The organism is Pedobacter sp. (assembly GCF_039594775.1).
Taxonomy (GTDB): domain Bacteria; phylum Bacteroidota; class Bacteroidia; order Sphingobacteriales; family Sphingobacteriaceae; genus Pedobacter.
In genome coordinates, this window is sequence record NZ_JBCNMT010000003.1 from 230,687 (window position 1) to 346,029 (window position 115,343).

At 38.1% G+C, this 115,343-nt stretch carries 105 protein-coding genes and 1 other RNA gene (2 of these 106 running past the window's edge); 48 read left to right on the forward strand and 58 right to left on the reverse strand.

Annotation, left to right across the window (positions count from 1 at the left end; translation table 11 throughout):
- Positions 1–1,353: the 5' portion of an endonuclease MutS2 gene (locus ABDV71_RS10500; protein ID WP_343532403.1), read on the reverse strand. It extends 1,020 nt beyond the left edge of the window; 1,353 of the gene's 2,373 nt are visible here — the first part of the coding sequence; the start codon lies at positions 1,351–1,353; its stop codon lies beyond the left edge, outside the window.
- 2 nt (positions 1,354–1,355) lie between these two features.
- The gene (locus ABDV71_RS10505; protein WP_343532404.1) at positions 1,356–1,748 is read right to left on the reverse strand and encodes a DUF4296 domain-containing protein; all 393 of its coding nucleotides are present in this window, start codon (positions 1,746–1,748) and stop codon (positions 1,356–1,358) included.
- A 75-nt stretch (positions 1,749–1,823) separates the two neighbouring features.
- Here ABDV71_RS10505 and ABDV71_RS10510 point away from each other — a divergent pair, with 75 nt between their 5' ends.
- The 5 genes from ABDV71_RS10510 to ABDV71_RS10530 all read left to right on the forward strand — a co-directional run bounded on the left by ABDV71_RS10510 (position 1,824) and on the right by ABDV71_RS10530 (position 6,470).
- Positions 1,824–2,516, forward strand: coding sequence for a YggS family pyridoxal phosphate-dependent enzyme (locus ABDV71_RS10510; RefSeq protein ID WP_343532405.1), 693 nt, complete (start codon positions 1,824–1,826; stop codon positions 2,514–2,516).
- A gap of 110 nt (positions 2,517–2,626) precedes the next feature.
- Entirely contained in the window at positions 2,627–3,097 is a 471-nt protein-coding gene (locus tag ABDV71_RS10515) for a GNAT family N-acetyltransferase (protein WP_343532406.1), read from the forward strand.
- Positions 3,098–3,108: 11 nt separating this feature from the next.
- A complete protein-coding gene (locus ABDV71_RS10520) occupies positions 3,109–3,918 on the forward strand; it encodes a DUF3298 domain-containing protein (RefSeq protein ID WP_343532407.1) in 810 nt (269 codons plus the stop codon).
- Positions 3,919–5,184 (forward strand): aspartate kinase, encoded by a 1,266-nt coding sequence (locus ABDV71_RS10525; protein WP_343532408.1) that lies wholly within the window; start codon positions 3,919–3,921, stop codon positions 5,182–5,184. It begins immediately after the preceding gene.
- A 107-nt stretch (positions 5,185–5,291) separates the two neighbouring features.
- Positions 5,292–6,470: a hypothetical protein gene (locus ABDV71_RS10530; RefSeq protein WP_343532409.1), complete on the forward strand. Its 1,179-nt coding sequence runs from the start codon at positions 5,292–5,294 to the stop codon at positions 6,468–6,470.
- 437 nt (positions 6,471–6,907) lie between these two features.
- Here the strand turns inward: ABDV71_RS10530 and ABDV71_RS10535 are convergent, their stop codons facing one another.
- The 6 genes from ABDV71_RS10535 to ABDV71_RS10560 form a co-directional block, all read right to left on the reverse strand.
- Positions 6,908–7,636 carry a hypothetical protein gene (locus ABDV71_RS10535; protein ID WP_343532410.1) on the reverse strand — a complete coding sequence of 243 codons (729 nt, stop codon included), beginning with the start codon at positions 7,634–7,636 and terminating at the stop codon, positions 6,908–6,910.
- 92 nt (positions 7,637–7,728) lie between these two features.
- On the reverse strand, positions 7,729–7,950 hold the full coding sequence (locus ABDV71_RS10540; RefSeq protein ID WP_097129232.1) for a DUF2795 domain-containing protein: 222 nt from the start codon (positions 7,948–7,950) through the stop codon (positions 7,729–7,731).
- 82 nt (positions 7,951–8,032) lie between these two features.
- Positions 8,033–8,584 carry a cob(I)yrinic acid a,c-diamide adenosyltransferase gene (locus tag ABDV71_RS10545; protein ID WP_343532411.1) on the reverse strand — a complete coding sequence of 184 codons (552 nt, stop codon included), beginning with the start codon at positions 8,582–8,584 and terminating at the stop codon, positions 8,033–8,035.
- A 99-nt stretch (positions 8,585–8,683) separates the two neighbouring features.
- Positions 8,684–9,442, reverse strand: coding sequence for an ABC transporter ATP-binding protein (locus ABDV71_RS10550; protein WP_343532412.1), 759 nt, complete (start codon positions 9,440–9,442; stop codon positions 8,684–8,686).
- Between the two features lie 52 nt (positions 9,443–9,494).
- Positions 9,495–9,785 (reverse strand): Asp-tRNA(Asn)/Glu-tRNA(Gln) amidotransferase subunit GatC, encoded by a 291-nt coding sequence (gene gatC, locus ABDV71_RS10555; RefSeq protein WP_343532413.1) that lies wholly within the window; start codon positions 9,783–9,785, stop codon positions 9,495–9,497.
- 2 nt (positions 9,786–9,787) lie between these two features.
- Positions 9,788–10,456 (reverse strand): lysophospholipid acyltransferase family protein, encoded by a 669-nt coding sequence (locus ABDV71_RS10560; RefSeq protein WP_343532414.1) that lies wholly within the window; start codon positions 10,454–10,456, stop codon positions 9,788–9,790.
- Between the two features lie 240 nt (positions 10,457–10,696).
- Between ABDV71_RS10560 and trpS the strand changes: the two genes are divergently transcribed.
- The 14 genes from trpS to rnpB all read left to right on the forward strand — a co-directional run bounded on the left by trpS (position 10,697) and on the right by rnpB (position 20,607).
- Positions 10,697–11,695, forward strand: coding sequence for a tryptophan--tRNA ligase (gene trpS, locus ABDV71_RS10565; RefSeq protein WP_343532415.1), 999 nt, complete (start codon positions 10,697–10,699; stop codon positions 11,693–11,695).
- 76 nt (positions 11,696–11,771) lie between these two features.
- Positions 11,772–12,386, forward strand: a complete 615-nt coding sequence (locus tag ABDV71_RS10570; protein WP_343532416.1) for a deoxynucleoside kinase — start codon at positions 11,772–11,774, stop codon at positions 12,384–12,386.
- Positions 12,387–12,391: 5 nt separating this feature from the next.
- Positions 12,392–12,592, forward strand: coding sequence for a DUF5808 domain-containing protein (locus ABDV71_RS10575; RefSeq protein ID WP_343532417.1), 201 nt, complete (start codon positions 12,392–12,394; stop codon positions 12,590–12,592).
- Positions 12,589–13,317: a 3-deoxy-manno-octulosonate cytidylyltransferase gene (kdsB, locus tag ABDV71_RS10580; protein WP_343532418.1), complete on the forward strand. Its 729-nt coding sequence runs from the start codon at positions 12,589–12,591 to the stop codon at positions 13,315–13,317. Before ABDV71_RS10575 ends, kdsB begins: the two co-directional genes overlap by 4 nt.
- A 30-nt stretch (positions 13,318–13,347) precedes the next feature.
- On the forward strand, positions 13,348–13,884 hold the full coding sequence (locus tag ABDV71_RS10585) for a hypothetical protein (protein WP_343532419.1): 537 nt from the start codon (positions 13,348–13,350) through the stop codon (positions 13,882–13,884).
- Between the two features lie 684 nt (positions 13,885–14,568).
- Entirely contained in the window at positions 14,569–14,946 is a 378-nt protein-coding gene (locus ABDV71_RS10590) for a hypothetical protein (RefSeq protein WP_343532420.1), read from the forward strand.
- A gap of 237 nt (positions 14,947–15,183) precedes the next feature.
- Entirely contained in the window at positions 15,184–16,023 is an 840-nt protein-coding gene (locus ABDV71_RS10595; protein ID WP_343532421.1) for an MbnP family protein, read from the forward strand.
- 2 nt (positions 16,024–16,025) lie between these two features.
- The gene (locus ABDV71_RS10600; protein WP_343532422.1) at positions 16,026–17,072 is read left to right on the forward strand and encodes a cytochrome c peroxidase; all 1,047 of its coding nucleotides are present in this window, start codon (positions 16,026–16,028) and stop codon (positions 17,070–17,072) included.
- Positions 17,072–17,995, forward strand: coding sequence for a transporter (locus tag ABDV71_RS10605; protein ID WP_343532423.1), 924 nt, complete (start codon positions 17,072–17,074; stop codon positions 17,993–17,995). The genes ABDV71_RS10600 and ABDV71_RS10605 overlap by 1 nt, the downstream gene beginning before the upstream one ends.
- Positions 17,996–18,007: 12 nt before the next feature.
- Positions 18,008–18,406 (forward strand): hypothetical protein, encoded by a 399-nt coding sequence (locus ABDV71_RS10610; RefSeq protein ID WP_343532424.1) that lies wholly within the window; start codon positions 18,008–18,010, stop codon positions 18,404–18,406.
- A gap of 233 nt (positions 18,407–18,639) precedes the next feature.
- Positions 18,640–18,882, forward strand: coding sequence for a YHS domain-containing protein (locus tag ABDV71_RS10615; RefSeq protein ID WP_343532425.1), 243 nt, complete (start codon positions 18,640–18,642; stop codon positions 18,880–18,882).
- Positions 18,883–19,524: an SCO family protein gene (locus ABDV71_RS10620; RefSeq protein WP_343532426.1), complete on the forward strand. Its 642-nt coding sequence runs from the start codon at positions 18,883–18,885 to the stop codon at positions 19,522–19,524.
- A gap of 4 nt (positions 19,525–19,528) precedes the next feature.
- Positions 19,529–19,987, forward strand: a complete 459-nt coding sequence (locus ABDV71_RS10625) for a c-type cytochrome (RefSeq protein WP_343532427.1) — start codon at positions 19,529–19,531, stop codon at positions 19,985–19,987.
- 246 nt (positions 19,988–20,233) lie between these two features.
- Positions 20,234–20,607: RNase P RNA component class A (gene rnpB, locus ABDV71_RS10630), an RNA gene on the forward strand.
- Positions 20,608–20,649: 42 nt separating this feature from the next.
- On the opposite strand, the gene ABDV71_RS10635 is transcribed toward rnpB, so the two are convergent.
- From ABDV71_RS10635 to ABDV71_RS10645, 3 genes are all read right to left on the reverse strand, one after another.
- The gene (locus tag ABDV71_RS10635) at positions 20,650–20,961 is read right to left on the reverse strand and encodes an antibiotic biosynthesis monooxygenase (protein WP_343532428.1); all 312 of its coding nucleotides are present in this window, start codon (positions 20,959–20,961) and stop codon (positions 20,650–20,652) included.
- A gap of 105 nt (positions 20,962–21,066) precedes the next feature.
- Positions 21,067–21,246 carry a histone H1 gene (locus ABDV71_RS10640; RefSeq protein ID WP_113635034.1) on the reverse strand — a complete coding sequence of 60 codons (180 nt, stop codon included), beginning with the start codon at positions 21,244–21,246 and terminating at the stop codon, positions 21,067–21,069.
- Positions 21,247–21,370: 124 nt separating this feature from the next.
- Positions 21,371–21,766 (reverse strand): hypothetical protein, encoded by a 396-nt coding sequence (locus ABDV71_RS10645; RefSeq protein ID WP_343532429.1) that lies wholly within the window; start codon positions 21,764–21,766, stop codon positions 21,371–21,373.
- Positions 21,767–21,853: 87 nt separating this feature from the next.
- Here ABDV71_RS10645 and ABDV71_RS10650 point away from each other — a divergent pair, with 87 nt between their 5' ends.
- Positions 21,854–22,669: an MBL fold metallo-hydrolase gene (locus ABDV71_RS10650; protein WP_343532430.1), complete on the forward strand. Its 816-nt coding sequence runs from the start codon at positions 21,854–21,856 to the stop codon at positions 22,667–22,669.
- Here ABDV71_RS10650 and ABDV71_RS10655 read toward each other — a convergent pair.
- From ABDV71_RS10655 to topB, 5 genes are all read right to left on the reverse strand, one after another.
- Positions 22,644–23,678, reverse strand: a complete 1,035-nt coding sequence (locus ABDV71_RS10655) for an LD-carboxypeptidase (protein ID WP_343532431.1) — start codon at positions 23,676–23,678, stop codon at positions 22,644–22,646. The genes ABDV71_RS10650 and ABDV71_RS10655 overlap by 26 nt on opposite strands.
- A gap of 172 nt (positions 23,679–23,850) precedes the next feature.
- The gene (locus ABDV71_RS10660) at positions 23,851–24,411 is read right to left on the reverse strand and encodes a pyridoxamine 5'-phosphate oxidase family protein (protein ID WP_343532432.1); all 561 of its coding nucleotides are present in this window, start codon (positions 24,409–24,411) and stop codon (positions 23,851–23,853) included.
- Positions 24,412–24,425: 14 nt separating this feature from the next.
- A complete protein-coding gene (locus ABDV71_RS10665; protein WP_343532433.1) occupies positions 24,426–24,863 on the reverse strand; it encodes a hypothetical protein in 438 nt (145 codons plus the stop codon).
- Between the two features lie 3 nt (positions 24,864–24,866).
- Positions 24,867–25,235: an STAS/SEC14 domain-containing protein gene (locus ABDV71_RS10670; RefSeq protein ID WP_343532434.1), complete on the reverse strand. Its 369-nt coding sequence runs from the start codon at positions 25,233–25,235 to the stop codon at positions 24,867–24,869.
- A 316-nt stretch (positions 25,236–25,551) separates the two neighbouring features.
- Positions 25,552–27,399 (reverse strand): DNA topoisomerase III, encoded by a 1,848-nt coding sequence (gene topB / locus ABDV71_RS10675; protein ID WP_343532435.1) that lies wholly within the window; start codon positions 27,397–27,399, stop codon positions 25,552–25,554.
- 204 nt (positions 27,400–27,603) lie between these two features.
- Between topB and ABDV71_RS10680 the strand changes: the two genes are divergently transcribed.
- Positions 27,604–28,722: a LacI family DNA-binding transcriptional regulator gene (locus ABDV71_RS10680; protein ID WP_343532436.1), complete on the forward strand. Its 1,119-nt coding sequence runs from the start codon at positions 27,604–27,606 to the stop codon at positions 28,720–28,722.
- 79 nt (positions 28,723–28,801) lie between these two features.
- The gene (gene mnmA, locus ABDV71_RS10685) at positions 28,802–29,893 is read left to right on the forward strand and encodes a tRNA 2-thiouridine(34) synthase MnmA (protein WP_343532437.1); all 1,092 of its coding nucleotides are present in this window, start codon (positions 28,802–28,804) and stop codon (positions 29,891–29,893) included.
- 71 nt (positions 29,894–29,964) lie between these two features.
- Here mnmA and ABDV71_RS10690 read toward each other — a convergent pair whose 3' ends face one another.
- Positions 29,965–30,657, reverse strand: coding sequence for a hypothetical protein (locus ABDV71_RS10690; RefSeq protein WP_343532438.1), 693 nt, complete (start codon positions 30,655–30,657; stop codon positions 29,965–29,967).
- Positions 30,658–30,810: 153 nt separating this feature from the next.
- On the opposite strand from ABDV71_RS10690, the gene ABDV71_RS10695 reads away from it, so the two are divergent.
- Positions 30,811–32,442: an ABC-F family ATP-binding cassette domain-containing protein gene (locus ABDV71_RS10695; RefSeq protein ID WP_343532439.1), complete on the forward strand. Its 1,632-nt coding sequence runs from the start codon at positions 30,811–30,813 to the stop codon at positions 32,440–32,442.
- A 186-nt stretch (positions 32,443–32,628) separates the two neighbouring features.
- Here ABDV71_RS10695 and ABDV71_RS10700 read toward each other — a convergent pair whose 3' ends face one another.
- On the reverse strand, positions 32,629–33,483 hold the full coding sequence (locus ABDV71_RS10700) for a M90 family metallopeptidase (protein WP_343532440.1): 855 nt from the start codon (positions 33,481–33,483) through the stop codon (positions 32,629–32,631).
- Positions 33,484–33,491: 8 nt separating this feature from the next.
- On the reverse strand, positions 33,492–34,010 hold the full coding sequence (locus ABDV71_RS10705) for a glutathione peroxidase (RefSeq protein WP_343532441.1): 519 nt from the start codon (positions 34,008–34,010) through the stop codon (positions 33,492–33,494).
- Between the two features lie 421 nt (positions 34,011–34,431).
- Between ABDV71_RS10705 and ABDV71_RS10710 the strand changes: the two genes are divergently transcribed.
- From ABDV71_RS10710 to pbpC, 5 genes are all read left to right on the forward strand, one after another.
- Positions 34,432–35,121: a hypothetical protein gene (locus ABDV71_RS10710; RefSeq protein WP_343532442.1), complete on the forward strand. Its 690-nt coding sequence runs from the start codon at positions 34,432–34,434 to the stop codon at positions 35,119–35,121.
- Positions 35,122–35,348: 227 nt separating this feature from the next.
- A complete protein-coding gene (gene topA / locus ABDV71_RS10715) occupies positions 35,349–37,889 on the forward strand; it encodes a type I DNA topoisomerase (protein ID WP_343532443.1) in 2,541 nt (846 codons plus the stop codon).
- Between the two features lie 75 nt (positions 37,890–37,964).
- Positions 37,965–38,369, forward strand: a complete 405-nt coding sequence (locus tag ABDV71_RS10720; RefSeq protein WP_343532444.1) for a hypothetical protein — start codon at positions 37,965–37,967, stop codon at positions 38,367–38,369.
- 524 nt (positions 38,370–38,893) lie between these two features.
- Positions 38,894–44,485 (forward strand): MG2 domain-containing protein, encoded by a 5,592-nt coding sequence (locus ABDV71_RS10725; protein ID WP_343532445.1) that lies wholly within the window; start codon positions 38,894–38,896, stop codon positions 44,483–44,485.
- A 291-nt stretch (positions 44,486–44,776) separates the two neighbouring features.
- Positions 44,777–47,149 (forward strand): penicillin-binding protein 1C, encoded by a 2,373-nt coding sequence (gene pbpC / locus ABDV71_RS10730; protein ID WP_343532446.1) that lies wholly within the window; start codon positions 44,777–44,779, stop codon positions 47,147–47,149.
- A gap of 219 nt (positions 47,150–47,368) precedes the next feature.
- Here pbpC and ABDV71_RS10735 read toward each other — a convergent pair whose 3' ends face one another.
- The 6 genes from ABDV71_RS10735 to ABDV71_RS10760 all read right to left on the reverse strand — a co-directional run bounded on the left by ABDV71_RS10735 (position 47,369) and on the right by ABDV71_RS10760 (position 51,774).
- Positions 47,369–48,058: a lysoplasmalogenase gene (locus ABDV71_RS10735; protein ID WP_343532447.1), complete on the reverse strand. Its 690-nt coding sequence runs from the start codon at positions 48,056–48,058 to the stop codon at positions 47,369–47,371.
- Positions 48,051–49,268 carry a sterol desaturase family protein gene (locus ABDV71_RS10740; protein WP_343532448.1) on the reverse strand — a complete coding sequence of 406 codons (1,218 nt, stop codon included), beginning with the start codon at positions 49,266–49,268 and terminating at the stop codon, positions 48,051–48,053. The genes ABDV71_RS10735 and ABDV71_RS10740 overlap by 8 nt, the downstream gene beginning before the upstream one ends.
- Before the next feature lie 251 nt (positions 49,269–49,519).
- On the reverse strand, positions 49,520–49,918 hold the full coding sequence (locus ABDV71_RS10745) for a BLUF domain-containing protein (RefSeq protein WP_343532449.1): 399 nt from the start codon (positions 49,916–49,918) through the stop codon (positions 49,520–49,522).
- Between the two features lie 51 nt (positions 49,919–49,969).
- A complete protein-coding gene (locus ABDV71_RS10750) occupies positions 49,970–50,668 on the reverse strand; it encodes a YetF domain-containing protein (RefSeq protein ID WP_343532450.1) in 699 nt (232 codons plus the stop codon).
- Positions 50,669–50,711: 43 nt separating this feature from the next.
- Positions 50,712–51,068: an MmcQ/YjbR family DNA-binding protein gene (locus ABDV71_RS10755; protein WP_343532451.1), complete on the reverse strand. Its 357-nt coding sequence runs from the start codon at positions 51,066–51,068 to the stop codon at positions 50,712–50,714.
- A 4-nt stretch (positions 51,069–51,072) separates the two neighbouring features.
- Positions 51,073–51,774: a queuosine precursor transporter gene (locus ABDV71_RS10760; protein WP_343532452.1), complete on the reverse strand. Its 702-nt coding sequence runs from the start codon at positions 51,772–51,774 to the stop codon at positions 51,073–51,075.
- A gap of 200 nt (positions 51,775–51,974) precedes the next feature.
- Here ABDV71_RS10760 and ABDV71_RS10765 point away from each other — a divergent pair, with 200 nt between their 5' ends.
- The 7 genes from ABDV71_RS10765 to ABDV71_RS10795 all read left to right on the forward strand — a co-directional run bounded on the left by ABDV71_RS10765 (position 51,975) and on the right by ABDV71_RS10795 (position 59,378).
- Positions 51,975–53,120 (forward strand): methionine aminotransferase, encoded by a 1,146-nt coding sequence (locus ABDV71_RS10765; RefSeq protein WP_343532453.1) that lies wholly within the window; start codon positions 51,975–51,977, stop codon positions 53,118–53,120.
- Positions 53,121–53,133: 13 nt separating this feature from the next.
- Entirely contained in the window at positions 53,134–53,934 is an 801-nt protein-coding gene (locus tag ABDV71_RS10770) for a nitrilase family protein (RefSeq protein WP_343532454.1), read from the forward strand.
- A 6-nt stretch (positions 53,935–53,940) separates the two neighbouring features.
- The gene (locus ABDV71_RS10775; RefSeq protein WP_343532455.1) at positions 53,941–54,966 is read left to right on the forward strand and encodes a N(4)-(beta-N-acetylglucosaminyl)-L-asparaginase; all 1,026 of its coding nucleotides are present in this window, start codon (positions 53,941–53,943) and stop codon (positions 54,964–54,966) included.
- Between the two features lie 30 nt (positions 54,967–54,996).
- Entirely contained in the window at positions 54,997–55,788 is a 792-nt protein-coding gene (locus ABDV71_RS10780; protein WP_343532456.1) for a copper homeostasis protein CutC, read from the forward strand.
- A gap of 81 nt (positions 55,789–55,869) precedes the next feature.
- Positions 55,870–56,298, forward strand: coding sequence for a hypothetical protein (locus ABDV71_RS10785; RefSeq protein WP_343532457.1), 429 nt, complete (start codon positions 55,870–55,872; stop codon positions 56,296–56,298).
- Between the two features lie 335 nt (positions 56,299–56,633).
- The gene (lepA, locus tag ABDV71_RS10790; RefSeq protein ID WP_343532458.1) at positions 56,634–58,421 is read left to right on the forward strand and encodes a translation elongation factor 4; all 1,788 of its coding nucleotides are present in this window, start codon (positions 56,634–56,636) and stop codon (positions 58,419–58,421) included.
- A 78-nt stretch (positions 58,422–58,499) separates the two neighbouring features.
- Positions 58,500–59,378, forward strand: coding sequence for a tetrahydrofolate dehydrogenase/cyclohydrolase catalytic domain-containing protein (locus tag ABDV71_RS10795; RefSeq protein ID WP_343532459.1), 879 nt, complete (start codon positions 58,500–58,502; stop codon positions 59,376–59,378).
- 200 nt (positions 59,379–59,578) lie between these two features.
- On the opposite strand, the gene ABDV71_RS10800 is transcribed toward ABDV71_RS10795, so the two are convergent.
- The gene (locus tag ABDV71_RS10800) at positions 59,579–59,908 is read right to left on the reverse strand and encodes a Rieske (2Fe-2S) protein (protein ID WP_343532460.1); all 330 of its coding nucleotides are present in this window, start codon (positions 59,906–59,908) and stop codon (positions 59,579–59,581) included.
- An 80-nt stretch (positions 59,909–59,988) separates the two neighbouring features.
- Here ABDV71_RS10800 and ABDV71_RS10805 point away from each other — a divergent pair, with 80 nt between their 5' ends.
- The 3 genes from ABDV71_RS10805 to ABDV71_RS10815 all read left to right on the forward strand — a co-directional run bounded on the left by ABDV71_RS10805 (position 59,989) and on the right by ABDV71_RS10815 (position 63,068).
- Positions 59,989–60,612, forward strand: a complete 624-nt coding sequence (locus ABDV71_RS10805) for a 7-carboxy-7-deazaguanine synthase QueE (RefSeq protein ID WP_343532461.1) — start codon at positions 59,989–59,991, stop codon at positions 60,610–60,612.
- A gap of 90 nt (positions 60,613–60,702) precedes the next feature.
- A complete protein-coding gene (locus tag ABDV71_RS10810; protein ID WP_343532462.1) occupies positions 60,703–62,589 on the forward strand; it encodes an OmpA family protein in 1,887 nt (628 codons plus the stop codon).
- Between the two features lie 8 nt (positions 62,590–62,597).
- The gene (locus ABDV71_RS10815; protein ID WP_343532463.1) at positions 62,598–63,068 is read left to right on the forward strand and encodes a hypothetical protein; all 471 of its coding nucleotides are present in this window, start codon (positions 62,598–62,600) and stop codon (positions 63,066–63,068) included.
- Between the two features lie 5 nt (positions 63,069–63,073).
- Here ABDV71_RS10815 and ABDV71_RS10820 read toward each other — a convergent pair whose 3' ends face one another.
- From ABDV71_RS10820 to recQ, 3 genes are all read right to left on the reverse strand, one after another.
- Complete coding sequence (locus ABDV71_RS10820) at positions 63,074–63,796, reverse strand: DUF2071 domain-containing protein (RefSeq protein ID WP_343532464.1); 723 nt, start codon at positions 63,794–63,796, stop codon at positions 63,074–63,076.
- 3 nt (positions 63,797–63,799) lie between these two features.
- On the reverse strand, positions 63,800–64,612 hold the full coding sequence (gene kdsA / locus ABDV71_RS10825) for a 3-deoxy-8-phosphooctulonate synthase (RefSeq protein WP_343532465.1): 813 nt from the start codon (positions 64,610–64,612) through the stop codon (positions 63,800–63,802).
- An 83-nt stretch (positions 64,613–64,695) separates the two neighbouring features.
- Positions 64,696–66,885: a DNA helicase RecQ gene (recQ, locus tag ABDV71_RS10830; RefSeq protein ID WP_343532704.1), complete on the reverse strand. Its 2,190-nt coding sequence runs from the start codon at positions 66,883–66,885 to the stop codon at positions 64,696–64,698.
- Positions 66,886–66,972: 87 nt separating this feature from the next.
- Between recQ and ABDV71_RS10835 the strand changes: the two genes are divergently transcribed.
- Together ABDV71_RS10835 and ABDV71_RS10840 are read left to right on the forward strand one after the other, a co-directional pair.
- The gene (locus ABDV71_RS10835; RefSeq protein ID WP_343532466.1) at positions 66,973–67,938 is read left to right on the forward strand and encodes a KpsF/GutQ family sugar-phosphate isomerase; all 966 of its coding nucleotides are present in this window, start codon (positions 66,973–66,975) and stop codon (positions 67,936–67,938) included.
- 21 nt (positions 67,939–67,959) lie between these two features.
- Positions 67,960–69,051 carry a mannose-1-phosphate guanylyltransferase gene (locus ABDV71_RS10840; RefSeq protein ID WP_343532467.1) on the forward strand — a complete coding sequence of 364 codons (1,092 nt, stop codon included), beginning with the start codon at positions 67,960–67,962 and terminating at the stop codon, positions 69,049–69,051.
- Here the strand turns inward: ABDV71_RS10840 and rlmB are convergent.
- Positions 69,048–69,818 carry a 23S rRNA (guanosine(2251)-2'-O)-methyltransferase RlmB gene (gene rlmB / locus ABDV71_RS10845; RefSeq protein ID WP_343532468.1) on the reverse strand — a complete coding sequence of 257 codons (771 nt, stop codon included), beginning with the start codon at positions 69,816–69,818 and terminating at the stop codon, positions 69,048–69,050. The genes ABDV71_RS10840 and rlmB overlap by 4 nt on opposite strands.
- A gap of 191 nt (positions 69,819–70,009) precedes the next feature.
- On the opposite strand from rlmB, the gene dnaB reads away from it, so the two are divergent.
- Positions 70,010–71,566 carry a replicative DNA helicase gene (gene dnaB / locus ABDV71_RS10850; protein ID WP_343532469.1) on the forward strand — a complete coding sequence of 519 codons (1,557 nt, stop codon included), beginning with the start codon at positions 70,010–70,012 and terminating at the stop codon, positions 71,564–71,566.
- A 253-nt stretch (positions 71,567–71,819) separates the two neighbouring features.
- Here dnaB and ABDV71_RS10855 read toward each other — a convergent pair whose 3' ends face one another.
- Genes ABDV71_RS10855 through ABDV71_RS10865 form a run of 3 tightly spaced genes read right to left on the reverse strand, consistent with a single transcriptional unit; the run spans position 71,820 to position 74,140 of the window.
- Positions 71,820–72,566, reverse strand: a complete 747-nt coding sequence (locus ABDV71_RS10855; protein WP_343532470.1) for a TIGR00730 family Rossman fold protein — start codon at positions 72,564–72,566, stop codon at positions 71,820–71,822.
- Between the two features lie 6 nt (positions 72,567–72,572).
- Positions 72,573–73,772 (reverse strand): chromate efflux transporter, encoded by a 1,200-nt coding sequence (gene chrA / locus ABDV71_RS10860; RefSeq protein WP_343532471.1) that lies wholly within the window; start codon positions 73,770–73,772, stop codon positions 72,573–72,575.
- A gap of 32 nt (positions 73,773–73,804) precedes the next feature.
- Positions 73,805–74,140, reverse strand: coding sequence for a tetratricopeptide repeat protein (locus tag ABDV71_RS10865; RefSeq protein WP_343532472.1), 336 nt, complete (start codon positions 74,138–74,140; stop codon positions 73,805–73,807).
- Between the two features lie 181 nt (positions 74,141–74,321).
- Between ABDV71_RS10865 and ABDV71_RS10870 the strand changes: the two genes are divergently transcribed.
- From ABDV71_RS10870 to ABDV71_RS10890, 5 genes are all read left to right on the forward strand, one after another.
- On the forward strand, positions 74,322–75,059 hold the full coding sequence (locus ABDV71_RS10870; RefSeq protein ID WP_343532473.1) for an electron transfer flavoprotein subunit beta/FixA family protein: 738 nt from the start codon (positions 74,322–74,324) through the stop codon (positions 75,057–75,059).
- A 76-nt stretch (positions 75,060–75,135) separates the two neighbouring features.
- Complete coding sequence (locus tag ABDV71_RS10875; RefSeq protein WP_343532474.1) at positions 75,136–76,098, forward strand: electron transfer flavoprotein subunit alpha/FixB family protein; 963 nt, start codon at positions 75,136–75,138, stop codon at positions 76,096–76,098.
- A gap of 31 nt (positions 76,099–76,129) precedes the next feature.
- Entirely contained in the window at positions 76,130–76,747 is a 618-nt protein-coding gene (locus ABDV71_RS10880; protein WP_343532475.1) for a bifunctional nuclease family protein, read from the forward strand.
- Between the two features lie 165 nt (positions 76,748–76,912).
- The gene (locus ABDV71_RS10885) at positions 76,913–78,244 is read left to right on the forward strand and encodes a nucleoside permease (protein WP_343532476.1); all 1,332 of its coding nucleotides are present in this window, start codon (positions 76,913–76,915) and stop codon (positions 78,242–78,244) included.
- 16 nt (positions 78,245–78,260) lie between these two features.
- Entirely contained in the window at positions 78,261–79,337 is a 1,077-nt protein-coding gene (locus ABDV71_RS10890; protein WP_343532477.1) for a DUF3667 domain-containing protein, read from the forward strand.
- Between the two features lie 271 nt (positions 79,338–79,608).
- Here ABDV71_RS10890 and ABDV71_RS10895 read toward each other — a convergent pair whose 3' ends face one another.
- From ABDV71_RS10895 to ABDV71_RS10930, 8 genes are all read right to left on the reverse strand, one after another.
- On the reverse strand, positions 79,609–80,877 hold the full coding sequence (locus ABDV71_RS10895; RefSeq protein WP_343532478.1) for a citrate synthase: 1,269 nt from the start codon (positions 80,875–80,877) through the stop codon (positions 79,609–79,611).
- 121 nt (positions 80,878–80,998) lie between these two features.
- Positions 80,999–81,538 carry a DUF3347 domain-containing protein gene (locus tag ABDV71_RS10900; RefSeq protein ID WP_343532479.1) on the reverse strand — a complete coding sequence of 180 codons (540 nt, stop codon included), beginning with the start codon at positions 81,536–81,538 and terminating at the stop codon, positions 80,999–81,001.
- A 168-nt stretch (positions 81,539–81,706) separates the two neighbouring features.
- Positions 81,707–82,249 carry a hypothetical protein gene (locus ABDV71_RS10905; RefSeq protein WP_343532480.1) on the reverse strand — a complete coding sequence of 181 codons (543 nt, stop codon included), beginning with the start codon at positions 82,247–82,249 and terminating at the stop codon, positions 81,707–81,709.
- Positions 82,250–82,536: 287 nt separating this feature from the next.
- Complete coding sequence (locus ABDV71_RS10910; protein ID WP_343532481.1) at positions 82,537–83,661, reverse strand: DNA adenine methylase; 1,125 nt, start codon at positions 83,659–83,661, stop codon at positions 82,537–82,539.
- Between the two features lie 15 nt (positions 83,662–83,676).
- Positions 83,677–84,612: a tRNA (adenosine(37)-N6)-dimethylallyltransferase MiaA gene (gene miaA, locus ABDV71_RS10915; protein WP_343532482.1), complete on the reverse strand. Its 936-nt coding sequence runs from the start codon at positions 84,610–84,612 to the stop codon at positions 83,677–83,679.
- Positions 84,605–85,453, reverse strand: a complete 849-nt coding sequence (locus ABDV71_RS10920) for a hypothetical protein (RefSeq protein WP_343532483.1) — start codon at positions 85,451–85,453, stop codon at positions 84,605–84,607. The genes miaA and ABDV71_RS10920 overlap by 8 nt, the downstream gene beginning before the upstream one ends.
- Positions 85,444–85,821, reverse strand: a complete 378-nt coding sequence (locus ABDV71_RS10925) for a hypothetical protein (protein ID WP_343532484.1) — start codon at positions 85,819–85,821, stop codon at positions 85,444–85,446. The genes ABDV71_RS10920 and ABDV71_RS10925 overlap by 10 nt, the downstream gene beginning before the upstream one ends.
- A gap of 183 nt (positions 85,822–86,004) precedes the next feature.
- On the reverse strand, positions 86,005–86,481 hold the full coding sequence (locus ABDV71_RS10930) for a YMGG-like glycine zipper-containing protein (protein ID WP_343532485.1): 477 nt from the start codon (positions 86,479–86,481) through the stop codon (positions 86,005–86,007).
- A gap of 346 nt (positions 86,482–86,827) precedes the next feature.
- Here ABDV71_RS10930 and ABDV71_RS10935 point away from each other — a divergent pair, with 346 nt between their 5' ends.
- Entirely contained in the window at positions 86,828–88,216 is a 1,389-nt protein-coding gene (locus ABDV71_RS10935) for an MBL fold metallo-hydrolase (RefSeq protein ID WP_343532486.1), read from the forward strand.
- Here ABDV71_RS10935 and ABDV71_RS10940 read toward each other — a convergent pair.
- The 17 genes from ABDV71_RS10940 to ABDV71_RS11020 all read right to left on the reverse strand — a co-directional run bounded on the left by ABDV71_RS10940 (position 88,213) and on the right by ABDV71_RS11020 (position 114,872).
- On the reverse strand, positions 88,213–89,196 hold the full coding sequence (locus tag ABDV71_RS10940; protein ID WP_343532487.1) for a type IX secretion system membrane protein PorP/SprF: 984 nt from the start codon (positions 89,194–89,196) through the stop codon (positions 88,213–88,215). The genes ABDV71_RS10935 and ABDV71_RS10940 overlap by 4 nt on opposite strands.
- A 1-nt stretch (position 89,197) precedes the next feature.
- Positions 89,198–90,100: a gliding motility-associated C-terminal domain-containing protein gene (locus ABDV71_RS10945; protein ID WP_343532488.1), complete on the reverse strand. Its 903-nt coding sequence runs from the start codon at positions 90,098–90,100 to the stop codon at positions 89,198–89,200.
- Between the two features lie 39 nt (positions 90,101–90,139).
- On the reverse strand, positions 90,140–90,883 hold the full coding sequence (locus ABDV71_RS10950) for a hypothetical protein (RefSeq protein WP_343532489.1): 744 nt from the start codon (positions 90,881–90,883) through the stop codon (positions 90,140–90,142).
- 40 nt (positions 90,884–90,923) lie between these two features.
- Positions 90,924–93,935, reverse strand: coding sequence for an Ig-like domain-containing protein (locus tag ABDV71_RS10955; protein ID WP_343532490.1), 3,012 nt, complete (start codon positions 93,933–93,935; stop codon positions 90,924–90,926).
- A 384-nt stretch (positions 93,936–94,319) separates the two neighbouring features.
- Positions 94,320–95,417, reverse strand: coding sequence for a hypothetical protein (locus ABDV71_RS10960; RefSeq protein WP_343532491.1), 1,098 nt, complete (start codon positions 95,415–95,417; stop codon positions 94,320–94,322).
- 59 nt (positions 95,418–95,476) lie between these two features.
- The gene (locus ABDV71_RS10965) at positions 95,477–97,444 is read right to left on the reverse strand and encodes an acetylxylan esterase (RefSeq protein ID WP_343532492.1); all 1,968 of its coding nucleotides are present in this window, start codon (positions 97,442–97,444) and stop codon (positions 95,477–95,479) included.
- Positions 97,445–97,496: 52 nt separating this feature from the next.
- Positions 97,497–98,528: a pectate lyase gene (gene pelA / locus ABDV71_RS10970; RefSeq protein ID WP_343532493.1), complete on the reverse strand. Its 1,032-nt coding sequence runs from the start codon at positions 98,526–98,528 to the stop codon at positions 97,497–97,499.
- Between the two features lie 8 nt (positions 98,529–98,536).
- Positions 98,537–100,471: a glycoside hydrolase family 88 protein gene (locus ABDV71_RS10975; RefSeq protein ID WP_343532494.1), complete on the reverse strand. Its 1,935-nt coding sequence runs from the start codon at positions 100,469–100,471 to the stop codon at positions 98,537–98,539.
- A gap of 4 nt (positions 100,472–100,475) precedes the next feature.
- Positions 100,476–102,149: a glycoside hydrolase family 28 protein gene (locus ABDV71_RS10980; RefSeq protein WP_343532495.1), complete on the reverse strand. Its 1,674-nt coding sequence runs from the start codon at positions 102,147–102,149 to the stop codon at positions 100,476–100,478.
- Between the two features lie 227 nt (positions 102,150–102,376).
- On the reverse strand, positions 102,377–103,993 hold the full coding sequence (locus ABDV71_RS10985) for a glycoside hydrolase 43 family protein (protein WP_343532496.1): 1,617 nt from the start codon (positions 103,991–103,993) through the stop codon (positions 102,377–102,379).
- A gap of 15 nt (positions 103,994–104,008) precedes the next feature.
- Positions 104,009–105,481, reverse strand: coding sequence for a pectate lyase (locus ABDV71_RS10990; RefSeq protein WP_343532497.1), 1,473 nt, complete (start codon positions 105,479–105,481; stop codon positions 104,009–104,011).
- Between the two features lie 8 nt (positions 105,482–105,489).
- Positions 105,490–106,443 (reverse strand): pectinesterase family protein, encoded by a 954-nt coding sequence (locus ABDV71_RS10995; RefSeq protein ID WP_343532498.1) that lies wholly within the window; start codon positions 106,441–106,443, stop codon positions 105,490–105,492.
- A gap of 35 nt (positions 106,444–106,478) precedes the next feature.
- Entirely contained in the window at positions 106,479–107,447 is a 969-nt protein-coding gene (locus tag ABDV71_RS11000) for a pectinesterase family protein (RefSeq protein ID WP_343532499.1), read from the reverse strand.
- Complete coding sequence (locus ABDV71_RS11005; RefSeq protein ID WP_343532500.1) at positions 107,447–108,148, reverse strand: rhamnogalacturonan acetylesterase; 702 nt, start codon at positions 108,146–108,148, stop codon at positions 107,447–107,449. Before ABDV71_RS11005 ends, ABDV71_RS11000 begins: the two co-directional genes overlap by 1 nt.
- A 105-nt stretch (positions 108,149–108,253) precedes the next feature.
- Complete coding sequence (locus ABDV71_RS11010; RefSeq protein ID WP_343532501.1) at positions 108,254–109,843, reverse strand: DUF5123 domain-containing protein; 1,590 nt, start codon at positions 109,841–109,843, stop codon at positions 108,254–108,256.
- Between the two features lie 11 nt (positions 109,844–109,854).
- The gene (locus ABDV71_RS11015) at positions 109,855–111,666 is read right to left on the reverse strand and encodes a RagB/SusD family nutrient uptake outer membrane protein (RefSeq protein WP_343532502.1); all 1,812 of its coding nucleotides are present in this window, start codon (positions 111,664–111,666) and stop codon (positions 109,855–109,857) included.
- Between the two features lie 11 nt (positions 111,667–111,677).
- Positions 111,678–114,872 carry a TonB-dependent receptor gene (locus ABDV71_RS11020; protein ID WP_343532503.1) on the reverse strand — a complete coding sequence of 1,065 codons (3,195 nt, stop codon included), beginning with the start codon at positions 114,870–114,872 and terminating at the stop codon, positions 111,678–111,680.
- A 232-nt stretch (positions 114,873–115,104) separates the two neighbouring features.
- On the opposite strand from ABDV71_RS11020, the gene ABDV71_RS11025 reads away from it, so the two are divergent.
- Positions 115,105–115,343, forward strand: partial view of a LacI family DNA-binding transcriptional regulator gene (locus ABDV71_RS11025; protein WP_343532504.1) — the 5' portion only. 772 nt of this gene lie beyond the right edge of the window; 239 of the gene's 1,011 nt are visible here — the first part of the coding sequence; its start codon is at positions 115,105–115,107; its stop codon lies beyond the right edge, outside the window.

A 115,343-nucleotide genomic window follows, 5' to 3' on the forward strand; every position in this document is an offset into this window, starting at 1 on the left:
CACACCTCGTACTTTTTTTTGGTTAAGTACTTCAAGTACTGCTTCGGCCATTGGACCACCAAATTGTGGATCAGTTCCGGTTCCAAACTCATCAATCAACACCAGGGTTTTAGGATTGGCATGGGCTAAGAAATAGCGCATTTTATTCAAATGGGCACTATAGGTACTCAAATCAGATTCAATGGATTGGTCGTCGCCAATATCAGCAAAGATTTGGTTAAATATTCCCATTTCACTATGCTCGTCTACTGGTACCAACAAGCCTGTTTGCAACATCATCTGTAAAAGGCCAACGGTTTTCATGCATACCGATTTACCACCTGCATTGGGCCCCGAAACCAATACAATACGCATGCTTTCATTTAAATGAATGTTTAAAGGCACTACGCTTTTTTGTTCGTTTGCAAAAGAAAGTAGCAACAAAGGATGGCGTGCATTGATTAATTTTGTTTTTGGCTCCTTTGCCAATATTGGCATTTGCGCACCAATTTTAATGGCGAATAGAGCCTTCGCTCTTACAAAATCTAGTTTGGTTAAAAATCCGTGGTATGATAACAGTATGGGTATGTATGGCCTAAGCTCGGTAGTGGTGGCGATTAAGATGCGGATGATTTCTCTACGTTTATCAAATTCAAGGTCGCGGAGCTTGTTGTTCAATGTAAAAACCTCTTCAGGTTCCAAATAAACCGTTTGTCCGCTAGCCGACTCGTCATGGATAAAACCTTTGATTTTACGTTTGTTCTCTGCCAAAATTGGAATACACATCCTGCCGTCGCGAATGGTCAAGCTACCATCGGCTACCCAGTTACTGGCTACGGCACTTTTATAGATGGAATCCATCTTTTTACGCACTTCCTGCTCTCCCTTGGAAATGGCGGCAGTAATTTCCGATAGTGCTGTAGAAGCATTGGGCTTAATTTTGCCTTTAGCATCAAGCACATTCTCTATTTTCCGAAGGATGTCTCGTTCAATGGGCAGATGTTCAAATAGTGCTTCCAAATTAGGATAGACTTCCTTGCGTTCATCAAAAAAACGGATTACCGAAAACACCGTTTGCAACGAAGTGTATATTTTGAACAGCTCCTCTTCTATGAGGTACGTACCTTCTACTTTAATCTTATCGGCCAGTACTTTAATATCAAAAAAAGTACTGATCTGTAGGGGTTCCTGGTTTTCCAGGATGCTTTTAAATTCTTTGGTTTGGCGCAAAAACTTGTCAATTTGGTCGTGCTTAGTCATTACTTGCATCTTGTCAACCAAGTTTTGCCCCATGGTGCTTAGGCAATAATCACGCACCAATTGCCTTACTTCATTAAAACCTAATCTCTCTTCGCAATTTTCAGGGTACAGCATATTTATTTTACGGGTTGCGGCGCTGTTTGTTTAACTGCTTCAGCTGCCGTTTGCTTTTCGTGCGTCTTAATTAAATCTTCTCTAGTTTTGTTGAGCTTATTGCTAATCCTTTCGTACATTTTCGATAACAAATCAGGACGGCTATAATAATATGCCATACTTTTAGCATGCATTGCCGAATCGATACCGTACTTTTTGAAAATGCCTTTATAAATCGGTGCCGATACTTTTTTGGCACTATCTGGTGTAGGAATAGACGATACATAGCCATCTACCACATGGATATCAAATAATATTTTTTCCATTTCTGCGGGTTGAACAATATCCTTCGGAATGCCAGGTTTACAGCCCAAAGCCAACACTGCGCAAAAAAATATAAACAAAAATCTCGTCATTTCTTGATTAAAACTTCAGCTTTCTTAGCCAAATTAAAAAAGGGTTGTTAATTTTACCTCCAAAAATACTGATAAATGAGCATTGCTGATAACTTATTGAAATATAAAAACGAAATTGAGAGCCAAGGTATAAAATTGGTGGCCGTTTCGAAGAATCATCCTGCTGAGGCCGTGATGGAAGCATATGAAGCTGGTCAACGTGTTTTTGGAGAGAACTTGGTGCAGGAAATGGTAGATAAGCAAACGCAGTTACCAGCAGATATTGAATGGCATTTGATTGGTCATTTACAAACCAATAAAGTGAAGTACATTGCTCCTTTTGTGAAGTTGATTGAATCTGTTGATAGTTTAAAGTTGCTTAAAGAGATTGATAAACAAGCGGCTAAACATCAACGTATAATTGATTGCCTGTTGCAGATTTATATTGCGGATGAGGAGAGCAAGTTTGGATTAGGTTTTGATGAAGCGATTGAACTGTTGCGTTCTGAGGAATTTGCTGCCATGAAAAATGTACGCATTGTTGGTTTAATGGGAATTGCTACCAATACAGCTCAAGAGAAGCAAACTATTGCAGAGTTTAATGAGCTGAAAGTGCTTTTTGATGGCATCAAAGTAAGTTTCTTTAGAAATGTCGAATACTTTAAGGAAATTTCTATGGGCATGTCTTCTGATTATAAACTTGCCATTGCTGAAGGAAGTACCATGGTAAGAATTGGCAGTAATATCTTTGGAAAGAGAGTGATTAAGCACTGGAAGAATAAGGAGTAAATAGTTAAAAGTCGGAAAGTCCGGAAGTTTACAGTGCGAGTGCAAGTTAGCATGAGTCAAAATACTAACCGCTAGCAGCTGACCACTAGCCACTAATCCCTAAAGAAAAAATGAATATTGAATTAAGAAGAGCAACCGCCGAAGACTGTCCTCGTCTACTGGAATTGATCATGGAATTGGCCATTTATGAAAAAGCGCCACATGAAGTAACCGTAACACTAGAGGAGTTTGTAGCAGCTGGTTTTGGTGAAAATCCGGTATGGAAATCATTTGTAGCTGTTGACGGTGAAAACATCGTGGGGCTTGCATTGTTTTATGTGAGATACTCTACTTGGAAAGGTTGTCGTTTATATTTGGAAGACTTTTTGGTAACAGAAAGCTACCGCGGAAAAGGCATAGGGAAACTATTGTTCGATCGCGTTGTACGGGAGGCCAAAGATGGAAACTTCAATGGGATGAACTGGCAAGTGCTCGACTGGAATGCTCCGGCTATTAACTTTTATGATAAGTATGGTGCTGGATATGAGAGCGAGTGGCTAAATGCTTCCTTTTCCAAAGAGCAATTAGAAGCGCTAAATTAAAATTTATAGATATGAAAAAAATTATCTTACCTCTTATTGCTATAAGCTTGCTTGTGGCCTGCAGAAACGAAAACAAGGACAAAAAAGTAGCCCATGTCATTACTGCCGAGAACGATACCCTTACTTATCGCTATGATTCGGTAAAGGTGGTGAGCAATAATTTGGTAAAACCTGGTGTCAATGCGGAAGCAGATACCGCAAATGCTGTGGTAAGATATCCTATTTTTGAAAACGACAGCTTAAATCATTACATCAAAAAACAAGTGTTCGACTATTTTGGGAAGGATGAACACCCAACCGCATATGAAGACGTGGCTAGTAGTTTCATTAGAGGTTACAATGATTTTTACAGAGAAAACCCTGGAACCGCCCAATGGTGGTATTTGCTAATCGATATTAAAGTAGTACGCCAACTGCACAACTACATCGCTTTAAAATACATCCATTCTGATTATGCTGGCGGTGCCCATGGCAACACTTCTATTTCCTATATTAATTACAATCCTAAAACCAATCAACCTATCGTGTTAGACTCGTTGATTTTGCCTAATAAAAAAGCTGATTTACTAAAATTAGCTGAAGGCATATTTAGAAAAAATGAAAATATAAGTGCTACAGAGCCTTTAGATAAACGCTATTTTTTCACCAATGGAAAATTCTCCTTGCCAGCCGCATTCTATGTAAGCGATAAAGGCTTAACTTTCCTTTACAATCCATACGAAATTAAAGCATATGCTGAAGGTACTACCGAACTAGTTGTTCCTTTTGCAGCCCTTAGCCATATTGCTAAACCACAAACCATCTTAACTCCTACAGAATAAATGCAGGTATACAAATTTGGTGGAGCATCCATCAAAAACATCGAAGGAATAAAAAACGTTACTCAAATTATACAGTCGTACGGCCACAAAAACTTATTAGTGGTGGTATCGGCAATGGACAAAACTACCGATAGGCTGCAAGAATTAGCCTTTGCACACATTAATGGAGATGAAAATAAGCATGAACTGCTCGAAAATATCAAAGCTTTCCATTTTGATATGATTGGTAAGTTGTTTCCAGATACTAAAAATCCAGTGTATAATGATGTGGCCAATACATTTGTAGAAATAGAGTGGCTTCTGGAAGAAGATGCCGAAGACAGCGCGGATTATCTTTACGACCAGATTGTCTCTATTGGAGAATTGGTCTCTTCTAAAATAATTGCTGCGTATTTAAATCAGCAAGGCACTTTCGCCATTTGGCAAGATGCCAGAAACTATATCCAAACGGATAACAACTATCGTGAAGCGAATGTACAGTGGGATAAAACCACCCATACCATACAAAAACAATTGCCAAGCTATTTAGAGCAAGGTATTGTTTTAACGCAAGGCTTTATCGGAGCAACCAGCGAGAATTTTACCAGTACTTTGGGTCGTGAAGGTTCCGATTATAGTGCAGCCATTTTTAGTGCAGCGCTTGATGCCGAGAAAATGACCATTTGGAAAGATGTTCCAGGAGTACTCAATGCCGACCCAAAATGGTTTGATGAAACGGAGAAAATCCCGCAACTCTCCTATCACGATGCCATTGAGCTAACCTATTACGGCGCTACGGTAATTCATCCTAAAACCATTAAACCTATACAAAATAAGAGCATTCCTTTGCATGTAAGGTCTTTTATCCATCCCGAAGAAAAAGGCACTGAAATTAGTAGCGAGGTAACCACTATTCCTGTTCCTTCGTTTATATTTAAGGTTAATCAGGTGTTATTATCCATTTCACCTAAAGATTTCTCTTTCATTATTGAGGAGAACTTGAGCCACATTTTTGCCATTCTCCATAAAAACAAGGTAAAGGTGAATACTATGCTCAATTCGGCCATTAGCTTTTCCGTAAGTGTTGACGAAGACAACCATAAAATTGAAAATCTGATTAACGATTTGTCGGAAGATTTCAAAGTGAAGTACAATAAAAACATGGAATTGGTTACCATTCGTTATTATAATCAACAAACCATTGATAGGGTTACCACCGATAAGAAGGTCTGGTTAGAAGTGAAAAGCCGTAATACCTGCCAAATGGTAATGAAGAATAGAGATTAATTGTATAACCCATTGTTATTTTGCTTGATTGTTATATAATTAGTGATTCCGAGTAATTCTAATTACTAACCACTAGTTCCTAGCCCCTAACTACTAATCCCTAGTTAATGAACAAAAATATCTTAGGAAAGGAAGTGCAAGCTTACATCGATAGCCATTTGAATGCTGATGTGAGTAAAATTGCACTGTCAAAATCTTCTTTTCCTGAAGTAAGTTCAGCGGAGTTGGCCAATCAAATTGCGGCGAAGAAGAAAGCAGAAAAGAAACTGCCGACTTGGTTTAACACCAAAGAGATTTATTATCCGAGTACCCTATCTGTTGAGCAGACATCCTCTGAAGATACTGCGTTATATAAAAGTACTTTAGCTAAAGGTAAACACCTGATTGACATTACGGCTGGTTTTGGGGTAGATAGTTTTTATTTCTCCAAAAAGATGGAGGAGGTTTACAGTTGTGAAATCAATACGGAGCTATCCGCTATTTCTGCTCATAATGCTGAATTACTCGGAGCGAAATCTATTCGATGTCTCGCTACCGATGGTTTGGCCTATCTTTCAAAAAATGGAGTAACATTCGATACCATTTATGTAGACCCGGCCAGAAGAAGTACCAGTGGAAAAGTATTTAAACTGGCCGATTGTACGCCAAATGTGGTGTTTCATTTACCTTTGTTATTGAGTAAAGCCGAACGAATCATCATTAAAACCTCTCCATTATTAGACCTTCAAGCTGGTTTAACGGAGCTGAAACATGTTTCCGAGATTCACATTGTAAGCGTTAAAAATGAGTGCAAAGAACTTTTGTGGGTAATTGACAGAGTTTTTAATGCAGAAACAAAAATTGTTTGTGCTACTTTAAATACAACTACTAAGCAAATTGAACTGCCGCTGCATGATGACAGCAATGTTCCATTGATGGAAAAAGCAATAAGTGCGGGCTATTTATATGAACCTGATGCTGCACTGATGAAAAGTGGTGCTTTTAATGCCATTGCCAATGCATTCGCCTTGACAAAGCTTGGGAAACAGAGCCATTTATATTTCTCCGAAGCACTTAAACAAGACTTTATCGGCAGGATATTTAAGATAACGCAAATTTACTCCCCTAACGAGCTTAAAAAGGAAAAGAACTTGCAAGGGAACGTGATTGTAAGAAATTTCCCTGAGCGAGCTGAAAACCTAGTGAAAAAGCTTAAGATAAAGCCAAACCAAGATACATTTTACCTCTTTACGCAAATACAGCAGGAGTATATAGTGTTTAAGACTGTGATTGAAAAGTATTATTAATTCTGTTTGTCATTCCGAGGGAAGCGCAGCGACGAGGAATCTCTTTAACTGCATTTTCAAAGATTTAACATCGTTGATTTTTCAATTTACTTCTTAGCTGTTTCGTTTCAAAATGACAGTAACTTTAAAACTGTACTATACGCTCATAACACGTCATCTCGACTGGAGCGAAGCGAAACGGAGAAATCTTTGAACTATGGTCATCATTGCAATTTTTTAAGATATATTATAATTTGCTAAGCATTTCCAAAGATTTCTCCGCTACGCTCGAAATGACGGTAACGTTAAGTCAGTACCAGATACTCATAACACGTCATCTTGATTGGAATAAAAATGTTCCCGAAACTTCGAGAGGGATCTTTAGATTTTAACGAAAGTATACCATAAAAACAAAAGCCCCACACATGCGAGGCCTTCCTATTTCTAAATACAATTTCTTACTTGGTATTTTTAGCGTTATAATCATTAATTGCTAAGGCTATAGCTTCGGCTTCCTGTGGTTTAAAAGCTACCTTTTTAGCCATGGCAATCATTTTAGCAGCCAAGCCCTTTTTCTTCGTGATAGGCTCATTACCATAACCACCCGCTTGATACTTTTGGAAAACCTCGGGAGTGTCTTCAAAGTACTTTAGCAAATCAGCATCAAAAGCATCTTTGGCTTTGGTATCCTGGTCTTTGGTAATTAGAATCTTATATCCAGTTAGCAATTCGTTCTGTTTCCCTTTTTTCCATTCTTTATACTCTTCTTCAGTACCCCAAAAAGCAGATACGTCATCAGGGTACGAATAAAACTGATGTGCATTCATTCTGCCTTTTGCCAAACGAGGTAACATGTGGTCATTAGTACCGAGGCTTTTCAATTGAAGTTTCTCCGTATTCACAAAGTGTATCTTATCATATATGGTTTCACCTACCTGATAAGTTTCAAGCTCATCAACCTTATATTTTTTTGATTTGGCATTAGGATTAGCAGCCAGCTCGGCCGAATCTTTAAACAAGATATAGCGTTGATTAAACCAAGGTTCGCTTTCAAATTTGCCAATTAGGCCTTTGATTTTAGTGCCATCTTTTAAAACAGCATTGCCTTTTAAGAAGGTAATTTGAGCGTTAGCTAATGTTGCAAACAAACATAGGTTGGCAACAAGGAGTAAAAATTTCTTATTCATTTACGTTAACTTTCCGTAAAAATAGGCAATTAGCATAAATAAATTTTATATTAAAAAACAAAAGTCCCGCATGTGCAGGACTTTCATATTTCTTAATATTCATCTTCATTGAAGAAGAAATCATCTTTCGTCGGATAATCTGGCCAGATCTCTTCGATGGTTTCATAAGGTTCACCATCATCTTCCAGGGCTTGTAGGTTTTCAATAACCTCTACCGGAGCTCCTGAGCGAATGGCATAATCAATTAATTCATCTTTAGTTGCTGGCCATGGGGCGTCTTCCAAGTGCGATGCTAGTTCTAAGGTCCAATACATATCGTTAAATAAATTATTAATTCGTCAATTCTATTTTCGCAAAACATGTGAAAAAAAATGAGCTAAGCAAATATTTTTTTCATTATTTTACTCTAGGCAGCCAAATGTTTTCCACAGCCTTTGCGTCATAGCCTAATTTGCGGCCTAATATGAACAAATAATCACTTAATCTGTTTAAGTAAACTGTAACTTTACTGTCAACAAAACTACTCTCCGCAAGGGCTACGGTTAGTCTTTCTGCCCTTCTGCAAACACATCTCGCTATATGGCAATAAGATACTGTTGTATTTCCACCGGGTAAAATAAAATGCTTTAATTCGGGCAAAACTTCGTTCATTTGATCTATTTCGGTTTCCAGTAAGGCAATATCTTCATCCAGTAAATCTGGAATCTTCATTTTAGACTTTTCAGGATCGGCAGCTAACGATGCGCCAATTGTAAAAAGTCTGTCCTGTATTTCCTTCAGGGTAGATTGATGGTGAGAATCTATTTCCTGACAGCCTATTAACCCAATATAAGAATTAAGTTCATCCACAGTACCATAACTTTCAATACGGATGTGATGTTTGGCTACACGAGTACCGCCTATTAAAGAAGTCAGGCCCTTGTCGCCTGTTTTGGTGTATATTTTCATGTTTAGAAAGTTATAAGTTTTAAGTAGTAAGTTTTATCGTTATAATGGTAAAACTAAGAAATTACGTGACGTAGAACTTACAACGTATCAATTAAAATCTTAATTGATATTCTCAAAATCGTTACCGCTTTCTTGTATGGCTTTTAAACGCGGTGAAACCGATTTTACTTCCTCATTTACATAATCGTTTTCTATCAAACCATCACGCATGCGTACAATACGATGTGCGTGTTGAGCAATATCTTCTTCGTGAGTAACTAAAATAATGGTGTTCCCCTTACTGTGGATTTCTTCCAAAAGCCCCATAATTTCAATGGAAGTTTTGGTATCTAAATTACCCGTAGGCTCATCTGCTAATATAATGGAAGGATTGTTGATCAACGCTCTTGCTACTGCAACCCTTTGACGTTGACCACCTGATAGTTCATTTGGTTTGTGTGTTACCCTGTTTCCAAGCCCTACGTTTTCCAACGCCGCCTGGGCCCTTTTATCTCTTTCTTTTTTGCTAGCGCCTGCATAAATTAAAGGCAGGGCCACGTTATCCAAAGAAGTTGATCTAGGTAATAAGTTAAAAGTTTGGAAAACGAAACCAATTTCTTTATTTCTAACTTCGGCCAATTGATTATCACTCATACGGCTTACATCAATGCCATTTAAGACATATTGGCCTTTAGTAGGTGTATCTAAACAACCTAAAATATTCATTAAGGTTGATTTACCTGATCCAGAAGGGCCCATTAAAGCCACAAATTCGCCTTTATTAATGGTTAAGCTTACTGATTTAAGTGCGTGGATTACCTCCGTGCCAATCACATATTTACGGCCAATATCTTTAATGGTAATGAGTTCTTTCTGCATTGCTGTTTTGTTTTTTAGACGAGTATGCTCGTCGCAATGTTACAAGCTAATATTATTTTTCGATAATCTTTGGTACCATAAAAAAGCGTTCGTTATGTAAAGCAGCATTTTTTAGGCCATCCTTCACACTAATTTCGTTCTTAGCCACATCTTCTCGCCAAACATTTGCCTCCTCATTCATATAAACAAGTGGCTTCACCCCTTCCGTATCCAGTTCGTTTAGCTTTTCCATAAACGTAAGAATCTTGTTCATTTCCTTGGTCAGGTGATCTACCTCGCTATCCTTGATTTCAATTCTTGCCAAATCGGCCACTTTATGTACGGTTTGTTTATCTATTACCATTGTTATAACTTGCTATTGATCTTGTCGTAAACCTCATTCTTCAGCACTTCATCGTTTTCAACCGCTAAGATACTGGTTAAAATCGGTTCGTGTACATATATGTCTACAATACCCGGTCTGGTACCATATTTTGAGCCATCATCCCACATCACTTTCCATACATTGGTAATGCTTACCGGTACGATGGGAATGTTTTTTTCAATGGCCAATCTAAACGGACCACTTTTAAAATCTTGCAATATCGGCGGATAAACATCGTCTATCTTACCTTCAGGAAAAATGATCAAGCTCATGCCGCTTTCTAAATTATCAGCTGCTTTTTTAAATGCTCTAAAAGAAGATATTTTACTAGACCTTGAAACGGCAATGTCAATCGTACTGAAAAAAATGCCAAGCAAAGGATTCTTCATTAGTTCTTCTTTGCCCATAAAATGATACCTTCCTCTAGCCAAAATACAGAAAATGATAATATCTAAATTAGAAGTGTGGTTGGCGCAAAAAATATAAGTTTGATTCTTGTCTAGTGCTTTCTCAAACTTAAAATTAAAGAAAATACCAGACAATGCGGCCGCAGTAAACGAATGTACCGTTCTAAACTTATTAAGGATACCGTAGTATCTTGGATGTCTCGTGAACCAATAATAAAATGGCCAAAACAATATAAAAAACAAGAAAAGGCATAATAGGCAATAAACCCAATGTATCTTTCGGAGCAGCTGAATCATTAAAATCAAAAATACAATTTTAGGGTAAGTAGCAAATGTTTTTTTCAAAATCGTTGAGGTTCAATGCCAATTAAGATTATGCATCCCGTTCAACAGGCGCATTTACGTTTGCTATAAGCTTTTAAATTTGATTTTACAAATTCAACATTCTTCACACTATTCAGTTTTTTACTTAATTTCGGCCTCATGAAAGAAACAGTTGTTAGTGGAATTAGGTCCACGGGAAAACTCCATTTGGGTAATTACTATGGTGCGGTAAAAAACTTCATCAAGATGCAGGAAGAGTATAATTGCTATTTTTTCATTGCTGATTGGCATTCGCTAACAACACACCCTACTCCAGAAAACCTTCACGGAAATATTAAAAATGTATTGGTAGATTATCTTGCTTGCGGTTTAAACCCAGAAGAAAGTACCATTTATGTACAATCAGATGTACCAGAGATTATAGAGTTATACCTATATCTGAATATGAATGCCTATTTGGGCGAATTAGAAAGGGCTACTTCTTTTAAAGATAAAGTACGTGGAAATCCTGATAACGTAAATGCTGGGCTACTTACCTATCCTGTTTTGATGGCTGCTGATATTTTGATCCATAAAGCGACCAAAGTACCTGTAGGAAAAGATCAAGAACAGCACTTGGAAATGGCCCGTACCTTTGGTAACCGCTTTAATCGCCTTTACAATCAAGAATATTTCCCAGAGCCTTACGCTTTTAGCTATACAGAGAAATTGGTGAAAGTACCTGGCTTGGATGGCAAAGGTAAAATGGGTAAATCCGAAGGTGATGCAAACTGTGTTTACCTATCTGATACACCAGAAGCCATTCGTAAAAAGGTTTCTAGAGCAGTAACCGATAGTGGTCCTAGTGAAGAAAATCAGGAGAAACCAGAAGCCATCCAAAACCTATTTGATTTGATGAAGATTGTTTCACCAGCAGATACATTAAACCACTTTGATGAGCTTTACAACAAAATGGCCATCCGTTACGGCGATTTCAAGAAACAACTGGCTGAGGACATGATCATTGCTACCAACCCGGTAAGGGAAAGAATCAATGATATTGTGAATGATAACGACTATTTGAAGAAAGTGGCTCGTTTAGGCGCTGAAAAAGCAAGGGAAAGTGCTCAAAAGACAATTAAAGAAGTACGTCAATTAATAGGTTTTAAAAGTTTTTAATTAATATTGTGATAGGCGACTAGCGTTACTCTATTGGTAAATCGTAAATCGTAAATCAAAAATCGTAAATCATTTTATGCATATAGCTATAGTAGGCAACATAGGTGCTGGAAAAACGACACTAACAGGGCTTTTAGCCAAAAATTACGGATGGGAAGCACTTTATGAGGCTGTAGATAACAATCCTTATTTAGAGGATTTTTATAGCGACATGAAACGTTGGAGCTTTAACCTACAAATCTATTTCTTGAACAGCCGCTTTCAGCAGATTGTAGAGATTGACAAGAATAAAAGCAATGTGATACAAGATCGTACTATTTATGAAGATGCGCATATTTTTGCCGATAATCTTCACGAAATGGGTTTAATGACCACCCGTGACCACGATAACTACAGGGCTATTTTCGATAACATTACGTCGTTCATTAAACCTCCTGACTTGTTGGTTTATTTAAGAGCGTCGGTACCTACCTTGGTAAACAATATTCAACGTAGAGGAAGAGAATATGAAGCGAGTATCCGTATCGATTATCTTTCGAAACTGAATGAGAAATACGAGACTTGGATTAAAAACTATAAGCTGGGTAAGTTGCTTATTTTGGATAAAGACAAACTAGATTTTACCAACAATCCAGAGGACTTAGGAACCATTATCCAAGCCATAGAAGCCGAAATTAACGGATTATTTTAAGGGCGATGAGTAAAGATTTTCAGCATGACAATCCGGAGAATTGGAAATGGGGAATCTTTTACTTTAACAAAAAAGATTATAGAATGATTGTTCCAAAAAGAAATCCAATGATGGGATGGACATTTAATTTCGCCCATCCTGTAGGATATATCTTTTTAGTGGTTATTCTTTTATTAATTATTTTTCAATCGATTTATTCACGATGAAGATTCTTGGCATTATTCCAGCAAGGTACGCCTCTACCCGTTTTCCAGGTAAGCCATTGGTTGATATTTATGGTAAAACCATGATACAAAGGGTGTATGAGCAATCTATCAAAACTAAAAGTTTAGCTCATGTGGTGGTGGCTACCGATGACGAACGTATTGCTGAGGAAGTCACTAATTTTGGTGGACAATATGTAATGACGGCCAATACCCATCAAAGTGGAACTGACCGTTGTGCCGAAGTTGCAGAGAAAATGCCTGAGTATGATATTATCATTAATATTCAGGGCGATGAACCTTATATTAGTCCAGAGCAAATAGCATTATTAAGTACTTGCTTTTCGGATGAGACTACGCAATTGGCTACCTTAATTAAAGAAATACATGCCGAAGATGAACTTTTTAATGTAAATATTCCTAAAGTGGTGATCAATGCCCAGCAAGAAGCTTTATATTTCAGCAGGCAAACCATTCCCTATCTTCGTAATATGGAAAAGGAGAACTGGCTAAAAGCGCATCAGTTCTATAAACATATTGGTATTTATGGCTATCGCAGAGATGTGTTGCTTGCTTTAACCCAATTGAAACCTTCTACACTAGAAATAGCAGAAAGCTTGGAGCAATTGCGCTGGTTGGAGAACGGCTTTAGCATTAAAACTAAAGTGACCCACTTAGAAACCATTGCCATCGATACTCCTGAAGACCTTAAAAAAATATCTAAATAATTTTTATATTAAGGCCTAAAATCTATTGCAATGAAAAGAGTTATCATCGCTTTATCGCTCGCAGGTCTTTTGGGCGCCTGTAATTCCTCTGTATCTGAAAAAAAAACTGATACTAATAAGGAACTAAAGAACACTAGCACTTTCGCCTTTTCCGACAAAGTGAAACTGGATACTTTTACGGTGGCTATCGTTGGAAAAAATAGCAAGGATAGGCAACTGCTGTTTACTATTAAATCTTTTGAAGGAAAGGAAATCTACAGACAGGAGATTAAAACCAGTGAATTGCTAAAGAACTACTTGGCCACTGCCGAAATGACCAAAGAGAGTGATAAAATAAAATTTCTCAAAGAAGAAATCTCCTATTTTTTCGAAGAGCACCATTTTCTGGAGCCAGCGGTTACTGCAGATGAACAACCTGATAAAAATGTGCCTGATAAGGCTTTCTACAATGAATTGAAACAAAATGGTCTTAATGGCTTCGATTACCGTTTGGGCAAAGACCAGAATGTGTATATCGCCTGGTCTGAGAAAGAAAAAAAGGTAAAGGTTTATTATAAGTGCTGTTAACTATTGCTAGCCTTAGTTTGGTTATTATAGTTAATTATATTGTTTGGCTATTTTGATATATGGCTGACCCTGAACTAAATTACCTTCGGTGAACTCGCCAAGGTGCGGTTTATTGCATAGCTCTCCGCTTCGCTACCTGCCTACCGCAGGCAGGTCAGGGTGACGCTAAATCAACGCTCCGTCATGCTGAATTCAGTTCAGCATCAGGGTTCAAAGGTGAATTTTCCAATAAATTAGTCATCGTAATCAAAGTTGTGAGATTTAATTGCCTCTCTTTTGTAGTTAGGGGTTTGTTTGCTTATGCACTTGCAATCATCCGAGCGTCATTCCCGCGCAGGCGGGAATCTGTAAAACATTTTTAAAAGATAATCTTAAAGCATAAAATTCTGCTCCATTTTAACACTAAAATTGAGGTTTGCAGATTTATTCAACTTAGCCGTGACCTCTAAGAGGTCAAATTCTTATAAAACAACATCATTAATATGGGTGCGACTCCTTAGGAGTCGAATATCTTGGATTATAATATCTTTTCTATAGTTATTGAAATCCTTCGGATTTTGTATAAGTCAATATAATTATTTGCTTATCAAGCTATAGCTTGCAAAATATACTTTCAATATTTTTTAATCATCATTTTTCCTATTCCTTGCCATTATCCTACTACTTTTCATAACTTTGCCAGCAATGAAAATTTGTAGAAAATTAATTGCAGCAGTATTGCTGGTTGGTGTAATGGCCAACTGCTTTAATTACTGGATTGTTTCTACCTCCTACCATTTCAATAAGGCTTACATTTCTTCCGTACTCTGTACCAACAAAGACAAACCGGCACTTCATTGTGAAGGAAAGTGTTTTTTGGACATTAAACTTAAGGAGCTTGAGCAAAAAAACAAGCAAGAGCAGGAGCATGTAAAACGTGTGATTGAAACGGTAGCACCAGAAAAACCACTTTTGGTTTTTAAAACCTTCGAAACCGAGGTAGAAACCACTATTCCACATTATCTGCAGCAAAAGCCTGTAGGTAAACCCAATACCATCTTCCACCCACCAAAGGTAGTTTAATCATTTCTTTCTTGGCTTTTCCTTATATCCCTTCATTGTTAGGGGAAAGGATTTATTTTGTCCCTATAGGAAGTAAAATTCGCCGTAATTTATAATGAAAGTTACGCAGTAGGAATCAATCCCGTCATAGGAATGGGACTTTAATGTCCATAAGCCAATCTAAAAAATTATTGATTTAAAAACAGTTGCGTCGATATGCAAAGAGTCGATGCAGCGAGTATGCCTTTTATTAAAAAAATGAAAAAGATTTTAACGATTATCACTATAGTAACCCTCCTGTTTACAGCCTGTAAAAAAAGCGACAGCACCGCCCCTGATTTCGATGAAAAGAACCTCGCTTCCCTTTCCGTAGAGTTTGACAATATTGTTGGCGGCAGAACATTAACTTTTAACAACACCACTGTACCTTATACCAATGCTAAAGGCGAACCTTTCAGCATAAGCTTGTTGCAATATTTTGTGAGCAACATTAAAGTAACCACTACCAGTGGCCAACAATACACCGTTCCGCAAGATAGTTCCTATTTTATGATTAATGGCGCAGACAAAGCTACCAGGTTTGCCACCGTTAAAGTGCCCGAAGGAGACTACAGTAAATTGACCTTTATTTTAGGGGTAGATAGCTTGAGAAGCACGATGCCTATTGATAAAAGAATGGGTGTTTTAGATCCTGCGGCAGGTGGCGGTCACGGAGGCAGCGGAATGTACTGGGGCTGGAATTCTGGCTATATATTCTTTAAGTTAGAGGGTAATTCATCTGTAATTAGCGATGACCAACTGGGAGATCCTACGGGTAAAAAGCAGTTTAGGTACCATATTGGCGGATTTGGTGGTTACAGTGCACCAACCATCAACAACATCAAAACCATCACCGTTGACTTAAATGCTGCCGGGATTGCAAAGGTTAGGAAAGGAAGACAAAGCAACATTCATCTTTTTGTCGATATCATGAAGTTCTTTAATGGAAGTACTACTCTGAGTATTAAGGAAAATCCAAATGTAATGTTCAGTGCCTATTCCACTAACCTAGCCAAAAATTTCAGCGAACTGTTTACACATGACCATACAGAGAACTAGTAATGAAATTAAGCTATTTAAAATACCTTTTTCTGGTACTGCTCTTTGTATATGCTTGTAAAAAAAGTGATGATGCAAAAGAGCAAATAGCAAGTTTTTTGGGCTTTCAACGGCCCAAAAACTTTCCAGAACCCGTTTATGCTTTTGCTAGTAACCCCATCACCAAAGACGGTTTTGAACTAGGAAGAATGTTGTTCTACGAACCAAGACTTTCCAGGGATAACACCATCAGTTGTGGTTCATGTCACATTCAATCCTCGGCATTTACACAGCATGGACATGATGTTAGCCATGGAATTGATGACAGATTAGGTACACGAAACTCTCCTCCTATCATGAACTTGGCTTGGAGCAAAGCTTTTATGTGGGGCGGCGGCGTATATGATTTGGATTTGCAACCCATTGCGCCTATTACCACTCATGAGGAGATGGATGAAGACCTTGAAAATGTATTGAATAAACTCCGTCAGATGCCCATTTACAAAAATAAGTTCAAAGTTGCTTTTGGTTCTGAGCAAATTAGCACTGCTAATTTCATGAAAGCCTTATCCCAATTCATGTTGATGTGCGTGAGCAGTAATGCCAAGTATGACAAGGTGATGCGTAAAGAACAAAATGCCAGTTTTAGTACAATAGAAGCTGAAGGGTATGAGCTTTTCAAGAACAAATGTGGCAATTGTCATAAGGAACCGCTTTTTACGGATGGTAATTTCAGAAATAATGGTTTAGCACCAAGTGCTATCAATGATTTGGGATTGTATACGGCAACACTTTTAGAAAGCGATCGATACAAATTCAAAGTGCCTTCCCTGCGCAACCTGAAATACACGGCTCCCTATATGCACGACGGTAGGTTTTTGAGTTTAGATGCCGTTTTTAATCATTATAGCCGCGAGGTACAAAACACGCCAAACCTCGATGCGTCATTAGTTGCCAACGGAACTAGGGGAATTGCCATAAGCAGTGATGAGAAAAACAAATTACTAGCTTTTCTAAACACCTTAAATGACGAGGAATTCATTAATAATAAACTTTTAGCAGAACAGTAATGAACTTTAAGAAAATACTTCTATCGCTTTTATTATCAAGTCCTTTAACATTGCATGCTTGCGATATATGCGGTTGTGGTGTTGGCAGTTACTATATAGGTATTTTGCCAGAATACAACAAACGTTTTGTTGGGCTTAGGTATCAGCATAAGACCTTGCTAACACATTTAGGCCCACAGGGAAATGTTACGCCACTTTCTACAGATGAAACCTATCAAAGTGCTGAATTATGGGGTGGCTGGAATTTTGGAAAGCGTTTTAGGGCGCTTGCTTTTATACCTTATAACTTCAATCAGCGTAATTCGCAAGCTAATAGTGGTAAGAAGCAAGGTTTGGGCGACATTGCACTAATGGGTTATTATAATCTGTTTACCCAAAGTAATATGCTCAACAGTAAATTACTGGTGCACTCATTATGGGTGGGCGCTGGCATTAAACTTCCCACAGGAAAATACGAGTCCAGTGAACGTTTGCTTATTCAAGAGAACCCTAACAACTTTCAGTTGGGGACGGCAAGTACCGATTTCACCCTCAATGCCGCTTATGATATCCGATTAAATGATTTGGGTCTTAACCTCAATGCCAATTATAAAATCAACACCGAGAACAAATACGCTTACAGATATGGAAATAAGCTGACTACAAATGCGCTATTGTATTATAAGTTTAGGTTATTCCACCAACTCACCCTTGCGCCAAATGCCGGTATTTTATATGAAGCAGCCACTAAGGATATAGAACAAGGCAAATATGAAATGGATGTTTCCGGAGGCTATTCCACTGCTTTGGTGACCGGTTTTGAGTTAGCTGTGAGTAAGTTCTCTATCGGTGCCAATTACCAAAATGTGATTGCTCAGGAATTAGCTAACCAACGAGCAAAAGCAGGAAATCGATTAATGTTACACCTTTCTATCCCCTTCTAAAATTTAATTACAATGAATAAAATAAAGAATTTGAGTTTAATAATTCTACTAGCTTTTACTGCCTGCCAGCAGCAAGATAATGAGTTGGCTATCAAGAAAACCATAGATGATTTACATAATGAAGCGATGGTTATTAATGAAAAAGCGATTAAAACTACTTTTAAGTTAGATAGTTTACTGCTGCAAAAACGCCAACAGAAAGATGGAGATACCATTACGTTACAAAATTCAATCCATCAACTTAACTTGGCGGACGAAAAAATGATGGATTGGATGCATAATTTCCAGCTTGATTTTAAAGGCTCAAAAGCAGAGGCCCTGCAATATTTCAAAAATCAGTTGGATAGTGTAAAACAAGTACAAATTCAGTTAGAAAAAGCCATTGAACAGGCTAAACCTTTTATAAAATAATAATGAATTAGCCACAGGCGCACGGATAATAATTTTAAGCACTCACTTCGTCATTTCGAGCGTAGCGGAGAAATCTTTGAATATGTTAGTCTTTTACTTTAAAGATTACTAAGGAAATTAAAAAATACCCAGTTCAAAGATTTCTCCATTCGCTGTGCTGCAGTCGAAATGACGGGCGATGTTTTATGAAAACGTAAAATCTGTGCATCTGTGGCATAAACCCCTAATGTTATATGAAAACAACTTTAATAATCTGTATTTTTGCCCTTGGTGGCTGGTGGACACAGGGCAACGCCACTACCAATGAATTTCAAAAAACCGCTGTTAGCGACAGCTTGAAAATAGACCCAGTTTGTAAGATGAAAGTGAAAACGTCAAGCAGTATTAAAAGTACTTTCAATAAACAGGAATATGTATTCTGTAACAAGACCTGTAAATTAAAATTTGATAAAAACCCTGAAAAATATCTTAAATAGATGAAAAAAATAATCCTATATGCTGCATTTGGAACACTATTGTTCGGAGCAGCTTGTACTCAAGAGAAAAAATTACCGATTTATGGGGATCGTGAAGCTAAAATTACGAAAGATGCCAATGGTAATGAGAAAATAGATACCGTTTACAAAACAATACCTGACTTTAAGTTTTTGAACCAAGATAGTGTTGAAGTAACACAAGATGCCTTTAAAAACAAGATTTATGTAGCTGATTTTTTCTTTACTTCTTGTACAACCATTTGTCCTATTATGCATCGTAATATGAAAACCATTTACGACAAGTATAAAGGTAATCCTGAAGTGATGTTTCTTTCACACACCATTGATTTTAAATATGACAAGCCGTCTGTATTGAAAAAATATGCACAAAAATTAGGCGTTGATGTGCCTCAATGGCAATTTTTATATGGTGATAAAGCGGCCGTGTATGGTTTAGCTGAGAAAGATTACCTGGTAGCGGTACAGGAAGACAAAGCAGCTACCGACGGCTATGTACATCAAGGTTGGTTGGTACTTATTGATAAGCATAGACGTATTAGAGGAGCTTACGATGGTACCAAAACCGAAGAAGTAGAAAAGCTGAAAAGCGATATGGATATTTTATTAGCCGAAAAAGACTGATTAAGTGAAAAATCAAAAGTCAAAAGTTAAAAGCATTACCGTAAAGAAAATGGTGGTTTATACCTTTTTCTTAACAGCGGCTGCCATAGTGATTAATGCCTGTCAAAGCGCAAGTGAAATTGAAATGGCTAAATATCTTTCTAATGGTAAGGATATTTATGTGGCCAGGTGCCAAAATTGTCACGGAGCAAACGGCGAGGGTTTGGGAGAGTTGGCTCCCCCACTCACCGACACGGTATTTTTAAAAACTAACAAAGAAAAACTCGCTTGCTATATCAAAAATGGGGTAAGTGAACCTATGCAAATTCATGGTAAAACTTATCAAGAAAAGATGCCTGCATTCAAGGATTTGCACGATATTGATATTGCACAGGTTATGGTGTATGTTACCAATTCATTTGGCAATCAGCAAGGAATGTACACTTATGAGCAAGTAGCAAAGGATTTGCAGAATTGTAAATAAGGTAAATTTTGGTCATCATTCGTCATTGCGAGGCTAGACTTACGAAGTTTTAAAAACTTCGTAAGTCTTTTTTGTTTATACACCCCACCCTTCAGGCACCCTCTAAGAGAGGTGAATTTGAGCCAGAATAGACAAACCTTGTAGGTTTTCAAAAACCTGCGAGGTTTAAAGCAAAATTCATAAGCTTAAGATTCTCTAAAAAAAGCTTTTCTAAATCTAAACGAAATAAAAAGGTTACCTTTGTACAATGCAAACCGTTCTATCGCTGCAATTTCATATTGAAGAGGAAAGTCCGGGCAACAAAGAGCATCTCGCTTCCTAACGGGAAGGGGTTTGGGAATGAAAACCCAAACTACGGAAAGTGCCACAGAAAATATACCGTCCTGATCTTGCATTGGGATAAGGGTGAAAACGTGAGGTAAGAGCTCACGAGCTTTGTTAGTGATAGCAGGGTTGGTAAACCCCGGGAGTTGAAAGACCAAATAGGCTAACGCATGTAGGGCTGCTCGTCCGATGTTAGTGGGTAGGTCGTTAGAGGTAAATGGCAACATTTATCCTAGATTAATGATAGAAATCCTTTTAGGAGGAAACAGAACCCGGCTTATAGGTTTGCATTTATATAAAACAAAAAGTGGCGTTGCCTTGGTAACGCCACTTTTTGTTTATTTGATTATTCTTAATGAAGAACCCACGTGTGCCAATTGTTCAATAAATGGCGGGCCTATTAGTCCTCTCTCATCTCTCTGTTGCTGAAAAGTAAGAAAAGAAGGCGTGTTTAAAATCTGTTGCTGTATTTCTTCATTTTCATACATAGAAACATGTACAAAAGTTAGTCCATCCTCTTTAACGTACACATGGTATAAAAACTTGCTGTGTTGCAGTTCTCTAAAATCAGCTAAAAAAGCAGCAATATTACGTTTATTCTCTTCAACAAAGTCGGCGTTAATTTTGTAGGTAACTTGTACTGCAATCATATTTATATTTTTTGCTTTAGTAAATGTACAAAAACGTTTTAGAGAGCCTATAAAAAAAGACCTTGTATTTAAACAAGGTCTTCTACTAATTACTTTGAGCGGTTATTATTTTGCGCTATTTTTTTTCTCTGTAACTTCAGTACGAATTTCTTGAGCTAAACCTTTAAGATCTTGCATAGCTTTACGTACTCTAGTTCCTGCAGCTGAATTACCTGCGTTGTAAAATTTCTCTACGTCTGCCTCGATAGCAGCAACTACTTCTTTAACTTTTGCAAATTTTTCCATTGTTATAATTTTAATTTATTGGTCAAATATATCACTTAAACGGAATAAACAAGCAATTCTTTATTTTTTTGATATGCTTTTTTCACGCAAGTTTTTAACAATTCACATTTTGTATCTCTTACTTCTATTTAATCACGGTAAGTAGGCACACACATTCTGCGTGCGCTATAGCTTGAAATGGATAATCGTAATGGTAGTTAAGTAGTTGTCCTACTGATAGATATTGCTCTTTTTCTTTTGCAGAAAAACTTAAATCTCCTTCTATTACATATAGGTTCATCAATAAATGGCCTTCTTCAGTACCTGATTGTATTTTTTCACCTTTTTTTAGTGCTACTAAGGTCAACGTAGTGTGTTCCGACTTAAAAACCGTAATGGCATTCTTCCCATTTTCATGGTATGATGTTTCATTTTTAATCTCTTTGATGAAATTGGGTAAGTCTACAGGTACCATTTGTCCGTCCAAAGCACGACTTCCAGCTGGTCGCTGAGGAGTGGCATTGTTAAATTTTTCTTCCATGGCTTTTTAATTAAAACAGTTAATTACTAGGCGATGTTTTCGTAATGTGATAATGTTTAAAATTAGTGTAATGCAAAGTAGGGTAAAATGGCGAACTTTGTATCGATGTCGTTATTTATTAGCTCACTAAACACTGGTAGCAATGGCAACTGTTTCTATATTGGCAATCATGATGATGCCGTGTTGATAGATGCAGGCCTAAGCTGTAAAGAAACAGAAGCCCGTCTTGGCCGTTTGGGGTTAAGTATGCAAAAAGTTAGGGCTATTTTTATCAGCCATGAGCATACCGACCACATCAAAGGCTTGCCGGTATTGGCCAAGAAATACCAATTGCCCATTTATATTACTGAAAAAACACATTTGGGAGGACGACAAATCCTGCCTTCTCACTTGGTTTATTCATTTTCAAGTACAGAGCCTATTCTGATTGGCGATTTAGAGATTGTGGCATTCCCTAAATTACATGATGCAGCTGAACCACATAGCTTTACGGTAGCTTATAATAACGTGAAAATTGGTGTTTTTACGGATATAGGCGACCATTGCGAAAATCTTATTTATCATTTTAAACAGTGTCACGCTGCGTTTTTAGAAGCTAATTACGATGATGAGATGCTTGACAAGGGTAATTATCCCTATTTCTTAAAACGTAGGATAAGAGGTGGAAACGGGCACTTGTCCAATAAAAAAGCGCTCGATTTATTTGTAAACCATCGACCAGAGTTTATGAGCCATCTGCTTCTTTCGCATCTAAGCAGGGAAAATAATTGTCCTGACTTGGTGCACCAGCTATTTAGTGAAGTAGCCAATGGCACGGAAATAATTGTGGCTTCAAGGTTAGAAGAAACCCCTGTGTATCAAATAAGTTTAAAACAAATTACGCAAGTTCTTTCAACGTTGTAGTTTGCCCCGTTACACTTAAACGATGTTTTATGCCACATTTTAAAGCATAATTGGCCTTTTGATGACCTACTGGAAAATCAAAACACACTGGGTAGTTAAACTCCTTTACTTTTTCTAATACAATTTGCTCTAATGTTTTGCCAAAACCATCGCCTTCATCATCTTTTTTAACCCTAAAACCACCCACGATTAAACCTTTCAATTTACTGAGTTTGCCACTACGTTTAAGATTAAAAAACATCCTATCTATACTGTATAGGTATTCACCAACATCCTCCACAAATAAAATCTTGCCATCGGTTTTAATTTCCGAGGCACTGCCAGCTAAATTCTCAATACAGCGCAAATTGCCTCCCACTAATTCGCCTTCGGCCTCACCTAGTCTATTATTTGCTTGATAACTGGCCTCGTAGCTCATCGGCTCCTCTCCTTTTAAAGCTTTTTCTATCGATTTAATGGTATCAATCTGTATAGGTTCGGCTTTTGTCCAGTCCGTAGGGAAACTGTTGCACATTTTAGAATGGATACTTGCAAAGCGGTAATTACTATTCAAATGGCAATGTAAAATAGTAATATCACTAAAACCAATTAACCATTTGGGCGAGACCTTAAAAACACTGAAATCTAACTGATCTATAATCCTTACGGCTCCATACCCGCCTCTGGCGCACATAATGGCTTTAATGCTCGTATCGTCCAACATTTGTTGTAAATCGGCCAAACGTTCCTCATCAGTACCACCAAAAGTAAAATCGCGGGCGCCAACGGTTTTTCCTATCGCTACTTTAAAGCCCCAACTTTCCATCTGTTGTATGGCCGGCGCAATTTCATCATAGGTAATAAATCCCGCTGGACAGGTAATGCCAATCATATCTCCTTGTTTTAGATAGGGAGGTTTTTTATGCTTAAGGATTTCACTACTTGATTGGATAACAGCAGCGTTGCTTTTAAAAGCGTATAACGCGGCCGATGCTGGTAGTAACGACGAAAGAAATAGTTTGCGGTTCATGATAGGGCAATTTACCAATTAGCCCACAATACGCCAAAGTCTTTTAAAAAAGAAGAGCGAAGACACTAGGCCTTCGCTCACTACAGTCCTGCCATTCGCCTTTAGTCCCGCGTACACTTTGGGAGCTATCGGCTACTGTCAGGTCTATTGTACAACGTTAATCAGTACGTCGTCAAAATTCTAATTTCCCTTCTACAGAGTCATCCATGGTTTTTCCAGTGATGACCGAAGCGGCCATTTTGATGAAAGCAACGGCTTCCCCATGTTTGGTATCCCAATAATAGACTTGCGTTGGTGCTACCTTAATCACGCTAATTTTGTCATCCTCTTTTCCGTCTTGAAACCAAACTTTAAGTAGTGGATTCCAAAGCTCTTCTATCTTTTTTCGATCTTCTATGATCTCACTAATTCCATAAACATTTAAAAAACCCGAATTTTTATGGTGTTGAAAAAATAAGTGAGTTAGTGGGTCAGCTTCAATTTCTTTATTTTTTTCACTATCTGCCTGACTCATGAACCATAAATTTCCGCTGTCATCTACATCTAAAACAGACATCGGTCTTACTGATAGCGGCAATCCGGTTTTGATACTGGTACAAAAGAAACAGTTTTCTGCCCCCTTTGCCAAATCCTTAAGTTTTTCAACCGCTTCCTTCCCTTCTAGGGTTTTGATATGGTCTTTTGTATCCTGTGTATTGTTAGAGCTATCTCTGCTCACATTTGAATTTTCCATCTATTTTTCCTTTTCTATGATTTAAAGAGTGTTTTTAAAACGGTGGCAGTTACCAAAGCGCCAAACAAATAATAGCCTACGGTAAGCACTTTAGTTTGTGTAGTACGAGTAACAGGTCTAGAATCTAAACCTAATGGCTCGGGTAATTGTATGGCTCCAATCCCTGCACTTAACCCTAAGGCTACTGCTTTTGGCCAAATGTACCTGCCGCTTCCACCAATCATACTATAATAGGTGGCGTTGGCAATAAGGTCAGCCTCCAAAGTTACTCTGTGTAAGTCCTCGGCATCAACAATGGGTGTGCCCACTTGGCTTAAAGTTTTGTTGACTACTTCCTCTCCCAATAAATTGATTTGAGGGGCATTTCTAACATTTTTGCGTACTACTTCGTGCAATATATTTAAGGCTACAGCACCAATAAGGCCTGCAGTCATATTTTTAATCCATTTCATTACTTACAATTTTATGCTTAACCAATCAATTGCTTCGTTAAGCTGTGACAATTTGAAGCCTTTAGATTCTCCTGGAGCGATATAGCTAAAAGCATCTGTGAATTTTTCTACGGCCGTTTCATCGGTAACCACAGCTATTTTTTTCCATTTGGTAAAATGCTTCAAACCTGCTACCATGTCTTGGTACCAAGCACCAGCGGTAAAGTTTTCTACAGGTGTTTCCAGCACCAGTAGGTAGTAAATATCATTATGGTTTTGGGTGAGTACCTCTAGTCCAGGGAGCAGTACACTTTTAAGGTCGTCGGCCGTGACCTGCCCTGTAGCTTTTACGCCAAATACGTGTGGTGGTATATCTCTGATAATGCTTAACATAACTATAAATTTTATTAAGCATAACAGATTTTTGAAGGTAATGGTTTCCCTAAATTGTGATTTTGGGATTTGGCGGTTGAGATTTAGAAAGTTTTAAAAGCTTCTTAAATCTTATCTAGCATAGATTTTTTCTGTGGCTTTGTAGAATATTCCCCTCTTCGAGTGACAAGGAGAAGGAAAGATTGAAATAATATTAGTCCTCCCTCCTTATCTCCCTCCAAAGGGAGAGATAGCGAGTAGTCTTCTTAACGCTCTCGGTATTAATGATGGTTCATCGTGTAACATAGCTTAAAAGTCTGCATAGCGCAGTTAAAAGCTAAGCTGTCACCACAGGCGTAGCCAACTGTTGAGAAATGGCAGCGCCATCAGTAAGTAGCTCTTGGGTAATGCTTCTGGTGTAATCAATAATTTCCGACTTAAAGTCTTGAACCGAGGCTCCCGAACGGATTTCCTCTAAACGTTTTTCCCAAGCGCCGGTAAGCTCTGCTTGTGCAATGCGCTTGTCTTTAACCACTTCGTAAACAGCTAATCCCTTAGCAGTTGGTACCAAATTGCGTTTTTCACGGATGATATATTCCCTAGTTAGCAGGGTTTCGATAATGGCTGCTCGAGTGGCAGGTGTACCTAAACCGCTATCTTTCATAGCGTATCTAAGTTCTTCATCCTCAATTTCTTTTCCGCAGGTTTCTAAAGCTTTTAATAAAGAAGCTTCATTGTACATCGCTTTCGGCTTTGTTTGTTTTTCCAAGAAGGCTTTGTTCACGATAGGTAAAGCTTCCCCTTTTTTTACTTTTGGTAAAGCGGGATTGTCCTCATCCTTTTTATCATCCTCAACTTCATTAAAAACAGAACGCCATCCTGCAGAGCGGATAACCGTCCCATTGGCCACAAAAACAATCTCCGATTGAATAGTAATTTTAGTGACTTCTTTCACACATTCCTGGTGGAAAGCTTCCAACATGCGTCCAGCAACCAAATCAAAAATAGCCTGATGGTCTTTGCTTAAACTGCCAGGTTTAACGCCAGTTACTAAAATAGCATGGTGATCGGTTACCTTTTTAGCATTTACACTCCTTTTGTTTAAAGTCATTTCCTGCAAGGCCACCGCAGATTTAGCGAACTGGCCATGGTCAGTTAAACTGGCAATTAATGCAGGTACCGTAGCAAAAATATCGTCGCCAATGTAGCGACTTCCCGTACGTGGGTAAGTCACTAATTTACTTTCGTAGAGGTTCTGTAATAAACTTAAAGTTTGGTCAGCGGTAAAACCATTCTTTTTATTGGCTTCCTGTTGCAAACTACTTAAATCGTGCAAAAGTGGAGGTGGTTCTTTTCTTGGTTTAGCTTCCACTGCGGTAATATTTCCACCATTGCTAAAACCAGAAGCCACATCCTGTACCTTTTCAAAGATGGCTTCTCCCTCCTCTTTGGCATCAAAACTATCTACAGAGATAGCTTTGAATAACTGGCCATCCTTGTCTAGCTGGATACCAATCTGGTAATATATTTTAGGAACAAAGTTCTTTATTTCAAGGTAACGGGCACAAATCATGGCTAAGGTAGGTGTTTGCACCCTACCCAAAGAAAGCACACTCCTGTTCCCTGCCGAAATACTTAGCGCTTGCGTGGCGTTCATGCCTACCAGCCAATCAGATACAGAACGACAGTGTGCCGAACTGAATAAGGTGTCGTACTCAGTGCCAGGTTTTAGGTTTCTAAATCCATCTTTAATAGCCTCATCTGTTTGTGAAGAAATCCACAGACGTTTAAATGGTTTTTTGCATTTTAGATAAGAGTAGATATACCTAAAAATCAGTTCGCCCTCACGCCCAGCATCTGTTGCTACAATGATCTCTGTAGCTTCATCAAACAGCATTTTTATGGTATCAAGCTGCTTTCTTACTCCAGGGTCCTCTACCATCCCATCCTTGGTTTTTATTTTGCGGATGGAAAGTTTAAACTTGTTTGGCAACATCGGCAAATGTTCTTTGCGCCAGCCAAAAAAGCCATATTCCTGTGGTGGGGCCAGTTGTAGTAAATGTCCAAAAGCCCAAGTGAACGAATAGCCCTTGCCTTCAATGTACCCATCCTTACGGGTTGTAGCCCCAAAAACTTTGGCTAACTCACGTCCTACAGAGGGTTTTTCGGCAATTACTATCTTCATATCTGAATAAAATGGAGGTTAAATATCCTAAATTTAAAATACATGCAGCACTTCATTTTATCAACACTGTAGTATGCAATTGAACCCTAGGCAGATAAATGGACGGCAATACCTGTTTACTTCAGTCCTTCGTTGTTGTCATACTGAGCTTGTAGAAGTGTTTGTGCGTTATCAAACCTCGTAGGTTTTCGAAACCTACGAGGTTTGAGCCTTCAATTGCCTATTCATTTTGAAGGAAATAATCATATCACTGAAATATTTTTGAATGAAATTTTAAACAGCTTGTTAAACTATCCTATCTTTATAGTGAAAATGAGCATTACCCTACGTGACATATCCAAAGCATTAAATATCTCGGTTTCTACGGTATCCAGAGCACTTACTGATAGCCATGAGATTGGAGAGGAAACTAAACAAAAAGTGTTGGCCTATGCCAGAGAGCACCATTATGTGCCCAACCGTATGGCCCGCAGTTTGAAAGTTGGTAAAACACGTTCTATAGGGGTTGTGATTTGCTCTATTGACAATAACTTTGTAGCCCAAATGCTAGATGGCATTGACCAGATTTGTACTGAAAATGGCTATCAGATCATCATCATGCAAAGCAAAGAGTCTTATGAGCAAGAACAAGCCTGCATTAATTTGCTGCATGCTAGCGGTGTAGATGGAATCATGATTTCTCCCTCCTACCAAACTGCTGATTTTAGCCACCTAAAGGAGTTGCAATCACAGGGATTTCCAGTAGTCCTTTTCGACAGAATTAGCGAAAAAATGACGGCTCATAAAATTGCCGCCAACAATTTAAGTGGCGCCTATCAGGCTACCACACATCTGATTTCTAATGGTTACACCCGAATTGCGCATCTGAATAGCAACGCAACTTTAACGACCACAGCGGAGCGTTTTGAAGGCTATAAAAAAGCACTTGAAGACCACGGAATTATTTACCGGGAGGAATTGGTAGCCTTTTGCGATACTGCTCAACAGATAGATCAAAATGTGGCCGAAGCCATGGAACAATTGCTTAAACAACAACCACAAGCTATATTTACGGCTACCGATTTGTTGAGCACTAAAGTATTGGCTTATCTAATGGAACATAAATTTACGGTACCCAAAGATATTGCATTGATAGGATTCAGTAATTCGGATTTAGCAGCTGTTTTAAATCCTTCATTGAGTACGGTACGTCAACCTTCACGTCAAATTGGCGAGCTGGCCGCCCAAACGCTCATTAGTCTGATCAAGGGTAAAGATATTGGTCCCGAAGAGACCATCTTACTGGATACAGAACTTCAAATTAGAAAATCGAGCGGTAGTTGAGCTACTTTTGACATTGTCACGACCTCCGAATGAGGCAGTTTTAAACTAATTACGTAATTTTGCACTCTTATTTACGACAATGAGCAAGCACGGAAGAATTTTAGTAGCCATGAGTGGCGGGGTTGATAGTTCGGTAGCATCAGTGATGTTGCACGAGCAGGGTTATGAAGTAATTGGCCTAACCATGAAGACTTGGGATTACGCTACATCAGGTAGTAACAGTAAGGAAACTGGCTGCTGCAGCTTAGATAGCATCAACGATGCCCGTACGCTTGCCGTAAATTATGGCTTCCCTCACTATATTTTAGATATCAGAGATGAATTTGGTGATTTTGTAATCGACAATTTCGTGGATGAATATCTAGCAGGAAGAACACCAAACCCTTGTGTATTGTGTAATACTTATATCAAATGGGAAGCACTATTAAAACGCGCAGATAAGCTTGACTGTGAATTTATCGCTACTGGGCACTATGCCAATATCCGTCAACAAGACAGTGGTCGTTATGTAATTTCTAAAGGTAAAGACGAAAACAAGGACCAATCTTATGTGTTGTGGGGAGTATCTCAAGAAAACTTGGCCAGAACCAAATTTCCATTAGGTAGTTTTGCTAAATCTGAAATTAGACAAATGGCTTTAGATATGGGCCAAGAAGAACTGGCTAAAAAAAGCGAAAGTTATGAGATTTGCTTTGTACCTGATAACGATTACCGTGCTTTCTTAAAACACAAAGTTGAAGATTTGGAAGAGCGTGTAGCAGGTGGAAACTTTGTAAATACTCAAGGAATGGTGATCGGTCAGCATAAAGGCTACCCTTTTTATACCATTGGACAACGTAAAGGTTTAGGTGTTGCTTTTGGCGAGCCGATGTTTGTGACCCAAATTTTGCCGGAAAGCAATACCGTTGTTTTAGGCAGGGCCGATGAATTGGAACGCCGTGAAGCGATGGTTAGAAATGTTAATTTAATTAAATACGAAAATATTAACGAACCTTTGGATAACGTAGTGACCAAAATACGCTATAAAGATGCAGGTACTCTAAGTACAATTGTACAAGAGAAAGACCAAATGCGTGTAGTTTTTGACCATGCGGTTTCTGCAATTGCTCCAGGTCAATCTGCTGTGTTTTACGAAGGTAACGATTTGCTAGGTGGTGGCTTTTTAGTGTAATTGAAGCATCTATATAAAGACTTACGAAGTTTCAGAAACTTCGTAAGTCTTACGCAACCATCGTTAAACACTTATTCACCGCTAATTAAGTCGTCAAAGTCTTTAATTTGAGATAGTTTTACCAACGGTTTTGCAGGAAGTTTAGACCATTTTTCTTTAAAAACTTCATCACCACTCTCGGCATTTTGGTTTGTATTTTCTTTTACCAATTTCTTCTTTGTTAAAAAATTGATACTGGTTTTTCGATCAATTCTAGGACCGAAATTGTTGCTGGAGTCGTAGCCAATGAGCTCAAAATCGGCATTGCGGAACCTGAAAGTATAACGCCAATAACCATATCTACCGTGTGAATATTGAATGTAAAGATTTCCTTTCTCTATTTGTACACTAAGTTCTGGCGGAAAGTAAACACCTCCATCTTCATTTTCAGATGAAAAGCAATCTAAATTTTTAATTGAGAGCTCGTATCGGCCCCTCTTATTCAGTAAAATGATGATGCCTCTTCGGTTACGATCAACCCGCTCTTCGAAGCGATTAACAATGATTTTACTTTTGTCAGTTCCTTTTACAATTAACACCTCGTCAGATAATCCATCTTTATCAAGATCTCCTTTTATGGTATTAAAAAGCACAAATCCTTTGGGGATAAAATCCGCTGGTTTTATTTTTTGTTGGGGAGCGATAGACTTTTTTGATTCGCTAAAACTATAAACAAACAACATCGGAACTATTAGCCCAAAACCAAATAAATATTTTTTCATCATTAAAAATGGTTGTTTTTAAGAATTCCTCATTTTAATTTTACCTAGTTTGAACCTTAAACTAATCCTTAGCAAGATAAATATTTACGATTAGATTATTAATTAAAAACGATTTCTTCAACTATCTTTGCGGCTCATTAAAAAAGACGAATTACATTGATCGACGTAAATAACATTTCGGTATCATTTGGCGGGACAACGCTTTTTAGCGATGTGTCTTTTTCCATCAACGAAAACGATAAGATAGCCCTTATGGGCAAAAATGGAGCGGGTAAATCTACCCTGTTAAAAATTATTGCAGGTGCAGGTAAAGCAACTAGCGGACATGTGTCTGGTCCTAAGGATGCAGTTATTGCCTATTTGCCACAACACTTGCTTACTGAAGACAATGTGACTGTTTTTGAAGAAACTTCAAAGGCCTTTAGTGAAGTTTATCAGATGCGTGATGAGCTAGAAAGCTTAAACGAACAGCTTAATATTCGTACAGACTACGATACTGACGATTACATGAAATTGATTGAAAGGGTATCAGAACTTAGCGAAAAATTTTATTCCATTGAGGAAGTTAATTATGATGCAGAAGTAGAGAAAGTATTAAAGGGATTGGGCTTCCTCCGTTCTGACTTTACCCGTCAAACCTCAGAATTCTCTGGTGGATGGCGCATGCGTATTGAGTTGGCCAAAATCCTATTGAAGAAACCAGACCTTATTTTACTAGATGAGCCTACCAATCACATGGATATTGAAAGTATCCAATGGCTGGAAGACTTTTTGATCAACTCTGCCAAAGCGGTAATCGTAATTTCTCACGACCGTGCTTTTGTAGATAATATTACGAATAGAACCATTGAGGTAACCATGGGCCGTATCTACGATTATAAAGCAAAATACACCCACTACCTACAATTACGCAAAGAACGTCGTGAGCATCAATTAAAGGCTTATGAAGAGCAACAACGTTTTATTGCCGACAATCAGGAATTTATTGATCGTTTTAAGGGAACTTATTCTAAAACTCTTCAAGTACAATCAAGAGTGAAGATGCTGGAGAAATTAGAAATTATTCAAGTAGATGAAGTAGATAATTCTGCCCTACGTTTGAAATTCCCTCCTTCTCCCCGTTCTGGAAATTATCCGGTAATTGTAGAAGAATTGACCAAAGCTTATGGTGAGCACTTAGTGTTTGAGAAAGCTTCGATGGTGATTGAGCGTGGACAGAAAGTGGCTTTTGTAGGTAAAAACGGCGAGGGTAAGTCGACCATGATCAAAGCCATTATGGGTGAGATTGACTACGAAGGTGAATTAAAAGTGGGGCATAATGTGAAAATTGGCTATTTCGCTCAAAACCAAGCGGCATTATTAGATGGAGAATTAACGGTTTTTGATACGATAGATCAAATTGCTGTTGGCGATGTTCGTGTGAAAATCAAGGATTTATTAGGTGCCTTTATGTTTAGTGGCGACGATACCACCAAAAAAGTAAAAGTGTTATCTGGTGGTGAAAAAACACGTTTAGCTATGATTAAGCTTTTACTGGAGCCAGTAAATGTGTTGATTCTGGATGAACCTACCAACCATTTGGATATGAAAACAAAGGATATCATCAAAGATGCTTTACGCGACTTTGATGGTACATTAATCTTAGTTTCTCACGATAGGGATTTCCTAGATGGCTTGGCTGAAAAAGTATTTGAGTTTGGCAACAAACGTGTACGTGAGCACTTTGAAGATATCAAAGGTTTCTTGGCTTATAAGAAAATGGATAGTTTAAAAGAAATTGAGAAATAACAAGAAAGGCGCTTAAAGGCGCCTTTTATGTAAGTGACGTTTTGGTCTTTATGAACATAGAGTTGAATATTGCATTGACTTTAAAAGTAGCGTCATTTCGACTGGAGCGTAGCAAAATGGAGAAATCTTTGGACTATGCGACATTCAAAACCCTCTCTGCCTTTGGCATCTCTCCCTAAAAGGGATCTAGGCCAATTTCTGCCCGAAAATCTTACTCAAACTATCATATAAAGCTGGATGTCTGTCTTTCATTCTTTCAGGATTTTCAAAGAAATATTCAGAAGTTACTGCAAAAAACTCCGCTTCATTGGTAATGGCATAAGGGTTAATATCCGACTGGTTATCTTCAATTTTTTGTATTTCTTGGTGCATCATTTTCACCCATGGAATAGCGTACCCATGTTTCATGAAATTTTGGGGAACTCCGTCAGTGGCACCATCTGATTTATCCAATAAGTGTACAAATTCATGTATGCCGGTATTTTCTCTGCCTGCACTTTTACTAAAGCCATGCCTTAAAGCCGATTGGGACAGTATCATTTGTCCGTTCATGTAACCGTCGCCCACCATGCCCATAATGTTTCGCTCACCTTCAGCAAACTGAAAGTCCTTATTGAAAGTATCTGGATATAATAGTACCGTACCAAGATTACGGTATTCCCATTCGTCAAAACCTAAAATCGGAATCACGGCACTTGCTCCTACCAGTATTCTGTCTAACGGAGAAATTTCAACGCCAATTCCTTCAATTTTAATACCCCCTAAAAAATGGGCTAGCTTTTCTTCGAACACTTTCTTTTTATCAGCGTTAAGTGCTGCATAAAACTCTACATGTTCTAGCAATAGCTGTTTATCCTCGTTGCTTAAAATGCTAGGATTGACTTTCTTCTTCCTAAAAATGAAATAAAGGGCAACGGCAAAGAAAACAAGAAGAATTAAATATGGATATAGATTCACAGGTAATTGGTTAGCGTTATAGAGTGGCGAATTCGTGTATGCAAAGATAGATGCCTTACGAAATCGAAGCTTTTCGTAAGGCATCTATTAGATTAAAAGTTTTTTACAATCTGTTCATCAAGTGGTTTAACGGCAGAACGGAAACGGTGTACCAACTCTCCTTTTTCGTTGATAAGGAATTTTTCAAAGTTCCATTTAATATCACCGGTGAAATCAGGATTGGTTTGTGTAGTTAAATATTGGAACAATGGTGTAATACCTTCACCTTTTACATCGCTCTTTTCAGCAATTAAAAAAGTGGTGTTGAATTTACTAGTGCAAAATTCTTTAATTTCTGCATTGCTACCTAATTCCTGTCCTCCAAAATTTGCTGAAGGAAAGCCAATAAGCACAACCTCTTTACCGTATTGCTTGTGTAGTTTTTCTAAATCTTCGTACTGTTTGGTGTAGCCACATTTAGAAGCGGTATTTACAATTAAAATTTTCTTTCCTTTAAATTTAGAAAGCTTTACTTCTTTACCGTCTAAGGTTTTAAAAGAAAAACCGTAAATATCTTTTGGTGGATTTGGCGCTGTTATTAAGCCCAAAAACAATAATAAAGTATTAAGCATGATTTTTAGTTTTTTATATAAAACGAATATAGGGAGAAAAAGATTGTTTCTGTGATGCTAAGTTTAAATGAACTGTAGCTTCTAGGTAAAAATTCTGGTGATACTTTTACGAGACTTACGAAGTTTTGAAAACTTCGTAAGTCTTTCAACGGTATCTGTTTTAAACACCCCGCCCTTCGGGCACCCCTCTAGCAGAGGGGAATTTGGGATTGAGCTAAACCTTACACACGGCTCAGCTAGCGCAATTAAAGCTTTAATGAGCTGGAGCAACACTGTACAATCAGCCTTGTACTTTTGGTACTTTTCTTCAAGAGAAAAGGACTAGGCCCAACGGCCATGAGTGAATATATATTAAAGGTATTCGTTTGAAGTTTTGCTTTTTTTTTTAACGATGCCTCAAAATATTTATATATTTGGTTAAATGAAATCTGCTCGATTATCATACTATAGTCTTGTACTATTCTTTAGTGCTTTGTGGTTTTCTTCTTGCAATAAGGAGACAAATTTATCGAAGCCTGATTTTGCTTTAAATTATTTTCCGCTAAAAGTAAATCAGGAAACTATCTATAATGTAGATTCTACCGTTTATAACGACTTCAACAACTCTACTACCTTATTCCAATTTCAGCTAAAGGATATTGTAGTAAGTAAATTTAAAGATATGGAAGGTTATGAGGCTTACCGGGTGGAACGTTATAAGAAAACCAGTACGCAAGATTGGTTTTTCCAAAAGCTCATTACCCGTCGTATTATAAATAACAGGGCTGAAGAGGTTTTGGATAATAGAAGGTATGTGCGCTTGGTATTTCCCCCTTCCTTGCAATCGACATGGAATGGCAACCTTTATAACGATTTGGATATTTGGCGTCATGAGATTACTGACATTGATGCGCCATTGACGATAGGAACTAACAAACTTGATTCGACGCTAAATATTATTCAATACAAGGAAGTGAATTTGATTAGAGAGGATATTTATTTAGAGACTTATGCCAAAAATATAGGTTTGGTGGTTAAGGAAGTAAAAGCTATTGATAAAGATATTTCTACAGGCCGAACCCGCCGAGGCTTTATGTATAAGATGCAGTTAGATAGTTTTACAACTAAATAATTTGATTTTAGAATAATCATAATAGCCACTTTCAGCTTCCCAAGCGATATTTTAATCTCTTCAGCCAGGTTTAAGAGGTCCATAAAACAGCTTAATAATGTAACCTAATAAATGAACGGCTAGTGTTCCTAATTTTGGCCTGCTTTAAAATTTTATTTCAAAAAAAACGCTACCAATTTTGAATTTGGTTGATTTTATAGTTTTATTTGCACAAAAACCCCTAATTAATGGCAAAAAATTTATTGATAGTTGAGTCACCCGCAAAAGCGAAAACCATAGAAGGATACCTTGGAAAAGATTTCCTAGTAAAATCTAGCTACGGCCACATTCGCGACTTGGTTAAGGGTGACATGGGCATTGACGTTGACAATAATTTTTCGCAAACTTATGAGGTGCCCGCTGATAAAAAGCAGGTGGTCACCGAATTAAAGAAATTAGCTAAGGATGCCGAAACGGTTTGGCTAGCATCCGATGAGGACCGCGAGGGAGAAGCTATTTCTTGGCACTTATTTGAAACATTAGGGTTAAAAACAGAGAAAACAAAACGTATTGTATTTCACGAAATTACCAAGCCTGCGATATTAAAAGCAATAGAAACGCCAAGAGGTATTGACTATAACTTGGTTTATGCACAACAAGCCCGTAGGGTTTTAGACCGTTTGGTTGGTTTTGAGCTTTCGCCAGTACTTTGGAAAAAAGTAAAACCTTCACTTTCGGCAGGCCGTGTACAATCAGTCGCCGTACGTTTAATCGTAGACAGAGAACGTGAAATCAATAATTTTGAGAGTACCGCTGCTTTTAAGATTACCGCACAATTTACTACGGGTAAAGGGAAAGAAATTGTAAAAGCAGAATTGCCTCAGCGATTTGAAAAGGCTGAAGAGGCTGAAAAATTCCTTCAAGATTGTATCGGAGCTAATTTCAAGGTGAATAACTTAGAGATTAAACCCGCTAAACGTAATCCAGCAGCCCCTTTTACCACTTCTACCTTACAACAGGAAGCTTCCAGAAAACTAGGATTTTCGGTTGCTCGTACGATGCAGATTGCGCAAAGGCTTTACGAAAATGGTAAAATTACCTATATGCGTACCGATTCGGTAAACTTATCGGAAACTGCCATTGCTGCTGCTGCTGCCGAAATTAAATCGGCTTATGGTAACCAATACCACCAACCAAGAGTTTACAAAACGAAATCTGCGGGTGCACAAGAGGCTCACGAGGCCATCCGCCCTACTTATTTCGACCAACATACCATTAACGGAGATGCTTCAGAAAGACGTTTGTACGAGCTGATTTGGAAGCGTGCCATTGCTTCGCAAATGAGTGAGGCTATTTTTGAAAAAACAACCGTTGACATTGGTGTAAGCACTCGTAACGAAGTTTTTGGTGCAGAAGGCGAAGTATTAAAGTTCGACGGTTTCTTAAAGGTATACTTGGAGTCGACCGATGATGAGGAAGACGAGAACGAAAACAACATGCTTCCCGCATTAGCCAGAGGTCAGGAACTTTCATTAAAGGAAATGTTGGCTACAGAGCGTTTCTCAAGACCGCCAGCACGTTATACAGAGGCTAGTTTGGTAAAGAAACTGGAAGAGCTTGGCATTGGCCGCCCGTCTACTTATGCGCCAACCATTTCAACTATCCAAAATAGAGGTTATGTGGTGAAGGAAGACAGGGATGGCAAAAAGAGAGAATATTTATCGCTTGCGTTGAGCAATGGTGACATCACCAAACAAAAGAAATCTGAAATTACAGGTGCTGAGAAGGCTAAGCTCTTCCCTACTGATATTGGGGAAGTAGTAAACGATTTCTTAGTTGAGCATTTTAAAGGTATTGTTGATTTTAACTTTACCGCTAATGTTGAAAAGCAGTTTGATGAAATTGCACAGGGTTTGCAAGAATGGACGGCCATGCTCCACTCCTTTTACAAACCATTTCACAATGAAGTAGAAACCACGATTGAAACTGCTGATAGAGCAACAGGTGAACGCTTATTGGGCGTTGACCCTGTAAGTGGTAAAAACGTTTATGCCAAAGTAGGCAGATACGGTCCATTGGTGCAAATTGGAGAGATTAGTGATGATGAAGCAGATAAGCCACGTTATGCCAGCTTAACCAAAATGCAATCTGTAGGTACCATTTCACTTGAAGAGGCATTGGATTTATTTAAGTTGCCTTTCCAATTGGAAGATTACCAAGGTAAAGAGGTTTCTGTTGGATTGGGACGTTTTGGACCTTATGTAAAATGGGGCGATGCTTTTATCTCTATTCCTAAAAATGTAGACCCATTAACCATAGATAACGACAGGGCAATTGAAATTATTAGCGAAAAATTAGATGCTGATGCGCCTGTGGCCCATTACCAAAATATGCCTGTAACTAAAGGTAAAGGACGTTTCGGACCATTTATTAAATGGAATGAGTTGTTTATCAATGTGCCAAAAGCTTATAATTTCGACAACCTTTCTCAAAAGGATATTGAGGAATTAATCAGCAAAAAAGTTGAGAAAGAAAACAATCGTTTTATCCAGCAATGGACAGAACATAAAATAGCAATTGAAAATGGTAGATGGGGACCTTTTATACGCTTTGGTAAGGACATGCTGAAACTTGGTAATAACCCAGCTACCAAACAAAAATATACGGCAGAGGAACTTTCAAATATTTCTTTGGATGAAGTAAAAGCGCTCATTATAGCTCAAAAACCTGATGCTTTTGAAAGCAAAAAGAAAGCTCCTGCTAAAAAAGCGGTAGCTAAGAAAAAGTAATTAAAAGAATAAAGAGCAAGGATTAAGGACAAAACCAAGTCTTTATTCTTTGCTCTTTTATCCTTACTCTCTATTATGAAAAAAGACTTACCTGAAAATATCGTAGAAGACGTTGCCATTGCCGTTGCCTTAATGAGCGAAACCCCAGAAGTGAAAAATTGGACCGTTTACTTGGTGAATTTAAAGAACGAACCGATCACTAACGTACTGATTACTTCGAAAGGTTATGGCGAGAAAGATGGTAAGGAAGTTAAAACCTCATTATTAAGGCATTTTATAGGTGATGTTGAAGCACAGGGATACGCTGGTGTAGAAGCCATTGACCCCGCTGTTTTTGGTCTCACCAATGAATATTGGTTGAGCTATTACATTGGTAACACCATTTACGATAAGAAATTCATTTTCCTTCCCGAAAGTATTATTGATAGCAATTTGATTAGAATTCCAGTGCTGAATAAACCTGGCGTGATGATTAAGTAGGTTTATTTAAACCCTCTCTGCCCTTTGGGCATTTATTGATAGTCGTTTATTTTATTTCGGCATCAATGAGCTCGTTACACTTCGGTTCTCCCTTTAAAATGGAGAGAGTAAGGAGCTACTATTTATATATATCACTACTAGTTTGTTGTTTTGTACTGTTCCATCCCCTCGCCTTTTTAAGGAGAGGGCTAGGGAGAGGTTTTATGCCCAATTTCAATTCCCCTCTTCCAGAGGGGTGTCTAAAGGGCGGGGTGTTCTACACTATTAGGACTTACGAAGTTTCTAAACGGCAAAGCCCTCAACTTCACCTTTCAAAAAAAACAAACAAATAAAGTTAAACTTCGTAAGTCTAAGGTTCTAACCTAAATGGCTTCGCCGTTTTAAAATTTCTTAAGTCTCTAAGAGAGCAACCTATAGTCGTCTTTATGTTCAAAACTGTGAGTTGTTGACAACTCTTTTGTCCACATACGAAACAGTTTTACCCTTTTTTCGTTAATTTCATTACGTACTCACACTACACTCTTATGAATCAAGAAAACAGTTCTAAACGCCCTAACATTAAAGTTATTTTAATTGGCGCTCTAGTTTTAATCCTCGTTACTGCGGGTTATTTCCTCCTTAAAAAAAATAAAAAACAGGACCACACACAATTTGCTAAATACATTGATGCGTATACCTCTGGTATTGTCTCAAAAAAAAGCAATATCCGTGTCCACCTTGCCAGTTCGGTGAGCAATATTGCCGATTTAGGTGAAGTAAAGCAAAATCTATTTGATTTCTCCCCTAATATTAAAGGTAAAACCTACTGGATAGATGCCCAAACTTTGGAATTTAGACCAGAGGAGGATTTAAAGCCAGACCAAAAATATGAGGCCACGCTAAACTTGGATAAAGTATTACCTGTTGAAAAGGGATTAGAAGAGTTTGAGTTTGATTTCAAAGTCATTAAACCTGCCCTGTCACTCACAGAAAATGGTTTAGTATCACAAAATAATACCTCGCTCAATTTAATGAAGTTGACGGGTGAAATTAATACTGCGGATGCGGAAGATACACAAAACATTGAGAAGGCTTTAACAGTAGATTTTAACCAAAAACTAAAAATAAAGTGGAGCCATAATCCTCAAAAGCAAATTTCAACCTTTACCATTGATAGCATCGCCAAAACTAAAAGCGAGCAAAGTCTTAGTTTAAAATGGGATGGTAATGTGATTGGTGCCGACGATAATAGTGGAAAGGTAACATTGGAAGTGCCCGCTTTAAATGTATTCAAGGTATTAGCGATCAAAGCAGTTCAACAACAGGAAGATTTCGTCTTAATTCAATGTTCTGAGCCTGTTAGTGTGACACAAGATTTAGCGGGGTTGGTAGCTATAGCGAGTTTGGGCGATTTAAGGTTTACCATTGATGGTAGCCAAATTAAAGCCTATGCTCCCGATGCATTAGAAGGTAATTATAACGTAATAGTTAATCAGAGCATTACCAATATTAACGGTACTAACTTACAAAGCGCAAAAACCGCTAATGTCATTTTCGAAAACAAAAAACCAGCGGTAACCATTGCAGGCGCAGGTACTATCCTACCTAATTCTGGCAAATTAGTACTTCCTTTTGAAGCCGTTAACCTTAAAGCGGTTGACGTGACGATTATCAAAATATACCAAGAAAACATTCCTCAATTTTTTCAGGTCAACAATTATAAAGAAGGAAATGAATTACGTCGCGTAGCGAAACCTATTTTGCAAAAGACTATCCATCTTAACGAAGATAAATCTCTAGACCTACATAAAAAGAACCGTTTTACACTAGACTTAGATCAACTCATTAAAACTGAGCCAGGTGCAATGTATCGTGTAAGCATCATGTTTAAGCAGGCATATAGTGTGTATAGTTGTACGCAAGCAACTGCTGCTGGTAACGAAGAAGGAGATGGTGAATATGATGGTTACGATGGCTATGATTATGGTCAGAAAATAGATGAGGATGACGATTTTTGGAACAATTACAATAATTATTATCCTAAGGGCTATCGTTGGAACGAACGTGAAAATCCATGCTCGCCGTCCTACTATACCAGCGAAAGATGGGCACATAGAAACTTATTATCTTCGAATATTGGATTAATTGCTAAACGAGGAAACGATGAAAGCATGTTGGTAGTAGCCACAGATTTACTTTCGGCAAAACCGATGAGTGGCGTAAGCATTGAGCTGTTGGATTACCAAAAACAAGTATTAACCACGGTGAAAACCGACGGAGACGGAATGGCTACTTTCTCGTTAAAGAGAAAACCATTTTTATTAGTGGCTAAAAACGGTAATGAACGTGGCTACCTTAAATTAGACGATGGCAATTCTTTACCGTTATCAAGATTTGATGTAGGTGGCGATATTGTTCAAAATGGCATCAAAGGTTTTATTTATGGTGAACGTGGCGTATGGCGACCAGGCGACAGTCTTTACCTTTCCTTCATCTTGGAAGATAAACTTCAGAAATTGCCAGACAACTATCCGGTTGTGTTTGAGCTTTATAATCCAAAAGGCCAGCTGATAAAAAAACTGAGCAACGCCAAGCCTATCAATGGTTTTTACACCTTTAAAACAGCTACGGAAAGCACTGCCCCTACTGGTAGTTGGCAAGCTAAATTTAAAGCTGGTGGCGCCGTGTTTACCAAAAATCTTAAAATAGAAACCGTCACACCAAACCGCATCAAAATCAATTTTGACCTTGGTGGTAAAAAATATTTGGGCAATGGTAAAGCTTCAGCAGCAACCCTATCTGCAAAATGGCTATTTGGTACGCCGGCACAGAATTTAAAAGCAAAGGTCGATATTAACTTGAGCAAGGATGCCACTACCTTTAAAAACTTCCAAGACTATTCTTTTGATAATCCTATTGTTCAATTTGACACACAATTGAGAACAGTTTTTGAAGGTACTCTAAATGATGACGGCGTAGCGTTAGTGAATACCAACTTAAACAACATGACCGCTGCACCAGGTATTTTAAGAGCTAATATTACTACCAAAGTATTTGAACCAGGCGGTAACTTCAGTATTGATAACTTCAGTATCCCCTATCATGTTTACGATAACTATTTTGGTATAAAGGCACCTCAAGGCGATAAATTTACGGGCATGCTGGTGACGGGCAAAAATCACGAGGTGGATATTGTGAATGTGAATAGAGATGGCGTGTTGTTAAATGCCAATAAACCAGTTACTGTAGCCCTTTATAAAATCCAATGGCGTTGGTGGTGGGAACAAAACAATGAAGAAAGCTTTGCCAACTTTACACAAAACGAATACAACAAACTCATTAAAGTTGAGCAGGTACAAATGGTTGGCGGAAAGGCCAAATGGAATTTAAGAGTTGACGAACCTGAATGGGGACGATATCTGATTATTGTAGGTGGTGCCAATGGCGGAGGTCATTTTGCAGCGAGAGAAGTGTATATCGATTGGCCAGGATGGGCACAACGCGAACGAGGCAACAACCCTACCGAAGCCTCGATGTTATCGTTTACTGCCAACAAATCGAAATACAATGTAGGTGAAGACATCACCCTTACGATTCCTTCTCCTGAAAATGGTAGGGCATTAATTTCGATAGAAAATGGCAGCAGGGTGGTAAAAACTTATTGGACAGATACTAAAAAAGGTCAAACTCAATTCACTTTCAAAGCGGAAAAAAACATGACTCCTAATGTATTTGCGAATGTTACGTTATTGCAGCCACATAGCCAAACGGTTAATGATATGCCAATTAGGATGTATGGGGCAATACCTTTGACCATCGAAAATCCTGAAACGATATTAAAACCTCAAATTAGCATTGCCAAAGAACTGCGTCCAGAGGTGGAAAGTAGCTTATCTATTAGTGAGGAAAAAGGCAAGGCCATGACCTATACCATCGCCATTGTTGACGAAGGTTTATTAGACCTTACTAGATTTAAAACTCCTGACCCACATGCTTCATTCTATGCAAGAGAAGGTTTGGGGGTTAAGACTTGGGACCTTTTTGACCAAGTGTTGGGCGCATGGGGCGGAAATTTAGAACGTATATTAAGCATAGGTGGTGACGGTGCAGTGAATAAGAATGTTAACCCTGCCAAAGCAAACAGATTTAAGCCTGTGGTGAAATTCATGGGACCATACCAATTGGGCAAAGGCGAAAAGAAAACCCATAAATTTACTTTGCCTCAATATATTGGTTCTGTAAAAGTGATGGTGGTAGCAGGTAACGATGGTGCTTATGGTCATGCAGAGAAGGCCGTTGAGGTTAAAAAGCCAATCATGCTTTTGGCTTCAGTTCCAAGGGTGATTGGTCCAGGTGAAAGCTTTACTTTACCAGTAAACGTATTCGCTACGAATAATAATCTCAAAAATGTGTCGGTGAGTTTGCAAACTAGCAATCTACAGATTAACCAAACCAATCAGCAAAACTTAACTTTTGCCAAGGCTGGTGATCAATTGACCTATTTTAATGTTACAGCACCAAATCGGACAGGTATTGCCAAAATTAGAATCATAGCACAAAGTGGAAAAGAGAAAACTGTTTCTGATGTGGAATTGGATATCAGAAATCCAAACCCAATAGTAACCAATGTGGTTTCGGCAGTGATACAACCAGGACAAACTTGGAGTGGCAATTATCAGGCTATCGGTACCGCAGGAACTAATAGCGGTACGTTGGAAGTATCTTCTATCCCTCCTATCAATTTAGAAAAACGATTAGGGTACCTCATCCAATACCCGCATGGCTGCGTTGAACAAACAACTTCTGGTATTTTCCCTCAATTGTATTTGGATAAATTGTCTGCCCTAAGCGAACAGAAAAAGGCACAGGTAGAACGGAATATCAAAGCTGGAATTAATAAGCTGAAAGGTTTTCAAACTACTGACGGTGGCTTAGCTTATTGGCCAGGAAATAATACGGCCGATGAATGGGGAACCAATTATGCTGGTCATTTCTTAATTGAAGCGCAAGAAAGCGGTTATGCGCTTCCAGTGGGCTTATACGATGGCTTAATCCGTTACCAAAAAAGCAAGGCTAATAATTGGACACCTAATGCCAATAATTTCTATGGAGGAGATTTAAGCCAAGCTTACCGTTTATATGTATTGGCCTTGGCCAAGAAACCAGAAATGGCCGCCATGAACAGGTTAAGAGCTTTTGAATACCTCACAGATGCCGCTAAATGGCGTTTGGCAGCGGCCTACCAAATGGCAGGTCAAAGTGCAGCCGCTAACAATTTAATCAAAGGTTTGCCAACACAGGTGGAAGCTTATCAGCAATTGGGAGGCACTTACGGTTCTGATTTGAGAGACCAGGCCATGATTATGGAAACCCTAACGCTGATGGGACAACGAAATAGAGCACTGCAATTGCTCAATAAAGTGGCTGCTAAATTAGGCGAAGACCAATGGTACAGCACGCAAACAACCGCATACAGTTTGTTGGCTATTGCAAAGTTCTGTGGCGAACAGAAATCTGCGAGACAACTGAATTTCCAATACATGTTAGATGGTGTAAAAGGCAATGTCAACAACAATCAGTATTACAGCAGTACGCCAATTACTTTCAGGAGTAATAACGCCAGCATTACCAATAAAGGTAACAGCGTACTCTTTGCTCGTTTAATTGTACAAGGTCGTCCTGCTACTGGACAAAATGATTTCCTACCAAATCATCCTGATTTATTAACCATGGAAATCACATATAAAACCATGAAAGGACAGGTCTTAAATCCTGCGAAACTAAAACAGGGACAGGATTTTTATGCAGAAGTAAACGTAAAGAATACTGGACACCAAGGTTTATATGAACAAATGGCACTCACACAGATTTTCCCGTCGGGATGGGAAATCATCAACACTCGTTTGCATGATAATGAAGGTGCCTTTACCTCTTCTGCTTATGACTATCAGGACATCAGGGATGACAGGGTACTCACCTATTTCAGTTTAAGAGAAAACGAGGTTAAAACATTTAGGGTATTGTTAAATGCATCTTACTTGGGAAGGTTCTATCTTTCTACGGTACAATGTGAAGCGATGTATAACAATAACATTAGCGCAGCCACTCCAGGTACTTGGGTAGAGGTGTATAAATAATAGAGTTCCGTCATTTCGACCTCTGGGAGAAATCTAACAAGTCGCTAGATTTCTCCTCGTTCCTCGTCGAAATGACGGAAATATTTCCTAAATCCTAGGCCAAATATTAGTAAATATAAAGCGTACAAAGCCCGCTGAAAATTTAATGATCATAACAATTCTTTCCATATTAGCGTCTCCTTTGGTATATATCAACCACAAGGAATAAATGTTACCGCTATTTTTGCCACAGATGCACAAATACGATTATCTGTGTATTTGTGGCTTAAACATGTTATCACTAAAACCAAAATGAAAAAAGAGATTAAATCCATAATATATGTTGATGCCTTGTTTTTGGCACTCTTTATTTTCTTTTGGTTTTCTCTCCCAAAACCGTTATTTAATACCCCCACTTCATTTGTCATTGAAGCCAGTAACGGAGAATTATTGAGCGCTTCGATTGCCAAGGATGGTCAATGGAGATTTCCAGTATCGGATAGTGTGCCCGAGAAATTTGCAAAATGTATCATCACTTTCGAGGACAAGCGTTTCTATCATCATTTTGGGGTAGATTTGGTCGCAGTAGCTAGAGCGAGTGTTCAAAATATTAAAGCTAAAAGTGTGGCTAGTGGAGCCAGTACCTTAAGCATGCAGGTTATCCGCCTTTCTAGAAAAAGGCAGCGCAGTTTGCTACAGAAAATAGCCGAAATGTGGATGGCTACACGTTTGGAAATGACTTATTCAAAGGATGAAATTTTAGCGCTGTATGCCGCCAACGCACCTTTCGGAAGTAACGTAGTAGGCTTAGAAGCCGCCAGCTGGCGATATTATGGCAGAGCACCTGAACAATTATCGTGGGGTGAAATGGCCACCTTGGCCGTATTGCCTAATAGCCCCTCATTGGTTCATCCAGGTAAAAATGCTACTAAACTCATCATCAAAAGGAACAACCTGTTAGATAAGCTGGTAGAAGCCAAATTCATTGACCGTAGTACGGCACAGCTTTCAAAAGCAGAGCCCATTCCTACTGCACCACTGGCTTTGCCACAACATGCGCCACATTTGCTGAACCGTTTTAAAGATGAAATCAAACAGTTGGGCGAACCCAGTACAAAAATTACTTCCACTATCGACTACGACTTGCAGTTAGAGCTTAATCGTGTAGCAGCACAATATCACCAAAAATTTAGCGCCAACGGCATCAATAACCTGTCAGCCTTGATCTTGAGTGTAGCCGACGGCAAGGTGGTGGGTTACGTTGGGAACTGTTACCTGCCCCAGCTCAAAGAAATGGAAAGCCATGTGGACATGATTAGGGCGCCTCGTAGTCCTGGAAGTACGCTTAAGCCTATCTTATATGCGAGCATGATTAACGATGGTTTTATATTGCCGAAAACCCTCATTCCCGATGTGCCTACGCAAATTGGCGGTTACTCGCCAATGAACTTTGATTTAGGATATGATGGTGCTATTCCAGCAGACCGGGCGCTAAGCCGTTCCTTAAATATTCCTGCAGTTAAAATGCTACAACAGTATAAGTATGAGCGGTTTTATGATAAATTAAAAAAGCTACAGTTCTCTACCTTAAACAAACCTGCCGACCACTATGGGCTATCACTTATTTTGGGAGGTAGCGAAGTGACCATGTGGGATTTAAGTAAAGCCTATTTGGGAATGGCCCGTACCTTAAACCACTACAATACCTACCAAGGCAAGTACAATAGTGCCGACTATGCCGCTCCGTATTATGTCAGTAATGGTAAATCTACGGAAGAAAATATAGAACAAACCTCTCAGCTAGACCATGGAAGTATTTGGGCCACCTTTAATGCCATGGAAGAAGTAATGCGGCCTGGTGACGAAGGATTATGGCAGCAATTCAGTTCTTCACAACGCGTGGCATGGAAAACAGGAACTAGTTTTGGGTTCAGGGATGCTTGGTCGGTTGGGCTTACCCCAAAATATGTAGTTTGTGTTTGGGTAGGTAATGCCGATGGCGAAGGTAGACCTGGACTTACTGGTATAGAAGCAGCTGCGCCACTAATGTTTGATATCTTTAGGTTGCTCCCTTCCTCCAAATGGTTTGAAATGCCAAAAACCAAACTCAAAAAAATAGTGGTGTGTAAGCAAAGTGGTTACAAGGCATCTAAAACTTGTGAAACAAAAGTAGTACAATGGGTTCCGCCTGTTGGAGAAAAAACAACACTATGTCCATATCATAAACTGGTGCATTTAGATGCTACAGAAAGCTATCAGGTAAACAATCAATGTTATAGCATTAGTCAAATGAAGCACAAAGGCTGGTTTGTGTTACCTCCTACTATGGAATACTATTACAAAGCTAAAAATGCCGACTACAGAACTTTGCCTCCATTTATGGAAGGTTGCCAAAATGAAAACATGTCCACCATGGAGATGATTTACCCTAAGCCTAACGCGATGGTATACATTCCTTTGGAAATAGATGGTAATAGAGGAAAAGCTATTTTTAATGCGGCGCATCGAAGCGCTAATGCCACCATCCATTGGCATATTGACGAGCAGTATATCGGCACTACTAAAAACTATCATCAAATGGCTGTTAGTCCTGCCCCCGGAAAGCATGTACTTACTTTAACCGACGATAATGGAGAAAGACTGTTGCAGGTATTTACCGTGCTAAATAAAGAAAAGGAAAATTAATTAACGTGAGTTCGGGATAAGCGTTTTGTGATTTTTAACTATCTCCAGCCCTAGCAAACGCTATTGTTCTAATAAAATCGGAACCTGTTTAGCATGCACTCTTATGTGTCTATGTGGTTATATTTTATCTTTATCAAAAACGCAAGAGCTTCCTAAATAAACCACATAGGCACATAGTAATTTATCATCTACAGGAACCCTTAACTTATCGAGCTGAAATTAGTTAGGCTTAATATATTTGCGTTCAATGGTTCCCATACAAATGAGAAACTGAGCCAACATGTAAGTCGTCATCACCCAAAAATCACCCATATCTAGGCGTTCTACAAACTTGTTGTAGGCCAAAGTAGCATCTGAAATGATGAACAAAATTGCACCCAGTAAAATCCAAAGAAAGCTTTTATAATTTGTTTTTCCATATCTCAAAGCTGCCGTAATACCCATAAGTGTAATCACAAAACAATAAGCTAATACTGGAATGTTCATGCTGCCTAAATACGGCCTTAAAAAATAATAGTAGGATATACAGAAAAAACCAAAGACAATAAAGATGGGTAGCACGTAACGTTTTTCGTTCTCTACCTTGTTTCTTAAGTCAACGTAAAATGCCGCAATGTAAAACAAATGAGCGATTAAAAAAGCACTTAACCCAAGCATAAAATAAAGCTGGTGATGGCCAGAAAACATCAATAACACATCACCCAGTAATGAAAAAAAAAGCCCCACTTTTACTTTGCTGGTAAAACGGCTTTTTTTCTTGATGGTCAAATAAATAAATATCATTAGCGAAATGGTGATTAAAGGCTTGGTGACAAACCTTAGTTCACTTAAATTATTGGTTACAGCTAGTAGTTCCGCAAAAAAAATGATAGCAAATGCGAAACTAAATTGAGAATATTTATTAAGCATTTCGGTATTTGGGTTTGATGAAGAAAAAGTAAAAAACCATCAACAAATGAATCAGCGTTAAGCCCCCTATCCAAGTAACATCAAAGCCAATATTGTAGAAAAAGTAAAGCATGAAAAAGCCGAGCAAGAATCTTACGCTTTCAATGGGCACAAACCATCGTTTCTTTTCCAATAAGGCTCCACAAGTAAGCATACTGATAATCGTAAAAGCAGCCAATAGCATATTAACAGTTAAGTTTAACTTGTCAAAATAAAACAATTGATAAGAACCTAAAGCTAGTGCCAAAAGAAAAAGCAAAACAGCATACATCATGGTTGCCATAGAGGCTTGTGTATCGAACTTTCTATAATTGATGATGTCTATTTCAGGAGCAAACTGAAATCCACCCAATTTTTCCGGAAACCATCCTGGAGGTTTTACAAATACCCTGATTTTATCTGAAATCCTATCAGATTTCTTTGCCGTTTCTATCAAATCTTTCCAGTAGTGTATATTTGCCCAAACTGGATTCCAACTGGCCAATGGCTTGGTAATGCCGTAATAAACCTCCTCTTCTTCTTTTTGGAAAGTGCCAAACATCATATCCCAAATAATGAGCGTGCCCGCATGGTTCTTGTCGATATATTTAGGATTAGAGCCATGATGTACACGATGATGAGATGGTGTATTGAGGATATACTCTAAAAAACCCATGCTTTTAATGGTACGGGTATGAATCCAAAACTGATAGAGGGTATTAAAAGAGCTCAAGGTTAAAAACATAATTGGATCAAAGCCTATGAGTGCCAAAGGCAGATAGAATACCCATGAAAACCACCCCTGAAACCACGATTGTCTTAATGCCACGGTTAAATTATATTCTTCTGATTGATGATGGACAATATGTGCTGCCCATAGCGCATTAATTTGATGGCTCATCCGATGAAACCAGTAGTAAAAGAAATCTACCCCGATAAATAGAATAATCCAAGTCCAAATGGTGTTGGGAATTTCAAATAAACGCCAGTGTTCAAAAATGTACATATAACCTACAAACAGCACCGATTTCATGAAAAGCCCTACTAACTGTGAGCCTATCCCCTGACTTAGATTGGCAATGGAGTCATTCAATCGGTAGTATTTTAGTTTTTTGTAAAAGGTGTAGACTAGTTCGATTCCTATAAGAATAAAGAAAATAGGTACCGACAAGGCTATATAATTGGTTTTCATCTGGCTTTATTTGGCATTTATCATTAATCGAACAGCAGTGGTTCTTTAATCTAATTTAATGATTTATCTGAATTATGTGATATAGTCGCGTCATTTCTAACATAGAGAGAAATCTAACGACTTTATAAATAATAAATAGCCAGGTTCAAGTTAGATATAGCGTTTTGCTAGATTTAACTTCGTTGATTTTCAATTCTCTTCGTTGTACCCTCGTATCGAAATGCCCTGAGTGCAAGCCGGCAGAATACCAATTATTTAGCATTCAGTAATTTTAATAATTTAACTGCGGGTGCATTGGATATATATTCGCCAACATTGGGATGGTTGCAATTTTCCAATTCGTTAATAGAATTTAGTGATATTTGATTAAAATCCATGCTCCAGTCTTTAAAATATCTCTCTCCAACTAAACCTTCCGCTACAATTTTGGTAGCGATTAAGCGTGAGTCTTTTTCAATAGATTGATAAACTTCTTTAACGGAATACTCATTCCCTTCCAATACCTGTATGAAGGTTCCTTCGCAATAGATGAGTTTTCCGGTAATTCCCAAACCTTCATTTCGTTCTCTAGCCTGTACTAATAATTCCTCAAAATCCTTTTGCTCAAACTTAAAACTTTCAACTCCATAGTATAATAAATAATAAATCATATCACCGTTCACTTTGCCCGCAATTTAACAGTATTCTTGTGAAAAACAGAATTAAGTGACCCTTAAAATACTGATTGATTTTACCCATTTATTCCTACCGCAGGATTTACAAATTACTTTCTTTGAGGGGGCAATTAGATTGGTATAACCACAGAAACTACATGAGTAATAGTCTTTATGCTTAATTTCCTCTACTTTTTGACAAAATAATGCAGGTAATATGGGAAGGCCATATTTAACCTCATCGTCTTTATAGTAAAATACACTAATGCTTCCTGTAGTTTCTAAAATGGCCAAATGAACTTGCCCTAAGTGTGAAACATTTTTTAAGCGTAGCTCAGCAAAGAATTCGTCTTGTGCCAGACTTTCTTTCTTAAAGTTTTCAATGGCAAACCTACCATGCTCTATCACGCAAGTGCAACTTCCCTCTAAAAGAATTTCTATTTTTTTGCTTTTGTTAACGAAGTAGGACGTGATTTTGTAGGCAATCACCACCACTAGAAATACAGCTACCGCCGATAAAATACCCACTTCCCTATAAAACATGGGATCGCCAGCTGCAGAGCCTAAACCTACAATTACCACTAATTCGAAGATAGAGAGTTGTTTAACACCACGTTTACCTAAAATCCTTAAGCTAACGAGTACCACCAAATACATAATGAGGGTACGGAGCATGATCTCTGGAATGAACAACCAATCCTCATTTCCAAAAAGTATTTTCTCTAAACTGTCTGCCTGTGTTGCCATACGATAGTTTTTATGCTATACAACGCAGCCACAAGAAATTTGTTTAGGTTATAGATTTTGCTAAATATTGTTTAAGCAGTGTTTTGTTAGTTCGTTGCTTCCAAGCAGTAATAAGCAGTTCCTTCAATGTATCGGGCTCTACCCTATCTAAGTTAACCAGCATGTATTTATAGTTTACATAATGTGGCGTAATCATAAATGTTTGAGGGTCTTTTTGTATCCACTGCTCCCGTTCTTCTGTGTAAATCACCAAATGTTCTTCATCTTCTTTTAAGCGAGCAAATAAACATTTGTTAATGTAAAAGGCTGGTGTATCGAAACACAACTTTTCAGACGTTGCAGGGAGCGCTGCAACTACATTTCGGATAAAAGTAAGTGCTAATATGGTTTTCTGCTCCATGGCACTAGCCTCTAGCGGCCATTTTTATCATTCGGTGAGCTAAATCTTTACCTAGGTATTTATCAATAATAGCATGTACAACATATAAAATAGGTGTTACCAATAAGGCAACAACAAATTTGTAAGTATAGCCTACCAAACCAATAGCCGCCACCATTTGCCAGCTCCAGTGATAAGCTGGATTAAGATAAAACGCAATGAAAATTACCACAAAACTATCAATCAGTTGAGAAACCAAGGTAGAGCCTGTAGCTCTTAACCATAACGCTCTTTCTCCCGTAACTTTCTTTATTTTATGGAAAATCAGCACATCTACCATTTGACCTATCAAAAATGCTGTAATGGAACCGACTATAATCCACATCCCTTGTCCAAAAATGGCATTAAAAGCATTGGGCATGTTTAAGGGTTGTCCATTTACTTCTTGGGTTAACCAAAAATCAGCAGGTTCCAATTTAATCGCCATCCATACCACAAAAAATGAGAAACCAATTAAAATGGCCGTTAATATGGAAAGAAAACGAACTTGCTTTACACCAAAATACTCATTAATGATATCCGTCATGATAAAGACGATGGGCCAAGTAATTACGCCCGCCGACATATTGTATGACAAATTTGGAACACCAAACATGTTGATGTCAAATTTCTTAATTCCCAGCACACCTTCTACAGAGAATATTTTTACGCCAATAAATTCAGACATCAGGGTATTTGCTACAAAAAACGCCCCGAGAACGAGCAATAATCTGCTTTCTTTGGTTTTAAAAGTCATAGCAACTAAAGTACGAATTTTAACGATTAATTGTGGAATTCGTAAGTACTAGATTGCTATTTTTCAACGTCAAGGTAGATGAGCATCTCAACAATTAAACAATACAACAATTTTAATTATTTTCGTAGCAGATGATGAATATAAACTCGAAATTACCTACCGTAGGCACTACTATTTTTACAGTAATGTCTAAACTTGCCGCAGACCATCAAGCCATTAACCTATCACAAGGTTTCCCTGATTATGAAACCGACAAACAACTTATCGATGAAATTAGCCAGGCCATGAAAGGTGGTTTTAATCAGTACGCACCCATGGCAGGTTTACTTTCATTGAGAGAACTGATTTCGGAAAAAATCGAGAAGCTTTACGGAACAAAGTATCATCCAGAAACCGAGGTCACTATTACCGCTGGTGGTACACAAGCTATTTTTACAGCGATAAACACCTTCATTACCGCAGGCGACGAGGTGATTATTTTCGAGCCAGCATACGACTGCTATGCTCCTACTATCAAATTATTAGGCGGATTGGTAAAACCTTTCGAACTACAGGCTCCCGATTATAAAATTGATTGGGAGATGGTAAAAAAGCTGTTCTCGGCAAACACCAAAATGATCATCATCAATACACCGCATAATCCTACGGGAAGTATTTTGCGTAAGCAGGATATAGAGGCGTTGATTAAACTAACTAAAGATACCGATATTCTTATTTTAAGTGATGAAGTTTATGAGCATATCATTTTTGATGGCGAACAACATCAAAGCGTAGCTTTATATCCGGAATTAGCGGAGCGAAGCCTGATTGTGGCCTCTTTTGGTAAACTTTTGCATGCTACCGGATGGAAGGTTGGTTATTGCTTGGCACCAGAAAAACTGATGTCGGAATTTAGGAAAATACACCAATTCAATGTTTTCAGCGTTAATACCCCTATGCAGGCAGGTATCGCTAATTATTTAAAGTCATCTAACGTCTATCAGGAAATTCCTGTCTTTTTTCAACAGAAGAGAGATTATTTCCAGAAACTTCTTAAACAAACAAAATTTGAGCTTTTACCTTGTAAAGGTTCTTACTTCCAGTGTGTGAGCTTTGCAAATATCAGCGATGAGAAAGATACCGATTTTGCTAAGCGACTGGTGAGCGCCGTTGGTGTGGCGGCCATTCCCGTTTCGGCGTTTTATACCAAAAAGATTGACAACAAAGTCATCCGCTTTTGTTTTGCCAAGGAAGATAGCACGCTCGAACAAGCAGTAGAAAAATTAACTAAACTATAATTATTAACCGCTCATGGAACCTCATTACCTCAACATCCCAAACTTAAAAATTACCATTTTCCAGGCCTATCTATTCTGGGAAAACATAGAAAAAAACTTGCAGAATATAGGTTTGCGATTGTCGGGTGGCGTACGTGAGAAAACTGATTTAATAGTTCTTCCAGAAATGTTCAACACTGGTTTTACCATGAAAGCTAAGGAATTGGCAGAAGATATGGATGGCCAAACCATGCAATGGATTAAAAAAACCGCTGCCAGCTATGATTGCGTAGTTACCGGAAGTTTAATTATTAAAGAAAACGGTAATTATTATAACCGTATGGTTTGGGTAAAACCAGATGGCGAATACCAATATTACGACAAACACCATCTTTTTGGGTTGGGTGAAGAAGACAAACATTTTTCGGCAGGTAACGAGCAGGTAATTGTTGAGCTAAAAGGATGGAAAATACGCTTGGCAGTTTGCTATGACCTACGTTTTCCTGTTTGGTTAAGAAATAAAAATGCTGCCTATGACATTTTGCTATTGGTAGCAAGTTGGCCGGATAAGCGTTCATCACATTGGAGAACCTTAATCCATGCCAGAGCCATTGAAAACCAAAGTTATGTTATTGGCGTAAATCGTGTTGGGCATGATGGTAACCAGATTTACCACAGTGGACACTCCATGTGCATTGATCCTTTGGGCAATACTGTTTACTATAAACCCGAAGACGAAGACCTTTATACTTTCAGTATTAACTATACCGAATTAGAAAAAATTAGAAGACAATTTCCTTTTTTGAAAGATTCTGACGAATTTCAGATTAACTAACTTATTATGTATAATCGGAGGAAATTTATTCAAACCACCGCACTTTCTGCGGCTGTTGTGACATTGAGCAAAGCTTGCATTTCTAAAAGTAGCAGTAGTAGCAATATAAACAAGCCTATAGTTATTTCTACTTGGGATTTTGGGGTGGCGGCAAATGCCGAGGCTTGGAAAACACTCAGCAAAAATGGTAAAGCACTTGATGCTGTTGAAAGCGGTGTTAAAGTAGCGGAAGCCGATGTAAAAAATCAATCTGTAGGTTATGGAGGCTTACCAGATAGAGATGGCATTGTCACACTAGATGCCAGTATTATGGACCATTTGGGCAATTGTGGAGCAGTGTTAGCCCTAGAAGAAATCAAACATCCTATATCCGTAGCTCGTTTGGTGATGGAAAAAACACCCCACGTAATGCTTGCTGGAGATGGAGCCTTACAATTTGCTTTAGAACAAGGTTTTAAGAGAGAGAATCTGCTTACGGAAAAAAGTAAAAAAGATTGGTTAGAATGGCTTAAAACAGCTAAATACAATCCTGTAAGTAATATCGAGAATAAGCTTTACGATAAAGCGGCCCCAGAAAGGCTACCGGGAAATCAATACAATCACGATACCATCGGTATGTTGGCGCTTGATGAACAAGGTAATTTAGCTGGTGCTTGTACCACTAGCGGAATGGCTTATAAACTACATGGTCGTGTGGGCGATAGTCCTATTATTGGCGCTGGTTTATACATTGATAATGAAGTGGGTGGCGCAACTTCTACCGGTGTTGGTGAAGAAGTGATTCGTAATGTGGGCTCTTTTTTGGTTGTTGAACTGATGCGTCAAGGATATCCACCTGAAGAAGCCTGTAAAGAGGCTGTGATGCGTATCATTAAAAAGAAAACCAATAGCACTAAAGACCTACAAGTGGGGTTTTTGGCGTTGAGCAAAAATGGCGAATATGGTGCCTACGCTATTCAACAAGGTTTTACTTTTGCAGTTTGCGATAGCCAAAAGCAAGATTTGATTATTAAGGGGAAAAGTCACTATTAACCCCAAAATCCCCTAAAGGGGACTTATAACATGACGCAAAATATAAACGAGAGAACAGCAAAGTCCCCTTTAGGGGATTTTGGGGCGGTTTTAGAAATCTGTGCCAACTCCATTGAATCGGCTATTGCAGCGGAAAAAGGTGGGGCTGATAGAATTGAACTCTGTGCAAACTTAAGCGAAGGTGGTACTACTCCAAGCTATGGTCAAATCAAATGGTGTGTAGAAAATCTCCAATTAGAAGTTTGGCCATTGATACGTCCTAGAGGTGGCGATTTTTTATATACGGAAGCAGAATTTGAATGTATTTTAGAAGATATATCTTTTTGCAAACAAATTGCTTGCCATGGCGTAGTTGCAGGAATACTTGATAAAGATGGAAATGTAGACGAAATCAGGTGTCGACAAATAATAGCCACGGCCTCTCCTATGCCCGTTGCCTTTCATAGAGCTTTTGATATGAGCCGAAATCTGGAAGAAAGTTTGGAAACCATTATTGCCTTGGGCTTTGTAAGGATTTTAACTTCTGGTGGAAAAGCGAATGCAGCAATTGGCGCCAATGAAATTGCCCAATTGATTATACAAGCAGATGATAGGATTGAAATGATGCCTGGCGCTGGGGTAAATAGTGATAATTTATTGGAGATTGCAAAAGTTACTGGTGCAAAATGTTTTCATACCACTGCTAAAGCTAAGTTTGCTAGCAAAATGAATTTCCAAAACGCCATAGGTAAAATGGGTGACAAAGATGTGGATGAATTCAATTATGAGCAAACCGATTCAGATAAAGTAAAGGTTTTGAAGGGAATACTTAATTTTTTATAAATCAGATATAAAACATAAAAAAAGACCTCGTAGTTTTTCAAAACCTACGAGGTCTAATCAAAATCAATTCCGTAAATAAAAATGCTAAAGACCTTTATAACCATAATCTCCTTTGTTTTTTTAGGCATTACCGCCATCGCTCAAACCAATGCGCCTAGTTTTGTAAAAGGCACCTTTGTAGACGATTATGGCATTTGGTATTCGATCAATGATACTTTGTGGGTGCAGCATCCAAATATCAAATACCACATCATTAAGTGGAATGTAGCCGAACAATATGTGATTGCCAAAAATGGCAGCGGCCATAAAGCGGACGAAAATAAATATACCCGTATTGATTTTATGACTTTTGAAGGCATGGAGCCATGGAAATGGGGATTTTGTCTTACCGCTTATAAAGCAAAAACGGATGCAGAAGCGGAACAAACGGCAGCAGCAGACAGGAAAAATCCAAGAAAAGGCTGCAATGGCTACCCTTTTTCGAGGATGAAAGAAGTAACGGCGCAGTAGGTTATTCGTTTAATCATACTGTGCCTCGCAATGACGGACAAATTAGCGAAAGGATAAACTGATAATAGCAATTCATTTGTTATATAAACCCGATTGAAGTGGAAATCCTTTTTATCATTGCTTCCACCAATAGCATGTCACGCTGAGCTTGTCGAAGCGTATTTGCCACGAAGAAATCCTTCGACAAGCTCAGGATGACAGAAGTGATAAAAAGATTGTAACGGAAAGCGGGGCTTTCGGTACAAAAGAACCACCAAACCAGCTTTTCTAAGGCTCATTTTTCTCCCAATTATTGCCTGTTAAAATTTGCTTAAAAAAGCTATCTTTGCACAAAGATGAAGCATATACGTAATTTTTGCATAATTGCACATATTGACCACGGTAAGAGTACCTTGGCCGACCGTTTATTAGAATATACCAACACGATTTCGCAACGTGAAGCACAAGCGCAGTTGTTGGACAACATGGATTTGGAGCGTGAGCGAGGCATTACCATTAAAAGCCACGCGATACAGATGAACTATAAACTTGATGGTCAGGAATATGTGTTCAACTTGATTGATACGCCAGGACACGTAGATTTTTCGTATGAGGTTTCACGTTCTATCGCTGCTTGTGAGGGTGCATTGCTAATTGTAGATGCTTCTCAAGGTATTCAGGCGCAAACCATTTCGAACCTTTACTTGGCCTTAGAACACGATTTGGAAATTATTCCAATCTTAAATAAAATGGATTTACCCGGTGCTATGCCAGAGGAGGTAAAAGACCAAATTATCGACTTGATTGGTTGTGATAGAGATGATATTATTCCTGCATCTGGTAAAACAGGTATGGGAATTCCCGATATTTTAAAAGCCATCGTGGAACGCGTACCTGCTCCAGTAGGTGATCCAGCGGCACCATTGCAAGCTTTAATTTTTGATAGCGTTTTTAACTCTTTTAGAGGAATCATTGCCTACTACAAGGTGGTAAATGGTGAGATAAAAAAGGGCGATAAAGTAAGATTTATCAATACTGAAAGACAATATATTGCCGATGAAGTAGGTATTTTGAAACTAGATATGGCTCCTCGTAACTCGGTGAAAACTGGAGATGTGGGTTATATCATTTCTGGGATTAAAGAGGCACGTGAGGTAAAGGTTGGTGATACCATTACTACCGTTGAAAATGGCTCCACAGAAGGTATTCAAGGTTTTGAAGAGGTAAAACCAATGGTATTCGCGGGGATATATCCTGTGGATACAGAAGATTATGAAGAGTTGAGAGAAGCGATGCACAAGTTGCAGTTAAATGATGCATCTATTGTGTTTGAGCCAGAAAGTTCAGCTGCTTTGGGTTTCGGTTTCCGTTGCGGTTTCTTAGGAATGCTTCACATGGAGATTATTCAGGAGCGTTTGGAGCGTGAATTTGACATGACGGTAATTACTACCGTGCCCAACGTATCCTATAATGCTTATGGTACTAAAGGCGATTTATTCGTAGTAAATAACCCTTCTGACTTGCCTGACCCAAGTAAATTGGATTATGTGGAAGAACCTTTCATCAAAGCAAATATCATCACCAAAGCCGAGTTTGTTGGACCAGTTCTAAGTTTATGTATCCAAAAACGCGGTATCATCGTTAACCAATCGTACCTGACTTCGGACAGGGTTGAGTTGATTTTTGAAATGCCAATGGGCGAAATTGTATTTGATTTCTATGATAAATTGAAAACAATCTCTAAAGGTTACGCGTCATTTGACTACCACCCTATCGGTTATCGTAAATCTGACTTGGTAAGATTAGATATGCTGTTGAATGAAGAACCAGTAGATGCCTTGTCATCATTGATTCACCGTTCAAATGCTTATGATTTTGGTAAAAAGATTTGTGAGAAGCTGAAAGAACTTTTACCTCGTCAGCAATTTGAGATTAAAATACAGGCTTCTATTGGAGCCAAAGTTATTGCCCGTGAAACCATTAGTGCTTTGCGTAAAGACGTGACGGCAAAATGTTATGGTGGTGATATCTCGCGTAAGCGTAAACTGTTAGAAAAGCAGAAAAAAGGTAAAAAACGTATGCGCCAAGTGGGTAACGTAGAGATACCTCAAAGTGCTTTCATGGCAGTATTAAAATTAGACTAACTGGACATTTAGATATTAGTAGTTAGTATTGAGACAACTACGCCCTATCTAAATACTAAATACTATAATACCTAACCAATGCAATTATTAGACGGAAAATACGTATCAGAAAAAGTTAAAGTACAAATAGCGGAAGAAGCAGCTCAATTTTTAAGCGAAACAGGTAGAAAACCTCATTTGGTTGCCATTTTAGTGGGTAACGATGGTGGTAGCGAAACTTATGTAGCTAGCAAAATGAAGAACTGCGAAAAGGTTGGCTTTAAGTCTTCTTTATACCGCTATGATAGTACTGTGACTGAAGCTGAATTGCTGGAAAAGGTTAGAGAAATAAATGCCGATGCTGACGTTGATGGATTAATTGTCCAGTTACCGTTACCTAAGCATATCGATCCGGAAAAAGTTACCGAAGCGATTGACCCTAAAAAAGATGTAGATGGCTTCCATCCTATTAACTTAGGTAGAATGATGCGCAACTTACCTTGCTATATTCCAGCTACGCCTTATGGTATTTTGTTGATGTTACAGGCTTACAATATTGATACTACTGGAATGCATTGCGTGGTAGTTGGCCGCAGTAATATTGTAGGTAGCCCAATGAGCGTTTTAATGGCTCGTAATGCTAATCCAGGAAACTGTACCGTTACATTAACGCATAGCAAGACTAAAGATTTAAAAGAGCAAGTTTTACAAGCCGATATCATTATTGCTGCCATTGGTAGAAAGAATTTCATCACGGCTGATATGGTAAAACCTGGTGCTATTGTGATTGATGTGGGAATCAATAGAGAGACTTCTACAGAAACCAAATCGGGCTATAAATTATACGGTGACGTAGATTTTGAAAATGTAGCGCCTAAGTCTTCTTACATTACGCCGGTTCCGGGTGGTGTAGGTTTAATGACTATCGTTGGTTTATTGAAGAATACATTGGCTTCCGCGAGGAAAGAGATATATTAATCTTCGTATTTACGATATTTTAACCACCTAAGACACCTAAGAGCATTTTAGTTTTTTTTAAAACATTAAGGCATTAAGGGACATTAAGTTTCTATGCACGTTATACATCCTTAATTATCTTAATTTCTTAATGGTTTTTGACAATAGACATTTTAATCTTATAGTACGTGCTACTTAGATGTTCTTAGGTGGTTCATTTTTTAACTAAACAACCTCTTCCAAAAACTCTCTTTCAAGCCAATATAAATACCATCTGCTCTTTCTTCTACGGGATATATGTCAATATAATCTCCTTGGCCCGCTGCTCCTCTTCCCGTTTGCAAACTATATTCGTAACGATGTATGGGGCAAATGATATGACCATTTTTGCACCACCCCCCGCTTAATATTCCACCAGCGTGCGGGCAGATATTTTGTACTGCGTAAAGCTTGTCTTGATGTTTTACCAGACATATTTTCTTTCCTTCCAATTTGATAAGGCTTACAAAATCATCTTTTGGTATTTCAATATCAAGTTTAGTCCACTTCATCAATCAATTAAAATTACTTTAGCAAGATACAGAACTTATGTATTTATAGCATAATTATTTACCTTTGTGCCCTTAAATTTATGGCACATCAAATTCCAGAAGACGGCACATTACTTCCTTTAATGGAAGAATTTTACACCATACAGGGCGAAGGTTTCAATACAGGAAAAGCGGCTTATTTTATCCGTTTGGGAGGTTGTGATGTGGGCTGCCATTGGTGTGACGTAAAGGAAAGCTGGGATGCAGAACTCCATCCATTGACTACCGCCGACGATATTGCTGCTAAGGCAGCTATTTATCCGGGAAAAGCAGTGGTAGTAACTGGTGGTGAGCCTTTAATTTACAACTTGGATTATCTAACAAAAAAACTCCAAGACCAAGGGATTTTAACCTTCATTGAAACTTCAGGTGCCTATCCCCTTTCAGGTTCATGGGACTGGATTTGTTTATCTCCTAAGAAATTTAAAGCGCCTAGACCAGATATCGCTCCTTTTGCAAATGAATTAAAAGTAATTGTCTTCAACAAAAGCGACTTTGAATGGGCAGAGAAATATGCTGAGATGGTTGGACCTAACTGCAAGTTATATTTACAGCCAGAGTGGTCAAAGGCTAAAACAGTAACTCCACTGATCGTAGATTACGTGATGGCCAATCCGAAGTGGGAAATTTCGCTGCAAACACACAAATTCCTGAATATCCCTTAGCTTGTTGCATTGCTAATTTGTTTTATTGTTGCTAACTTGCTTAGCTGAATTCCGTTAGGCTTTTAGTCGTTCGAATTAAAATCATGTGATATGCGCAAGTTCCTTCTGATATTTCTTTGTTTAAGCCAATTTGTATACGGTCAATCTGCCATAAAAAAAGCACAGAACAGCTTTGAAGATGCCCAACAGTATGTAAGACAAAATGTTTTTGATGAAGCAATCAAATATTTGAATGATGCTGTAAAAGCAGACCCTAAGTTTCAACGTGCTTATTTACAGCTTGGCGATGTTTACAAACGACTTAGGAATACACAAAAAGCAAAGGAAAATTATCGATTGGCGGTAAAATCTGCCGCTGTAGAAAATGCTAATGTTTATTTCAACTTAGGCGAAACAGAACTGCAAACAGGTGATTATAAAGAGGCCAAACAGAACTTCGAACTCTTTTTGGCACATGCTGCAAATGCCGACCAAAAATTCAAGGACAAAGCCCAAAAGTATATCATCGATTGTAATTTCTCTATTGAAGCCATTAAAAAGCCCGTACCTTATGAGCCGTTCAATATGGGGTTTTATGTAAACAGCGAACATCGTGATTATTTTCCTGCGCTTACTGCCGATGGACAGCAAATCATCTTTACCAGAAACATTCAAGGAAATGAAGATTTTTATACTTCAGTAAAGAAAAATGGCGAGTGGCAAAAAGCAGTATCTCTAAGTGAGAATATCAATACACCGAATTTTAACGAAGGAGCACAATCTATATCGCCTGATGGTAGGTATTTGTTTTTTACAAGCTGTAATCGCCCTGATGGCGCGGGGCGTTGTGACTTATACGTTTGTCGTCGCGAAGGTAAAGATTGGAGCGCACCAGTTAATTTAGGGCCAACCATTAATACACCCGAATGGGAATCTCAACCCTCAATCAGTGCCGACGGAAGTACTTTGTACTTTCTGAGCAACAGAGCGGGTGGTTTTGGGGGTTACGACATCTGGAAGTCTGTGATGAATGACGAAGGTCAATGGACCACTCCCACCAATTTAGGTCCCAATATCAATACGCCTTATGATGAAGCCACTCCTTTTATACACCCAGATGGAAAGACTTTATACTTTTCGTCTGATGGTTGGCCAGGTTTCGGGCAAAAGGATATTTTCTACAGCAAACTACAGGCGGATGGTACCTTTTCTAAACCAGTTAACTTAGGTTATCCTATTAATACTTTTAATGACGAATTTGGTTTCGTCGTAAGTGCTGATGGAAAAGAAGGTCTATTTTCTTCTAATTTAAATGGTGGTTTCGGTGATGTAGATATTTACCGTTTTAAATTGCCAGAAAATGTAAAACCTAATCCTGTTACTTATGTGAAAGGAATTATTAGGGATAGAGAAACTAAGGAAACCTTGGAGGCTTCTGTTTTGATTATCAACTTAAGAACTAAGGAAGCTGCCTATAATGAATATACAGATAAAAGTACTGGCGATTTTATGGCAGTAATGCCTGCTAATGAGCAATATTCCTTTAATATCTTGGCCGATGGTTACCTGTTATATTCAAACCATTACGATATTAAGCCAACCGATGCCAATAAACCTTATGAAGTGGAGATTTTATTAGATAAAATTAATGTTGGTAGTAAAGTGCTGCTTAATAACATCTTTTTCGACACTAACAAATACGAACTTTTACCCACTTCAATGGTGGAGCTAAACCTGCTAGCCGAAACACTTAAAAGTAACGCAAGTATGGTAATAGAAATACAGGGCCATACTGATAATGTTGGTGAGGTAAAGGCCAATCAGAAGCTTTCAGAAAACAGGGCGAAAGCAGTATATGATTATTTGATTGCTAAAGGAATCGACAAAAAGCAGCTTACCTATAAAGGATATGGTGAAGAAAAGCCAGCTTTTGATAATGCTACAGAAGAAGGTAAACAGAAAAACAGAAGAACAGAGTTTTTAGTGGTTAAAATATAAACCAGAAAATGAATGCTAAATATCTTTATTATGCTCTATTCGTTTTAGTTATTCTAACTGGGTGTAGAACTAGAGAAGTTACGTATCGTAGAGAAAAAATCATTGAAAAATTCAAACATTATAAAATATATCTTAACAATACGGATTTAATTGATTTAGATACCTTTTATTTAGACAAGGATAATGTTGCTAAAGTAATCGCAAATAATCAAAACTATAGGCTTAATATTTTTCAAAAGAATAAAAATAATAGATTTTATAGCCTTGATGAAGCCATAAAATCCTTCGAAAAAGATATTGATAGTTCGGATAGTTTAATTAATATTATTGATGGGATTTTTATAGAACCTTCTAAGCAAAAATCTATAAAGTTTGAACAAGACGTAGTGAAAGGTGTTATCTTTATCAAAAAAGAAGAGGTTTGGAAACTATTTCCTCACGCTAAATCAGGAATTGTTCTCATTACAACAAAGTACTAATTTATTTATTTCGATATTTTATTCCCCTTCAACACATTAATCGGAGAACCTTCGGCTAGCATTACTGATGCTGGTTGAGCTTGGTTCAAGAAATTGAAATCATTTCCATAATTAGCACCGAAATCCACCTTAATATCATATTCCTTAACAGGATAAACTTCCCATCTTGGATGCTCCACTTGATATTCTGAAGTGAGGTTTGGGCCTATTTTAGTGTAGCCCCAAAAGTGTTCTGTAATAAATTCCTCTTTACTACCAATCTCCATAGCTTCGCTTATAGGATGGGTGATTACAGAAAACTTATTCCAGTTTTTGGTCTTCCAAAGATATTCGACTAATAATTCTTGCTCATTAAGTACCCATTTGTGTTTCATGGGCAGCGTTTGGTAGTTTTCTTTGTAAATGGTATTGGCTACAAAGGTAATGGCAGGCTTAGGAACTATTTCCTTGATGAAAACTACTCCTCTTTTCCAAGTACCATTTTCGTTGTACTTCACGTAGAAACGTAAATTAACTTCTTCGAAATTAATATGGAATGGGATACCAAAACCTTTAAGCTTGGTATCCATAAACATAAAGCCCACTAAGCTTACATAGTATTTACCTTGCCAATCATCCAACTCGGTAAACGGCGGTAAGTATTTCTGTAATATCTTTTGATCAACTTCATAGTTGGCTAAAGCTAGTTTTCGCCATTCAGCAGATAAAAAGACACCCGATTTAAGCATTTTTTAGATGACAGCTTGTCTAATCTTAATCAGCTTTACCAGTAAATCTTCCAATAATGCCAAGTTAAGCATGTTTGCACCATCAGATTTTGCATTTGCTGGGTCGGGATGGGTTTCAATAAATAAGCCATCGGCCCCAACTGCAATGGCAGCTTTAGCAATGGTGGTAATCAGTTCTGGTTTACCGCCAGTAACCCCGCTACTTTGATTGGGTTGTTGTAAAGAATGCGTACAATCCATCACTACAGGTACACCAAAACCTTGCATTTCTGGTAAACCTCTATAGTCAACAATTAAGTCTTGGTAACCAAAAGTGTTTCCCCTATCGGTTAAAATTACTTTTTGATTTCCCGCTTCTTGAATTTTCTCTACGGCAAATTTCATTGAACCCGCAGAAAGAAACTGTCCTTTTTTAACGTTCACCACTTTTCCAGTGGCCGCTGCAGCCAATAATAAATCTGTTTGACGACAAAGAAAGGCTGGAATTTGAAGCACATCTACATACGCTGCAGCCATTGCCGCTTCATCACTTTCGTGAATATCAGTAACGGTAGGCACACCAAATTCTCTACCTACTTTCTCTAATATTTTTAGCGCCTTCTCATCTCCTATTCCAGTAAATGAACTGCCTTTGCTTCTGTTCGCTTTTCGGTAAGACCCTTTGAAAATATAAGGGATGTTTAACTTATCAGTAATGGTTACTATTTTCTCGGCAATGCGTAAAGCTATTTCTTCGCCCTCAATGGCACATGGACCCGCCATTAAAAAGAAATTGTTACTATCTGTATGTTTTAATTTATCTAAGTAGTTTATCATTTTCGCTTTTAGTATTAAGTATTTAGATATGAGTAATTAGACTTTCTTATAGCTGAGCCAAAAAAGGTCTTAATATACACCACCTAATTTCCTAACTCACTCATGAATTTAATGCGCATTAATTGGATTTCTTCTCTGGTGTAGTCGGTTTCACCCAAATCTCTCAATGCTAGGTCTATTGAATCGGTATCAGCTGATTGGAAGTAGTCAAAAACCTCATCTTGTCTATCTTCATCTATCATTTCATCGATGTAATAGGTTAAATTAAGTTTAGTGCCTGAGTTCACAATCGCTTCAACTTCTTTGATGATATCAGCATAGGTAATGCCTTTTGAACGGGCAATATCTTCTAAGCTAATTTGTCTGTCAATATTTTGAATGATAGAGACTTTTAAAGCTGATTTATTGGCCTGAGTTTTAATCACCAAATCCACAGGCCTGTCAATATCGTTGTCTTCTACGTACTTCTTGATCAACTCAATAAAAGGTGCTCCAAATTTAAGGGCCTTACCATTACCGACACCCGAAATCTGTTTCAACTCGTCGCTTGTAATTGGATAATGTGTACACATTTCCTCCAAAGAAGGGTCTTGGAATACTACAAATGGAGGGACATTTTTTTGTTTGGCAATCTTCTTGCGCAAATCCTTTAGCAATTGTAGCAATTGGGTATCCAAAGCAGCAGTAGCTTGTTTTACTTCATCTTCATCCTCTTCTCCTGCCATGTCCACTATTTCGTTCAATATGAACTTAAGGCTATAAGGGTTCTCGATAAACTCGCGACCAATTTTGGTAAGCTTTAATAATCCATAATTATCAATATCCTTTGCCAAAAAGTTATTTAAAACCGCTTGTCTCAACAATGATTTCCATAAATTCTCTCCATCTTCCTTCCCTGAACCAAACTCAGGCAGTTTGCTATGTTCATAAGCAATGGTTTGAGCTGTTTCATGTCCCATAAATACATTAATCAAATGGGCATCGTCAAACTTCTCTCCACTGCTTTCAACCAGTTTCAATAAGGTTAATAGCTTTTCTTCCGCATCAAACTGTTGTTTTGGCTTCTTACAGTTATCGCACATGCAGTTACAGCCAGTTTCATTAAAATTCTCTCCGAAATAGTGCAAGATCTGCTTTCTTCTACAAACAGAAGACTCGGCATAATCTATCACTTCCTTCAAAATCTGAGTGCCAATTTCACGTTCAGAAACAGGCTTATCTTTCATGAATTTTGCCAGCTTCTCTACATCTTTCTGCGAGTAAAAGGCAATACAAACTCCCTCTCCTCCGTCACGACCAGCCCTTCCCGTTTCCTGGTAATAGCCTTCCATGCTTTTTGGCACATCGTGGTGAATTACAAATCTTACGTCTGGTTTATCAATTCCCATCCCGAAGGCTATGGTAGCAACAATTACCTCAACATCTTCCATCAAGAACTTATCCTGCGTTTCGGCCCTAACCTTAGGCTCTAGTCCGGCATGATAAGGTAAGGCCTTAATACCATTGATGTTCAGGTTCTCAGCTACCTCTTCTACCTTTTTGCGGCTTAAACAGTAAATAATTCCCGATTTTCCAGGATTATATTTTACGTATTTAATGATTTCCTTGTTAATGTTTTTCTTAGGGCGTATTTCATAAAAAAGGTTTGGCCTGTTAAATGATGATTTGAACAGAGTTGCATCAGACATCCCTAAGTTTTTAATGATATCTTGTTGTACCTTAGGTGTTGCAGTAGCGGTTAACGCAATAATTGGAATATTTTCGCCTAGTCCAGCAATCACTTGTCTGATTTTTCGATATTCTGGTCTAAAATCATGTCCCCACTCAGAAATACAATGCGCTTCATCTACAGCTACAAAAGAAATTTTCAATAATCTTAAAAATTCAACATTCTCTTGCTTGGCTAAAGATTCAGGGGCTACATACAACAATTTGGTATGTCCATTTAACAAATCGGTTTTTACCTGTGTAATTTCCGATTTCGTTAGTGACGAATTTAAAAAGTGTGCTATGCTATCGTTTCCACCAAATGCCCTAATTTGGTCCACCTGATTTTTCATCAGGGCAATCAACGGTGAAATAACAATGGCAGTACCGTCGCTCATTAAAGCCGGTAATTGATAACAGATGGACTTTCCTCCACCTGTTGGCATAATTACAAATGTATTTTTCCCCTCTAATATATTGGTGATAATCGATTCTTGATCACCTTTAAAATTATCGAAACCGAAGAATGTTTGAAGGTTATCAAATAAAGACTTCTTGACGTCCATTTCCTGTGCTGAATATTGTGTGCTATTATTGTTCAAAATAACATAATTTTGCAGTAATTAAAGTATTAATTTACTAATAAATTCTCTTTGGAAAGTAAAAAATCTATAATTGATTCGGCTACATCTACACTGAAGCTTGAATCTGAAGCCATATTAAGGCTTATTGACTATATCGACGATGATTTTGTAGAGACGGTTAACACTATTTTGAGTAGTAGAGGGCGTGTAATTGTGACTGGAATTGGCAAAAGTGCCATCATTGCGCAAAAAATTGTAGCTACGTTTAACTCTACCGGAACACCAGCAATTTTCATGCATGCAGCAGATGCGGTACATGGTGATTTGGGAATGATACAAAAAGACGATGTCGTGCTTTGTTTGTCTAAAAGTGGTAATACTCCAGAAATTAAACTGCTAGCTCCTCTTTTAAAACTATCAGGAAATAAACTGGTAGCAATGTTGGGGAATACTAAGTCAGATTTGGCTCAGCAAGCGGATTTGATTTTAAATACCATGGTAGAAAAAGAAGCTTGTCCACATAATTTAGCGCCTACTACCAGTACTACTGCTCAACTTGCAATGGGTGATGCTTTGGCTGTTTGTTTATTGCAAGCAAGAAATTTCCAATCAGCAGATTTTGCCAAATATCATCCAGGAGGCTCGTTGGGAAAACGATTATATCTAAAAGCGGGTGATTTAGCGGTCAAAAACGAGAAGCCTTCAATCTCGCCAAATGCACCAGTTAAGGATATCATTATTGAAATTAGCAAAAACCGTTTAGGTGCTGTTGTTGTTACTGAGGAGGAAGAGATTTTAGGTGTTATTACCGATGGAGATATTAGACGTATGCTGGAGAAGCATACTAATCTGGAAAATATCAAAGCCAGTGACCTAATGAACACCAATCCCAAGAAAATAGACTGTGAAGAATTGGCTTTACTAGCGTTGGAAATTATTAAAAAGAACAATATAACACAGATTTTGGTGACCAAAGAAGGTCGCTATTTTGGTTTGGTGCATTTACACGATCTTTTACAAGAAGGTATCGTATAAAAACATATATTTGCCCTTAGCATGAACAAAAATAGGTATGCATTAATTATGGCTGGCGGCGTTGGAAGCCGTTTTTGGCCAGTTAGCCGCACAGAGTTTCCGAAGCAGTTTATCGATTTTTTTGGTATTGGTAAAACGCTTATACAAAGCACTTACGAACGTTTTCTGCAAATTTGTTTACCTGAGAACATTTTCATTGTTACCAATGAAAGTTATGTTGACCTGATCAAGAAACAGCTACCCCAACTAAGCGAAAATCAGATTTTGGCCGAGCCGCTAATGCGCAATACCGCTCCTTGTATTGCTTATGGGTCTACGAAAATTGCTGAAATTAATCCAAATGCGGTAATTGTTGTTGCTCCATCTGACCATACCATTGCTAACCAAGCAGCTTTTATTAGCGCAATTGAGAAATCAATGGAAGTTGCTGAACAGTCTGATTGCTTAATAACCTTAGGCATTAAGCCAAATAGACCAGACACCGGCTACGGTTATATCCAATACACGGATGAAGTTTTAGTTGGTAATAACGAGGTTCACAAAGTAAAAACATTTACAGAAAAGCCAAATCTAGAACTTGCCAAATCTTTCCTACAAAGTGGTGATTTCCTTTGGAATGCCGGTATTTTTATTTGGTCTGCCAGTGCCATTAACAGAGCATTACAGAAACATTTACCAGATATGCATGAGATTTTTACCGGAGGTAGGTCGGTATATAATACCGATAATGAAAAATCTTTTATAGCTAACGCTTACCAACTATGCACCAATATCTCTATTGATTTTGGAATCATGGAAAAGGCAGATAATGTTTTTGTATTACCTTCAGATTTTGGATGGTCTGACTTAGGCACATGGGCCTCTATTTACGAAATGGCGGAAAAGGATTACGTGGGCAATGCCGTAATTCCATCAGAGCATGTCATGATGTACGATTCTTCCAACTGTATGGTAAATGTGCCTAAAGAGAAATTGGTTATTCTGCAAGGAATGCACGATTATATTGTAGTAGAGGAAAACAATACCCTGTTAATTTGTAAACGGGCAGAAGAGCAAAACGTTAAAAATATCGTAGCTGATGTAAAAGCAAAATTTGGCGGGAAGTTTGTTTAACCCGTCACACGTTGCCTAACCGCTTCATATAAAATTACACCAGCGGCAACCGAAACATTTAAAGATTCGATTTTTCCAGCCATTGGAATTTTAGCCAAGTGGTTGGCTACTCTTAATAAATCATTAGAAATACCCTCGTCTTCAGAACCCATTACAATCGCAGTGGGCATCGCATAATCAGGAGCGTAAATTAAATCATTGGTTTTCTCTGTACAAGCCACTATCTGCAAACCACTATCTTGTAAAAACAAACAAACTTTATGCAAATTCGCGTGTCTACAAACTGGGATAGAAAATAATGCTCCTGCAGAGGTTTTAATGGCATCAGCATTAATTTGAGCGGCATTTTTTAAAGGAACTACAATGGCATGTACTCCCACGCAAGCTGCAGTACGAGCAATGGCCCCCATATTTCTAACATCGGTAACACTGTCTAATACTAAAATTAATGGCGTCTCTCCTTTCTCGTAAATCGCCGGGATGATATCTTCAATATTTTGATAGGTGATGGGAGAAATCACCGCAATAACCCCTTGATGATTCTTTTGAGTCATTCTATGTAACTTCTCTATAGGAACCACGCTCATTGGAATCAAAGAACCTGCTAATAAAGATTTCAATTCCAAAAACAACTCGCCAGACAAACCTCTCTGAACGTAAATCGTTTCTATATCACGACCTGCTTTAATAGCTTCAATTACAGCTCTAATACCAAAAACAAACTCATTATTCTCTTTGATTCTTTGCGGTCTTCTAAAATTATCCATGCCTATTAATATTGTGCAAAAGTAATTATTAAAAGCTCAATACAAGCTTATCCACATAAAATTGTTTACAACTATGCTATAATTATAATATACTGAAAAAAATCATCAGATTAGCATTCAAGTTGTTGACAACCGACTTAAAACTTCTTCCAACAAAACGCTCTTATTTTAGTTACTTTTGCTCTATGAGCATGGATAACGAACAAAAGGGACAAGGCAAATATTCATTATCAGCCAGAAAAAGCCGACTAGCCAACACCATTAGTACAGTAGATAAAATACAGCCGCAAGCTACCGATTTGGAAGAAGCGGTATTGGGTGCGCTAATGCTGGAAAAAGATGCCTTATCTGCCGTTATTGATGTACTTAAACCTGAGCTCTTTTACGACGAAAGACACAAAAGAGTTTTTGAAGCCATACAAGCGCTTTTCCAAAAGTCTAAACCTGTTGATATTTTAACGGTAACTACCGAGCTACGTACCAATGGTAGTTTAGAGATGATTGGTGGCGCTTATTATGTAACTTATTTGACCAACCGTGTGTCTTCGGCGGCAAATATTGAGTTTCATGCTCGTATTATCTCTCAAAAATATATTCAACGTGAGCTGATTAGAATTTCTACAGAAATTATCAAAAATGCTTACGAGGATACGACCGATATTTTCGACCTATTGGATATGGCCGAAAAAAACCTATTTGATATTGCACAAAATAACTTACGTAGAGATACGCAAAAAATGGATGCGATTATCAAGCAATCATTAGCTTCTTTGGAGGAATTGCGAACCAAAACTGATGGTTTAACGGGTGTACCTTCTGGATTTACAGATTTAGACAGGGTAACTGGTGGATGGCAGAAATCGGATTTGGTAATTATTGCTGCTCGTCCAGCGATGGGTAAAACGGCGTTCGTATTGAGTTGCGCTCGTAATGCCGCGGTAGATTTTCAAAAGCCGGTTGTTGTATTCTCTTTGGAGATGTCCTCCGTTCAGTTGGTAAATCGTCTAATTTCTGGTGAAGCCGAAATTGAACAGGAGAAAATCAGAAAAGGTAATTTAGCGGAATGGGAATGGCAACAATTACACAGTAAAATTGGCCGACTTTCAGAAGCTCCCCTTTTAATTGATGATACACCAGCATTGAACATCTTTGAGTTTAGAGCCAAGTGCCGTAGGTTAAAATCACAATACGATATCCAAATGGTAATTGTCGATTACTTGCAGTTAATGCATGGTAAAGGCGAAGGCGGTGGTAATCGTGAGCAGGAAATCGGTAGTATTTCCCGTGCCTTGAAATCGGTAGCAAAAGAGTTAGATGTTTCCGTAATTGCACTTTCACAGTTAAGTCGTGCGGTAGAAAGCAGGCCGGGTCAAAACGGTAAACGTCCAATGTTATCCGATTTACGTGAATCTGGTTCAATTGAGCAGGATGCGGATATGGTACTCTTCCTCTATCGTCCAGAGTATTACGGCATCATGGAAGATGAAAGCGGACGTTCAAATGCTGGCGTAGGTGAGGTAATTATTGGTAAAAACCGTCACGGTGAAACCGGTATTGTTCCGTTGAGATTTATTGGTAAATACGTGAAGTTTGCCGATTTGGAAGACAGCTTTCTCCCTCCTTCTAGTTTCTCCGCAGGAAGTGATAACAACATGATGCCTTCAGAGAATTTTGATAGACCTCCTGGGAATATCATCATTAGACCATCAAGCATGAATGATATGCCAGATGATGACCCACCATTTTAAGATATTTTAAAAGAAAATGGCTTATGAAATATTCATAAGCCATTTTTATTTACTTTTTAAAAACATGTCATTGCGAGGTATCCCCTGTTCCGATTTTTAAGAAAAGTGATATCGTTGAAGCGTGCTAAAATCAACTAGGCTAAATCTTGCAATTAGCGCTAAATATATTGTTAGATTTCTCCTATCGTCGAAATGACGAAACGTATGATGCCAGACTTACGAAGTTTTAAAACCTCGTAAGTCTTAAAAGTAATTAACTCGCTTTTGCATCTGGTTTTTCTTCTCCAAAAATCCACCAAGCTTTTTTAGGCGATTGCAATTTAAATATTGGTGCAGTTTCTCTATACTTCCTAATGTGGCTCACTACCTCTTCTATGTCGTCCGTAAACAATAGTAAATCCATGTCTTCAGGGCTAATGGTTTTTTCAGCCATCATTCTTTCAATATGTAAATAAATTTCATGATGAAATTCTTTACCCATAATTACGATAGGAAATTTCTCTACTTTGCCTGTTTGAATAAGCGTTAAAGTTTCAAAAAACTCATCCAAAGTACCAAAACCACCAGGTAATACCACAAAGGCATATGAGTACTTTCTTAAAAGCTCTTTTCTTACAAAGAAATATTCAATGTTTACCGACGTATCCAAATAGGGATTTTCATGCTGCTCATGCGGCAATACAATGTTACATCCTACAGATAAACCTCCAGCGTCTTTCGCTCCCCTATTGGCAGCTTCCATGATTCCAGGGCCTCCGCCTGTCATGATGGTAAAGCCTAATTTTGAAATTTCGGCAGATACTTTACGAGCCATTTCATAATAAGGATGGTCTTCCTTAAAACGGGCCGAACCAAAAACAGTCACGCATGGACCAACAAAATGCAGTTTTCTAAATCCTTTATAGAATTGGAAGATTACTCCTAACACATATTTCAATTCTTGCCAACGTGTTCTGGCACCTTTTAAAAAACTAACTTCTTCTTTTACAAACTTGTTCATAGTAAACTAAATGATATATCCCAAAACCAAACCTGCGATAATAATTAGCGCTGGACTAATTTTTGTAAAATTCAACAATAAAAATGTCGCCAGTACAATACTCAAAAATAGCCAATTTAATCCTACTGGGGCTATTAACATCACAAAAGCGGCAATAATAAAACCCACACTTACTGCATTAATTCCTGAAAGTGAGTGTTTAATTCTGGATATTTTCTTCAAATCGTTCCAAAATGGAACAATAAAAAGCACTAAAATCAAGCCTGGTAAATTAATTCCTAAAACTGCTAATAAGCCACCGGTTGCCTGACCAAGTATGCCGTATCCACCGTGTTTCATGCCCAAAGCACCAATATAGCTGGTAAACGAAAAAGTTGGCCCTGGTAATATCTGTTGAAATGCAAAACCGGAAAGAAAGTCTGTTTGACTGAGGTAATCTTTCATTTGCACAAACTCAGTAAACATCATTGGCACTAAAACCTGTCCGCCACCAAAAATAAAAATTCCATTACGATAAAAGTTCTCAAACAACCTAATTGGTAAACTGAAAGGTGATGTTCGGTTAATGAGAGCGCCCAACATGGCCATAAAAAGAAGCACGCCAATAAAATAGCCTAATTTTTTAGGATTGATGTTCGCAAATAACCGTACCCTCAATTCGGTTTCTTCAGTAGGTGTACCAATAGCTGAGGATACCATACCACCAATTAAAATAGCCAATGGAAATACGTACGCTTCTCGCAATACCAGAGTGCCTACAAGGGCACCAATCGCTAAAAATATGGAAACTTGAGTAGTTAATACTTTTTGGCCTAACTGAAAAGCTCCATACGCCACAATGCCCAAGGCAATAGGATGTATATATTCTAAAGCTTCAGCAAACTTGTGTTTCTGGTCCAATAAGGTATACCAAATTGCAGCCAAGGTCATTATTGCCCCCGATGGTAAAATCCAAATCAAAAAAGTAATAATGGCTAATTTGAGTCCACCCACTTTGTAGGCTATCCCTACCAAAGTTTGGGTCGATGCAGGCCCTGGCAAAACCTGCGCTAGCGCATTCAGTTCCAACAGTTCCTCTTCGCTTATGAAGTTAATGTTGTTCACGAAGTAACGTAACAACAGCGAAAGATGTGCCTGAGCCCCACCAAAAGCGGAGAAAGTGAAAAAGAACACGTTTCTAATGAAGAGAAGTTGTCTTTTGGCCATTAACTTGGTAAACTGATCGTTTATTGAATTGCTTAGTCGTCTTCGTAATCTAAACCTGCAGCACTATTATATGCTCCTTGTAACTCCGATAAGGCATGCATATCTCTCTTTTGTCTCGCCGCTTGCATTCCTGTTTGATAAACATTTATCGCTTCTTCCTTGTTGCCAAGCTTTTCATAAAGTTTGCCCAAGTGATAATAAGTACCTACGTAATCAGGGTGCTTTTGTGTTAACTCTAGGTAATATTTGAGTGCATTTTCAGTATCGTTTTGCACATTGTACTCAGTTGCAATGGCATAGAGTATGAAACTGTCATTTGGATCGGCTGATAAAAAATCGAATAACTTGGCTAATCGTTGGTTTTGCATTTTAATTCCTTGCTTTTTTAATTAGATTTGCAAAAATACATTTAAGGATTACATTCCTTAAATTGCACAAACAAAAGTAGAATCTTTGGGTTCTTAAATTTGTTGGCAAATATATAACATATCAACCAGTGCAATAATTTAATTGACATAGCTGAATTTTACCTTAATCAAATATATAAATATGAAAATTCTAGTTTGTATCAGTAACGTTCCAGACACGACCACAAAAATAACCTTTACGGGTGACAATACCCAATTCAATACTGCAGGTGTACAATACATCGTTAATCCATATGATGAGATTGCGCTTTCTAGAGCTATTGAGCTTTGCGAAGGTGGAAAAGGAACCGTAACCGTAGTAAATGTTGGCGAAGCTGCTACCGAACCAACCATCAGAAAAGCCCTAGCTATTGGCGCCGATGACGCGGTAAGAATAAATGCAACTCCGAGAGATGCTTATTTTGTGGCGAAACAAATAGCGGAATATGCAAAATCTAACGAGTTCGATATCATTTTATGCGGTAGAGAATCTATTGATTACAATGGTTCTCAAGTAGCTGCAATGATTGGCGAATTCTTAGATATTCCTTCTATCTCTATTATTAAGAAATTAGATTATGATGGTTCTACTGCAACTGTTGAGCGTGAAATTGAAGGTGGAAAAGAAGTAGTGACCGTAAGTGGTAAATTTGTAGCAAGCTGCGCTGAAGGAACTGCAGAAGCAAAAATCCCTAATATGAGAGGAATCATGTCTGCACGTACTAAGCCATTACAAACCGTGGAAGCGGTAGATGTTCCAGAACTGAGCAAAATCAGCAAGTTCGAAACTCCTGCGCCTCGTGGTTCGGTGAAGTTAATTCCTGCTGAAAGTGCAGAAGACCTTATTGGCTTACTACATACCGAAGCTAAAGTGATCTAATGATCCTTGCACAAACCTTAGTTATTTAAAAAATTAAATTAGAAAAACATCCCGATGGGATTTCAAATAGATTAATATGTCAGTATTAGTATATGTAGAACAAGTTGAAGGAAAGTTCAAAAAATCAGTATTCGAAGCGGTATCTTATGCCAAAGCCATTGCCGATCAACAAGGTACTAGCTTAAGTGCAATATCTATTGGCAACGTTTCGGATGGTGAGCTTAATGAACTTGGAAAATATGGTGCAAGCAAAGTTTTAAAAGTAGAGGCAGATCAACTTAAGAATTTTGTAAATCAAGCTTATGCTTCTGTGATTGCTGAAGCTGCGAAAAAGGAAGGTGCTAATATTGTGGTACTTTCTAACTCATTCTCTGGAAAAGGTTTAGCACCAAGAGTTGCAGTAAAACTTGAAGCTGGTTTAATTGATGGTGCTGTTGAGCTACCTTCTGGCGATTTTTCGGTAAAGAAAACGGCTTTCTCTGGAAAGGCTTTTGCCATTACCACCTTAACTTCGGCCAACAAAGTAATTGCATTAAATCCAAATGCTTTTGGAATAAAGGAAAATCCTACCAATATTGCTATTGAAGCTTTTAGCCCAGAAGTAAAATCAAGCGACTTAGCGGCTATTGTAAAAGAAATTGTACGCGCTACCAATAAAGTTTCGCTACCTGATGCAGAAATTGTTGTTTCTGGTGGTAGAGGCTTAAAAGGTCCTGAAAACTGGGGAATGGTGGAGGAATTGGCAGATCTTTTGAGAGCTGCAACCGCTTGCTCAAAACCAGTTTCTGATGCCGATTGGAGACCTCACTCTGAACACGTTGGACAAACTGGTATTGCCATTAGTCCAAACTTGTACATTGCTATTGGTATTTCAGGCGCCATCCAACATTTGGCAGGCGTAAGTTCATCAAAAGTAATTGTGGTAATCAACAAAGATCCAGAAGCTCCTTTCTTTAAGGTAGCTGACTATGGTATTGTTGGAGATGCTTTTGAAGTAGTTCCTAAAATAATTACAGCGTTAAAAGCACATAAAGGCTAATCAACTACATTGAAGCGCTGATTTTTTAAGAATGAAGAAGGTTAAACTTGATATTGTAGGACTATCGTACAGCCAGACACAATCTGGTGCATATGCACTTGTATTGGGAGAAGTAAATGGGCGAAGAAGGCTGCCGATCATTATCGGGGCATTTGAAGCACAAGCCATTGCCATTGAGATTGAGAAAATGTCTCCTACCCGACCGCTTACTCATGATTTATTTAAATCATTTGCCCAAGCCTATCAGGTAGAAATTACTGAAGTACTAATTTATAATTTAGTTGATGGCGTATTTTTTGCCAAACTGATTTGTAATAAGGATGGAGAACAGGTAGAAATTGATGCTCGTACTTCGGATGCAATTGCCATTGCGGTAAGATTTAATGCGATTATTTATACTTACGAATTTATTCTTGCTTCTGCTGGAATTGTGATTGAAGGAAATGATTTTCTATTTCTCGAAAATATAGAAAGCATCACGAGCGGACAAACTCCAGAAGAAACACAATCTCCTATCCCAGTGTCGGGATATCAAAGTTTATCTTTAGAAGAATTACAGCAAAAATTAGAAAAAGCACTTTCCGATGAGGCTTATGAAAAAGCCGCCCGGATTAGAGACGAAATTAATAGAAGAAATGCAGGTAAATAACCTGCATTTCTGGTTTTAAGGCAGTTTTTGCAACTACTTATGGCGAAAAAATCTATTAAAACTTACGCTAGTAAAAAATCTATTGTGCTAACAAGTTTAAATTTGTCATGTACTAAAAAAAAGTCCTATCTTCAAACCGTTCAAAACTAAACGAAATTATTACTGATGAATATTAAGCTACGCTTAACAATCATGAGCTTCATGCAGTTCTTTGTGTGGGGTGCGTGGTTAACGACACTTGGGACTTATGGATTTGATATTAAAAAGTGGTCAGGTGAAGAATTTGGAGCAGTTTTCTCAACTTTAGGAATCGCTGCAATATTTATGCCTGCGTTAATGGGTGTAATTGCCGATAAATGGCTGAATTTAGAAAGACTATATGGTATTCTACACATCATTTATGGTTTTGTATTGTTTTATCTAGCAAATACTACCGAACCTACAACTTTCTTTTGGGTGTTGTTATTGGCTATGTGCTGTTATATGCCGACACTATCGTTGTCAAATTCATTATCTTATACTTTGCTAAAAAGAAGTAATTATGACGTAATTAAAGTATTCCCTCCCATTAGAGTTTGGGGAACGGTAGGCTTCATAGTAGCCATGTGGTTTACAAATCTTTTCAGTGATGTTTATTCGCCTTGGGATTTTGGAAAACAAATTGGACAGGCCATATCCGACTTTACGGGTAATCACATAAATTCTAATCAGTTTTACTTTGCTGGTGTTGGCTCCATTTTTTTGGGTATTTATTCATTTTTTCTACCTAAGTGCGAACCTCAAAAATCATCCGAAAAGAGCACTTCTTTTACCAAGAGATTAGGACTAGATGCTTTTAAACTATTTGGAAATTATAACATTGCATTATTTTTTATATTCTCAATGTTGTTAGGAGCTTCTTTACAGCTCACAAATATGTATGGAGATACCTTTCTTAAAGATTTTAAAAATATACCCGAATATGCTGATTCCATTGTAGTCAGGTACTCAACCATCATAATATCCATATCTCAAGTTTCTGAAACATTATTTATTCTTGCAATTCCATTTTTCTTACGGAAGTTCGGCATCAAGAAAGTAATGTTAATCAGTATGTTCGCTTGGTTTCTGCGTTTTGGTTTATTTGCCATTGGTGCTCCAACTGGGTTTGGATTATTAGCCATTGTATTATCAAATGTAGTTTATGGAATGGCTTTCGATTTCTTCAATATTTCGGGTTCTCTCTTTGTAGAAACTTCTACTGATTCCAAAATACGCTCTTCAGCTCAAGGATTATTTATGATGATGACCAACGGCTTCGGTTCCATCATAGGTAGTTCGTTAAGTGGATTTATCATTGGTAAGTATTTTACATTTGGAAATGGATTTAAAAATTGGGAAGGAATTTGGTTTGTTTTTGCAATCTATGCACTCATCATCACCATATTCTTTGCCTTGATGTTCAAGCATAAACATACCCGTGCCGAAGAAGAAGCTATCAATAAAATCAGTCACTAATAATATTTAAATCCAGATGTCATCCGTAAAGCTTAGGAAAGAAAAAGATTGCTTAAACTGCGGCCACCATGTTGAAGAGACCTATTGCCCTCATTGTGGACAGGAAAATATAGAACTAAAGGAAGATGCTTGGCACATGATTACCCATGCCATTGCAGATTATTTCCATTTTGAGCATAAGTTTTTTGGCACCATTAAGCCATTGCTTTTCAAGCCTGGCCAACTTACTGTAGATTATGTTGCTGGAAAAAGAGCTTCTTTTCTTCATCCCATTAAACTATATATCTTTATTAGTATTGTATTTTTTATTATCATTTTTAGCGGTAGCGAGAAGAAAAAACACGAATCGGAAGTAAAAGCAGCTGCAGTTACTGAAAAATTGGAAAAAGATACGTTGGTTTCAGATGATATAGATGAAGTAAAACAGGTGTTAAAATACTTACCCATAAACAGATCAAAAAAGGATAGTATTTTAAGGGAAGTTGAAAAAGATATTAAAGAAAATGGCGAAGCAAGAATCAACATTGATTCGTTACCTTTAAAGAAAAGTAAATTTAACGCTTTTGCTCGAGATGAAACTATCGAACAATACGAGAAGAAACAACGTGCTTTACCTAAAGAACAACGTGATAATTTTATCATAAACTACTTTTCTAAAAAGAGTATACAGTTTAATAAGTATCCAGATCCCGGACAAAAAATTAAAGAAGATTTTATCAAGCTCATTCCTAAAATGATGTTTGTATTGCTTCCCCTTTTCGCGTTGATTTTAAAATTGGTTTACATTAGAAAGAAGCGCTTTTATTACGAACATCTTATTTACTCTTTCCATACTCATTCTGCTATTTTCTTAAGCTTTATCGTGTCGGCTTTATTGGTATGGCTTACAAGATTTGTAATGAATGTAGAGTGGCTAATAGGCATTATCGGCTTTTTGTATATAACATGGTATATATATCGTTCTCTTAGAACTTTTTATCGAAGCAGTCGATGGATTACGGTACTCAAAATGTTCTTCTTGATATTTTGCTATAGCATGTTGCTCACACTTTGTTTTATCATCGTTATCGCTTTTAGTTTTATCACGATTTAACATAACACTTTTTTTGTTTAAAGGCTATATAGGTTTCAAAGCTATATAGCCTTTTTAATTTTAACGTGAATTGAGGGGATATCATTTCAAAATATCTTTTAAAACGATTGAGTTTTTATGTGCCAATGTGGTTGCTTATTAAACCAAATAGGCACATAGGGGTTACTTTCGTATATAATCTTAAAGGACAACAAAAAATAAGGCAATAAAAAAGCCGGCAATCCACCGGCTTAACAACTATATATTTGGTTGTAAAGAGAGTTCTTGGTTATTACAAATGCTTGTCAACATCACCAACGTATATTTGACGTGGTCTGCCAATAGGCTCTTTGTTCGTTCTCATTTCTTTCCACTGAGCAATCCATCCTGGAAGACGGCCCAAAGCGAAAAGTACTGTAAACATTTCTGACGGGAATCCTAATGCTCTATAGATAATGCCTGAATAAAAATCGACATTTGGATACAATTTACGTTCAATAAAATAAGGGTCTGTTAATGCTGCTTGTTCTAGTTTTTTAGCAATTTCCAATACCGGATCATTAATGCCTAAACTTTCTAAAATATCATCGCATGCTTTTTTAATGATTTTAGCGCGGGGGTCGAAGTTTTTATATACGCGGTGACCAAAGCCCATCATACGGAATGGATCATTTTTATCTTTAGCTTTTGCAATCCATTTATCGGTATCGCCACCGTCGGCTTTAATTCTCTCCAACATTTCGATTACCGCTTGGTTAGCGCCACCATGCAATGGTCCCCAAAGCGCGGAAATACCTGCTGAAATAGAAGCGTAAAGGTTACAATCAGACGAACCTACAATTCTAACCGTAGATGTTGAGCAGTTCTGCTCATGGTCGGCATGTAAGATCAACAACTTGTTCATCGCGCTTACCACTACTGGGTTTGGTTCAAAATCTTCGGTACGTTGACCAAAAGTCATCCACAAATAGTTGGTAATATAGTCGTATTTATTTTTAGGATAGATAAGCGGGTGACCCAGCGATTTTTTATAAATGAAAGCCACTATGGTGGTCATTTTGGCTAACATTTTAATAATGGTAAGGTCTTTTTCTTCTTCTGATTGGTTGGCTTCTAAACTTTCAGGATAAAATGTTGAAAGTGAGCAAACCAATGATGACAACTGCGCCATAGGATGTGATTTTGACGGATATCCATCAAAAAATTTCTTCATATCCTCATGAATCAGTGTGTGCATACTGATGTCTTTCTGGAATTTTTCTATTCTTTCTTGAGAAGGAAGTTCTCCATAAATCAATAAATAGGCAACTTCTAAAAATGACGCTTTTTCAGCTAGTTCCTCAATAGGATATCCGCGGTATTTCAATATACCTTCTTCACCATCTAAAAAGGTAATGGCACTTTTGGTAGAGCCTGTATTCTTATATCCAAAATCTAATGTAATGTGACCTGTTAGATCTCTTAATTTTGAAATATCGATAGCCTTCTCTCCTTCCGTTCCGGTAATGATCGGAAATTCATAAGTCGCTCCGTCTATCTTAATTTCTGCAGTAGTTGACATATATCTAAAATTTTATATAATTATAAGTAGTTATTTCCTTTTATTAAAATTTACGTTAAAACAAACATAAGGTTGTTACACATTTTTGACGGTTCTAACCTCGTTTTAATCTCTGTTTTGGTTATTTTGCTTTAATTTCTTCAGCTACTCTTCCACATTCCATCATCTCATCTCCATAGTACGGATTCCGGATATTCTTTTCACTAGCTAGCCAATCACCACCATCACCTTTATTGGCCATTGGGCAATGTTGTAAATAAATGGTGCCGGAAGTTAGTGTAGCATGTTTAAAAACAGGGATTAATTCTACATTTAAATCTGTAAAAGCTGCTCGTTGTGCTTTGATGTCCTTAGCTTCCGCAATTTTATGGGCTATTGTTGTGGCACTTTCACAACCTGTGAGGCCTTTCAATGAACTTGCTAACTCAACGGCGGCAGGTTTTGCATCGTTATAATTACTAGCAACCAATTGGTCTTTCAATTTGATGTAGCTTGTGTAGATAGTTTGCAGTTTTTCATCCTTAAAACCTAGTGCAACTGCTTTTGTGGTATCGCTCTCAGATACCGTTATACTATCCTTTGTTTCTGTAGATTTATTGGCGCTATTACAAGCCCCCAATATGGCAACAGCTAATAACCCCAAATAACTTTTTATTTGCATACTTGTTATGTTTTTATAGATTGTTATCTGGCAGAACAATCTTTTAAGAGCATATTTTGTTTTGTGCTCAAATTAGCATTTATAATTCTAAAATCACAAAAAAAGCCCCGATAAAATTATCGGAGCTCAATAATATTATATTGTAATTATAATTTGTTAACCTAAGAATTATAGTTTAAAACCATAAGCCAAACGTAAACCTACATAGCCATTATTGGTACCGCTTTTTGAAAGGCCTTCGTATTTAACTCCTAGATCTAAACCGTTGCTCCAAGCGTAACCAATTGCAGGTGAATAAGTAAACCAGGTACCGCCTCCGGTATTGGTACTGAATGCAGCACCTGCTTCGGCCAAACCATAAGCTCCGGATCCACTATCACTAAAAAAGAATTTTAAACCAGCCTTTGCAGGAATGTAATTAAAATTGCTTACATCAATAGTGGTATTACCAACGGTGATATCTTTATTGAAAATTGAAGTAAAACCTGTAGTAATTGGAATAGATAGCTGTCTATCGATGTCTATTTGATAACGTAAATCGGCTCCAAGTGCAAAACTAGAACCAGAGTTGGTTGGAATACCCGCATTTAATCCAATGCCTAATTTTTGTCTAGAAGGATTAGTAGGCTCTGACTGTGCTTGAACATTTGTAGTTACGAAGATAGCTAATGCAGCTACTGCAATAGCTAATGATTTTGTATACTTTTTCATCTGTTTTTAATTTAATTGATGAGATTTCTATTCATTATTCAATTGAATGAGGTCCCATCTTTTGTTTAACATTTGTGATTGCTTTTGTTACAACACACAATCGGGACAAAATGTTCAAACAACATGCCATTATACGTTTAAAAACGTCAACAGACACAGTATAAATAATTGTTTAACAAACCATTATGCAACAAATAATAAAGTTGATTTTAAATTTCATAGACAAGAGTTCTTAATTAAAGAATGTACTAAATACCAAACAAATCTATCACCTTATAAAGAATCTGCTAGTAATTGGTAATGATTAAATGCGTTGCTTTTCTGTTGTTTCTACCCCTTACATTATAAACGTACTTCTTGTCGAAAGTGGTAATTTTAACAGCAGGGTGGTTATATAATTCAAGAATAAAAGGGGTTTCTTTAATTACGACCATCCATTTGGCGACACAGTGAATCAGGAAATTTGCCAATCTTTTTTGATCATCTAGCGTAAAACTATTCTGATCGTATTCAGAAAACTCACTATCATAAGGGGGATCTAAAAAAATAAAATCTGTAGATGTTAAGCTTAAACTCGCTAACAGGGCTTCAAAATCTTGATTATAGATTTCAGCATTTTGAAATAAAGCTTGAAGAGGTTTGGTAAATATAGAATTGGCTTTTTTCCTAAATTTCTTTCTATTATATAAAATGCCGCCATAAGGAATATTAAATACTCCCTTCTTGTTGTATCTGAACATGGAGGCGTAGCAAAACTCTCTTACAAAGTACCAATTTGCAGCAGCATCAGCTTCACTTAGGAAATGTCTCTTCGTATTTTTATTCAATAAGGTTCTGAAAAAAAGATAGGTACCACTTTTTAGTGCGGTTTCAAAATGCTTTTTCAGTTCAAGCAGATCAAAGGTATTACCTGCTTTTGCACTGATACGTTGTAAGCGTGAGGCCTTATTCTCTATCCCCTTCTTTAAGTGAAGATAAAATTCGGTTGGATTTTTCAGAAAGTCATTATTGCTTAAGGTAGTCAGGCTTGCCAAAGCCAATGGAAGTTCTGTTTCAATGGAAACCACTAGTGCTAGAGGCTCTTTTTCGTTAATTATAAATTCACAGAACTTTTGACCTGTGCTTTCCCAGAGTAGTTCCGATAAAGTGGTTACTTCATCCCAAGCGTCGGCATACTGATTAAGCCGGTTTTTAAAAGCTCTACTTTTAATTTGTTGGTAAAACCGAATAAGATCCTGGCTTTTGTCATTAATTATTATTGGAGTTTGAGGTTGCAGGGCAAAGAAAACTCCCCCTCCACCAAAAAAAGGCTCTATATAACGTTCAAATTCAGGAATATGATCTTGAAACAAGGCAAATTCTCTGTACTTCCCTCCTGTCCATTTAATGATTGGCCTTATTTTCCGCTTCATGGAACGAAGATGCAATTAATTTTGATTAAAATATGGCGCTGTTAACTCAAAAGCTTTTTTCTGGACCAAGCCTCGGTCATCAACCGCTTCTATCCAATTAATTTGAACGCCATCTTTTTCCATCTTTCTAAAGAAAGTCATCTGTCTCTTAGCAAATTGACATATGGCAATGCCCAAACGTTCTCTTAGCGTGTCGAAATTGATTTCTTTTTTTAGGTAGGCAATCACAAACTTGTATTCCAGTCCATAGAAAATTAGCATTTCTTCACTCACACCCAGTTTAAGCAATCCCTGTACTTCTTCAATGAGTCCGTGAGATAGACGTTCGTCTAACCTTGCCAGAATTTTATTTCTTCGAGTATCGACTTCATTGTATAAGCCAATAACCAACGGTTTTAATTCAGTCCTATGTTTTGTATGGAGATTGTAATGGCTTAAATATTCAGCAATTTCAATGGCTCTGATCAATCGTTTGTGTGAACTTATATCTGCCTGTTCTCTTAGTTTAAGGGGATATTTATTCAACTCACTTAGTAGTTCATCCTTATCAAGTAAAAGGAGTTGTTTTCTTAATTGTTCATTTACTGGAATTGCGGTCAGCTCGTAGTTTTGTAATAAACTATGGATATACATTCCAGTACCCCCGCATAAAATTGGAAGTTTTCCTAACGTTTGTAACTTATCGAAAACTTCATAAAAATCATTCTTAAAGGCATTTACCTGATATCGTTGTCCTGCTGATTTGATATCAATCAAATGATATAAGATTTTATGACCGTTTACTTCGTATTCAGAAAGGTCTTTACCGGTTCCTATATCCATGCCCTTAAAAACTTGCCTGCTATCTGCGCTAATGATCTCGCCATTAAAAGAATGCGCTAATTGTACTGCCAACTTGGTTTTTCCAACCGCTGTTGCACCAAGTACAATTAACAAATTTTTATCAGACATTGGTATAGAGGTGATATTTGAGATTTCCTGTATTAAATACTTTGACCCAATCGATACTGGTCAAAAAACTATCCAAATTTAATACATTTTGCGCTTCATAAGCGGTGATTATTTTTTTTGGCAAACGATGTGCATAGTATCTTGTCATGGTATTGGTATCTACATAAAAAAATACTGATTCTGTACTTCCCGATAATTTGAAGCCTATTTTGTCGTATCCTTTGCCTAGCGACCAATCTCGGTCGGCATAAGTCATCAAATCATTTACATTTACGGTTTCCAAAAAATACGCAATAAGTTTACCTAAGCCACCAACAATGGTTACTCCTGTTTGGGTAGCAAAACGTACCAATTCTGCGGACTTATAATACGCTCCTTTACTTTTCATAGGCCTAGATGCCGCAAAGCAAGCCACAGCTTTAATTTCGCCATTAAACTTAAGTCCAAAATTGTATTTCGCTTTGATATAACCTTGTAAATGATATTGTTCTAAAAAAGACTTGGCAGTTTCCTGATTTACTTCTTCTATTTTCCCTTTTCGACCATGTAAACTTTCGTTTGAGCCACAAAAAGAATGTATCCTGCTCAATACTTGTTCTCTTTTTTTGCTCCAAACGTCTTCCCAAAGATGAACGAGAAAAATCCCCTGTTGCGCATACACAGCTTGTAGCGATAGAAGTTGTTGGGGCAGGAAATTAGCATTCAACGGTAAAAGATTGACATACACTCGTCCCTTGATTCCCACCACATAAAATGGATGTGTTTGTATTTCTTCTACAGCGTGATATTTATTTTGTACGGTTAAAAAGAAATCTTCCTGAAATAACGGATTTAAACCCACTCGTTTTGTCTATAGATTTTGTAACCTTTGTCTAAAGCATCGGCAATGTGCCCCATTAATATATCATCGATCCTTTTGATATGAAAACATGATTTCCCCTTAAGTAATTTCAACAAATCTGGATGGACCATATCTCTTACTTCTGGATTGGTATAAAGCAACATAAAATGAAGCGTAACATCACTTTTCAGGACTTTCAAGCCAGCAAAGTATATCTCATTTCTCTCACGGCCCAATAAAACGATATTCTTCTCGCTCCAAAGGTCATATTCGTTTTCTGAATTAAGCCTAGAGGTAAAACCTAATGCTTCATAGGGCTGCATACCTGCTCTAATGGTCTGAAAAATTTCAATTAAATCGGTTTTCATATGCATGAATGTTATGGGACAATGGCAAACTTAATAAGTTATTTTTTAATTATGATAACACTATTTTAATGGAAATGTTTCTTATAAATAAATAAGGTAGTTATTCCGTCAAATCAAAAATATACTTCAACAAAAAGCGCCCATACTTTTTGAATATGGGCGCTTAACGATATATGATAGGGTTTATTGTTTTTTCTGTACTCGACCACTTTTCCTATCCTCGGCTCTACCGATGGCATAACCAGCTCCTGCACCAGCTAAACCACCAATAATAGCACCACGGGCATTGTTCTTATCAATTAAAATACCACCTAGGGCACCAACACCAGCTCCAATAGCTGTACCTTTAGCAGCATCACTCCAACCTTTTTTCTTCGCTTGGGTAGTTGTGGTTACCCCAGCAGAAGAGGTAGTTACGGTACGGCCAGAGCTATAGCTTGAAGAGGCGCTACGTCTGGCAGCAGCTAATTCTGCTTGATGCCTTTCTTCTACCTTACGTTTTTCGGCTTCTACTTCCGCACGTTTAAAGCTATCCAGCTTGATGCTATCTTTATATTTAACAATTGCTTGTTGTTTTTCTAATTCAATCTGTTTATCACTTTTGCCACAAGAGGCCAAAACTGTTGCACCAATTGCGACGATTGCTAATATATTTTTCATTGTTCCTTTAGTTTTAATTAGTTAATTAAGGCATATCGCATCATAAAAATAGTTGCTTGTTGTTTTTATTGCTTTACGCCCAACTGACTAAACTTTCGAAAAAACTATGCCAAAGTATCATTCTCTAAATCACAAGCTATGTTTTGTTAAATATTTTTTTTGATATAAAAATTTGAAAATCAACATCTTAAAACAAGTATAAAGCTAAAACAATCTTTTGTTAATGTTGGTAAATAGTAAAGTTAATCAGGTGGTAAGCTATCCATAAGCATTCTAAAAATATTTAACGATTGTCGGCTATTCAATACAAAAAACATATCTTGTACGCTTATTTTGATTGCGACGAATGAGGTTAACGATATGGGGTGCTGCGCAGCAGGTTACGGGAAGTATGCACCTTTTACAGCTAAATAACTATAATATTTTAATTGACTGTGGTCTGGATTACGAAAAAGGTTCCTATCAGGAACAAAATTTATTCTTTCCATTTAATCCTAGAGAGATTGATTTAGTTATTTTAACTCATGCGCATATTGACCATTCTGGTAATTTACCTACATTGATCAGAATGGGCTACGAAGGACAGATTTTATGTACAGGTCCCACTGCAGATTTAACTGAAATTCTACTTTTCGACTCTGTAAATATCTTTTTAGGCAAGCAAAACAAAAAACATCGAGGTAAAAGACGAGGACACAGCGGACCTCAACCTCTATACCTTCAAAAACATGTGATGGAAACCATGGATAGGTTTGTAACCATTGGTTTTCACAAGCCCTTTAAAATTAATGGCAATATTGAGCTAACCTTTGTGCCGGCGGGACATTTGCTTGGTGCTGCTTCCGTAATTTTGAACATCAATGAAGAGGGTATTTTTAAAAAAATTGCCTTTACGGGTGACATCGGCCGAAAGAATTATCCTGTATTAGTAGATCCAGAGCCTTTGCCTGCAGTGGATTATTTGGTCTGCGAATCTACTTATGGTGGCCGTTTGCATAGCAATGATACTTCATTAGATGATAAATTGATAGAAGTAATCAATGAGACTTGTATTAAGAATCCTGGCAGGTTGATTATTCCTGCATTTAGTATCGGCAGAACTCAATCTTTGATTTTTAAATTGAACCAGATTTTCTCCAAAGGCTTACTCCCACCTGTAGAGATTTTTGTGGATAGCCCGTTGGCTAATTATGCGACAGAAATCTATCGGAAGCACCATCAATATGTGAGTGATGAGGCCAAAAGTTTTTATGAGGACAAGGGAGATGAATTTGAATTTGAGCACCTCACCTACTTGCGAACGCAAAAGGAGAGCCTAGCCGTAAGCAATTATTTGGATCCTTGCATCATTATTTCCTCGGCCGGGATGTTGGAAGGTGGTAGAATTCAAGACCATATTTATTACAATATCCAAAATTATTACTGCACCATTCTTTTTATTGGATATTGTGCCAAGGGCACTTTGGGTGATCGGCTGTTGCGTGGTGACCCCATCATCCGTTTGCGAAACAGAGATTTAATGGTTTATGCCAAAATAGCGAGAACTGATTTATTGAGTGGACATGGCGACCATAATGACCTGATGAATACGGTAAGGCAGCAGGATGCAGCTAAACTGAAAAAAGTATTTTTGGTGCATGGGGAGGCTAGTAGCCTAATGGCTTTCAAAGCAGCTTTACAAGGGGAAGGATATGCGGTGGAGGTTCCCGAAAGAGGAGTTAGTTACGAACTTTAGAAATAGCAGAAATTAACACGACGCTCTCTTTCGTTCATGAAATTCCAACTTACCGATATTTCGTGGGTGGAACCACTATAACCCGCCAAACTACCTATGCTATGGTCGTAAGAATAGCCTAGTCTAAGTTTTTCACTGATAAATATTTCAGCCATTCCAATTAAGGCATTTGGATTTCTGGTATTCCCCACTACCGCTGGTTTATTGTATAGCTTAACGCCAGTTCTGTAACCGGCACCGATCCATATTTTTTGCTTAAACAAGAAGAATGCATTTAAATCCAATACGGTTGGTCCATTAATGTCGTCTTTGATCAGGAAAAATGGCTTAAAATCTATTTCATATTCTACTAGTGGAATAAGTGTACCTCCTGTTAGATAAAAATGTGGTCTGGGGGTAGGAAAATTAAAATCTAATTTCTTCTTGTCCATCAAAAACCTCCCTATAATATTATTTACCGAAGCGCCAACGTACATACGGGGGGTTGAAAAGAAAGCCCCTGCACGTACATCTGGTACAATTTGTTTTACTGTACCCGTTGGAATAAAATTATCACCCAGATCACCAGGCTCCAACATATCGCCATAAATACCGAACTGTTGAAACCCAGCACCTAAGCCAAAGGCCAGTCTGTTCGTTTCATCTTCGTTAACAGGAAAACGATAGGAATAATTAGCAAAGGCCGAGAGGTTTTTCTGTGCACCCAATTGATCAGACGATAAAATAAGCGACAAGCCGACTCTTTCGTTGGGCATTAACATATCGGCAGCAAATGAGAAACTTTTAGGTGCACCGTTAATACCGGTCCATTGGTTTCTATAAGTAGCATTGAGATTTAATCGCTCCCGGTAACCCGCATACGCAGGATTGATATAAATCGCATTAAATATATATTGACTGTATTGCGCATCTTGTTGTGCAAAACTGCCAAAGCTTAACATTGAAAACAAAAAGATAATATGCCAACTTCTTCTTCCCATCCTATTTATCTCTTAATAATGTAATATAACCTGTTACGGCACTTTGATTGCCTTCTCTCGACACTAATTTGAGCACATAATAGTATGTACCTTCACTCAAACCATCGCCATTCCAGTTATTGAGGTATTTAACTGGGCTTCTATATACTTCATTGCCCCATCTATTGAAAATAGATAAGCTACTTTCTTTATAAAGCTCAATACCCGCTATCTTAAATACATCATTTTTACCATCACCATTTGGCGTAATCACATTTGGCACTTTGATGTTGCCAATGATTTTTTTAATATCAGTGGAGGTATTATTCCATTCTGGATCATTCAACGTTGGATCACCACCTACAACAGTGGCGGTATTGACAACGTCACCTGCCATTATTCCTTGTGCTTTGACCAATAATTTTTCAGGCGGTCTACCCGATACTAGTAAAGGAATGGTCCAAATAATCCGCCCATTAACATATTCAGCAGTACCAAGCGTAGGTCTATCCATAGTGATAAACTTCAGATTCGGAGGAAAAATGTCAGTCACCTGAACATTGGGATTATCTGTATTTTCTATATTACGAACCGTAATTGTATAGGTAAAAGGTTCATTAGGGCCAACAAATTTCTCCTCCGACGATTTTTTTATCTCCAAATCTGAAAATTCAACAATTACATCCATTACATCGGACAGATCCGATGAACATCCCTCTTGACTAATAGCCCTTACCTGATATTTGCCCTCGGTAGTGACATTGTACATAGCAGTGTTTGCTCCGGATATAGGTTGCCCATACCTGTACCATTGGTAAGAAAATGTGCCACCTGGATTATCGACTTTTAACGTTGCCGATCCTCCCAGCCTTATTCTTACCGGATTGGTGGTTTGTGCTTTTACAATTTTTATTTGCAAAAGCAATATTACCAAGTATATTAACCTCCGGAGCTTCACGCTTTATTAGTTAGCCAAAGAAATCGTTGGTTTTCCTGGTTTAGGTGTTACCGTAATTGTTTGGGTGGTAGTTGCATTTACTGGACAACCATTCTGCTGCTCTAATACACCAGGGTTGCCTGGTAAAAGTACGTAGTTCACAGTTGCACTAAATACGTACGAACCAGGATTAACGGTAGTTAAGGTAAATACATTTTGATTTGTGGTACTCGCATTATCAGAACCAATGTCGGTAATTGGAGTTACTGCTGTTCCGTTGCGTGTTGCCGACCAAGTATAGCTATAACCAATACCGTCAGGTAGTGGCGAGGCAGGACTCGCTGTAGCAGTAATTTGTGAATTAGCAGCGGAACCACTATTGCCTTCGCAATAAGTTGTATTGGTTGGCGGGCTTAATGCCAGGGTTTTAGTTGGTAGCTTATAGACTGAAAATGGATCAGAAAGGTCTCCCCAACAACCAGCAGCTGATTCGATACGAGAAGTATAATTATGCGGACCTACTGGCAAGTTGGCTGGAACAGCATAGTTAGCTGAACCTGTACCGGAATAAGTAAATACCGCAACTTGATTACCATCTAAATACCAATATACTTTATCTGAATTAGCTAAATTTGGCTCATTTGGCCTTAGATTTACCGTTCCATTATCACATAGATAAACATTGTAATAGGTTTGTGCGTAACTGGAGAAAGTTAGGCCCAAAAGCAAAACTAAGGTAGTTAATACGGTGCGGGTAATTGTTGTTTTCATTGTTTTGGGGTTTGTTTGTAATGTTTTATTAATAATATTGTTAATTGACAAGTTGTATGATTGCTTTTGATGGATATGGCGTAATTACTATTTGAAATGAAAGATTACCACTACTGTCGCCAGCTGCGTTTTTTACACGTAGTATTGCATTGTAAGTTCCAACAGGTGCTGTATTTGGCACTGCTACATTAATATTTGCACTTGTAGCCGGCGCAACAATTGGGGGCAATGCAGCATCGGTTACGTTTATAAAACCCTCGCTCTGAGCTACACCATCCCATACAATACTGTAGGTCGTTGGATTTACTTTTGGATCAGTGTAAGGCAAAATAATGTTGGTCCCGCCTAAACAGATACTATGTACGGGTAAAAGTGTCACCAATGGTGGTTCACGGACAATGTATGTTTCTGAGTACTTACAATTATTTGCATCTGTTACGGTTAAGGTGTATTGTCCAGGGGATAGATTGCTAATGTCTCGAGTGGTTACTATGCTACCATCTGGGTATACCCAACGATAGGTATGGGCCCCTACGCCTCCAGAAGAAACAATAGAAATTGCGCCATTATTAGCACCATAGGTACTGATATGAGTAATCGTTTCTGTTAAATCTAATAGTGGCTTGGGTTGATTAATGGTTAATGTACCAATGTCATAAGCACCTAGTGGATCAGTTACCCTAAATTGTATGGTAATGGTTCCAAAAAATCTAACTAGCGGCAAGAAAACAAAGGTTCCATCAGTGTTTAAAGTAAGTGTCCCTTTTGAAGTATCATAAGTACCTTCTAGAGTATAAACCAAAGTAGAAGGTGTATGTGCCGCATCAGGATCGGTAGCCGTAAGCTGTCCTGCGGCTTTTATGTCACATTCAATTACATCAACTTCAAAATTGTTAGGACGAGGTTTTGCATTAATATGCACATCTTCACCAGTTGATGCCGCTTGATTACCGTTATAGTTAGTGCCATTAACATTACCAGCACCACCCGTTTCATAGGATGTATTGCTTCCGGCAAAAGCATTTGTAGCGGCTGTTACTCGTCTATTTGGGTTTGCCGAAGTACGCGTAGGATCTAAATAAGTAGCTTGTGCACTGGCATGGTGCATTCCTTCGGCTACATTGTTGGCAATACTTACATTAACGGTAAATATTACCTGAGCACCTGGAGGGATATTGTATGCATCGGCAAGATTGGTAGAACCTATATAATAAACACCACCAACTAGAGTTACCGGGGGAGCAGTAGCACCTGCGGCTCCTCCTACCAGACTGGCGCTGATTGAAGTTAGGGTAAACCCTGTTGGCAATTTTAACTCAGCTTGCACACCACCGGCATTTCCGCCAGAGGTACCGTTAGTAATTGTTAATGTATAAGTAGCAGTAGTTCCTGGGTTCCTGCTTCCCGGAATGCCTGGATTGGCTTCTGTTAATACCGTTGTAAGTGTTGGATAACAAATTTGACCACCACCTTGTAAGTGTGGAGGTAAGCTGGCACTTGTAAATGAAAGCACTTGACCAGCTGTACCACCTTCTGCCTGATGGGTAATACCGGCTCCGTTATTTGTTCGACCTGATGCTCCTGCAGTAATCGAGGTTGAAATTGTAGCACCTGGAACATTGTGATAGATAATCCCACCACCACCACCGCCACCGGGACCATGTTCATCTCCACCATCATTTAAAGTATTACCACCACGTCCACCATTAGCCTGCAGCGTTAAATTTGCTCCGGCACTATTGGTTAAAGACCTAACAAAAATGGTACCTCCAGCACCACCACCACCAGCTCCGTCCGGAGAGTTAGCAAAAACACCCGGTTGGCCTTCGCCCCCGTTGGCCATGATCAAGCCCGCACCGGTAATTTTTTCTACATTGACAAGTACAATTCCCCCACCAACACCACCTTTTACTCCTGTAGTGGCATTATTGGCATCACCGCCACCACCCCCTCCACCCATGATCAGGCGTGTTACATCTACTGGAACAGTACTTCCTGGTCTTCCTCCATTGGGATAAGTATTGTTACTTGAATTATAAGATTCCCAGCCGCGACCACCTACACCACCAAAACCACCATTTCCTCCTCCGCCACCACCGGAGTTATGATCATTACCGCCACCTCCGCCATTTGCTGGTGCACCGCGACCATAAGAGCCACCGGGTAATCCTTCATCTATATTGTCGAAATCTTTATAACCGTCAAACATGTAACGTGGTGTACCGGCAATCCCTTCACCTTTACCTACTGAGGTGGTAATTGATGAATTGCCTACATAAACGTCATTTCTGTTTCGATTAGAAGTAGCTACTGGACCGAACCCTCCTCTAAATCCCTTTTGAGAAGCGTCAATTTTGAAACCTCCAAAATTCATGTTGCCAGCCACATCAAAAGCGATAACACCGCCTGCTTTACCGTTATAAGGTACAGTAGTAATGTCTGCAGTAAGCGTTAAATTAGAATACTGTGGTACTCTAACAATCTGAAATCTTCTTTGTCCACGAGTAGCCGTTGGCGCCGCATTCACATAGGTATTTACCACACCATTTCCTATACCTGCTCCGCGAAAATTTAATGTACCACCGGTAATGGGCACAATGTTCAACGCAATAACATATTCGAATTTTCCCGAAAAGCCGATATCAGTATATCCAGTCCCACCTAAGGCATCGGCTCCGCTATTGTTAGTCCCACTACCATATAAATTACTGTTATTGAAGTTGATCAATGCATCCTGCATTTGAATGATCAAAATCAGGTCACCCGGACGAATGGCGATGTTGCCGTAATTGTTGCCATAGGCATCTGTAGCTGGAACAGCTTCCAGTAAAATAGAGGTTTGTCCAGCGTTTAACGTTTTATCGCCAGATATCGGATAATAGGTATTAATGGGATTAGTGTTTGTGCTTGGACCATCAATGCCAGAAGTACCACACACTTGTGCATTAGCCCGAAAAAAGAACAATAACAAGCATAAGGTTGCACCAAACCCTTTACTTAGTGTAAGGCATCGCTTAAATATGTCAAATTTCAGTACATTATTTTCAAGCATAGCTAATTAAAAATATCTGCACTCATTTGTACAACGACTTTATTCCGAGAGGTATAAAATTTCAACAAAATGCGTGTAAACTAATTATTGTGTTTGGCCCAAATCATCCAAAAAAACTAACATTTTAAGGAATTATCGTTTCGAAAATAAATGTTATTTTACACATAGTGAAATTATTTCCACAGTTATTTTAAAATACCGTATAAACGCTATATTTATGAGTATTATTTTCCCCATTTACACCGCTTAATATTCTCTTAACATACCATAAAAACGGTAGCTAGATTCCCCATTTTTACGCAATAAAAAAGTCGTTGCATTTTATTTGCAACGACTTAAATTTTAACTGATTAAGAACTTTAGTTTAGAAGAGTAAGACTTCGGTTATTTGCTTTTATAATTATATCCATACCATTTGTTCAAGTAAGCTACAATTGCTCTATTGAATCTTTCTGCCGCTATCTCTCTTATATTGCCATTATTTCTAACCGTTATTCCTGGTGTTTCAGCTTGTATAGAAGATATTTTGTCTTGGAAACCTTTAGTTGGGCCTAAAATCACGGTGCCATATTTGCGCGTACAATATCCTCCGTTAAAATACGGTCTTCTTTTGGGATTCCCATCGGTATCTGCTCCAAACAAAGTAGCATTTGCCTCAAGTGTTTTTAAATTAGGTCCAGGTACTGCTATTACTTTCTCCTTTTCTAATAAACCTCCAAAACTATAGGGACCTCTAATCAATTCAGAAAAACGTACTTGGGGGTTAGCTTTGGCAATAGCTGCGATAGATGATGAATCAGCCAATTTATCCAAATATTCATCGCTTTGTGAAATGGCATAATTACTTAAACCATAACCCAATTCTGTTTGGTCAATAAATTTACTTTCAAGGGATTTACCACTCACTGAAACATAGGTTTGAGGACTTTGGTAGGTATGCGCCTGTCCGTGTAAATCAAGAAACAAGGCCCCTTTATCTTTCTTTTGATATTCGGCCATATAGCTAATGGCTGCTTTTAACAAGCCATGATAGCTTAAATAGCTGTTTTTTGCATCTTCATTGGTATATCTTTTATCTACGTCATTTGGAAATGTATTGGGATCCATGCGCTTTCTGGCTATTGTGTTAATGACAATCCATGCTCGTTTTTTAGTAGAAGATTTAAAATTTGAAGCAATTTCGAAAGCCAGCGGTAAGGTATTAATGTCTCTACCGGTAGTACCTGTTTCCGGAATTTCGGGACTGCCAATGTTTGTCCCATCATGTGGAACGCCTAATATCAAGGGTGCATCCTCATCGCCAACTACCAGTTTTACATACCCCTTAAAGCCATAAACCGTATCTCCGGGTTTATAGTTTTTCCCTTCGTAAGTAAAGGTATTTTCGAGCTTTCTGTTACTGTTTTTAAAAGACAAAACAATTAGCAGGAATAGCGGCAAGGCTATTCCTGCATATCTAATTTTAAGTTGTGTATATCTCATGAGTCTATTTGTTTTAAGATAGACTGCAGTTTTAGGAAAATGGCTCGATAAAAGTTAAATTATTTATGGAAAGAGATTTCCGCAGACTTTATCCAAGAAGCCATATCGGGAATATCATAATACTCAAGTATATTATTGACCACTAAACCATATCGGTCCTTGATCAGAGGTTGTTTAAGAACTTGCTGATAGCTTTCTAGACATTGGTACAAATGTAGTTGGCTAATTTCCGGTCTGAAAAATGAAGCATGCAATGCTGCTAAGCCAACATTTCCCTTTGTATTGATTTCTATTTCAGCTCCTGACAACTTTTCATTGTTAGAAATAAAATCTAAAAGTGTAGCCACATCTTCTACCCGTTGTCCAATTAGCGGCCTGCCAACATGCAAAGCCAACATCGCATTACGGTAATCCTTGCTGAAATATTTTGGATCGTTCATCTCAGCTTTATCTGTAGTTTCTCCCGTACCTCGTAAATCGGCAAAAATAAAGGCCGTATTTTCATCAGATAGCTTGACACTATCAATCAGCTTATTCTTACCTTCATCGCTTAACCATATCACTACTTTTTTAACCTTGTTTTTGGGATAAGCTAATAAAGTGGGCAAAGGAATTTCATCATTTTTTCGAATAATCAGCTTTTCAAAAAACAATGCTTTTACTTGGGCTTCACCTACTTTTTCGACATTGAGTTTTTGAGGCTTCAAATTGAGATTTAATAGACTTTGAATCTCCTTTTTACGTTGTGCAATATCCAATTTCGCAAATGCTTTACGAGATTCAGCGTATTGTTCAAAAAGCAACTCATTCTTCTTTTGAACAGTTATCTCTTCAGGAAAACTTAAGTTTATTCTCTGCTTTAAACTGGCAAACAATTCGCTATCTGTTAAAGTTGCCAAATCAGGTTCTACAATTAATCGATCATCATGATAAAACCATTTGCGAAGCCATTGTACCGCTTTTTCTCTTTTAGGTTTTGAAATGCCATGACCATCATCAAAGGTGAACAGTGATAATTTTTCTGGATGACCTAAATTTGTGTAGACTTTTCTTAAGTCATTGAATGATTGTAACGTACCATTGTAATCGATAAAGTCGTAACGACCTGCAAGAATTAATGTGGGTTTTGGTGCGGCGGCAATTAAATAATCGCTCATTTCCATATGAAAAGTTCCCTCGTTCGGAATTTGTGCGCATCCATCGGCAGCTCCTGTGGTGGCCAAAGTGTTTTCGCGATTCGCTAAGTAACTGCACGGCACTACTGCTTTCACTCTATTGTCAATAGCTGCAAAGTAAATGGTTTGCATACCACCACCGCTATTGCCAACGCAAGCAATTTTCGAAGTGTCAACTTCTTTTCTAGTCGACAAATAATCTAAACCACACTGGTTGTCAAACAATTCATAGGCAGCAACTGAAGTGCCTAATAAGTTAGAAGATAGATTGAGCAAAGTGTGTTCTGTGGTAGCGCCTCTGGTCAATGCTTTTCCATTTGTCTGTGTTAACTGAACTCGCTCACTTTGTGAGATTGGATCGATTACAAAAACCACAAAGCCATTTTTTGCTAGCAGAATGGCTGTCTTTTGGTAACTCTCCGTTGCTTTGGAAAGATCTTCATGGCCACAAAACAATAATACAGCAGGTAGTTTTCCTGTTGTTTTTGGAAGATACAAATTAGCCGTTACATGGTGATTTTGAAAGCTTTGGTAAATGATTTTCTCGATTTTATAATCGTGTTGTTCGACGATGCCGGTTATTTGGACATTCAACGGAGCCTTTTGAGGCATTTTGTTAAACAACATCTTTGCTTTTTGCTTTACGGTTTCGATGTAAGCAAGTGTTTGATTTTTAGTTTTTAATGCTTCGGAAAAAGCTGTGTAACGTTGTTCATATTGTTTCCTCATGTGTTGCACCAAATAGGTATTTAGGGAAACATCGCCTTTCCAATCGAGAACATTGTATTGTTTTTGAGCAAAGATGCTTAAGCTTGAAAGGATTAATAGGAAAATTGGAATTCGTTTAGCCATAGTTTGAGATTCCTCCTATCTTCGGAATGATATATAAACACTCAAATGCTTATTATCCCCCGTTAGATTTTAACCATTTAGGATATTCTTTAGCTAGTAAATTCTGCGCAAATGTACCGTACCAAGCATAGCCTACTCTTCGTTCCTTACTAATTTCTTCCACACTAGATTTAATAGAATTGTCCCTATCACCAAAGATAGGCTTGTTGGTACTTAAATCATAAAAGCGAGCCCAACTGATTGCCTCTGCATCCGCTATCAAGCCTTTATCATTATTGGCTATATTTCCATATTTATAGCCTACAATTTTGGTGTTATCGAACCAATCTACTGCATTTTTAATAGCTGTCTTAATTTCTGTTGAAGGACTTTTCAGCTTCATGAGAAACCTTACGATTCCCACTGACTCTCCCGTGCTTAATGATGCTGGTTCGAAAGCTCTAGCTTTAGCTGGCTTTAAGGTATTTTCATCGTATTGGGCTGCCCATATTACGGGTTTCCCATTTTGGAATACCTGTGTTTTCAAGATACATTCGATGCCTTTTTTCAGTGCTTTTTCTGCTTTAGGCAAATAACTAGTATTAATTACTTCGAAGCCATTGATTTGATAAACGATGTTCAACATCACTGTTAGTGCATTGATCATCGCGTTATCATTGTAAGTAATTTCAGCCCTATAACTACTTTTGTCGGGATAATATTGTGGCCATCCGCCATTAGCATATTGCGCTTTTAGAAGGTAATCGACTCCTTTTTCAGCAGCTTGTAGATAAGCTTTGTTAGCCGTTTGTTTATAAGCTAAAACTAGAGCATTGATTTCCCTGCTGGTGGCATTATTGTCGATGGTAGCGTGAAGAGCTGATGTGGCCTTGATCTTCTGCAACAATGATTCTGTTAATGGATATTCGTATTTCACCACACTTTTGTCTTCCAATTGTTTAGGCCACCCCCCATTGCTCAATTGATAAACTAGCATTTTTTCAGCAATGCTGTCAGTTTTAACGCTTGTACTAGTTGTATTTTGTGCTGCTGCACAACCGCTTAGACCAACACAAGCAATTAGAATAATGAATATATTTTTCATTTTGTTTTTTATTTCTTCACGTCAATTTGCTTCGCCAGCCAATTGATAAGCTCCTGCCCTGCCTCGAAGTTTTTATAATTAGCCGGTAGTTTTCTACCATCTACATACTCGTTATATAACCACGGATCACCAATTACAAAGACAGTGCCTTTCCCAAACTTGGTAACGGACATTACGTTGTCGCCGTCTTTATCCTTTAGGATAGATTTGGCATTTCCCGATAGTTTTAAACTACTATATTCTTTGATGAACAAATCTTTTGTTTTGAAAATTTCATTTCCAGCAGGAACAACAACTTTTGCGGTTTCAAAATTAGCAGGTACAGGTACTGTTCCTTTACTATCGCCATTAAAGTGCACCCCAAAAACGTTGGCAAGTTTATTGAAATTGGTTAATTCCACGTTAGGTGCATCATTCCCCATCAATACCAACACCCCACCAGTTTTTACCCATTCACTAATTTGTTTGATATCAGTTGCTGAAATGAAATTTGGCTTCGGATTTTCTTTTTCGAAATCAGGGTCTACAATGATATAAACAGCGGCATTTTTTAAATTAGCTTGTGTTGGCGCTTGGTACAATGTGCTCAATTTAAAGCCCGAATTTTCGAACTGTTCGCCCCAAAAAGAAAAACCACCATTAGGGCGTTCGTCCCATTTGTAATGCCACGACTGATCGTTGCCACTTTGATCTTTCTTTGTTTCGTTATTGAAATAAGAATCCAATATCACCGTTTTGTTCTTCCCCACTTTTGGTGTAGCTGCTATTTCCATTTCATTAGCGGCTAACAAAAAAGCTCCAACCCCTTTTGGATCGTTGGTGATCACTTTTTCGCTTACGTAATATTCATAACTACCATCGCGGTAAGGTTTGCCACCCAACCCCGATACTTCGACCGTTCCTTTCAGATTAACCATCCCTACAGCTCGCTGTTCTATAAATTCTTTTTGAATGCCTTTATAACCTTTGTCAGCCACTGCAAAATATGACGCAGGCAACCAACCATTTCTAACTGCTTTGGCAAAGGTGTACACAAACATGCTCGACGCAGATGCCTCTAAATAGTTGCCTTTTCCTGTAGGTTTATCTAAAACATCGAACCATAAGCCGCTTTTAGGGTCTTGTACTTTTTGAACGGCTTGCGCAAAACGATTTAGAATAGCTATGATTTCCTTTTTACGAGGGTGATTTTCAGGAAAGTTTTCCAACACATCTACCATGGCCATCCCATACCAGCCCATAGCTCTTCCCCAAAAATTAGGTGATCTACCTGTGGTTTTATCTGCCCAAGCTTCGGCTTTTGATTCATCCCATCCATGATAAAGCAGACCTGTTTTCGTATCTCTGGCATTTTTCTCCATCCATACAAATTGATTGGCAATATCATCAAAAGCTTTTTCGTCTTTTACTAAAGCGGCATATTCTGCATAAAAAGGTTGGCCCATATACAAACCATCCAACCACATTTGGTAAGGATAGATTTTTTTATGCCAAAAACCACCTTCTTTGGTTCTTGGATGCTGTTTTAATTGCTCCCATAACGTAGTTGCTGCCGTAAAGTATTTTTTATTTCCGGTAACCTTGTACAAGGTGAGCAGAATACGACCATTTTTAACGTTATCGATATTATAATCACTCTGCTTGTAACGTTCAATTACTCCTTCCTTCGTTACAAAGAAATCCATGCTTTTTTGCATGTACTTGAAATACTCACCATTGCCTGTTCTTCGCCAAACGGCGTCAATTCCTTCTAATACCACCCCTTGGTCATAGGCCCATTTTACCTTCTTGGGCACTTCGGGGTTAAGATTTAAAGAATCCTTCCATATCTTCATTACCGTAGCGGCCATTTGCTGCGAAAGCGGCTGTGTTTGCGCTGTTGCGTTAAATGATAAGATTGATGATGCGACTGCTACAATACTATAATTAAAAACCTTGTTCATGTACTTATTTATTGATTTGCAATGATTTTTCTTGAGCTCCGGCTAAAAACTCAACTTTCTGTTGAGCTTTAGAAACATCTAGTCCTGAAGTTTTAATGTTGTTATTTCTATCACCGCTGATTCTGAAAAGTAAATCGGCACTGTTATAACGGATATTTTTCAAGGTAACATCATTGCCATTTTGGATATTAATCAGTGGGTTACCATGCTCGATGGTCAACTTTACATCACTTAAATTAATCTTTTTGCCTTCCTGTATATCAATTCCTTTTTTAGATTTAATGTTAATATTGCTAAGGTTAATATTCGTAATACTCATTTCGGGTAAGCCACGTACAAAAATGGCTTTTTCAGCACCGTCACAAACCACGTTGTCAATATAAAAATCTTTAAAAACAGGTGTTTCTTCCGTCACTGGCAAGGCTTCTACCTTTGGAGCTTCACGCTTATCGCCAACTAGCACAATTGGATCTACAGCGGCATAATACATATCAAACAAAATGGCTTCACCAGGAATATCCATCATACTGATATTTTTAATATGGATGTTTTCTACTACGCCGCCTCTACCTCTTGTGGTTTTGAAACGCAAGCCTATATCGGTACCAATAAAAGTACAGTCGTAAACAAAAATGTTTTTGGCACCACCACTCATTTCACTTCCAATCACAAAACCACCGTGGGCATGATAAACTGTACTATTTCTCACAATCACATTTTCTGTCGGCATGGCACGTTTTCTGCCCCAAGCATCACGGCCAGATTTGATACAGATTCCATCATCGCCCACATCAAAAGTGCTATTCTCAATCAATACATTTTTGCACGACTCAATATCAATCCCATCACCGTTTTGTGCATACCATGGATTTTTGGCATAAATATTTCTCACTGTTACATCTTCGCACATTAATGGATGAATATTCCAAGCGGCTGAATTTTGAAAGGTCACGCCTTCCAACAACACTTTCTTACATGATGTAAATACCAATAAGTTTGGGCGAAAGAAATCTTTAATAGCGTCATAGTATTCGGCATTTTTATCGCTTCTAATTTCTCCGGGATTACCTTTTATATTTGATCCATCTAAGCTTTTTTGCGACGGATACCAAGTCTTTTTATCCTCCGATAATACACCACCGGAAGCCACTAAATTTTTCCATTGGCTTTCTGTCAACTTGCTTTTCTTTACCATTCGCCAAGCATCACCACCACCATCAACAATTCCATAACCAGTTACAGCAATATTGGTCTGGTTGGTAGCCCATAATGGCGATTGGTTGCGCATTTGTGGTAACCCTTCCCAATTACTTTGCACTAAGGTGTATTGGCTAAAATCTCTGGTGAATTGCAAAATGGCATTTTTTTGAAGGTGCAGATTGACATTGCTTTTCAGCTCAATTGGTCCGGTGATCCACAAGCCTTTAGGTACTAATACTACTCCGCCACCTTTTTTATTACAAGCAATAATGGCATCGTTAATATTTTTAGTTACTAAAGTCACCCCATCGCTTTTGGCTCCATAGTTAACTATATTGAAAGTATCTTTTTTGAAAGAAGTTTGAGCTACAACAGGTAAATTACTAAAAGAATAGGCCTTTTTTGTATTCGTTTGCGCTTGCGAAAACGTTGGAGCAGCAATTATAACAGCAAATATTGAAGCAACAATTTTCTTCATGTTCATATGTGTATTTATAAGTGGTTCTTAAAGTTATGAGGCGCTTGCTTTGTGTTACGCGTACTTTTATCCCTGAAACGTACGGCTAACAACCCGCAATCCGCAACAATATTCTATAACAAGTCTACGCAGTTTGGGCCAGTAAACGAACTAAAACCCCGAAAATAACTATGCAAACGTTCCCAAATGACAAGTTGGAAATAATAAATTAGCCACTTTGCCATCTATTATTTGGTTACCCTGAACCAATCAAAATCAGCATAGCCACTATCATTAGTTTGTTGTTCGCGAGTGGCAAACAACCCTATTTTTGCTCCAATCCATTTACCGGGAGCCGCCTCAAAAACATCATCGATAGTAGTGAATGTATTGCCATTTGTGCTGTAACTGAATTGGCACTTGGCTCCTTTAGCAACCTTAACACTCAGGTAAATATGCTTGTTATCTAACTTCATTAGTGTTTTTTCAACTTCGGCCTTGCCTTTATCTGCGTTTTTACAAACCGAGTAAACTAGGTATAAGCCGTCCTTTTTAGACTTTAGGGCTAAATAGGCGTAGCTTAAACCATAAACCGTTAATCCTACTTTTTCATTTTCTAATTTGGGATTTACAGTAAAACTTAACTTAGTGGTGGCGGTAAACTCTTCTGTCGGAAATTTTTGCATTAATATGTTGGGTATGTCCCAAAGATTTTTTGCACTATCAGGAGTTTTAACGGTATATAATCTTAAACTACCTTTATCGGAATTTAAAAATGACCAAGTGGCCGTTGGATTTGCCTGCCATTGCCATTGTAAACCAAGTTCTGTTCCATTGAACTCGTCGCTTTCTGCAGGTGTAAAAACAGCACTTGTTTTAGCTACAATAGGTTTTTTATGGGTTAATACTGGTTCACCGATTCCATCGCCATCCGGGTCTATCCCAATTATTGGCCAATCCTTGATCCATTTCATGGGTTGTAAATGTACCACTCTTCCATAAGCATCCTTATCCTGAAAATGCAGGAACCAATCATCGCCATTGGGTGTATCTACCCAAGCTCCTTGATGCGGCCCATTGATGAGTGATTTTCCTTGGTCCATCACAACTTTACGTTCGTAAGGTCCATATACGTTTTTTGAACGCAGTACTAGTTGCCAGCCGGTGGAAACTCCCCCAGCGGGAGCAAAAATATAGTAATAGCCGTTACGTTTGTAAAACTTTGGTCCCTCTAACGTTGGATCTTGCTCATGTCCATCAAACACTATTTTTCCTTCTGTAATGGTTTTATCGCCAGCTGCGTTCATTTCCTTAACTACAATAAGACTTTTAATTCCAGCCCTACTGCCTGCATAGGCATGTACCAAATACACCTTACCGTTATTGTCCCACAGTGGACAGGGATCTATCAAACCTTTTCCAGCTTCCACCAGTTTAGGATCTGTCCATGGTCCATTAATATTTTTTGCTTTAGTTAAATAAATACCGAAATCAGGATCTGGGTAGTAAATGTAAAACTCATTGTTGTGGTAGCGTATGGCGGGCGCCCAAACCCCATTTCCATGTTGTGTTTTAGAAAAAAATTCAAACGGCGGCTGTCTTTTAAGGGCATGTCCAATCAACTTCCAATTCACCAAGTCCGTCGATTCTAAAATAGGTAAGCCGGGTACCGCATCAAAACTCGAAGCGATCATATAAAACTTATCACCTACTCTTATTGCATCAGGATCAGAATAATCTGCATCAATCACAGGATTCTTATAGGTTCCATTTCCCAAATCAGGCACCCAAACTTTTGAGATTTCCTTTTGGGCAAACGTATTTAAAGAGAGGGCGGTCAGTAGGATGATAAGTGTTTGTTTCATTTTATACCTCAAAGTCTATTTGTATTGCGCCTCAGTAATGGCCTTGATTAAACTATTGATATAAACTTCAATGTTATCGTAAGCCGAACTCAGATCTCGGCCATTTGCATTAGCCTTATTAGGATCCAACTTATTGGCAATTTCCCATTCATCTGGCATTCCGTCTCCGTCAGTATCTTTTAAAACTGCAGTTTGATTTAATGTCGGCCATCCGCCTACATCAGTTTGAGAATCAATAATTCCTTTGAAACCAGTTTTAGAACCATTATAGGTTACGGTTCCATTTTTCACTTCATTGGTTACCCTAGTGTCCACAGCATCACGCTTGTAACTCGCTCCTGCATAAAGCAATACCATATTGTAAGCTTGCTCAGCGGAGTGTATGGTAATTGGCTCAGAAGTAAATGGATTTGTTTGTTTGGTTAATGCAAAATTAGCAGTGCTTAAACCAGAATTCCGATCAACTCCACCGTTCCAATTATCTGCTGTTACCGCAGTGCTATTAGTTACCACGTTCCCCGCCACATAAAACTTTCCATATCCAGGCCCATAGGTAGCTACATCTGCTTCCATATAAAGTTCCAAAATGCGATTTCTTTTACTCGACGAAGTACCTGGTCCAGCTTTATAATAGTTATTCACAATATTATATTCGCCATTTTCGCCACCATAACTACTATTTGCACCCCAATTATAAATGACATTGTTGCGATAGTCTACTTTATCTATTCCATAAGGGCTTTTACCTGTGCCTGCTCTGCTTCCACCATCAAATCTTGGGTTGCGACTGTTATGGTGCGCCAATAAATTATGGTGAAAAGTAGCACTAGAACCTCCCCAAATGGCTCCATAGCCATGGTCATCTTTTTCATGGAAAGACTTGTTAAGGCTTTCTGACAAAATACACCATTGCATGGTAAAGTTTTTATTGGCATAAAATGACGAACACTCATCGATAGACCAACTCATTGAACAATGGTCAATCACAATATTTTCCTTATAACGTCCCCAAAGTGCATCTTGCTCATTCTTTGTCAAATCGCCCATGCGGAAACGCACATATCTAATGATGACGTTGTTGGCGTTTACGTTCATTTCATAGTTTTGAATACAAATACCATCACCAGGCGCTGTTTGTCCCGCAATGGTTACATCGCCATTTGAAATTTGTAATCGGCTGTTGAGCACAATGTTTCCCGATACCTCAAAGACAATAATCCGAGGACCGGAGGCTGCAATAGCTTCTCTTAAACTTCCTGCGCCAGCATCATTCAAATTAGTCACTTTAATCACCCTTCCTCCTCTGCCTCCAGTGGCATTTTTGCCATAACCTTCAGCACCAGGAAAAGCGTAGGCTGTTTCTTGCACCTGTGTGGGCTTATCATTGCCAGTTACAGGATCAGTTTTAACGGTAGGATTATCTTTCTTTTTGGAGCAACCTAAAAAGACGAATGCGCCTAGCAATAGGTATAGTTGATTTCTTCTCATTTTTGTGTCTATTTAGTCTTTGGCAGCCATTGGTTGCTACCTGAGAAAATGTTTTTAAGGGTGTATTTTTTGAGTTCGTTTTTATCGAGTTGATGCGACCACTCAATCCGCTGGCCAGCAACATAACCGGGGCCAAAGGAACCATACTCTGCATAATAACTCTGTTTATGGTTATCGTTCTTATTCCAAGGACTCCAACCCTGCGGTAAAATGTGGTCGCCCATTTCAGTGTCAATAAACACGGTTTTGGCAAATGGTCGCCATGGTCTACCAAGGTAAACCTTTTTAAACGCAGGTTCTGCGGTTAGCTTGCAGTTGAAAAACACAAAGCCAAAAGCTTGATGCTCCGTAGTAGATGCAGCGGTGATGTATGAGTTCTTTTTACTATGGATATGACAGCGTTCGAAAACGACGGTAGCCGCACCAAATATAAAATCGGTAGTGCCTTCAATATAGCAGTCTACATAATATTGTCTACTGGTATCTGCTGACGGAAATAGTGTATCTTGGTTTCCAATGATCTTACAATTTTTAATGATTACCCGATCTGCTTCTACATGTAAAGCCACCGCTTGCCCTACTGGCCCCGCACTATTTTCGAAAGTTAGGTTTTCTGCCATAAATTCGTTCCCCTGAATTAAAACAGTGTGTGAAGTATAGGTATTGATGTTTCCCTTTCCCGAATAATCATCATAAATAATGATGGTATTATCCTTGTTGTCACCTACCAACCTGATTTTGGTCTTTTGGGCTGGAACAACTAACTTTTCTTTGTAAACTCCAGCTTTGATATAAATATTAACTGGAACATCGCTGTAATCGCGAACTGCCATTACGGCTTCCTGAATAGTAGTATAATTTCCACTACCATCCTTGGCTACTTTTAATTCCTTGGGATAATCTTGTGCTTTTGAAGCCAAAAATCCGACAAAACAGCAGCAGAAGAATATGAGTTTTTTCATGTTCCGAATAGATTTTATGATGTTGGAAATTAAGGCTACTCCAGCGGTTTCCAACCCTTAAAAATTTTCTCGAGCGTATAATTTTCGCTTACTTCTTTTGTGGTAAGCTGATGAGACCATTTTACACGTGCAGCATTATTAGCCCCTGCCCCTTTACTTTGATATTCGGCGTAAAAAGATGTTTTTTCGGCATCTGGTTTATTCCAATTGTGCCAACCTTCTGACTTGATTTGCTTTCCTAGATCACAATTGATGAATACCGTTTTGGCATAAGTTCGCCATGGTCTGCCTAAATAAAATGAGGCCTCAGATCCGTCGCCATGAATACGGGTATTGAAAAACACGTAGCCATATTTAGTACTATCGGGTGTAGATGCGGCAGTAACATAACCCGCATTTTTGCAAAAGATTTCACAATCTTCAAAGACCGCTGTAGAGGAACCAAAAATAAAGTCTACCGTTCCTTCGATATAGCATTTGTAATAGTACTGTCTGCTGGCATAACCATACGTGTAAAGCGTATCTTGAAAACCCAACATCCTGCAATTAATGAATCGAGCCCTATCACCAGCTACAAATAAAGCCACCGCCTGACCTACCGGACCAGCTGTATTTTGAAAAGTAATATTTTGTGCAGTGAACTGCGGACCATAAACATAAAAGCTTGAAGAACCTGAGGTACCTTTTTCTTCTCCAAATATATTCTTCTTTTGGGCCCAGTCGTCGTAAGTTAAAATGGTTTTGGTAACACTTTCTCCAATTAAAGTGACTAGGTGTTTGGATGGCGAAAGATTAAGTTTTTCCTTATAAATACCATTTTTGATAAAGATGGTTGTGGTTACTTTCCTAAAATCTGGCACAGCATTTAAGGCTTCTTGTACCGTGGTAAAATTACCCGAGCCATCTTGAGCCACTACAAAGTCATATGCAGTTTTAGTTTGGGCTATAGCTAAGAAGCTACACCAACATAAGAGCACCAAACTACATAATCCTTTTGTATTCATTACTTTTTAACGATTGGTTTAACTATCTGATTAGCTAAAGGCAAATTTAAATTCTTGATTTCCTGAAGTACAATTTGGGCTATTTTTCGAGCGCCCAATTCGCTGAAATGTGTATTATCTACTTTGCCTTCAGGATAATTTGGATGCTCATTGGGTTGTAATTGAAGAAAAAGTAATTTAGAATGTTCTTCGCCCATCTGTTGGTAAAGCACTCTGCTCTTCTCATCCAAATCAATTAAAGGCACATTCAGCTTAGCCGCAATTTCTTTTACCAAGGGAGTGTACTCCTGATGGGTTTCAAGCGCTTTACCTTCTTTATCAAATTTTCTTCTGGATACAGGGGTAATTAAAATTGGAGTAGCCTGTTTCGCTCTAGCTTCATTGACAAACTTGGTCAAATTTTCCTTGTATTGTTCTGGAGTAGTATAACGATCTACCTTTTCTTTGCTTTCGTCATTATGTCCAAACTGAATGAACACATAATCTCCTTTTTTCATGGTCGACAAAGCTGTTGCCCATAAACCTTCGCTTAGAAAAGTACGGGTGCTACGTCCATTTTTTGCCAAGTTATTTACCTCTACACTTTGATTAAAAAAATAGGTAAATGGCATTCCCCAGCCCGTCTCGGGAAAGGCTGTTGTTAACTTATTTGCCGCTGTAGAATCTCCAATGATGAAGACAGTTGTTTTGTCTTGTTTCATGGGAATTAAAAATGCGAATAAGAAATAAGAAGCTAAAAAAAATTGACGAAACATAACTTAAAAAGGATTAAAAAAAAGATAGGGCTCGAAGCCCCATCTTTTTTATTATAATCTCCACCTTGGATCACCTGCGCTAGATTTACCAGCGAAAGTATCATCTTTGATTTTGAAATTTGCGGTTGCAGGAGCCGTAAATAAATTTGCACTTGTTCCGCTGTAAGTATTTATTCCAGGGATGGCATTTGACGAAAATGTAACATCAGATGCTTGGTAATTATTCTCCAAGGTTGCCGTAGTTCCCCCTCTGATACCTCTTCCTGTATTTGCAGGAGAATAGGTTTTTCCTAAAATATTATTTTTGAAAGTATAAGATGTAGAAACTATCTGAGCATTGTAGTCAATTAAGTATCTAGCATCACCTACAATATTATAAAAGGTATTGTTTTCTACCGCTACTGAAACTGAAGGTGCCAAGTTGTGCAATATCAATCCGTAACCAATATTAGAAAATGTACTATTAGTGATGGTAATGTTGTTGACCTTACCTGTGGCAACATTCGTATTGATAAAGGCGTAAGCACCATTACTTCCATTATTACTGATATCATCAACGGTACAGTTATTTACAATTACTTTATTAATAGTAATCACGTTAGAACTCTGCAAACGTAAAGGAGTGTTTACAAGATTTCTGATGGTACAGTTTTCAAAAGATACTTGCTCCATAATAGAGGCAGTACTTTGATTAATTAAATACTGACGCTTAGTACCTGTAACATCTCCATTAGCATAACCCGTTAAATCAACATTCTCAAAATGAAGCTTACCTCCTATACTAGGTAATGTAATCAATGAAAACGAAACTATTGGTTTTACAGGTCCAGCTTCCCCAATAATACTGATGTCTAATCCAGCTGGGAGTACAACGGTAAGATCAGAATTGTATTTTGTGCCTTGCAAAATTACAAACCTAGTACTTGCGGTAGCTGCTTGAATTTTAGCAGCCAAATCATCAGTTGAAGTTACGTAAACTACATCTGCTCCGGTTGGTAGATTTGGAAGCGTAGTAAAATTTTTAGTTCCTCTTACGGCGGTATTATTTAAAATAGTTGCAGTGTAAGTGGTTAAAGGAGATAAACCCGTAACTGTAGCTTGTCCAGCAGCAATTTCTCCAGCTGTTAAAACCTTGGTGATATCACCTGGCATTATTTTAATACTTGTAACCGTAGAAGCAGCAGGCCAATTTAATGTAACTGAATTAGGAGTTAATTTATCAGATGTGATATCCTGAAAAATCTGCTCCGGCTCGGTTTTAAATGCGATATTTACCCACTTAGAATCACTAGAGCCATCGTTGCCTACAGATTTTATTCTTGCGTAATACTGTGTATCTCCGCTCAAGCTTGTAACCGTATAAGTTGTTAATGTATTTGCGATGTTTGAAACAGTACGCACGGGCGTTCCTGTATAATCAGCTGTTTGGTAAATTTCAATGGTATAAGATTTTGTGTTCTTAATTTTCTCCCAAGTAAAAACAGCATTAACCTTACCTGAAATGACCACTTTTAAACCGCTCACTGCAAATGATCTGGCAAAAGTTGGTTCAACTACTCCCAACTCGTTTTCTTTACAACCACTAGCTAGTAACAAAACTGCCAATGCAATATTAAATATGTTTTTAAAATTTCTTTTCATTGTCAGTCAAATTAAAGTCCTAAATAGCTGTTATTTAGTTTGCCATCGGAAGCATCTAAAAACACTTGCCAAATAGGCCAGTGAGGTTGCTTACTTGGCTGTTTTACGTAAAGTGCATTCCAAGTTTCTACCGAAGTGCCAGACGTAGTTGAAGAAAGTTTCCAGTCTACGGCTGTGTAACCAACTTTAGCAGCACCAACAGCATCTGTATCTCCCTTATCTAAACCGTAAATATCAATGGTTTCATTATCAGCATTTAACTTCCAATATACTTTTGTTGGCCATTGGGCATAATTATTTGCTTTATTATGCAAATCCTGCAAATTTGTTCTGTTAGTTGCTAATGCTGCATCTAATTTATTCCAACGAATTAAATCCTGCTTTCTAATCATTTCACCTACAAACTCTAAAGCTCTTTGTTTCATGATTACATTTTCTAGGAATTGTTGCTTATCGCTAAACGAAGCGGCATAAGTCATATACGCTGCTGCTTTTGCTGTATTGCTGCCATAAGCCCTATCCACAATTTTCTTTACTTGAGGAAGTGCTGCTGCGGGACCGTCAATTTCATTAATTGCTTCTGCAGCCATTAAAATCACATCCGAAAAACGCATGACCATCCAATTGATTCCGTCATCGTTTGTAGAAGTCACTCTTCTTGTCATCCATTCATATCGATATTTCCCTAAATACATCGTGCTCAATGTAGATATCTTTTGAACGGCAGTAGAAGCCGTAGCGGCACCCCATCCATAAGGGGTAACACTTACATTTCTACGTGTATCTTCTTTATCATATTCGTACCATACTGCTGGGTTGGCCAATACAGAACCACCACGAGCTTGAGCGGTATATTTATCAACACTTGCATGATTTACTCCTAAGTCAAATATCACCCTGCCTCTACCTTCGGCAAATGGAAGTTCCCACATTGACTCTTGTCCTGCCGTTGTAATCTCTTTACATAAATTTTGGAATACTGTTTGAAAACTAGGCATCAAAACTCCACGATTTTCGTTGATCAGCGCCAAGCACTCATCTTTAGCGATTTGGTACATTTTGCTTTTTGTCAGTTCAGGGTCGGTGCTTAATCGTGTAGTGCCGTCGAGGTGCATGTTGTAACCACCGGCCATTAAAGCTATACGAGCTCTTAGTCCTTTCGCGAAAGCCTTATTAACATTTTCTACAGTACTAGTCCTTGCAGTTGCATTTGGCCAAGCTAAATATTTTTCAGCTTCAAGTAGATCAGCGAGAATTTGTTTGTAAATAACATCCATATCAGACCTTGGCAAGTTCAAGGTTGCATTAGTTACAGGCTCAAATCTAGCTGGCACGTTACCCCATCCCTTAATTAAGTCCATATACATAAAAGCTCTCAAGGTTAATACTTCCCCATAAAGCTGGGCTAACTGTGTATTGTTGTCTATATCACCGTAAGCTTTAAATCCTCTGATTGCCAAATTAGCACGTTCAACACCTGAATATAGCATCGCGTATACGTTTGTACTGGCATTCATTTGAGTGTTGTTTACGTTGGTATTATAATTACCCATACGCGATTTTTCGGTAGTGAAAGAAGTAATACCTGATAAAATCTCTGTATCTGTATTAGAACCATAAAGTGCAATATACCTACCTCTATATGAATTGGTTTCTGCAAACGTCTGCAAAATACCAGTGATTACACCCTCAGCCAAACGGACCGTAGAATACAATTCTTTATCTTCTATCGAAGATTTCAAAGGTGCATCCAATGCTCTTTTACAGCTGCTTAACATCACTAATACAGCTAAAAACAAACCTATATAATTATTTTTTTTCATTACGCTTCGCATTAAAAGTTAACATTTAAACCGAATACAACTGACCTACTTCTTGGGTATGCCGAGTAGTCAACACCAGGAGTTAAACCTGTACTCCTTCTGGTTGATACTTCAGGGTCATAACCTGAATAATTTGTCCAAACAAACACATTATTGACAGAAGAGTAGAATCTCACTTTTTTCAAGCGAATCTTATTTGTAATACTTGCAGGTAAGGTATAACCCAAAGTTACTGTCGAAAGTCTTAAAAAAGAACCATCTTCTACTGCCCAATCCGACAATACATAATTTGTGTAAGGTGACCAAAGAGTAGTATTAGCGTTCATTGCAGTTAATTCGGCTGGATCATTACTGATTGTTCCATCACTACGAAGGTTGGTCCATCTGCTTCCAGAGGCCATTTGGCTAATTAAATTTCTGTAGCTGGTGTTTCCGGTTGACGTATATTCAATTTTATTAGCATTATATACATCGTTACCATAGCTCCAGTTAAAATAAGCTGCGAAATCAAAGTCAAACAAACGACCGTTTAATGAGAAACCTCCAGTATGTTTTGGCAATGCGTTACCAATAATTGTTCTATCACTGGTATTTACTATACCATCGCCATTAATATCTACTAATTTATGTTGTCCAGGTCTGATATTACCGACTACCGAACTAGAACTTGGTACACCTGTTTTTAAAGTCCAAGTAGAACCATTTACCCCTGAAAAATCAGAAACTTCATATCTACCAGCACTTTTATAACCATAAATCTGCCCTAATGACATTCCGGCTAGCACTTTATAATCTTCTCCTATTGCAGTTGATGCCCACCCAGAGGTACCATTAATATTCTCGATGGCTCCTAATGAAACTACCTTGTTTCTATTAAACGAAATGTTGGCATTAAAACCAAGATCAAAGTTCTTCTTTTGTATGGCACGATAGTTAACACTAAGCTCAAGACCTTTATTTTGGGTCTCACCAATGTTTCTATACTGTGCTTCGTAACCTACCCCTGTAATTGGATAAAGTATTAACAAATCTTTCGTATTGTTCAAGTAAACATCGGCCGTAGCGGTCACTTTGTTATTAAATAATCCAAAATCTAGACCAATGTTACGAGATACTGTGGTTTCCCATTTCAAATCAGGATTGTACATAATTTTACCTAACGACCAAAAGTTAGATGCACCGTTAATCCAAGACGTGGTACTGTTAGAATAAGCTTGTAATACTTGTCCAGTAGGGATATTGTTATTACCAGACTCACCATAACTTGCTCTTAATTTCAAATCAGACAACCAAGATTTCGTGCCAGACATGAAATTTTCTTGAATAACTCTCCAGGCAGCTGATACAGATGGGAAATATCCCCACTGATTACCTGGAGCAAATTTGGAAGAACCATCAGCTCTGAATGCTACGCTCAACAAATATTTACCTTTGTAATCGTAATTTGCTCTACCAAAAAACGATAACAGTTTATCATCTTGAGCAAAAGCATTATCGATAGAAAATGGTGTACCTAACGTAGTAAAATGACGAGTATCATCAAAGCTAAAAGTTGTTGGATAACCATGAATTACATTTGTAAGTGTAGAATTTTCAACTTTCAAATACTCTTGTCCAATTAAGGCGGTTAAATTATGGTCGCTTGGCAAAAGCTTCCTGAAATTATAGTTTAAAGTATTTGTGCTCCTTAAAGATATTCTTTGCGAATTTGCAATCGTTAATGCGGGCTGATTTTGGTTCAACGCAGCTGGAACATTTCTCACATAATAAGTAGTGAGTCCATAAAAACGATCATTTGTATTATTTCCAACTTCATAACCTACATCTGATCTAAATTTTAAATCATTGTTGATATCATAAGTTAGGGCGCCACTGAACGTGTATTGTCTACGAGTAACTAATTGATCATTATCACTAACTGCTGTAGTTGGGGTATACAAATTGAAATCATCTTCAATGTTATCTGCTGTAGTTAAACCAGGTACCGAAAAAGGTGGATACAACACAGCATATTTCAGGCGAGAATCTGCTGAAGAAATTTCTTTTGTTTCATTAGCACCACCCCCATTAATCTTGCTATCAGAGTAACGTAAACCTAAATCTAGAGAAAGAGTTTTGTAAAGCTTATGATTTAACTTGAAGTTAATGTTCTGACGCTGAAAGCCTGACAACATCATGATTGCTCTATCCTTAACAAAGTTGTGGCTTAGGCTATATTTTGTTTTATCGCTTCCGCCCATAATGCTTAAATTATGGTTAATGGTACTACCTCTACGACCAAACACTAGATCTTGCCAGTTATTTGAAGCAATATTTTGATACAAATCCATATCTTCATACGCTCCAAAATAGTCTGTGTAGCCAGATAGTGAACCAGTACCTGGTGTAGTTAGTCTTTCATGCTCATATTGCCATAAAACATAATCAGCTGGGGTTAATACGTCTAAAGTATTTGCAATTTTTCTAAAACCGCCAAATAGATTGTAAGAGATGCTTGTTTTACTATCTCTTGAACTTTTAGTGGTAACCAAAATTACACCATTAGCACCTCTAGAACCATAAATAGCAGTAGAAGAAGCATCCTTTAAAATGTCTATACTCTCGATATCCTGCGGTGCAATGTCTGAGATAGTATTTACAGGAAAGCCGTCTACAATATACAATGGCTCGTTACTTTGGGTAATAGAAGAACCACCTCTCACACGAACATTTATTTCTGCATCGGGAGAGCCCTCGGTGGTGGCAATGTTAACCCCTGCAACCCTACCTTGAATGGCTTCCAATGCCGAAGATACGGGAGCAGCCGCGATGGTTGCAGCGCTTACAGACGACACAGCACCAGTAATAGCTTCCCTCTTTACCGTGCCGTAGCCGATGTTTACAATTTTCACTTCGTTAAGTGTTGTTGCGCTTTCCTCTAAAGCCACGTTGATTTGGCTTTTAGAACCAATTGTTTCCTCTAAACTATTGAAGCCAATAGAATTGAATACTAAAATTACATTTCCTGTAGTAGGGACTGAGATTTTATATATACCATTGGCATCGGTAGACACCGCGTTTTTTGTTCCCTTTATGGTTACGGCTACGCCAGGAAGTGGAGATCCGGTAGCTTTTTCAGTTACCTTTCCTGTTACTGGCCTCGTTTGCGCATGCACTATTTGGATACCAATAGCCAATACACAAAAAAACAGCAAGATTTTTTTCATACAATACGGTTAAAATTTGGTTATAGGGGGATGGGATTAGCGCCATCCTTTAACAATTCTACAACGTTTTTTTAAGATATAGCACGGGAAGGCAGGTATAAATCTATGCAATCGTTCCCGACAACGTTGCCAAAATCAAGCAAAAATTATATCTTTAATAGTATAGAGAAATAGTACTATTTTTGAGATACCTAATTACCATAACAAACTCCGTAATTTTAGACTACAAAGCATGTTCGAGCCCGTAACCATAAAAGATATAGCTAAAGCCCTTGGTTTGTCCACTTCCACTGTTTCCAGGGCGTTGAGAGACACCTATGAAATAAGTCCTGCAACTAAAAAACTGGTTACAGATTACGCAAAACAAATTGGCTATAAGCCCAATCCTATTGCCCTGAGTTTAAAGGAGCGCAGAAGTAAATCTATTGGTGTAGTGGTGAGTGAAGTAGCCAATAGTTATTTTTCGCAGGC

Excerpts from the sequence above, each read along its gene's own strand:
- ABDV71_RS10990 (WP_343532497.1), bottom strand. The coding sequence starts at position 105,481 with ATGAGAAGAAATCAACTATACCTATTGCTAGGCGCATTCGTCTTTTTA.
- recQ (WP_343532704.1), bottom strand. The coding sequence starts at position 66,885 with ATGGACGTCAAGAAGTCTTTATTTGATAACCTTCAAACATTCTTCGGT.
- ABDV71_RS11005 (WP_343532500.1), bottom strand. The coding sequence starts at position 108,148 with ATGAAACAAGACAAAACAACTGTCTTCATCATTGGAGATTCTACAGCG.
- ABDV71_RS10535 (WP_343532410.1), bottom strand. The coding sequence starts at position 7,636 with ATGAATAAGAAATTTTTACTCCTTGTTGCCAACCTATGTTTGTTTGCA.
- ABDV71_RS10665 (WP_343532433.1), bottom strand. The coding sequence starts at position 24,863 with ATGAAATGGATTAAAAATATGACTGCAGGCCTTATTGGTGCTGTAGCC.
- ABDV71_RS10690 (WP_343532438.1), bottom strand. The coding sequence starts at position 30,657 with ATGATGAAAAAATATTTATTTGGTTTTGGGCTAATAGTTCCGATGTTG.
- ABDV71_RS10615 (WP_343532425.1), top strand. The coding sequence starts at position 18,640 with ATGAAAACAACTTTAATAATCTGTATTTTTGCCCTTGGTGGCTGGTGG.
- ABDV71_RS11015 (WP_343532502.1), bottom strand. The coding sequence starts at position 111,666 with ATGAAAAAAAATAATTATATAGGTTTGTTTTTAGCTGTATTAGTGATG.
- chrA (WP_343532471.1), bottom strand. The coding sequence starts at position 73,772 with ATGGCCAAAAGACAACTTCTCTTCATTAGAAACGTGTTCTTTTTCACT.
- ABDV71_RS10640 (WP_113635034.1), bottom strand. The coding sequence starts at position 21,246 with ATGGAAAAATTTGCAAAAGTTAAAGAAGTAGTTGCTGCTATCGAGGCA.
- ABDV71_RS10595 (WP_343532421.1), top strand. The coding sequence starts at position 15,184 with ATGAAAAAGATTTTAACGATTATCACTATAGTAACCCTCCTGTTTACA.
- ABDV71_RS10600 (WP_343532422.1), top strand. The coding sequence starts at position 16,026 with ATGAAATTAAGCTATTTAAAATACCTTTTTCTGGTACTGCTCTTTGTA.
- ABDV71_RS10775 (WP_343532455.1), top strand. The coding sequence starts at position 53,941 with ATGTATAATCGGAGGAAATTTATTCAAACCACCGCACTTTCTGCGGCT.
- ABDV71_RS10670 (WP_343532434.1), bottom strand. The coding sequence starts at position 25,235 with ATGTTAAGCATTATCAGAGATATACCACCACACGTATTTGGCGTAAAA.
- ABDV71_RS11020 (WP_343532503.1), bottom strand. The coding sequence starts at position 114,872 with ATGAAAAAAATCTTGCTGTTTTTTTGTGTATTGGCTATTGGTATCCAA.
- ABDV71_RS10510 (WP_343532405.1), top strand. The coding sequence starts at position 1,824 with ATGAGCATTGCTGATAACTTATTGAAATATAAAAACGAAATTGAGAGC.
- ABDV71_RS10740 (WP_343532448.1), bottom strand. The coding sequence starts at position 49,268 with ATGAAAACCAATTATATAGCCTTGTCGGTACCTATTTTCTTTATTCTT.
- ABDV71_RS10745 (WP_343532449.1), bottom strand. The coding sequence starts at position 49,918 with ATGATTTATTATTTATTATACTATGGAGTTGAAAGTTTTAAGTTTGAG.
- ABDV71_RS10925 (WP_343532484.1), bottom strand. The coding sequence starts at position 85,821 with ATGAAAACCGATTTAATTGAAATTTTTCAGACCATTAGAGCAGGTATG.
- ABDV71_RS10515 (WP_343532406.1), top strand. The coding sequence starts at position 2,627 with ATGAATATTGAATTAAGAAGAGCAACCGCCGAAGACTGTCCTCGTCTA.
- ABDV71_RS10635 (WP_343532428.1), bottom strand. The coding sequence starts at position 20,961 with ATGATTGCAGTACAAGTTACCTACAAAATTAACGCCGACTTTGTTGAA.
- ABDV71_RS10805 (WP_343532461.1), top strand. The coding sequence starts at position 59,989 with ATGGCACATCAAATTCCAGAAGACGGCACATTACTTCCTTTAATGGAA.
- ABDV71_RS10870 (WP_343532473.1), top strand. The coding sequence starts at position 74,322 with ATGAAAATTCTAGTTTGTATCAGTAACGTTCCAGACACGACCACAAAA.
- ABDV71_RS10905 (WP_343532480.1), bottom strand. The coding sequence starts at position 82,249 with ATGAAAAAGTATACAAAATCATTAGCTATTGCAGTAGCTGCATTAGCT.
- ABDV71_RS10890 (WP_343532477.1), top strand. The coding sequence starts at position 78,261 with ATGTCATCCGTAAAGCTTAGGAAAGAAAAAGATTGCTTAAACTGCGGC.
- ABDV71_RS10770 (WP_343532454.1), top strand. The coding sequence starts at position 53,134 with ATGGAACCTCATTACCTCAACATCCCAAACTTAAAAATTACCATTTTC.
- ABDV71_RS11010 (WP_343532501.1), bottom strand. The coding sequence starts at position 109,843 with ATGAAAAGAAATTTTAAAAACATATTTAATATTGCATTGGCAGTTTTG.
- ABDV71_RS10585 (WP_343532419.1), top strand. The coding sequence starts at position 13,348 with ATGAAAAGAGTTATCATCGCTTTATCGCTCGCAGGTCTTTTGGGCGCC.
- pelA (WP_343532493.1), bottom strand. The coding sequence starts at position 98,528 with ATGAAAAATATATTCATTATTCTAATTGCTTGTGTTGGTCTAAGCGGT.
- ABDV71_RS10895 (WP_343532478.1), bottom strand. The coding sequence starts at position 80,877 with ATGTCAACTACTGCAGAAATTAAGATAGACGGAGCGACTTATGAATTT.
- ABDV71_RS10655 (WP_343532431.1), bottom strand. The coding sequence starts at position 23,678 with ATGAACCGCAAACTATTTCTTTCGTCGTTACTACCAGCATCGGCCGCG.
- dnaB (WP_343532469.1), top strand. The coding sequence starts at position 70,010 with ATGGATAACGAACAAAAGGGACAAGGCAAATATTCATTATCAGCCAGA.
- ABDV71_RS10735 (WP_343532447.1), bottom strand. The coding sequence starts at position 48,058 with ATGCTTAATAAATATTCTCAATTTAGTTTCGCATTTGCTATCATTTTT.
- ABDV71_RS10590 (WP_343532420.1), top strand. The coding sequence starts at position 14,569 with ATGAAAATTTGTAGAAAATTAATTGCAGCAGTATTGCTGGTTGGTGTA.
- ABDV71_RS10965 (WP_343532492.1), bottom strand. The coding sequence starts at position 97,444 with ATGGCTAAACGAATTCCAATTTTCCTATTAATCCTTTCAAGCTTAAGC.
- ABDV71_RS10525 (WP_343532408.1), top strand. The coding sequence starts at position 3,919 with ATGCAGGTATACAAATTTGGTGGAGCATCCATCAAAAACATCGAAGGA.
- ABDV71_RS10785 (WP_343532457.1), top strand. The coding sequence starts at position 55,870 with ATGCTAAAGACCTTTATAACCATAATCTCCTTTGTTTTTTTAGGCATT.
- ABDV71_RS10810 (WP_343532462.1), top strand. The coding sequence starts at position 60,703 with ATGCGCAAGTTCCTTCTGATATTTCTTTGTTTAAGCCAATTTGTATAC.
- ABDV71_RS10880 (WP_343532475.1), top strand. The coding sequence starts at position 76,130 with ATGAAGAAGGTTAAACTTGATATTGTAGGACTATCGTACAGCCAGACA.
- ABDV71_RS10960 (WP_343532491.1), bottom strand. The coding sequence starts at position 95,417 with ATGAGATATACACAACTTAAAATTAGATATGCAGGAATAGCCTTGCCG.
- ABDV71_RS10645 (WP_343532429.1), bottom strand. The coding sequence starts at position 21,766 with ATGGAAGAAAAATTTAACAATGCCACTCCTCAGCGACCAGCTGGAAGT.
- ABDV71_RS10940 (WP_343532487.1), bottom strand. The coding sequence starts at position 89,196 with ATGGGAAGAAGAAGTTGGCATATTATCTTTTTGTTTTCAATGTTAAGC.
- miaA (WP_343532482.1), bottom strand. The coding sequence starts at position 84,612 with ATGTCTGATAAAAATTTGTTAATTGTACTTGGTGCAACAGCGGTTGGA.
- ABDV71_RS10530 (WP_343532409.1), top strand. The coding sequence starts at position 5,292 with ATGAACAAAAATATCTTAGGAAAGGAAGTGCAAGCTTACATCGATAGC.
- ABDV71_RS10540 (WP_097129232.1), bottom strand. The coding sequence starts at position 7,950 with ATGTATTGGACCTTAGAACTAGCATCGCACTTGGAAGACGCCCCATGG.
- ABDV71_RS10710 (WP_343532442.1), top strand. The coding sequence starts at position 34,432 with ATGAAATCTGCTCGATTATCATACTATAGTCTTGTACTATTCTTTAGT.
- mnmA (WP_343532437.1), top strand. The coding sequence starts at position 28,802 with ATGAGCAAGCACGGAAGAATTTTAGTAGCCATGAGTGGCGGGGTTGAT.
- ABDV71_RS10660 (WP_343532432.1), bottom strand. The coding sequence starts at position 24,411 with ATGGAAAATTCAAATGTGAGCAGAGATAGCTCTAACAATACACAGGAT.
- ABDV71_RS10705 (WP_343532441.1), bottom strand. The coding sequence starts at position 34,010 with ATGCTTAATACTTTATTATTGTTTTTGGGCTTAATAACAGCGCCAAAT.
- ABDV71_RS10975 (WP_343532494.1), bottom strand. The coding sequence starts at position 100,471 with ATGAACAAGGTTTTTAATTATAGTATTGTAGCAGTCGCATCATCAATC.
- ABDV71_RS10620 (WP_343532426.1), top strand. The coding sequence starts at position 18,883 with ATGAAAAAAATAATCCTATATGCTGCATTTGGAACACTATTGTTCGGA.
- gatC (WP_343532413.1), bottom strand. The coding sequence starts at position 9,785 with ATGGTAATAGATAAACAAACCGTACATAAAGTGGCCGATTTGGCAAGA.
- topA (WP_343532443.1), top strand. The coding sequence starts at position 35,349 with ATGGCAAAAAATTTATTGATAGTTGAGTCACCCGCAAAAGCGAAAACC.
- ABDV71_RS10765 (WP_343532453.1), top strand. The coding sequence starts at position 51,975 with ATGATGAATATAAACTCGAAATTACCTACCGTAGGCACTACTATTTTT.
- ABDV71_RS10885 (WP_343532476.1), top strand. The coding sequence starts at position 76,913 with ATGAATATTAAGCTACGCTTAACAATCATGAGCTTCATGCAGTTCTTT.
- ABDV71_RS10950 (WP_343532489.1), bottom strand. The coding sequence starts at position 90,883 with ATGAAAACAACAATTACCCGCACCGTATTAACTACCTTAGTTTTGCTT.
- ABDV71_RS10840 (WP_343532467.1), top strand. The coding sequence starts at position 67,960 with ATGAACAAAAATAGGTATGCATTAATTATGGCTGGCGGCGTTGGAAGC.
- ABDV71_RS10505 (WP_343532404.1), bottom strand. The coding sequence starts at position 1,748 with ATGACGAGATTTTTGTTTATATTTTTTTGCGCAGTGTTGGCTTTGGGC.
- ABDV71_RS10995 (WP_343532498.1), bottom strand. The coding sequence starts at position 106,443 with ATGAAAAAACTCATATTCTTCTGCTGCTGTTTTGTCGGATTTTTGGCT.
- ABDV71_RS10550 (WP_343532412.1), bottom strand. The coding sequence starts at position 9,442 with ATGCAGAAAGAACTCATTACCATTAAAGATATTGGCCGTAAATATGTG.
- ABDV71_RS11000 (WP_343532499.1), bottom strand. The coding sequence starts at position 107,447 with ATGAATACAAAAGGATTATGTAGTTTGGTGCTCTTATGTTGGTGTAGC.
- rlmB (WP_343532468.1), bottom strand. The coding sequence starts at position 69,818 with ATGGATAATTTTAGAAGACCGCAAAGAATCAAAGAGAATAATGAGTTT.
- ABDV71_RS10700 (WP_343532440.1), bottom strand. The coding sequence starts at position 33,483 with ATGCCTTACGAAAAGCTTCGATTTCGTAAGGCATCTATCTTTGCATAC.
- lepA (WP_343532458.1), top strand. The coding sequence starts at position 56,634 with ATGAAGCATATACGTAATTTTTGCATAATTGCACATATTGACCACGGT.
- ABDV71_RS10900 (WP_343532479.1), bottom strand. The coding sequence starts at position 81,538 with ATGCAAATAAAAAGTTATTTGGGGTTATTAGCTGTTGCCATATTGGGG.
- ABDV71_RS10750 (WP_343532450.1), bottom strand. The coding sequence starts at position 50,668 with ATGGCAACACAGGCAGACAGTTTAGAGAAAATACTTTTTGGAAATGAG.
- ABDV71_RS10815 (WP_343532463.1), top strand. The coding sequence starts at position 62,598 with ATGAATGCTAAATATCTTTATTATGCTCTATTCGTTTTAGTTATTCTA.
- ABDV71_RS10605 (WP_343532423.1), top strand. The coding sequence starts at position 17,072 with ATGAACTTTAAGAAAATACTTCTATCGCTTTTATTATCAAGTCCTTTA.
- ABDV71_RS10755 (WP_343532451.1), bottom strand. The coding sequence starts at position 51,068 with ATGGAGCAGAAAACCATATTAGCACTTACTTTTATCCGAAATGTAGTT.
- ABDV71_RS10820 (WP_343532464.1), bottom strand. The coding sequence starts at position 63,796 with ATGCTTAAATCGGGTGTCTTTTTATCTGCTGAATGGCGAAAACTAGCT.
- kdsB (WP_343532418.1), top strand. The coding sequence starts at position 12,589 with ATGAAGATTCTTGGCATTATTCCAGCAAGGTACGCCTCTACCCGTTTT.
- ABDV71_RS10575 (WP_343532417.1), top strand. The coding sequence starts at position 12,392 with ATGAGTAAAGATTTTCAGCATGACAATCCGGAGAATTGGAAATGGGGA.
- trpS (WP_343532415.1), top strand. The coding sequence starts at position 10,697 with ATGAAAGAAACAGTTGTTAGTGGAATTAGGTCCACGGGAAAACTCCAT.
- pbpC (WP_343532446.1), top strand. The coding sequence starts at position 44,777 with ATGAAAAAAGAGATTAAATCCATAATATATGTTGATGCCTTGTTTTTG.
- ABDV71_RS10570 (WP_343532416.1), top strand. The coding sequence starts at position 11,772 with ATGCATATAGCTATAGTAGGCAACATAGGTGCTGGAAAAACGACACTA.
- ABDV71_RS10865 (WP_343532472.1), bottom strand. The coding sequence starts at position 74,140 with ATGCAAAACCAACGATTAGCCAAGTTATTCGATTTTTTATCAGCCGAT.
- ABDV71_RS10980 (WP_343532495.1), bottom strand. The coding sequence starts at position 102,149 with ATGAAGAAAATTGTTGCTTCAATATTTGCTGTTATAATTGCTGCTCCA.
- ABDV71_RS10795 (WP_343532459.1), top strand. The coding sequence starts at position 58,500 with ATGCAATTATTAGACGGAAAATACGTATCAGAAAAAGTTAAAGTACAA.
- ABDV71_RS10875 (WP_343532474.1), top strand. The coding sequence starts at position 75,136 with ATGTCAGTATTAGTATATGTAGAACAAGTTGAAGGAAAGTTCAAAAAA.
- ABDV71_RS10955 (WP_343532490.1), bottom strand. The coding sequence starts at position 93,935 with ATGCTTGAAAATAATGTACTGAAATTTGACATATTTAAGCGATGCCTT.
- topB (WP_343532435.1), bottom strand. The coding sequence starts at position 27,399 with ATGAAGATAGTAATTGCCGAAAAACCCTCTGTAGGACGTGAGTTAGCC.
- ABDV71_RS10935 (WP_343532486.1), top strand. The coding sequence starts at position 86,828 with ATGAGGTTAACGATATGGGGTGCTGCGCAGCAGGTTACGGGAAGTATG.
- ABDV71_RS10780 (WP_343532456.1), top strand. The coding sequence starts at position 54,997 with ATGACGCAAAATATAAACGAGAGAACAGCAAAGTCCCCTTTAGGGGAT.
- ABDV71_RS10720 (WP_343532444.1), top strand. The coding sequence starts at position 37,965 with ATGAAAAAAGACTTACCTGAAAATATCGTAGAAGACGTTGCCATTGCC.
- ABDV71_RS10760 (WP_343532452.1), bottom strand. The coding sequence starts at position 51,774 with ATGTCTGAATTTATTGGCGTAAAAATATTCTCTGTAGAAGGTGTGCTG.
- kdsA (WP_343532465.1), bottom strand. The coding sequence starts at position 64,612 with ATGATAAACTACTTAGATAAATTAAAACATACAGATAGTAACAATTTC.
- ABDV71_RS10725 (WP_343532445.1), top strand. The coding sequence starts at position 38,894 with ATGAATCAAGAAAACAGTTCTAAACGCCCTAACATTAAAGTTATTTTA.
- ABDV71_RS10545 (WP_343532411.1), bottom strand. The coding sequence starts at position 8,584 with ATGAAAATATACACCAAAACAGGCGACAAGGGCCTGACTTCTTTAATA.
- ABDV71_RS10520 (WP_343532407.1), top strand. The coding sequence starts at position 3,109 with ATGAAAAAAATTATCTTACCTCTTATTGCTATAAGCTTGCTTGTGGCC.
- ABDV71_RS10930 (WP_343532485.1), bottom strand. The coding sequence starts at position 86,481 with ATGAAAAATATATTAGCAATCGTCGCAATTGGTGCAACAGTTTTGGCC.
- ABDV71_RS10610 (WP_343532424.1), top strand. The coding sequence starts at position 18,008 with ATGAATAAAATAAAGAATTTGAGTTTAATAATTCTACTAGCTTTTACT.
- ABDV71_RS10910 (WP_343532481.1), bottom strand. The coding sequence starts at position 83,661 with ATGAAGCGGAAAATAAGGCCAATCATTAAATGGACAGGAGGGAAGTAC.
- ABDV71_RS10855 (WP_343532470.1), bottom strand. The coding sequence starts at position 72,566 with ATGAACAAGTTTGTAAAAGAAGAAGTTAGTTTTTTAAAAGGTGCCAGA.
- ABDV71_RS10800 (WP_343532460.1), bottom strand. The coding sequence starts at position 59,908 with ATGAAGTGGACTAAACTTGATATTGAAATACCAAAAGATGATTTTGTA.
- ABDV71_RS10985 (WP_343532496.1), bottom strand. The coding sequence starts at position 103,993 with ATGAAACAAACACTTATCATCCTACTGACCGCCCTCTCTTTAAATACG.
- ABDV71_RS10650 (WP_343532430.1), top strand. The coding sequence starts at position 21,854 with ATGGCGAACTTTGTATCGATGTCGTTATTTATTAGCTCACTAAACACT.